At 39.3% G+C, this 115,343-nt stretch carries 124 protein-coding genes, 2 tRNA genes and 1 other annotated feature (1 of these 127 running past the window's edge); of the genes, 31 read left to right on the top strand and 95 right to left on the bottom strand.

The features are described 5' to 3' along the window. On the bottom strand, window positions 1-290 hold the beginning of the coding sequence (mprF, locus tag ACIQCO_RS11965) for a bifunctional lysylphosphatidylglycerol flippase/synthetase MprF (RefSeq protein WP_400428714.1). 2,236 nt of this gene lie to the left of the window's left edge; only the first 290 of its 2,526 coding nucleotides appear in the window; it begins with the start codon at window positions 288-290; its stop codon lies beyond the left edge, outside the window. A gap of 265 nt (window positions 291-555) precedes the next feature. Between mprF and ACIQCO_RS11960 the strand changes: the two genes are divergently transcribed. The 4 genes from ACIQCO_RS11960 to yidC all read left to right on the top strand — a co-directional run bounded on the left by ACIQCO_RS11960 (window position 556) and on the right by yidC (window position 5,673). Then, window positions 556-1,008, top strand: coding sequence for a cupredoxin domain-containing protein (locus tag ACIQCO_RS11960; protein WP_400428712.1), 453 nt, complete (start codon window positions 556-558; stop codon window positions 1,006-1,008). A gap of 336 nt (window positions 1,009-1,344) precedes the next feature. Next, window positions 1,345-3,570, top strand: a complete 2,226-nt coding sequence (gene pflB, locus ACIQCO_RS11955; protein WP_400428710.1) for a formate C-acetyltransferase — start codon at window positions 1,345-1,347, stop codon at window positions 3,568-3,570. Between the two features lie 67 nt (window positions 3,571-3,637). Continuing rightward, window positions 3,638-4,390: a pyruvate formate-lyase-activating protein gene (gene pflA / locus ACIQCO_RS11950; RefSeq protein ID WP_400428709.1), complete on the top strand. Its 753-nt coding sequence runs from the start codon at window positions 3,638-3,640 to the stop codon at window positions 4,388-4,390. A gap of 488 nt (window positions 4,391-4,878) precedes the next feature. Next, window positions 4,879-5,673, top strand: a complete 795-nt coding sequence (gene yidC / locus ACIQCO_RS11945) for a membrane protein insertase YidC (RefSeq protein WP_400428707.1) — start codon at window positions 4,879-4,881, stop codon at window positions 5,671-5,673. 29 nt (window positions 5,674-5,702) lie between these two features. On the opposite strand, the gene crcB (ACIQCO_RS11940) is transcribed toward yidC, so the two are convergent. Further along, window positions 5,703-6,062 (bottom strand): fluoride efflux transporter CrcB, encoded by a 360-nt coding sequence (crcB, locus tag ACIQCO_RS11940; RefSeq protein ID WP_400428706.1) that lies wholly within the window; start codon window positions 6,060-6,062, stop codon window positions 5,703-5,705. Further along, a complete protein-coding gene (crcB, locus tag ACIQCO_RS11935) occupies window positions 6,059-6,439 on the bottom strand; it encodes a fluoride efflux transporter CrcB (protein WP_400428704.1) in 381 nt (126 codons plus the stop codon). The genes crcB (ACIQCO_RS11940) and crcB (ACIQCO_RS11935) overlap by 4 nt, the downstream gene beginning before the upstream one ends. Window positions 6,440-6,583: 144 nt before the next feature. Between crcB (ACIQCO_RS11935) and ACIQCO_RS11930 the strand changes: the two genes are divergently transcribed. Then, window positions 6,584-7,183 (top strand): YhcN/YlaJ family sporulation lipoprotein, encoded by a 600-nt coding sequence (locus ACIQCO_RS11930; RefSeq protein ID WP_400428702.1) that lies wholly within the window; start codon window positions 6,584-6,586, stop codon window positions 7,181-7,183. A 52-nt stretch (window positions 7,184-7,235) separates the two neighbouring features. Here the strand turns inward: ACIQCO_RS11930 and ACIQCO_RS11925 are convergent, their stop codons facing one another. Further along, window positions 7,236-7,439: a DUF6501 family protein gene (locus ACIQCO_RS11925; protein WP_400428701.1), complete on the bottom strand. Its 204-nt coding sequence runs from the start codon at window positions 7,437-7,439 to the stop codon at window positions 7,236-7,238. A 99-nt stretch (window positions 7,440-7,538) separates the two neighbouring features. Next, window positions 7,539-9,176: an AMP-binding protein gene (locus ACIQCO_RS11920; protein ID WP_400428699.1), complete on the bottom strand. Its 1,638-nt coding sequence runs from the start codon at window positions 9,174-9,176 to the stop codon at window positions 7,539-7,541. Between the two features lie 238 nt (window positions 9,177-9,414). On the opposite strand from ACIQCO_RS11920, the gene sda reads away from it, so the two are divergent. Further along, window positions 9,415-9,540 carry a sporulation histidine kinase inhibitor Sda gene (gene sda / locus ACIQCO_RS11915; RefSeq protein ID WP_400428900.1) on the top strand — a complete coding sequence of 42 codons (126 nt, stop codon included), beginning with the start codon at window positions 9,415-9,417 and terminating at the stop codon, window positions 9,538-9,540. A 62-nt stretch (window positions 9,541-9,602) separates the two neighbouring features. On the opposite strand, the gene odhB is transcribed toward sda, so the two are convergent. The 10 genes from odhB to trpE all read right to left on the bottom strand — a co-directional run bounded on the left by odhB (window position 9,603) and on the right by trpE (window position 21,570). After that, the gene (odhB, locus tag ACIQCO_RS11910) at window positions 9,603-10,877 is read right to left on the bottom strand and encodes a 2-oxoglutarate dehydrogenase complex dihydrolipoyllysine-residue succinyltransferase (RefSeq protein ID WP_400428698.1); all 1,275 of its coding nucleotides are present in this window, start codon (window positions 10,875-10,877) and stop codon (window positions 9,603-9,605) included. Window positions 10,878-10,879: 2 nt separating this feature from the next. After that, window positions 10,880-13,726, bottom strand: coding sequence for a 2-oxoglutarate dehydrogenase E1 component (locus ACIQCO_RS11905; protein ID WP_400428696.1), 2,847 nt, complete (start codon window positions 13,724-13,726; stop codon window positions 10,880-10,882). A gap of 261 nt (window positions 13,727-13,987) precedes the next feature. Continuing rightward, complete coding sequence (mnmH, locus tag ACIQCO_RS11900) at window positions 13,988-15,064, bottom strand: tRNA 2-selenouridine(34) synthase MnmH (protein WP_400428694.1); 1,077 nt, start codon at window positions 15,062-15,064, stop codon at window positions 13,988-13,990. A gap of 108 nt (window positions 15,065-15,172) precedes the next feature. Next, window positions 15,173-15,958 carry a tryptophan synthase subunit alpha gene (gene trpA, locus ACIQCO_RS11895; RefSeq protein WP_400428692.1) on the bottom strand — a complete coding sequence of 262 codons (786 nt, stop codon included), beginning with the start codon at window positions 15,956-15,958 and terminating at the stop codon, window positions 15,173-15,175. Beyond that, window positions 15,955-17,160, bottom strand: a complete 1,206-nt coding sequence (gene trpB, locus ACIQCO_RS11890) for a tryptophan synthase subunit beta (RefSeq protein WP_400428690.1) — start codon at window positions 17,158-17,160, stop codon at window positions 15,955-15,957. Before trpB ends, trpA begins: the two co-directional genes overlap by 4 nt. 17 nt (window positions 17,161-17,177) lie before the next feature. Beyond that, window positions 17,178-17,786 (bottom strand): phosphoribosylanthranilate isomerase, encoded by a 609-nt coding sequence (locus ACIQCO_RS11885; protein WP_400428689.1) that lies wholly within the window; start codon window positions 17,784-17,786, stop codon window positions 17,178-17,180. Then, window positions 17,783-18,574, bottom strand: coding sequence for an indole-3-glycerol phosphate synthase TrpC (gene trpC / locus ACIQCO_RS11880; protein WP_400428687.1), 792 nt, complete (start codon window positions 18,572-18,574; stop codon window positions 17,783-17,785). Before trpC ends, ACIQCO_RS11885 begins: the two co-directional genes overlap by 4 nt. Further along, window positions 18,575-19,600 (bottom strand): anthranilate phosphoribosyltransferase, encoded by a 1,026-nt coding sequence (gene trpD / locus ACIQCO_RS11875; RefSeq protein ID WP_400428685.1) that lies wholly within the window; start codon window positions 19,598-19,600, stop codon window positions 18,575-18,577. Then, on the bottom strand, window positions 19,572-20,183 hold the full coding sequence (locus tag ACIQCO_RS11870; protein ID WP_400428684.1) for an anthranilate synthase component II: 612 nt from the start codon (window positions 20,181-20,183) through the stop codon (window positions 19,572-19,574). The genes trpD and ACIQCO_RS11870 overlap by 29 nt, the downstream gene beginning before the upstream one ends. Next, window positions 20,167-21,570: an anthranilate synthase component I gene (gene trpE / locus ACIQCO_RS11865; protein ID WP_400428683.1), complete on the bottom strand. Its 1,404-nt coding sequence runs from the start codon at window positions 21,568-21,570 to the stop codon at window positions 20,167-20,169. Before trpE ends, ACIQCO_RS11870 begins: the two co-directional genes overlap by 17 nt. A gap of 67 nt (window positions 21,571-21,637) precedes the next feature. After that, window positions 21,638-21,886: a binding site (T-box leader), on the bottom strand. Window positions 21,887-22,076: 190 nt separating this feature from the next. Between trpE and bcbE the strand changes: the two genes are divergently transcribed. The 3 genes from bcbE (at window position 22,077) to ACIQCO_RS11850 (ending at window position 23,676) form a co-directional block, all read left to right on the top strand. After that, window positions 22,077-23,354 (top strand): bacillibactin exporter BcbE, encoded by a 1,278-nt coding sequence (bcbE, locus tag ACIQCO_RS11860; RefSeq protein WP_400428681.1) that lies wholly within the window; start codon window positions 22,077-22,079, stop codon window positions 23,352-23,354. Window positions 23,355-23,503: 149 nt separating this feature from the next. After that, window positions 23,504-23,574, top strand: a tRNA-Gly gene (locus tag ACIQCO_RS11855). Window positions 23,575-23,587: 13 nt separating this feature from the next. Further along, window positions 23,588-23,676: transfer RNA gene (locus ACIQCO_RS11850), tRNA-Ser, on the top strand. A gap of 45 nt (window positions 23,677-23,721) precedes the next feature. Here the strand turns inward: ACIQCO_RS11850 and ACIQCO_RS11845 are convergent. The 4 genes from ACIQCO_RS11845 to ACIQCO_RS11830 form a co-directional block, all read right to left on the bottom strand. Beyond that, complete coding sequence (locus tag ACIQCO_RS11845; protein WP_400428680.1) at window positions 23,722-24,618, bottom strand: 4Fe-4S binding protein; 897 nt, start codon at window positions 24,616-24,618, stop codon at window positions 23,722-23,724. Between the two features lie 69 nt (window positions 24,619-24,687). Then, window positions 24,688-25,284, bottom strand: a complete 597-nt coding sequence (locus ACIQCO_RS11840; protein WP_400428679.1) for a DMSO/selenate family reductase complex B subunit — start codon at window positions 25,282-25,284, stop codon at window positions 24,688-24,690. Further along, window positions 25,281-27,680 carry a DMSO/selenate family reductase complex A subunit gene (locus ACIQCO_RS11835; protein WP_400428678.1) on the bottom strand — a complete coding sequence of 800 codons (2,400 nt, stop codon included), beginning with the start codon at window positions 27,678-27,680 and terminating at the stop codon, window positions 25,281-25,283. The genes ACIQCO_RS11840 and ACIQCO_RS11835 overlap by 4 nt, the downstream gene beginning before the upstream one ends. Beyond that, window positions 27,659-28,342: a TorD/DmsD family molecular chaperone gene (locus tag ACIQCO_RS11830; protein ID WP_400428676.1), complete on the bottom strand. Its 684-nt coding sequence runs from the start codon at window positions 28,340-28,342 to the stop codon at window positions 27,659-27,661. Before ACIQCO_RS11830 ends, ACIQCO_RS11835 begins: the two co-directional genes overlap by 22 nt. A gap of 248 nt (window positions 28,343-28,590) precedes the next feature. On the opposite strand from ACIQCO_RS11830, the gene ACIQCO_RS11825 reads away from it, so the two are divergent. Then, window positions 28,591-28,884, top strand: coding sequence for a DUF6509 family protein (locus tag ACIQCO_RS11825; RefSeq protein WP_400428675.1), 294 nt, complete (start codon window positions 28,591-28,593; stop codon window positions 28,882-28,884). 41 nt (window positions 28,885-28,925) lie between these two features. On the opposite strand, the gene ACIQCO_RS11820 is transcribed toward ACIQCO_RS11825, so the two are convergent. Beyond that, window positions 28,926-29,129 carry a cold-shock protein gene (locus ACIQCO_RS11820; RefSeq protein WP_400428673.1) on the bottom strand — a complete coding sequence of 68 codons (204 nt, stop codon included), beginning with the start codon at window positions 29,127-29,129 and terminating at the stop codon, window positions 28,926-28,928. A gap of 409 nt (window positions 29,130-29,538) precedes the next feature. After that, window positions 29,539-30,369, bottom strand: coding sequence for a non-homologous end joining protein Ku (gene ku / locus ACIQCO_RS11815; protein ID WP_400428672.1), 831 nt, complete (start codon window positions 30,367-30,369; stop codon window positions 29,539-29,541). 129 nt (window positions 30,370-30,498) lie between these two features. On the opposite strand from ku, the gene ACIQCO_RS11810 reads away from it, so the two are divergent. Further along, complete coding sequence (locus ACIQCO_RS11810) at window positions 30,499-32,337, top strand: DNA ligase D (RefSeq protein ID WP_400428899.1); 1,839 nt, start codon at window positions 30,499-30,501, stop codon at window positions 32,335-32,337. Between the two features lie 8 nt (window positions 32,338-32,345). Here ACIQCO_RS11810 and dapF read toward each other — a convergent pair whose 3' ends face one another. The 5 genes from dapF to ACIQCO_RS11785 form a co-directional block, all read right to left on the bottom strand. Continuing rightward, the gene (dapF, locus tag ACIQCO_RS11805; RefSeq protein WP_400428670.1) at window positions 32,346-33,329 is read right to left on the bottom strand and encodes a diaminopimelate epimerase; all 984 of its coding nucleotides are present in this window, start codon (window positions 33,327-33,329) and stop codon (window positions 32,346-32,348) included. A 77-nt stretch (window positions 33,330-33,406) separates the two neighbouring features. Then, window positions 33,407-34,198, bottom strand: coding sequence for a hypothetical protein (locus ACIQCO_RS11800; RefSeq protein WP_400428668.1), 792 nt, complete (start codon window positions 34,196-34,198; stop codon window positions 33,407-33,409). 107 nt (window positions 34,199-34,305) lie between these two features. Continuing rightward, the gene (locus ACIQCO_RS11795) at window positions 34,306-35,085 is read right to left on the bottom strand and encodes an ABC transporter permease (RefSeq protein WP_400428667.1); all 780 of its coding nucleotides are present in this window, start codon (window positions 35,083-35,085) and stop codon (window positions 34,306-34,308) included. After that, window positions 35,082-35,990 carry an ABC transporter ATP-binding protein gene (locus ACIQCO_RS11790; protein WP_400428666.1) on the bottom strand — a complete coding sequence of 303 codons (909 nt, stop codon included), beginning with the start codon at window positions 35,988-35,990 and terminating at the stop codon, window positions 35,082-35,084. The genes ACIQCO_RS11795 and ACIQCO_RS11790 overlap by 4 nt, the downstream gene beginning before the upstream one ends. After that, the gene (locus tag ACIQCO_RS11785) at window positions 35,990-36,187 is read right to left on the bottom strand and encodes a PLD nuclease N-terminal domain-containing protein (RefSeq protein WP_400428664.1); all 198 of its coding nucleotides are present in this window, start codon (window positions 36,185-36,187) and stop codon (window positions 35,990-35,992) included. The genes ACIQCO_RS11790 and ACIQCO_RS11785 overlap by 1 nt, the downstream gene beginning before the upstream one ends. A 255-nt stretch (window positions 36,188-36,442) precedes the next feature. On the opposite strand from ACIQCO_RS11785, the gene ACIQCO_RS11780 reads away from it, so the two are divergent. Together ACIQCO_RS11780 and ACIQCO_RS11775 are read left to right on the top strand one after the other, a co-directional pair. Beyond that, on the top strand, window positions 36,443-37,570 hold the full coding sequence (locus ACIQCO_RS11780; protein WP_400428662.1) for an amidohydrolase: 1,128 nt from the start codon (window positions 36,443-36,445) through the stop codon (window positions 37,568-37,570). 300 nt (window positions 37,571-37,870) lie between these two features. Then, on the top strand, window positions 37,871-38,431 hold the full coding sequence (locus tag ACIQCO_RS11775) for a GNAT family N-acetyltransferase (protein ID WP_400428660.1): 561 nt from the start codon (window positions 37,871-37,873) through the stop codon (window positions 38,429-38,431). Between the two features lie 34 nt (window positions 38,432-38,465). On the opposite strand, the gene ACIQCO_RS11770 is transcribed toward ACIQCO_RS11775, so the two are convergent. Beyond that, window positions 38,466-38,624 (bottom strand): hypothetical protein, encoded by a 159-nt coding sequence (locus tag ACIQCO_RS11770; protein WP_169803166.1) that lies wholly within the window; start codon window positions 38,622-38,624, stop codon window positions 38,466-38,468. 92 nt (window positions 38,625-38,716) lie between these two features. After that, window positions 38,717-39,490: an SDR family oxidoreductase gene (locus ACIQCO_RS11765; protein ID WP_400428658.1), complete on the bottom strand. Its 774-nt coding sequence runs from the start codon at window positions 39,488-39,490 to the stop codon at window positions 38,717-38,719. A 201-nt stretch (window positions 39,491-39,691) separates the two neighbouring features. Here ACIQCO_RS11765 and ACIQCO_RS11760 point away from each other — a divergent pair, with 201 nt between their 5' ends. Continuing rightward, the gene (locus tag ACIQCO_RS11760; RefSeq protein WP_400428656.1) at window positions 39,692-40,168 is read left to right on the top strand and encodes an Hsp20/alpha crystallin family protein; all 477 of its coding nucleotides are present in this window, start codon (window positions 39,692-39,694) and stop codon (window positions 40,166-40,168) included. 74 nt (window positions 40,169-40,242) lie between these two features. Continuing rightward, window positions 40,243-40,698 (top strand): Hsp20/alpha crystallin family protein, encoded by a 456-nt coding sequence (locus tag ACIQCO_RS11755; RefSeq protein WP_400428655.1) that lies wholly within the window; start codon window positions 40,243-40,245, stop codon window positions 40,696-40,698. Window positions 40,699-40,733: 35 nt separating this feature from the next. Here the strand turns inward: ACIQCO_RS11755 and ACIQCO_RS11750 are convergent, their stop codons facing one another. Both ACIQCO_RS11750 and ACIQCO_RS11745 read right to left on the bottom strand, forming a co-directional pair. Then, window positions 40,734-41,198, bottom strand: a complete 465-nt coding sequence (locus ACIQCO_RS11750; RefSeq protein ID WP_400428653.1) for a FixH family protein — start codon at window positions 41,196-41,198, stop codon at window positions 40,734-40,736. A 12-nt stretch (window positions 41,199-41,210) separates the two neighbouring features. Continuing rightward, on the bottom strand, window positions 41,211-41,495 hold the full coding sequence (locus tag ACIQCO_RS11745) for a hypothetical protein (RefSeq protein ID WP_400428652.1): 285 nt from the start codon (window positions 41,493-41,495) through the stop codon (window positions 41,211-41,213). Window positions 41,496-41,583: 88 nt separating this feature from the next. On the opposite strand from ACIQCO_RS11745, the gene ACIQCO_RS11740 reads away from it, so the two are divergent. After that, window positions 41,584-41,829, top strand: coding sequence for a DNA alkylation repair protein (locus tag ACIQCO_RS11740; RefSeq protein WP_400428651.1), 246 nt, complete (start codon window positions 41,584-41,586; stop codon window positions 41,827-41,829). A 34-nt stretch (window positions 41,830-41,863) separates the two neighbouring features. On the opposite strand, the gene ACIQCO_RS11735 is transcribed toward ACIQCO_RS11740, so the two are convergent. The 4 genes from ACIQCO_RS11735 to deoD form a co-directional block, all read right to left on the bottom strand. Continuing rightward, window positions 41,864-42,685: a hypothetical protein gene (locus ACIQCO_RS11735; protein ID WP_400428649.1), complete on the bottom strand. Its 822-nt coding sequence runs from the start codon at window positions 42,683-42,685 to the stop codon at window positions 41,864-41,866. Window positions 42,686-42,772: 87 nt separating this feature from the next. Next, a complete protein-coding gene (locus ACIQCO_RS11730; protein ID WP_400428897.1) occupies window positions 42,773-43,675 on the bottom strand; it encodes a CobW family GTP-binding protein in 903 nt (300 codons plus the stop codon). A gap of 76 nt (window positions 43,676-43,751) precedes the next feature. Continuing rightward, window positions 43,752-45,200, bottom strand: a complete 1,449-nt coding sequence (locus tag ACIQCO_RS11725; RefSeq protein WP_483874152.1) for a lmo1851 family serine protease — start codon at window positions 45,198-45,200, stop codon at window positions 43,752-43,754. A gap of 208 nt (window positions 45,201-45,408) precedes the next feature. Next, window positions 45,409-46,113 (bottom strand): purine-nucleoside phosphorylase, encoded by a 705-nt coding sequence (gene deoD / locus ACIQCO_RS11720; protein ID WP_400428647.1) that lies wholly within the window; start codon window positions 46,111-46,113, stop codon window positions 45,409-45,411. Window positions 46,114-46,254: 141 nt separating this feature from the next. Between deoD and ACIQCO_RS11715 the strand changes: the two genes are divergently transcribed. Continuing rightward, on the top strand, window positions 46,255-46,380 hold the full coding sequence (locus tag ACIQCO_RS11715; RefSeq protein WP_268874923.1) for a hypothetical protein: 126 nt from the start codon (window positions 46,255-46,257) through the stop codon (window positions 46,378-46,380). 48 nt (window positions 46,381-46,428) lie between these two features. Here the strand turns inward: ACIQCO_RS11715 and ACIQCO_RS11710 are convergent, their stop codons facing one another. Further along, a complete protein-coding gene (locus tag ACIQCO_RS11710) occupies window positions 46,429-46,740 on the bottom strand; it encodes a YodL domain-containing protein (RefSeq protein WP_400428644.1) in 312 nt (103 codons plus the stop codon). A 188-nt stretch (window positions 46,741-46,928) separates the two neighbouring features. Next, window positions 46,929-47,102: a YozD family protein gene (locus ACIQCO_RS11705; protein WP_400428643.1), complete on the bottom strand. Its 174-nt coding sequence runs from the start codon at window positions 47,100-47,102 to the stop codon at window positions 46,929-46,931. Between the two features lie 173 nt (window positions 47,103-47,275). Here ACIQCO_RS11705 and ACIQCO_RS11700 point away from each other — a divergent pair, with 173 nt between their 5' ends. Next, window positions 47,276-47,443 carry a hypothetical protein gene (locus tag ACIQCO_RS11700; protein WP_400428641.1) on the top strand — a complete coding sequence of 56 codons (168 nt, stop codon included), beginning with the start codon at window positions 47,276-47,278 and terminating at the stop codon, window positions 47,441-47,443. Here the strand turns inward: ACIQCO_RS11700 and ACIQCO_RS11695 are convergent, their stop codons facing one another. From ACIQCO_RS11695 to ACIQCO_RS11650, 10 genes are all read right to left on the bottom strand, one after another. Further along, window positions 47,444-48,139: a hypothetical protein gene (locus ACIQCO_RS11695; protein ID WP_400428639.1), complete on the bottom strand. Its 696-nt coding sequence runs from the start codon at window positions 48,137-48,139 to the stop codon at window positions 47,444-47,446. 129 nt (window positions 48,140-48,268) lie between these two features. Beyond that, window positions 48,269-48,496: a YozE family protein gene (locus ACIQCO_RS11690; RefSeq protein WP_400428637.1), complete on the bottom strand. Its 228-nt coding sequence runs from the start codon at window positions 48,494-48,496 to the stop codon at window positions 48,269-48,271. 117 nt (window positions 48,497-48,613) lie between these two features. Beyond that, a complete protein-coding gene (locus tag ACIQCO_RS11685; RefSeq protein ID WP_400428635.1) occupies window positions 48,614-48,898 on the bottom strand; it encodes a YokU family protein in 285 nt (94 codons plus the stop codon). 11 nt (window positions 48,899-48,909) lie between these two features. Then, window positions 48,910-50,349: a lysine 2,3-aminomutase gene (gene kamA, locus ACIQCO_RS11680; protein WP_400428634.1), complete on the bottom strand. Its 1,440-nt coding sequence runs from the start codon at window positions 50,347-50,349 to the stop codon at window positions 48,910-48,912. A 143-nt stretch (window positions 50,350-50,492) separates the two neighbouring features. Next, a complete protein-coding gene (locus tag ACIQCO_RS11675) occupies window positions 50,493-51,887 on the bottom strand; it encodes a sigma-54 interaction domain-containing protein (RefSeq protein ID WP_400428632.1) in 1,395 nt (464 codons plus the stop codon). Between the two features lie 67 nt (window positions 51,888-51,954). After that, window positions 51,955-52,809, bottom strand: coding sequence for a putative beta-lysine N-acetyltransferase (gene ablB, locus ACIQCO_RS11670; protein ID WP_400428630.1), 855 nt, complete (start codon window positions 52,807-52,809; stop codon window positions 51,955-51,957). Between the two features lie 42 nt (window positions 52,810-52,851). After that, entirely contained in the window at window positions 52,852-54,138 is a 1,287-nt protein-coding gene (locus tag ACIQCO_RS11665; protein ID WP_400428628.1) for a peptidase, read from the bottom strand. 30 nt (window positions 54,139-54,168) lie between these two features. Further along, on the bottom strand, window positions 54,169-54,834 hold the full coding sequence (locus ACIQCO_RS11660; RefSeq protein ID WP_400428626.1) for a 3-oxoacid CoA-transferase subunit B: 666 nt from the start codon (window positions 54,832-54,834) through the stop codon (window positions 54,169-54,171). After that, a complete protein-coding gene (locus ACIQCO_RS11655; RefSeq protein WP_400428625.1) occupies window positions 54,819-55,511 on the bottom strand; it encodes a CoA transferase subunit A in 693 nt (230 codons plus the stop codon). Before ACIQCO_RS11655 ends, ACIQCO_RS11660 begins: the two co-directional genes overlap by 16 nt. Beyond that, window positions 55,512-56,867 (bottom strand): aspartate aminotransferase family protein, encoded by a 1,356-nt coding sequence (locus ACIQCO_RS11650; protein ID WP_400428624.1) that lies wholly within the window; start codon window positions 56,865-56,867, stop codon window positions 55,512-55,514. It abuts the gene before it with no gap. Window positions 56,868-57,060: 193 nt separating this feature from the next. On the opposite strand from ACIQCO_RS11650, the gene ACIQCO_RS11645 reads away from it, so the two are divergent. Then, window positions 57,061-58,413, top strand: coding sequence for a TrkH family potassium uptake protein (locus ACIQCO_RS11645; protein ID WP_400428896.1), 1,353 nt, complete (start codon window positions 57,061-57,063; stop codon window positions 58,411-58,413). Between the two features lie 242 nt (window positions 58,414-58,655). Here the strand turns inward: ACIQCO_RS11645 and ACIQCO_RS11640 are convergent, their stop codons facing one another. The 4 genes from ACIQCO_RS11640 to rsgA all read right to left on the bottom strand — a co-directional run bounded on the left by ACIQCO_RS11640 (window position 58,656) and on the right by rsgA (window position 61,122). After that, window positions 58,656-58,832, bottom strand: coding sequence for a YjcZ family sporulation protein (locus ACIQCO_RS11640; protein ID WP_400428622.1), 177 nt, complete (start codon window positions 58,830-58,832; stop codon window positions 58,656-58,658). Between the two features lie 142 nt (window positions 58,833-58,974). After that, entirely contained in the window at window positions 58,975-59,406 is a 432-nt protein-coding gene (gene msrB / locus ACIQCO_RS11635) for a peptide-methionine (R)-S-oxide reductase MsrB (RefSeq protein ID WP_400428620.1), read from the bottom strand. Beyond that, window positions 59,396-59,938, bottom strand: coding sequence for a peptide-methionine (S)-S-oxide reductase MsrA (gene msrA, locus ACIQCO_RS11630; protein ID WP_400428618.1), 543 nt, complete (start codon window positions 59,936-59,938; stop codon window positions 59,396-59,398). The genes msrB and msrA overlap by 11 nt, the downstream gene beginning before the upstream one ends. Before the next feature lie 116 nt (window positions 59,939-60,054). Next, window positions 60,055-61,122 carry a ribosome small subunit-dependent GTPase A gene (gene rsgA, locus ACIQCO_RS11625; protein ID WP_400428616.1) on the bottom strand — a complete coding sequence of 356 codons (1,068 nt, stop codon included), beginning with the start codon at window positions 61,120-61,122 and terminating at the stop codon, window positions 60,055-60,057. Between the two features lie 335 nt (window positions 61,123-61,457). Between rsgA and ACIQCO_RS11620 the strand changes: the two genes are divergently transcribed. Further along, a complete protein-coding gene (locus ACIQCO_RS11620; protein WP_400428615.1) occupies window positions 61,458-62,210 on the top strand; it encodes a DUF4397 domain-containing protein in 753 nt (250 codons plus the stop codon). Between the two features lie 61 nt (window positions 62,211-62,271). Here ACIQCO_RS11620 and ACIQCO_RS11615 read toward each other — a convergent pair whose 3' ends face one another. The 9 genes from ACIQCO_RS11615 to tapA (ACIQCO_RS11575) all read right to left on the bottom strand — a co-directional run bounded on the left by ACIQCO_RS11615 (window position 62,272) and on the right by tapA (ACIQCO_RS11575) (window position 69,144). After that, window positions 62,272-62,850 carry a YpmS family protein gene (locus tag ACIQCO_RS11615; protein ID WP_400428613.1) on the bottom strand — a complete coding sequence of 193 codons (579 nt, stop codon included), beginning with the start codon at window positions 62,848-62,850 and terminating at the stop codon, window positions 62,272-62,274. Between the two features lie 5 nt (window positions 62,851-62,855). Beyond that, window positions 62,856-63,680, bottom strand: a complete 825-nt coding sequence (locus ACIQCO_RS11610; protein WP_400428612.1) for an SGNH/GDSL hydrolase family protein — start codon at window positions 63,678-63,680, stop codon at window positions 62,856-62,858. 112 nt (window positions 63,681-63,792) lie between these two features. Continuing rightward, window positions 63,793-64,371, bottom strand: coding sequence for an SCO family protein (locus tag ACIQCO_RS11605; protein ID WP_400428611.1), 579 nt, complete (start codon window positions 64,369-64,371; stop codon window positions 63,793-63,795). Between the two features lie 135 nt (window positions 64,372-64,506). Continuing rightward, window positions 64,507-65,349 (bottom strand): DegV family protein, encoded by an 843-nt coding sequence (locus ACIQCO_RS11600; protein ID WP_400428609.1) that lies wholly within the window; start codon window positions 65,347-65,349, stop codon window positions 64,507-64,509. 326 nt (window positions 65,350-65,675) lie between these two features. Next, window positions 65,676-65,927 carry a DUF2535 family protein gene (locus ACIQCO_RS11595; protein WP_400428608.1) on the bottom strand — a complete coding sequence of 84 codons (252 nt, stop codon included), beginning with the start codon at window positions 65,925-65,927 and terminating at the stop codon, window positions 65,676-65,678. 469 nt (window positions 65,928-66,396) lie between these two features. After that, complete coding sequence (locus ACIQCO_RS11590) at window positions 66,397-67,026, bottom strand: LPXTG cell wall anchor domain-containing protein (RefSeq protein WP_400428606.1); 630 nt, start codon at window positions 67,024-67,026, stop codon at window positions 66,397-66,399. A gap of 96 nt (window positions 67,027-67,122) precedes the next feature. Beyond that, on the bottom strand, window positions 67,123-67,722 hold the full coding sequence (locus ACIQCO_RS11585; RefSeq protein WP_400428604.1) for a TasA family protein: 600 nt from the start codon (window positions 67,720-67,722) through the stop codon (window positions 67,123-67,125). Window positions 67,723-67,816: 94 nt separating this feature from the next. Further along, window positions 67,817-68,386 carry a signal peptidase I SipW gene (sipW, locus tag ACIQCO_RS11580; protein WP_400428602.1) on the bottom strand — a complete coding sequence of 190 codons (570 nt, stop codon included), beginning with the start codon at window positions 68,384-68,386 and terminating at the stop codon, window positions 67,817-67,819. A 53-nt stretch (window positions 68,387-68,439) separates the two neighbouring features. Continuing rightward, window positions 68,440-69,144 carry an amyloid fiber anchoring/assembly protein TapA gene (tapA, locus tag ACIQCO_RS11575; RefSeq protein WP_400428894.1) on the bottom strand — a complete coding sequence of 235 codons (705 nt, stop codon included), beginning with the start codon at window positions 69,142-69,144 and terminating at the stop codon, window positions 68,440-68,442. An 831-nt stretch (window positions 69,145-69,975) separates the two neighbouring features. On the opposite strand from tapA (ACIQCO_RS11575), the gene ACIQCO_RS11570 reads away from it, so the two are divergent. The 3 genes from ACIQCO_RS11570 to ACIQCO_RS11560 all read left to right on the top strand — a co-directional run bounded on the left by ACIQCO_RS11570 (window position 69,976) and on the right by ACIQCO_RS11560 (window position 73,523). Then, window positions 69,976-71,010 (top strand): OmpL47-type beta-barrel domain-containing protein, encoded by a 1,035-nt coding sequence (locus ACIQCO_RS11570; RefSeq protein ID WP_400428600.1) that lies wholly within the window; start codon window positions 69,976-69,978, stop codon window positions 71,008-71,010. 190 nt (window positions 71,011-71,200) lie between these two features. Further along, entirely contained in the window at window positions 71,201-72,268 is a 1,068-nt protein-coding gene (locus tag ACIQCO_RS11565; protein ID WP_400428598.1) for an OmpL47-type beta-barrel domain-containing protein, read from the top strand. 232 nt (window positions 72,269-72,500) lie between these two features. After that, window positions 72,501-73,523 (top strand): OmpL47-type beta-barrel domain-containing protein, encoded by a 1,023-nt coding sequence (locus ACIQCO_RS11560; protein ID WP_400428597.1) that lies wholly within the window; start codon window positions 72,501-72,503, stop codon window positions 73,521-73,523. A 323-nt stretch (window positions 73,524-73,846) separates the two neighbouring features. Here the strand turns inward: ACIQCO_RS11560 and tapA (ACIQCO_RS11555) are convergent, their stop codons facing one another. From tapA (ACIQCO_RS11555) to sipW (ACIQCO_RS11545), 3 genes are all read right to left on the bottom strand, one after another. Then, window positions 73,847-75,028 carry an amyloid fiber anchoring/assembly protein TapA gene (tapA, locus tag ACIQCO_RS11555; protein WP_400428595.1) on the bottom strand — a complete coding sequence of 394 codons (1,182 nt, stop codon included), beginning with the start codon at window positions 75,026-75,028 and terminating at the stop codon, window positions 73,847-73,849. A 238-nt stretch (window positions 75,029-75,266) separates the two neighbouring features. Then, window positions 75,267-76,184: a TasA family protein gene (locus ACIQCO_RS11550; RefSeq protein WP_400428593.1), complete on the bottom strand. Its 918-nt coding sequence runs from the start codon at window positions 76,182-76,184 to the stop codon at window positions 75,267-75,269. Between the two features lie 100 nt (window positions 76,185-76,284). Next, complete coding sequence (gene sipW / locus ACIQCO_RS11545; RefSeq protein WP_400428591.1) at window positions 76,285-76,866, bottom strand: signal peptidase I SipW; 582 nt, start codon at window positions 76,864-76,866, stop codon at window positions 76,285-76,287. A gap of 276 nt (window positions 76,867-77,142) precedes the next feature. Between sipW (ACIQCO_RS11545) and ACIQCO_RS11540 the strand changes: the two genes are divergently transcribed. Further along, window positions 77,143-77,481 carry a helix-turn-helix domain-containing protein gene (locus ACIQCO_RS11540; protein ID WP_400428589.1) on the top strand — a complete coding sequence of 113 codons (339 nt, stop codon included), beginning with the start codon at window positions 77,143-77,145 and terminating at the stop codon, window positions 77,479-77,481. 31 nt (window positions 77,482-77,512) lie between these two features. Here the strand turns inward: ACIQCO_RS11540 and ACIQCO_RS11535 are convergent, their stop codons facing one another. From ACIQCO_RS11535 to tatA, 3 genes are all read right to left on the bottom strand, one after another. After that, entirely contained in the window at window positions 77,513-77,641 is a 129-nt protein-coding gene (locus ACIQCO_RS11535; RefSeq protein WP_400428588.1) for a hypothetical protein, read from the bottom strand. Between the two features lie 89 nt (window positions 77,642-77,730). Further along, window positions 77,731-78,468, bottom strand: a complete 738-nt coding sequence (gene tatC, locus ACIQCO_RS11530) for a twin-arginine translocase subunit TatC (RefSeq protein WP_400428586.1) — start codon at window positions 78,466-78,468, stop codon at window positions 77,731-77,733. Between the two features lie 103 nt (window positions 78,469-78,571). Next, complete coding sequence (gene tatA / locus ACIQCO_RS11525; protein WP_024028694.1) at window positions 78,572-78,766, bottom strand: twin-arginine translocase TatA/TatE family subunit; 195 nt, start codon at window positions 78,764-78,766, stop codon at window positions 78,572-78,574. Window positions 78,767-79,093: 327 nt separating this feature from the next. On the opposite strand from tatA, the gene ACIQCO_RS11520 reads away from it, so the two are divergent. Beyond that, window positions 79,094-79,333, top strand: a complete 240-nt coding sequence (locus ACIQCO_RS11520; RefSeq protein WP_400428585.1) for a hypothetical protein — start codon at window positions 79,094-79,096, stop codon at window positions 79,331-79,333. 47 nt (window positions 79,334-79,380) lie between these two features. Here the strand turns inward: ACIQCO_RS11520 and ACIQCO_RS11515 are convergent, their stop codons facing one another. From ACIQCO_RS11515 to ACIQCO_RS11415, 21 genes are all read right to left on the bottom strand, one after another. Next, window positions 79,381-79,872 (bottom strand): dihydrofolate reductase, encoded by a 492-nt coding sequence (locus ACIQCO_RS11515; RefSeq protein WP_400428583.1) that lies wholly within the window; start codon window positions 79,870-79,872, stop codon window positions 79,381-79,383. Next, on the bottom strand, window positions 79,869-80,663 hold the full coding sequence (locus tag ACIQCO_RS11510; protein WP_400428581.1) for a thymidylate synthase: 795 nt from the start codon (window positions 80,661-80,663) through the stop codon (window positions 79,869-79,871). Before ACIQCO_RS11510 ends, ACIQCO_RS11515 begins: the two co-directional genes overlap by 4 nt. Before the next feature lie 122 nt (window positions 80,664-80,785). Beyond that, window positions 80,786-81,364, bottom strand: coding sequence for a TerD family protein (locus ACIQCO_RS11505; RefSeq protein WP_387319443.1), 579 nt, complete (start codon window positions 81,362-81,364; stop codon window positions 80,786-80,788). A 33-nt stretch (window positions 81,365-81,397) separates the two neighbouring features. Beyond that, entirely contained in the window at window positions 81,398-82,009 is a 612-nt protein-coding gene (locus ACIQCO_RS11500; protein WP_400428579.1) for a TerD family protein, read from the bottom strand. 33 nt (window positions 82,010-82,042) lie between these two features. Next, window positions 82,043-83,146, bottom strand: a complete 1,104-nt coding sequence (locus tag ACIQCO_RS11495; RefSeq protein WP_400428577.1) for a toxic anion resistance protein — start codon at window positions 83,144-83,146, stop codon at window positions 82,043-82,045. 3 nt (window positions 83,147-83,149) lie between these two features. Then, entirely contained in the window at window positions 83,150-84,793 is a 1,644-nt protein-coding gene (locus ACIQCO_RS11490) for a YceG family protein (RefSeq protein ID WP_400428575.1), read from the bottom strand. Window positions 84,794-85,246: 453 nt separating this feature from the next. Continuing rightward, entirely contained in the window at window positions 85,247-86,056 is an 810-nt protein-coding gene (locus ACIQCO_RS11485) for a hypothetical protein (RefSeq protein ID WP_400428574.1), read from the bottom strand. After that, the gene (locus tag ACIQCO_RS11480; RefSeq protein ID WP_400428572.1) at window positions 86,053-87,174 is read right to left on the bottom strand and encodes a cysteine protease StiP family protein; all 1,122 of its coding nucleotides are present in this window, start codon (window positions 87,172-87,174) and stop codon (window positions 86,053-86,055) included. The genes ACIQCO_RS11485 and ACIQCO_RS11480 overlap by 4 nt, the downstream gene beginning before the upstream one ends. Window position 87,175: 1 nt before the next feature. After that, window positions 87,176-88,531, bottom strand: a complete 1,356-nt coding sequence (locus ACIQCO_RS11475; protein WP_400428570.1) for a phosphoribosyltransferase family protein — start codon at window positions 88,529-88,531, stop codon at window positions 87,176-87,178. Next, on the bottom strand, window positions 88,482-89,669 hold the full coding sequence (locus ACIQCO_RS11470; RefSeq protein WP_400428569.1) for an HpcH/HpaI aldolase/citrate lyase family protein: 1,188 nt from the start codon (window positions 89,667-89,669) through the stop codon (window positions 88,482-88,484). Before ACIQCO_RS11470 ends, ACIQCO_RS11475 begins: the two co-directional genes overlap by 50 nt. Before the next feature lie 76 nt (window positions 89,670-89,745). Then, complete coding sequence (locus ACIQCO_RS11465; RefSeq protein WP_400428568.1) at window positions 89,746-90,531, bottom strand: TerC family protein; 786 nt, start codon at window positions 90,529-90,531, stop codon at window positions 89,746-89,748. 81 nt (window positions 90,532-90,612) lie between these two features. Further along, on the bottom strand, window positions 90,613-91,194 hold the full coding sequence (locus ACIQCO_RS11460) for a TerD family protein (protein ID WP_400428566.1): 582 nt from the start codon (window positions 91,192-91,194) through the stop codon (window positions 90,613-90,615). Window positions 91,195-91,295: 101 nt separating this feature from the next. Further along, window positions 91,296-91,889 (bottom strand): YpjP family protein, encoded by a 594-nt coding sequence (locus ACIQCO_RS11455; protein WP_400428564.1) that lies wholly within the window; start codon window positions 91,887-91,889, stop codon window positions 91,296-91,298. An 84-nt stretch (window positions 91,890-91,973) separates the two neighbouring features. Then, the gene (iscB, locus tag ACIQCO_RS11450; RefSeq protein ID WP_400428562.1) at window positions 91,974-93,302 is read right to left on the bottom strand and encodes an RNA-guided endonuclease IscB; all 1,329 of its coding nucleotides are present in this window, start codon (window positions 93,300-93,302) and stop codon (window positions 91,974-91,976) included. A gap of 464 nt (window positions 93,303-93,766) precedes the next feature. Next, entirely contained in the window at window positions 93,767-94,201 is a 435-nt protein-coding gene (locus ACIQCO_RS11445; RefSeq protein WP_400428560.1) for a BrxA/BrxB family bacilliredoxin, read from the bottom strand. A 57-nt stretch (window positions 94,202-94,258) separates the two neighbouring features. Then, window positions 94,259-95,395: a conserved virulence factor C family protein gene (locus ACIQCO_RS11440; protein ID WP_400428892.1), complete on the bottom strand. Its 1,137-nt coding sequence runs from the start codon at window positions 95,393-95,395 to the stop codon at window positions 94,259-94,261. 94 nt (window positions 95,396-95,489) lie between these two features. Further along, entirely contained in the window at window positions 95,490-97,379 is a 1,890-nt protein-coding gene (locus ACIQCO_RS11435; protein WP_400428559.1) for an ABC-F family ATP-binding cassette domain-containing protein, read from the bottom strand. Further along, window positions 97,376-98,026, bottom strand: coding sequence for an HD domain-containing protein (locus ACIQCO_RS11430; protein WP_400428557.1), 651 nt, complete (start codon window positions 98,024-98,026; stop codon window positions 97,376-97,378). The genes ACIQCO_RS11435 and ACIQCO_RS11430 overlap by 4 nt, the downstream gene beginning before the upstream one ends. A gap of 269 nt (window positions 98,027-98,295) precedes the next feature. After that, window positions 98,296-99,141: a DegV family protein gene (locus tag ACIQCO_RS11425; protein WP_400428555.1), complete on the bottom strand. Its 846-nt coding sequence runs from the start codon at window positions 99,139-99,141 to the stop codon at window positions 98,296-98,298. Between the two features lie 120 nt (window positions 99,142-99,261). Next, complete coding sequence (locus ACIQCO_RS11420) at window positions 99,262-99,789, bottom strand: hypothetical protein (protein ID WP_400428553.1); 528 nt, start codon at window positions 99,787-99,789, stop codon at window positions 99,262-99,264. Between the two features lie 14 nt (window positions 99,790-99,803). Further along, on the bottom strand, window positions 99,804-101,486 hold the full coding sequence (locus ACIQCO_RS11415) for a formate--tetrahydrofolate ligase (RefSeq protein WP_400428890.1): 1,683 nt from the start codon (window positions 101,484-101,486) through the stop codon (window positions 99,804-99,806). Window positions 101,487-101,723: 237 nt separating this feature from the next. Between ACIQCO_RS11415 and metA the strand changes: the two genes are divergently transcribed. Both metA and ACIQCO_RS11405 read left to right on the top strand, forming a co-directional pair. Next, the gene (gene metA / locus ACIQCO_RS11410; RefSeq protein ID WP_400428552.1) at window positions 101,724-102,638 is read left to right on the top strand and encodes a homoserine O-acetyltransferase MetA; all 915 of its coding nucleotides are present in this window, start codon (window positions 101,724-101,726) and stop codon (window positions 102,636-102,638) included. Window positions 102,639-102,739: 101 nt separating this feature from the next. Then, the gene (locus tag ACIQCO_RS11405) at window positions 102,740-102,952 is read left to right on the top strand and encodes a DUF3892 domain-containing protein (protein ID WP_400428550.1); all 213 of its coding nucleotides are present in this window, start codon (window positions 102,740-102,742) and stop codon (window positions 102,950-102,952) included. Window positions 102,953-102,990: 38 nt separating this feature from the next. Here the strand turns inward: ACIQCO_RS11405 and mntR are convergent, their stop codons facing one another. Together mntR and ACIQCO_RS11395 are read right to left on the bottom strand one after the other, a co-directional pair. Then, window positions 102,991-103,419 carry a transcriptional regulator MntR gene (gene mntR / locus ACIQCO_RS11400; protein WP_066089087.1) on the bottom strand — a complete coding sequence of 143 codons (429 nt, stop codon included), beginning with the start codon at window positions 103,417-103,419 and terminating at the stop codon, window positions 102,991-102,993. Window positions 103,420-103,541: 122 nt separating this feature from the next. Beyond that, window positions 103,542-105,719: a DNA topoisomerase III gene (locus ACIQCO_RS11395; protein WP_400428548.1), complete on the bottom strand. Its 2,178-nt coding sequence runs from the start codon at window positions 105,717-105,719 to the stop codon at window positions 103,542-103,544. A 251-nt stretch (window positions 105,720-105,970) separates the two neighbouring features. On the opposite strand from ACIQCO_RS11395, the gene cspD reads away from it, so the two are divergent. Next, window positions 105,971-106,171, top strand: coding sequence for a cold-shock protein CspD (gene cspD, locus ACIQCO_RS11390; RefSeq protein ID WP_066089093.1), 201 nt, complete (start codon window positions 105,971-105,973; stop codon window positions 106,169-106,171). Between the two features lie 49 nt (window positions 106,172-106,220). Here the strand turns inward: cspD and ACIQCO_RS11385 are convergent, their stop codons facing one another. Further along, window positions 106,221-106,406 (bottom strand): zinc-finger domain-containing protein, encoded by a 186-nt coding sequence (locus tag ACIQCO_RS11385; protein WP_400428546.1) that lies wholly within the window; start codon window positions 106,404-106,406, stop codon window positions 106,221-106,223. A gap of 21 nt (window positions 106,407-106,427) precedes the next feature. Next, on the bottom strand, window positions 106,428-107,084 hold the full coding sequence (locus ACIQCO_RS11380; RefSeq protein ID WP_400428544.1) for a reverse transcriptase-like protein: 657 nt from the start codon (window positions 107,082-107,084) through the stop codon (window positions 106,428-106,430). A 145-nt stretch (window positions 107,085-107,229) separates the two neighbouring features. Here ACIQCO_RS11380 and ACIQCO_RS11375 point away from each other — a divergent pair, with 145 nt between their 5' ends. Then, entirely contained in the window at window positions 107,230-107,649 is a 420-nt protein-coding gene (locus tag ACIQCO_RS11375) for a reverse transcriptase-like protein (RefSeq protein ID WP_400428542.1), read from the top strand. Further along, window positions 107,646-108,566, top strand: coding sequence for a DMT family transporter (locus tag ACIQCO_RS11370; RefSeq protein WP_400428540.1), 921 nt, complete (start codon window positions 107,646-107,648; stop codon window positions 108,564-108,566). Before ACIQCO_RS11375 ends, ACIQCO_RS11370 begins: the two co-directional genes overlap by 4 nt. A gap of 43 nt (window positions 108,567-108,609) precedes the next feature. Here ACIQCO_RS11370 and ACIQCO_RS11365 read toward each other — a convergent pair whose 3' ends face one another. Together ACIQCO_RS11365 and ACIQCO_RS11360 are read right to left on the bottom strand one after the other, a co-directional pair. Further along, the gene (locus ACIQCO_RS11365; protein WP_066089105.1) at window positions 108,610-108,879 is read right to left on the bottom strand and encodes a DUF6123 family protein; all 270 of its coding nucleotides are present in this window, start codon (window positions 108,877-108,879) and stop codon (window positions 108,610-108,612) included. 41 nt (window positions 108,880-108,920) lie between these two features. Further along, complete coding sequence (locus tag ACIQCO_RS11360) at window positions 108,921-109,412, bottom strand: divergent PAP2 family protein (protein WP_400428537.1); 492 nt, start codon at window positions 109,410-109,412, stop codon at window positions 108,921-108,923. Window positions 109,413-109,498: 86 nt separating this feature from the next. Here ACIQCO_RS11360 and sspL point away from each other — a divergent pair, with 86 nt between their 5' ends. After that, the gene (gene sspL / locus ACIQCO_RS11355; protein WP_024027109.1) at window positions 109,499-109,636 is read left to right on the top strand and encodes a small, acid-soluble spore protein L; all 138 of its coding nucleotides are present in this window, start codon (window positions 109,499-109,501) and stop codon (window positions 109,634-109,636) included. Window positions 109,637-109,682: 46 nt separating this feature from the next. On the opposite strand, the gene ACIQCO_RS11350 is transcribed toward sspL, so the two are convergent. The 3 genes from ACIQCO_RS11350 to ACIQCO_RS11340 all read right to left on the bottom strand — a co-directional run bounded on the left by ACIQCO_RS11350 (window position 109,683) and on the right by ACIQCO_RS11340 (window position 115,159). Continuing rightward, window positions 109,683-110,576, bottom strand: a complete 894-nt coding sequence (locus ACIQCO_RS11350) for a 5'-3' exonuclease (RefSeq protein WP_400428535.1) — start codon at window positions 110,574-110,576, stop codon at window positions 109,683-109,685. Between the two features lie 72 nt (window positions 110,577-110,648). Then, window positions 110,649-111,476, bottom strand: coding sequence for a sulfurtransferase (locus ACIQCO_RS11345; RefSeq protein ID WP_400428534.1), 828 nt, complete (start codon window positions 111,474-111,476; stop codon window positions 110,649-110,651). 14 nt (window positions 111,477-111,490) lie between these two features. Beyond that, window positions 111,491-115,159, bottom strand: coding sequence for a dynamin family protein (locus ACIQCO_RS11340; RefSeq protein ID WP_400428532.1), 3,669 nt, complete (start codon window positions 115,157-115,159; stop codon window positions 111,491-111,493). Window positions 115,160-115,343 lie beyond the last annotated feature (184 nt).

Below are 115,343 nucleotides of genomic sequence, written 5' to 3'. Positions count from 1 at the left end.
GAAAAAGAATTAGCAATGAACGATTGTTCTAAAAGCTCCCGTTTCGGAACTTTTAATTTCAAGATACGAACTAAAATAACATCGTAAAACAACATTGGTAAAACTGCTGCAAAGGTAATCGCTAAAATCAGCAATAAAATCCAGAAGTTCAGTTGATTGATCTCATTTCTAAGCAACTGGACATTCAAATCCCCGGAAAACTTTTTGATTTCTGTAATAGCAAAGATTAATAAAAACAATGGAAAAATAATTTTTGCTGTTTTTACTATTTTTTCTTTTCTAATCCCCAACAAAATAACCACCTATTTTTCATTCCTGATATAAATATAAACTTTTCGCCAGGAAAAACAAAGAGATATATTCGTTTAATAGACAATTCGTTATTTTCATTCTAGACATTTTCTAAGGTGTTCAACCGTTGCATTCTTTAAAACCAAAATGCTGCAATCCTCTTTACCGCTTATCCAATTAAAAAAAATATATAAAAAAGAGACAAGTTTCCTAGCGTACTCAGCATAAGTATTAAATAGGACAAATTTATGAGGGGGTTATTATGTGAGATTCTTAGTCTTAAAAAAAGAAACATTGCTTTTCTTTCTAGCGGTAGGAGTTGTCCTTGCAAGTATTTCAGCATGGTTTATGTTAAAAGCAGGTGATTCTACCGTATTTAATCACCAATCAGATAAGGAAACCCGTGAGATTCATATGGTTACAGTAGAATTCAAGACGAAAATGAAAAATGGCAAGGAATTAGAGGTATATCGGTGGGACCCTGGTTCAATTTCTATGAAAAAGGGCGAAAAAGTGAATTTGTATATTAGTGGGATTAACGGAGAAAAACATCCTTTCTATATTGAAGGCACAAAAATTAAGGGAACAGTAAAAAAAGGTGAGGAAACCGTTGTTCCACTTCAATTCGATAAAGCAGGAACTTACCGGATAATTTGTGAGGCACATTCAGATCGATCACATAATGGGCCGATGATTGCTGATATAGTAGTCAATTAAGAGCAGGGACAGTATTCCTGCTTTTTTCATTGGTCAAAGCCTGCTGTTTCATAGGTTTTCACTATCAATATATTGATATTATCCATTTCCCTCTATAAAACAGTTTTCAAAATCAACTACTTTTATATAGTACAGTTTTTACTCCACCGAAGAGAAGTTCATAAAAAAGTCACATTCAAACCACTTAAAACTCTTAAACACCAACACTTCACAATTTCTTAACAAATATCCCCTATTTTATGCCCCACATTTCAATTTCAACCTGTTATACTTGGTTTAAGATAAAAATATCTCATCTGTTATATATTTTTTCAAAAACTTAAGAGGTGAAAAATAATGAAAGAATGGAATGGATTTATAAACGGATCATGGTCTAAGGAAGTTAACGTTCGCGATTTTATCTTAAAAAACTACACTCCATTTGAAGGTGACGACTCCTTCTTAGCTGGTCCAACTGACGCTACAAACAAACTTTGGGAACAAGTAATGGAACTTACCAAGCAGGAACGTGAAAACGGCGGTGTCCTCGATATGGATACCGAAACGGTTTCTTCGATTACCTCCCATGGACCAGGATATCTGAATGAAGAATTAGAAAAAGTAGTTGGTGTTCAAACGGACAAACCATTTAATCGTTCGATGCAGCCTTTCGGTGGAGTTCGGATGGCCAAAGCAGCCTGCGAAGCTTACGGTTATGAATTAAATCCTGAAATCGAAAGAATTTTCACTGAGTTCCGAAAAACGCACAATCAAGGTGTATTCGATGCCTATACGGACGAAATGATGCTTGCTCGTAAAGCAGCCATCATTACCGGCCTTCCTGATGCCTATGGCCGTGGCCGGATAATTGGTGATTATCGTCGTGTTGCATTATACGGTGTCGATTTCTTAATCAAAGAAAAACAAAACGATTATAAAAATACCAGCAAAGTTATGACAGAAGATAATATTCGGTTACGCGAGGAACTCGCTGAACAAATTCGCGCTCTAAAAGAGTTGAAAGAGCTTGGCACCAGCTATGGATTTGATATTTCCCGCCCTGCCGAAACTGCCCAAGAGGCATTCCAATGGTTATACCTAGGATATTTAGCAGCGATTAAAGAGCAAAACGGAGCCGCAATGAGCCTTGGACGCGTTTCTACCTTCCTTGACATTTATATCGAAAGAGATGTGCAAAATGGTACATTAACAGAAATGGAAGCACAAGAAATCGTTGACCACTTTATCATGAAACTGCGCCTGGTGAAATTCGCCCGCACACCGGATTATAATGAATTATTTAGCGGTGACCCAACATGGGTAACAGAATCAATCGGCGGAATGTCTTTGGACGGACGTGCACTTGTAACCAAGAACTCATTCCGTTTCCTTCATACATTAGATAATTTAGGACCGGCACCAGAACCAAACTTAACCGTTCTATGGTCACCACAGCTGCCTGAAAACTTTAAAAAGTACTGTGCGAATATGTCGATTAAGACAAGTTCGATTCAATACGAAAACGATTCGATTATGCGCCCTGAATACGGCGATGATTACGGAATTGCCTGCTGTGTATCCGCGATGGAAATCGGCAAGCAAATGCAGTTCTTCGGCGCTCGTGCAAACCTTGCCAAAGCCCTACTCTACGCCATCAACGGCGGCGTCGATGAAAAGTTAAAGATACAGGTTGGGCCGCTTTATCAGCCAATCACTGCTGAAGTGTTGAATTATGAAGAAGTCATGGAAAAATTTGATCATATGATGGAATGGCTTGCAGGTCTTTACATTAACACCTTGAACGTCATTCATTATATGCACGATAAATACAGCTATGAAAGAATTGAGATGGCCCTGCATGATACAGAAATACTTCGTACTATGGCAACAGGAATTGCCGGTTTAAGCGTTGTCGCTGATTCCCTTAGTGCGATTAGATATGGCGAAGTAAAAGTAATTCGTGATGAAAATGGATTGGCTGTTGATTTTGAAACAGCCGGTGACTACCCTAAATACGGAAACAATGATGACCGTGTTGACAGCATCGCTGTAGAAATTGTGGAAACCTTCATGAAAAAATTACGCAAACATGTAACGTATCGAAATTCTGTTCACACCTTATCAGTATTAACCATTACTTCAAACGTGGTTTACGGTAAGAAAACCGGTAATACGCCTGATGGCCGACGCACCGGAGAGCCGTTTGCACCTGGTGCAAACCCAATGCATGGCCGTGATACGAAAGGAACATTAGCTTCCCTATCTTCTGTTGCTAAGCTTCCTTACAGCTATGCAATGGATGGTATATCTAATACTTTCTCGATTGTACCAAAAGCATTAGGCAAAGAAGAAGAAACACAAATTCGCAACCTAGTCTCCATCTTGGACGGGTATGTCATTAAAACTGGACATCACCTTAACGTAAACGTCTTTAATAGAGAAACATTAATTGATGCAATGGAGCATCCAGAACAATATCCACAATTAACGATTCGAGTTTCTGGCTATGCGGTAAACTTTATTAAACTAACAAAAGAACAACAGCTTGACGTTATCAACCGTACTTTCCATGAATCATTGTAATTAGCAGTTTTGGGGAGGGGCCCCTTTCGAGGAGCTCCCTTCTTATAAATGAAAGGGGAATATCATCATGAACGGAAATATTCATTCCATTGAAACATTAGGGACTGTCGACGGACCAGGGATTCGTTATATTGTTTTTACCCAAGGCTGCCTTTTACGCTGCCAGTTTTGCCATAATGCAGATACCTGGGAAATCGGCACGGGCAAACAAATGACCGTTTCCGAAATCATTGATGATTTGACGAGCTATCTCCCTTTCATTCAAGCATCCAAAGGCGGAATCACGGTAAGCGGCGGTGAACCGTTATTGCAAATTCCTTTTTTAATTGAATTATTTAAAGAATGTAAACAGAGAGGGATTCATACAACCATTGATTCTTCTGGGGGCTGCTTCTCTCACTCTAAGCTTTTCATCGAACAGCTTGAAGAACTGTTGCAGTACACTGACCTAATCCTGCTTGATTTAAAACATATCAACCGGAAAAAGCATATTCAATTAACCGGAATGGCAAATGACCATATTCTTGAATTTGCAAAATTTCTATCAGATCGACGTATACCTATTTGGGTTCGCCATGTATTGGTACCAACTGTAAGCGATGATCCTGAAGACCTGCAAAAACTGGGTGAATTCATTGGAACACTGGAAAATGTCGAAAAGATTGAGATTCTCCCCTACCACAAACTCGGGGTCTATAAATGGGAAGCACTTGGACTTGAATATCCATTAAAGGATATTGAGCCCCCAGCGGAAGATAAAGTGGAATTTGCTTATCACAAGCTGACTGCACATTGGAATAAACCAATACTTGAAAAATAATCGTTATAATCAGCACCGCTTCCAACTGGAACCGGTGTTGTTACTTTTCAACGCCGATGCACATTTAGTAAAGTTTCCAAACACTAGTATTTTGCCATAGTTTAAATTGATTATTTAGCTATTCTCCTATATACTCATATCATTGGCTACACAAACGAGGTGATAATTTTTGTTTCAGTTACTTATCGATAATTCGGATATTAATACCCTGAATGCTCTTTATATCAGTATTTACTTTGGATTAATACTGAAATTTTTATTGGCTTGGGGTGTGGAATATTCATTTATTGGCTCCCTTTCAAATCCTGCGAACACAAAAATTATTCATCCACTATTTTTTTATAAGAAAAAAAGCTGTTTAAATGGCAGTTATATTCTCATTAGAATTGTAAAATATATTCGAAAAAAAGAATATACTCAGGATGATTCCGAAGAACCTATTTCCTTCCTTTTTACTTAACATTCTATACAACATTTTAGGAGGAAATATGAAAACGAAACGTTCTTCAATATATCTAATTGCTCTTTTATCGTTAACAACTTTATTGCTTTCTGGCTGTTCTTCACAGGATCCAAGCGGTACAAACGGAAACTTTTTCCACGATTACCTTGTTCATCCGTTATGGATTTTCATTAAATCTGTCGCTGAATTATTTAACGGAAACTATGGGATCGCTATTATCCTTGTGACGGTCATAATCCGACTTATCTTAATGCCTTTAATGCTAAAACAGTATAAAAACCAAATGGGCATGAAAGAAAAAATGGATGTCCTAAAGCCAGAGATGGATGTTATTCAAAAGAAAATGAAGACCGAAAAAGATCCAAAGAAAAAGCAAGAGCTTCAGGCTGAAATGATGGGTCTATATAAAAAGCATGGGGTGAATCCATTAAATATGGGCTGTTTACCACTGCTGATTCAAATGCCGATTCTTACTGCCTTTTATTATGCGATTCGCGGGTCTGAAGTGATTAAAACCCATGAATTTCTCTGGTTTAGTCTTGGAAAGCCTGATATCTATATTACCATTATCGCTGGGCTAATTTATTATTTTCAATTTAAGGTTTCGCAAACCAATATGCCAACTGCGCAGCAGCAGCAAATGAAATTCATGGGATTGCTTTCTCCGTTAATGATTGTCATGTTTTCTTATACTGCCCCAGCTGCTTTGCCGCTATATTGGGTAGTGGGTGGAACATTCTTAATTGTTCAAACCATGATTAGCCATAAACTTTATCAAACGAAAAAACCAGAATTAGTGCAGGCAAAACAGAATAAATAGTTAAAAAGAAGCGCCCCTGGCGCTTTTTTTTATAACCTTCTTCCGATTATTAGGCCGCAAAAGGCAAATAGGATACCTATGGAATAACTTAAAACTAAATACCGATAAAAAGCCTTATATTTTTTATCCTTTCTAAGCTGTTCGGATTCAAGTTTTAAAGTTGAAAAGGTTGTAAAAGCGCCCATAAATCCAATTCCCAATAGTGCCTGTACATGTCGATTTATTTGCATACCAGTTAGCATTCCTAATAAAAACGCCCCAGTTAAATTGACTGCTAACGTCCCTAAGGGAAAACCCTTAGGGTTTCTTCTTTGGATACTCTTACTGATAACAAACCGGCTGATTGCACCAAAAAATCCCCCAATCGAAACTAATATGATTCCGCTCATCTTCGCACCCCATTTCTCCCTGACTGAATTCCCAAATGAGTAAATAAAAGACCGCCAAGTAAACTGGAAGCTATGTAGAGAAACCCAAATAAATAATCATTTTCTTCAAATAAATGGACTGTTTCCAGACAAAAGGTTGAAAATGTCGTATAGGAGCCAATAACCCCTGTTGAAAGTGCTGTTACTAAATTTGGATGAAGCTTTTTGGCATGGACAAAATGGCTTGTAATCCAGCCGAGGAAAAATGCACCGCTAAGATTAATGAGGAGCGTTCCAATTGGAAAGTCTTTCCCCCAAATATGTACGGCTAAAAAAGATAAGCCATAACGGAGCAAACTCCCTGCGATCCCACCTAATCCAACTAAGAAATAAACCAAACATAACACCCCAATAAACAACTAAAAGTACCTACATTCTAACATAACCATTTTATTTTTTTCCATTTTGTTTGTAAGGATAGTTTGATTCAAATTTGGCATCCTAATCTTGTACGACTAAGACAAAAGGAGTGTTAAAACAACATGAAAAAAAGTTTATTCGTCATTTCAACCCTCATCTTTAGTCTTTACTTATCCGGTTGCGCACGGAATAATGTCAATGATAATGTCGCCCGCAACCGGAATGCAACAGAACCAACCAGGGTAAATTACACCAATCCTAATTACCCCGGCGGTCCTGCCGTAACGGGTATTGATACAAGTGACACAAGGCTTGATCGAGATATGAATCGTAACAATGTAAGAAATGTACGTAATGATAATCGAAATAATGTTGGGAACAATCAGTCAAAAATGAGAGTGGCTGATAAGGCTGCAGATAAGGTAGCGGATTTACCTGAAGTGGACCGAGCAAATGTCATTGTAACCGAAAATAACGCTTACGTTGCTGCTAAGTTGGACCGTTCATCTCGAAATGAAATGACATCAACTATTGAAGATAAAATTTCCCGTGCAGTTAAATCGGTCGATCGTGATATTGACAATGTATATGTATCCGTTAACCCGGATTTCTACGATCGAATGAATAACTATGCAGGCGATATTCGCAATGGCAGACCAATCTCCGGTTTCTTTAACGATTTTACCGATACCATCCGCAGGGTGTTTCCTAACCAAAGATAATGGCTAATATCATTAATAAATGCCTGGCTGTTAAGCCAGGCATTTATTGGATTTAGGCGTCTTGGAAATATTCTTTGTAATAGCCGCCGATTTTTCCAGTATTATCGATAAGGTAATAAAACTCTTCTGTCTCATTCTTCACATCATAGAAGTTTCCTGCCGTTAAAGTATTATTAACAAGATATTTTTTTGCATCCGTATGAACACATTTTACCTTCTTAACTGTTTCGCGATCACGCCACGATAAATGAATCATTGCTGCCACCGTTCCTTTCGGTCATTGTCCAATTATTAGTATAATCAATTGAAGCCGTGCTGCGCAACAAAATCGTTGTCTCAGCTATTTGATATCGTTTCAATTTTTTACACTTTCAACAGATTGTTCTCTAAGGCGGAATTTTTGTATTTTCCCCGAAGCCGTCATTGGATAGGAATCAGTAAAATTTATGTAACGCGGTATTTTGTGTTTGGAAATCTTCCCTTTACAATAATCCTGAATTTCTTCAACTGTGGCCGATTCCCCCTCTTTTAAAATGATCCAAGCCATTACTTCCTCCCCATAAACTTCATTGGGAACACCAACAACCTGGATATCAAGAATTTTTGGATATGAATAGAGAAATTCTTCAATTTCACGAGGATAAATATTTTCCCCTCCTCTGATGATCATATCTTTTAGACGGCCGGTAATTTTGCAATAGCCATTTTCGTCCATTACAGCTAAATCACCAGTATACAGCCAGCCATCTTTATCAATGGCTTCCTTTGTGGCCTCAGGATTTTTATAATACCCCTTCATAACATGGTAACCTCTAGTACATAACTCCCCCTGTATACCTCGAGCCACTTCCTTGCTCGAACCAGGTTCAACAATTTTCACCTCAACATTCGGAAGTGCCTTACCTACAGTTTCAACACGCAATTCAATCGGGTCATCGGTTCTTGTTTGTGTGATAACTGGTGATGATTCTGTTTGCCCGTATGCGATTGTTATTTCAGCAGCTCCCATTTTTCCGATAACTGCTTTCATTACCTCTATTGGACAATTCGAACCCGCCATAATTCCCGTCCTGAGCGTGGATAAGTCATATTTTTCAAAATCAGGATCATTCAATTCGGCGATGAACATCGTGGGAACACCATGCAGCCCTGTACATTTTTCATCTTGAACGGTTTGTAAAACTCTTTTTGGATTGAATTCTTGAACCGGAACCATTGTGGCACCAACAGAAACACAAGCCATCGTTCCGAGGACACAGCCGAAGCAGTGGAAAAACGGCACAGGAATACAAAGCCTGTCTTTTGCTTCCAGCTCCATACAGCCCGCAATATTAAAGCCGTTATTGACAATATTGTTATGGGTGAGCATCACCCCTTTTGGGAACCCTGTAGTCCCTGAGGTGTACTGCATATTAATGACATCTTCTGGGTCGAGAGAAGCCATTCGTTCGTTTAATTCCTCATCTGTAATGGTATCACCAAGTTTTAAAATGTCATCCCAGCAATAGGTTCCCGGATATTTTTGATCTCCAAGAACAATAACATTTTTTAAAAAAGGCAAGCGGCTGCTTTTCAACTTGCCAGGCTCACTACCTTTTAATTCCGGTACAATTTCATATAGCATCTCAATATAGGATGAATCTTTCCAAGTATCCATCAAAATGATTGTCGTGGCATCGGATTGCTCTAACAGATATTCCAGTTCAGCTGTGCGATAATTCGTGTTCACTGTCACTAGGACCGCACCCATCTTTCCAGTTGCAAATTGGGTGATCAGCCATTCTGGCGTATTTGTCGACCAAGCAGAAAGATGTTCTCCTTTATCAATTCCTAATTTGATAAACCCTTTTGCGGCTCTTCGGCAAATATCATCAAATTCACGGTAAGTTAGGCGTAAATTGCGATCTGAATAAACCACTGCTTCATGCATTGGATGCAAATCTGCCTTTTTTTCTAATAATTCCCCAATCGTTACATTCAATAAAGTCGACAAACTTATATCCCCCTTTGTCCTTTTTAAATGGAATAGTTAATAAAACGCTGTCAAAATTATGTTACCATATTTAAATGAATATTCAATATTTTTAAAATATAATTCCACTTTGTGAAAAATGTGTGAAACTTTTTTTAATTGTTAAATAGGGGTTCTCAAAACATGAGAAAACCATTACAATAATTAAAACTGAATATTCAATCCATTTTCCAAGGAGGGCATTCGCAAATTGAAAATTATGAGTAACGAGCAGTTGGTTGTTTCGTATCGGGATGCATTAAAGACTGGCAAGGAAAAGGAATGGATTAAAATTTTAAAGGATGAAATCAGACGCCGCGGATTAAGGCCGAACAAGAATCGTTAGTAATATATTTATGGAAAAACCGCTGAATATTGATTCAGCGGTTTTTTATAGTGTAGATTGTCTTATCCCTCAAGAAGTAAATTTTCCGGGTCCTCCAGCAATTCTTTTATTTTACTTAGGAAGCTGACGGCCCCCTTCCCATCCACAATCCGATGGTCATACGAGAGGGCCACATACATCATAGGCCGATTTTCCATTTTCTCTTTATCAATCGCCACTGGGCGAAGTTGAATTTTATGCATTCCGAGGATTCCGACCTGCGGGCCGTTTAGGATTGGAGTAGAAAGTAAAGACCCAAACACACCGCCATTTGTAATCGTAAACGTTCCGCCCTGTAAATCCTTTAACGCTAATTTGTTGTTTCTCGCCTTTTCGGCAAGCTCCATAATATCCATTTCAATTTCAGCAAATGATTTACGGTCGGCATTTCTAACAACAGGTACGACAAGTCCTTCCTCGGCCGCAACAGCGATACCAATGTCATAAAACTTTTTAACCAGCAGCTGGTCCCCCTGAATTTCAGCATTAATATAAGGGTATTTCTTTAAGGCGGCTACAACCGCCTTCGTGAAAAAGGACATAAAACCAAGCCGGACATCATGCTCCTCGAAGAATTTATCTTTTCTTCGTTTCCTTACATCCATTACAGCCGTCATATCAATTTCATTAAATGTCGTCAGCATCGCCGCCGTTTGCTGAACCTCTACCAGCCGTTTTGCAATGGTTTGCCGGCGTCTTGACATCCGTTCATAGATGATTGGTTTTTCACTATCTTGTGCACTTTCTCCTTTTGGTTCCACCTTCGGCACGGACTGATTGTTTGGATGAGGATCCGGTTGAAAAGACGTGATATCCTGTTTCCTAATTCTTCCTAGTGGATCCGAGGACCGAATCTCATTTAAATCAATCCCCTTCTCCCTTGCAAGACGTCGTGCTGCCGGAGAAGCGATTGGAGGCAAAGTTTTAGTTTCACTCATATCCGCCGGCGGATTCTCTGAATTGGTATTGGTACCAGCATTCTTTGACGAAGATTCCATATTTTCATTTTTAGTCGATTCGTCTTTAGTCGATTCGGCCTGTTTAGTTTGCGGGGCAGTCCGAACACTTTCATCCACTGTGGCAATGGTCTCACCCACTTTAACTGTATCGCCTTCTGCAAATTTCTGTTCTGTAAGAACCCCGGAAAAGTCTGAGATAATTTCCACGTTTACTTTATCGGTTTCCAGTTCTACTAGATAGTCACCTTGCTCGACATGTTCCCCGACATTCTTTAACCATTTCGCAATCGTTCCTTCTGAAATCGATTCTGCTAATTCTGGCACTACAATATCCGCCATCATTAATTACCTCCTTCTTCAACCCTCGTTAATGCCATATGAAGAATTTTTGATTGAACTAGTTTGTGAACATTTGGATCACCTTCAGCAGGGCTTGAACGGCGTCGCCGTCCAATATAATCAACCTTTATTCCAGTGGAAACTATTTCACGTATTCGTGGCTCAACAAAATTCCAAGCGCCCATATTCTTAGGTTCTTCCTGAACCCAGAGCACCTCTTTTATATTGTTAAATTTAGAAAATAAAGTCGTTAATTCCTCTGTAGGGAACGGATAAATTTCTTCCAGCCTAATAACCTGCAGCCATTCAAAACCATTTGCCTCTTTCAGTTGTTCCGCGATATCAATCGCAATTTTACCAGAACAAAGAACAACCCTCTCAACCTTTGCATCTTCCCTGGAAGCGGCGAAATGTTCAATCACCGCCCTGAATTCTCCCTCACTTAGATCTCTTGCTGAAGAAGAAACAAGTGGATTTCGTAACAGGCTTTTTGGCGCCATAATCACCAGTGGTCGTATCTCTTCTCTTGTAAGCATCGCAGCTTGACGCCTGAGGAGATGAAAGTATTGGGCTGCACTAGTAAGGTTTACAACCGTCCAGTTTTTTTCAGCTGCTGATTGTAAAAATCTCTCCAACCTGGCACTAGAATGTTCTGGACCTTGTCCTTCGTATCCATGAGGCAGCAGCAGGACAATCCCGGATTTTTGTCCCCATTTGGCTCTTCCTGCAGCAATAAACTGGTCAAACATAACCTGTGCCGCATTAGCAAAATCACCATATTGTGCCTCCCAAATCACTAATGTCTCCGGGGAAAAGACATGATATCCATAGTCAAATCCAACTACTGCTGCTTCTGTTAACGGGCTATTATAGACCGCAAACGATCCCTTAGCATCCGAAAAATGATGCAAGGGCACGAAGGTTCCTCCCGTTTTGCTATCATGAAGGACAAGATTTCTTTGCGCAAATGTCCCGCGTTCGGTGTCCTGCCCAGATATCCGAATCGGGGTGCCATCAGCTAATATCGTTGCAAAGGCAAGCGTCTCGGCTAATGCCCAATCCACTTTTCCTGTTTCATCAAGCATATCGGCCCGTCTGTTTAAAATTTTTTCAAGCTTATTAAACACATTAAAATCATCTGGCCATTGAAGTAATTCGCTGTTTATCCTTTTTAACGTTTCTAAAGGAACCTTGGTGGTTATTAATGCCTGCTCCTTATTGAATTTAGGAGGTTCCGGAATCTTTAACTCTTCCTCTTCCTTTTTCTTTAGCATTGTAACTTTACTATTGGCTGCCTCTAGTTTTTGCAGGATCTCATTTTGAATATCCGTAAGCTGTTCCTCAGTGACAATTCCCTCCTGTTTCAAGCTTGTGGAATATATTTCTTTTACAGTTGGATGCTTTTGAACAAGTGTATACATTTGCGGGCTCGTTGTCATCGGTTCATCCATCTCATTATGGCCAAATCTGCGATAGCCCACTAAGTCAATGAGAAAATCCTTATGAAAAACGGAGCGATATTCGGCCGCTAACATGGCGGCCGCAATACATGCTTCTGGATCGTCGGCGTTCACATGAAGAATAGGAATCTCATATCCTTTTGCAAGATCACTTGCATAACGAGTTGAACGAGAATCCTCAGATTCCGTCGTAAAGCCAATTGTGTTATTAGCAATAATATGAATAGTCCCACCCGTTCGATAGCCTCTAAGTCTGCTTAAGTTTAACGTCTCAGCGACGATACCCTCACCTGGGAATGCCGCATCTCCATGGATTAATATCGACAGGGCTGATTTGAAATTTTCGATTGGATAGCCAGGCTTCTTTCTATCATCCTGTGCAGCGCGTGAAAATCCTTCTACAACTGCTCCCACAAATTCAAGGTGGCTGGGGTTATTAGCAAGGGTTACCTTAACTCTTCCTGAATTGTCAGCTGTGAGCTGGCGATTCAATCCCAAGTGATATTTTACATCTCCGGTCCAGCCAAAGTTAATTCCAATCGACCCTTCCGATGGGACGAGTTCTTTATTGGGTGCATGCTGAAATTCAGCAAAAATCATTTCATACGGTTTTCCAAGAACATGTGCCAGAACATTCAATCTGCCTCTGTGTGCCATCCCGATGTTTATATATTCCGCTCCATCCAGTACGGCCCCCGAAATAATTTCATCAATGAGTGGAACCATTATATCTAATCCCTCAATCGAAAATCGCTTTTGGCCAACAAAGGTTTTGTGCAGGTACTTTTCGAATCCTTCCACTTCAAATAGCCTCTTTAAGATTGTAAGCTTTTTATCTCGTGATAAAGGTGAATGAAATTGCCTGCCTTCAATTCTTTCTAACAACCAATTTTTCTCCTTCACATCATGGACATGATCGAATTCATAGGCAATTGCTTTAGTATAGATTTCCTTTAAATAGTTATAGGCTTCCAGTGCAGTTTGATGAGCTGACAGCCCATTCCTAGAAAGAATGGCCGCAGGCAGCTTCGTTAAATCCTCCTCACTAAGTCCATAGCTCTCAAACTCAAGATGGCTTATATCTGGTTTATGATTTCCTAATGGGTAAATATTTGCCGCAAGATGCCCATAGGTACGAATATTCTCAGCAAGCTTTGCTGCCGCGATTATTTTTTCGTACTGAGCAGGACGTGATTGTAAACTATCTGGAACCTTTGGGACAAAAGTGGAAAAGTCAGCCTCATTCATCCCCTCAAAGAATAAACCTAAATCGTGTTCAACTGAAGCTGGGTCTTGTTTATACCTTTCAAATTGATCAATCAAATAGCCAAGATTCGGACCAAAAAAATCTTCTAATCGAGCTTTTTTATCTGCATTAGTCATGTTCATTCATCTATCCCCCTTAATCCATATGTATCTTTACATCACCTTTACTACTATCATTTCACAAAAAAAGAATCTTGAATTGACCTGAATCAATATATTTTTATGTAATGAATATTGTTTAGTGTGTGTAAATGCGAACAAAAAAATTTCCTAGTGTACTATTAATTTTCCAATTAAAATGGACTTATATGTGTGTATTCCCCATAATAGAAAAAAACACACATATAATATATGTGTGCTTCAAAAAGGAAATAATTTTGGCTGCTATAATTTTAGCGCTTTTGAAACTGGTTTGCGCGCTAACTCTTCTAGTTTAGCTGCAATTTTTTGAGCTGCATCAATAGGGTTATCCGCAAAAATATCAAAAAATTCTTCTTGGTACTCCTGTCTGGCATGATCGTAACGCGGGTCATAATAGGATTCAAGTAAAACCTGGATCATGACGCGATAATTTCGTTCTTTCAGTGCTTCGATAAGGATTTTTTTAATCTCAGCATCTTTTACACGTTTCAAAACCTTTTCAATTCCAAGCGAGATTTTTTCGTAATACCATGGTTCCCGTTCATATGGTATCACATATTCCGAAACAAGATGGGTAACCCGTTGTTCAAGGGGTGTATGGATATAGATGTTAGTACCTTTAAACTTACTATTCATCAATTCCTCGGACTGAACGGCTTTACCAATTCGTTTACTTTCAGCCTCGACAAGAAAATATTCTGACCCTTGAATTTCCTGAAGTCCTTTAAATAAAAGGGAGTCAAATGTTTTTTGGTTGTGCCCTTCGCTAAGCCCAATTGTCCCAAAAATCGATCCACGATGACCAGCCATTTCTTCAAGATCTAAGATTGGATATCCCTTCTTTTTCAGTTGCTTTAACACTTCGGTCTTACCAACACCGGTCAACCCATGGAGGACGATTGCTTTATTCGGAAGCATCGTTGGTAATTGCTCGAGGATATAATGACGGTATGCTTTATAACCCCCGATTAAACGCCATGCATAAATACCGGAAAATTCCAAAAAGGTGATCACCGCTTTACTGCGCATCCCCCCGCGCCAACAATGAATCACTAGCTCACTACCACTTGTATGATAAGCTTTAATCGTCCGCATTAACTCGGGGATTTTAGGTGAAACAAGCTCCATCGCTCGCCATTTTGCTGCTGCCTGTCCTTGCTGCTTGTATATCGTACCGATTTCTTGACGTTCTTCATCTGAAAAAATCGGAATATTTATTGCTCCCGGAATTGCACCATCCTTAAACTCAATGGGAGAGCGTATATCAATGATTACTGGTTCCTTTATTGTAAAAAGTTCATCAACAGTTATTTCCTTCATATTAAACTACGCTCCTTGAAAGACTATAAACACATTATATAGGAGATACTCATAGCCTTCAAGGAGTTGAAATCCTGTCACTTCCATGGATAGGAGCAGACTGTTGAATTACACTATTTTTGCTTCTTGCTTGAATACCGCCATCAACTTTTCCATTTCACAAAGATTATCTTTTTCAAATAAATCGACGATTTTACTGCCGACAACAACACCATCACAATTTTTAGTCAATTCTTTTATTTGGTCTTCGTTAGAAATCCCAAAACCGGCTAAAACAGGAATTGGACTTAGCTTTTTTACGGCATCCAAAAATTCATTTAAGTCATTGTCGAACAAATTTCTCGTTCCTGTTATCCCTTTTACGGTAACGGCGTATAAAAAACCTTTTCCTCTGCCAGCAATCTCGGTTATTCTTTCTAGAGGCGTTGCAGGTGTAACAAGGCGGATTAATTCCACTTGCGCTTCAGCAAGCTGCGGTGCAATAATATCCTCTTCTTCAAGCGGCAGATCTGGAATAATACAGCCATCCACCCCGGCTGTTTGAATATCTCTGGCGAAGGCATCTATCCCGTAAGCATAAATGGGATTAAGATAGGTCATCAGGATAATTGGAATCTTAACCACCTCTCTTGCTTTTGATAGTTCAGTTATGATCCCCTTTAATGTTGTGTTATTTTTAAGCGCCCTAATTCCTGCGCTTTGAATGGTTGGACCATCAGCTACCGGATCCGAAAATGGAACTCCGACTTCAATGGCTGCCGCTCCGAACTTCTCGAGGAGCACCAATCGTTCTACTAAACATTCTAAACCGCCATCCCCTGCCATCATGTAGGGAACAAAAGCTTTCCTATTATTTTCGATTAGTAATTTAAAAGATTGTTCCAATCGGTTCATTTTCCTTCTCCCCCTTTTAGCCTTGCCTTTACTGCCTCAACATCTTTATCACCGCGGCCGGACAAGCAAACAACGATATTTTGAGATTCTCTCATTTCAGATGCTAGTTTAACGGCAAAAGCGATGGCATGTGCACTTTCAAGCGCAGGGATGATTCCTTCCAGCCTTGATAAAAGCTGAAACGCCTCAAGTGCTTCATCATCCGTAATCGAGAAGTATTTTGCCCTGCCGACTTCCTTTAAATGGCTATGTTCAGGACCGACCCCGGGATAATCCAGACCGGCTGAAATTGAATGGGCTTCTTGAATTTGCCCATGATCATTTTGAAGCAAATACATTAACGCGCCATGTAAAACGCCTGGTTTCCCTTTTGTCAGCGAGGCAGCATGATAATCCGTATCCACGCCCTGCCCGGCAGCCTCTACACCATATAAACTGACTTCCTCATCCTCGATAAATGGATAGAACATTCCCATCGCATTGCTTCCGCCGCCGATACATGCCACGACTGCGTCTGGAAGGCTGCTATTGCGGAGTTGGAATTGTTCTTTTGTTTCCTTGCCAATCACACTTTGAAAATCCCTAACCATTGTTGGGAATGGATGTGGACCCATAACAGAACCCAATAAATAGTGGGTATCATCCACATTAGCGACCCAGTACCTGAGCGCTTCGTTAACCGCATCCTTAAGAGTCGCACTACCAGAGGTAACACTGACCACCTTTGCACCAAGCAATTCCATCCGGAAAACGTTCAGCGCTTGGCGCTTAATGTCTTCCTCACCCATAAAAATGATGCAATCGAGGTTTAAAAGTGCACAAACCGTTGCGGTTGCAACCCCATGCTGGCCGGCTCCAGTTTCGGCAACAATCTTCTTTTTCCCCATTCGAACTGCCAATAGCGCTTGCCCAATTGCATTATTGATTTTATGCGCACCGGTATGGTTTAAATCTTCTCTTTTGAGGTATATATTTGCTCCCCCAGCATGCCTGCTAAGATTTTCAGCAAAATATAACGGAGTTTCCCTGCCCACATATTCTTTTAATAAACGATCGATTTCTGCTTGAAAGCTAGCGTCCTTTTTAGCGTTGTCATAGGCCTGCTCTAATTCCAAAATGGCCTTCATCAATGTTTCAGGTACAAATCTTCCGCCAAAAATGCCAAAATGGCCTTTTTCATTTGGTAATGTATAGGTCTTCATTCCTTGCTCCTCCATTTCTAAATTGCTCCCTTTGCCTTTTTGATAAATTCTTTAATCTTTCTAAAATCCTTAACCCCTTCGGTTTCGACTCCTGAACTTACATCCACCATACAAGGTCTAATTGTCTTTATTGCCGCTTCGACATTATCAACATGCAATCCCCCTGCAAGGATTACTTTTTTTTCATTGATTATTGTTGGGTTCACTTCACTCCAAGCAAACGCCGTCCCGTTTCCGCCTCTGTATTTTCCTTTTGGGCCGTCAAGGAGCAGAAACTCACACGGAAATTGATAATAACCCGCTAACGCTTCGTTACTATGAAAGCTAATCGCTTTTATTACTGGCAATGATAAAGATGAACTGAAAACCGCTGTTTCGTCACCGTGTAATTGGATATGGGTCAGACCGGCTATTGCAGCAATCCTTTCAATTTCGTCTTTTGTTTCGTTAACAAAGACACCCACCTTGATCACATCATCCGGCACATAAGAAATAATTTCTTTGGCCTTTTCAGGAGAAACTCTTCGCTTACTTTCCGCAAACACAAACCCAATGGCGTCGGCACCGTACTCGACAGCAGCTGCCGCTGTTTCAACATTCATTACCCCGCAGATTTTGACCTTCATCTTGAAACACCCCCGCTTAATGGCAAGCAAAAATCGCGAAAGGTTTGTTCTACATCTGGGCTCTTCATAAAGGCTTCACCGACCAATATTCCATTAGCCCCTGCATCTCTAACTCGTTTTACATCTTCCTGATGATGAATTCCACTTTCACTAATCAAAAAGGCACCGGAGTTTTTCACCTCTTGAGCTAATTTTTCTGTTACTTCTAACGATACATGAAAGGTTTTCAGGTCGCGATTATTAATGCCAATCAGCTCCGCTCCAATCTTCATCGCCTTCTCCAGCTCTTTCTGATTGTGAACCTCTACTAATATTTCCAATCCTCTGCCTTTAGCATATTGATACAATTCACTTAATCTCATTTCGTCCAATGCTGCGGCAATTAATAGAATTAAATCAGCTCCATGTATTGCTGCCTGATTAATTTGCAGCGGATCAATAATAAAATCTTTGCAAAGAAGCGGCAGTTCCACAGCCTCACGGACCGTCTTTAAATCGGCAAAAGATCCTTTAAAAAAAGTTTGATCTGTTAATACAGATATCGCACTTGCGCCAAACTTTTCGTAAGCTGCCGCTTGCTCACCTGGATTCATTTTGTTATTGATGATTCCTTTTGACGGTGATGCCCGTTTGAATTCGGCCATAATCGCTAATTCCCCAGCTGTTTGCAGCTTTTTTATTAAAGAACGTCTCTCATAGTGCTGTTCCGGGCTGAAATTCTTGTTTTCACGAAGAAAATTGACTTCTTGCTTTTTTTGTTCAAGGATCTGCTCAAGTATTGTTCCCACTTAGATCGCCTCCCTTTGCACCGCTTGGGATTTTTCAATTAGGGAGATTAGCTTTTCATACGCTGCCCCTGAATCAATGATGTCCTTAGCTGTTTGAATCCCATCATTAATCGTGTCTGCCTTGCCAGCAGTGAAAATTCCGATACCTGCATTTAGGAGTACGGTATCCAGGTAAGCTCCTTTTTTTCCTTTTAAAACGTTCATCAATATTTCGGCATTATCCTTAGCATCGCCGCCCTTAATACAGCTATTTTCATATTGCGGCAGGCCAGCCTCTTCGGGATAGAAGGAATGATTAGTAATCGTTCCATTGTCCAAAATGGTAAGATGGTTTTCGCCCTGCAGTGATGCTTCATCCATAAAGCCTGCACCATTGATGACCGTTGCCCGCTTACGTCCCAATTGTTTTAACACTTCTGCAAACACATGGATTAAATCCCTCCGATAAACCCCAAGCAGCTGGTAATCTAATTCAATTGGGTTTGTCAGCGGCCCGATAAAATTAAAAATGGTTGGTATTTTAAGTTGTTTACGAACGGTCATTACCTTTTTAAGTTTTGGATGAACATGTGGTGCAAATAGAAAGGCGATTCCGATATCCTCGAGAATTTCTTCCGTACATTCAGCCGGTAAATTTAGATTTATCCCCAAATGTTCAAGGACATCGGCACTTCCCGTTTTACTGGAGATGCTTCGATTTCCATGCTTGGCAACTGGGACGCCGGCTCCTGCAATGACAAAAGCGGAAGTAGTGCTGACATTAAAACTTGATGAACCATCTCCCCCGGTTCCGCAATTATCAAGAACATTCGGGAAATTTCTCTTAAATGGCAGCGTATTTGCCTGCAATGCCCGAACAATACCGACAATTTCGTCGACTGTTTCCCCCTTTGATTTCAAGCCCATTAAAAAGGCGGCTATTTCCGACTCAGAGACCTCTTCCCCCAAAATAAAATCAATCGCATCCTTCATTTGATTTTCAGAAAATGACTTTTGCTCAGCTAACTGGAGTAAATAATTCTTCATCTGCTTCCTTCCTTTCTATCGCTTGTAAAAAATTTTTAAGTATTTGTTTTCCTGACGGAGTCCCAATCGATTCAGGATGGAACTGGAGCCCAAAGACAGGATATAGATTATGCTGAATGGCCATCACTTCTTGGTCGTCGATTGAATGAGCAATACATTCAATCTCTGCAGGGATTGTACTTTTTTCAATTGCCAATGAATGATACCGCATGACCTCTAATGGTGACGCCAAATCATTAAATAGTTTGCTGTCCTTATGAATGATAAAGGAGGTTTTGCCATGCCTAATATTCTGGGCCCTTCTAATCTCGGAGCCAAAAGCAGCACCAATGGCCTGATGGCCAAGACAAATTCCTAAAATCGGAAATCGCCGGTAAAAGGTCTTAATCAATTCAATGCATATTCCCGCATCCTCGGGTTTTCCTGGACCCGGCGACAGGATAATTGCTGTTGGATTCAGACTTTCTATTTCATCCAGCGTAAGCTGATTATTACGATAAACAACTACTTCCTCCCCTAATTCCCCTAAATACTGGTATAAGTTAAATGTAAAAGAATCAAAGTTATCAATTAATAAAATCATCCTTGGGTCCCTCCAAAAAGCCTTTTAACTTGCTTACGGTTTCCTCATACTCAGACTCGGGATTGGAGTCAAAAACAATTCCCGCCCCTGCTTGAATATAGGCAATTCCTTCTTTCAGAATCATCGTTCGAATTGCCAAGGCAAAATCCATGTTTCCGTTTACCGATAAGTAACCTATTGCCCCAGAATAAAGCCCGCGTTTTGACTTTTCTAAGGAATTGATAATTTCCATTGCTCTCACCTTTGGGGCACCCGAAACGGTACCGGCAGGAAGGCAGGCAGCAAGTGCATCAATCGCTGTTTTTTCAGGCTGAAGACAGCCGCATATTTCTGAGACAAGATGGATGACGTGGCGGAACTTTTCTACTGCCATGTACTTCTCAACCTGTACGGAACCAAATTCACAAACCTTGCCAAGGTCGTTTCTGCCAAGATCAACCAGCATCTTATGCTCGGCAAGCTCCTTTTCGTCCTGTAATAATTCCTTTTCGAGCTGAAAATCTTCCTCGGCGTTTTTTCCTCTTTTCTTTGTACCAGCGATTGGATTAGAGATTACGGTTTTTCCTCTTGTTTTGATTAAACTTTCAGGCGATGAACCGATTACGGTATAGGATTCGAAATCGATATAAAACATATATGGTGTAGGATTATGGGATCGATGCTTTCGGTAAAGCGATAAAGCAGAACCTTGGAATACTGATTTCATCCTCCTTGAAAGCACAACCTGGAAAATATCACCTGCGACGATATGGGCCTTTGCTGCTGCAACATTTTGAATATACGCCTCCTTTGTCGTTTCTGAGCTAAATCCTACAAGCGAAAAAGGTTCCTCTTCAGGAAAATCGTATGGTCGTTTCAGCTCAGCCACCCGTTGGTTCACTCTGTTTTCAATACTTTCCTGATTACTTTCTTTTACAAGCGGAAGACCAAAAATCAATACCTTTTCCTCAAGATGGTCATAAACAATGATTTCCTCATAAAACATTAAGTGGACATCAGGCATATTTAGTCTGTTAGGGTACTCTTCCCCGATGATTTCGTACTGTCTGATGATGTCATAGCCTGCATACCCGATTGCTCCACCAATAAAGGGAATCGCTATTTCGTCGCTCTCTATTATCGGCAAAAGGTTTTTTACAATTTCTAAAGGATTTCCTGTTAACGTCTTTTTTTCACCATTTCGATTGATAATTTCGTTAACATCCCCATACGAAATTAGTTCAAACGCTGGATCTGCTCCAATAAAGGAGTAGCGGCCAGAATCATTAAATTTATGAGAACTTTCCAATAAAAACTTCTTTTGTCCGGTGATTTTTTGTAAAATCGAAATGGGCGTATGAATATCTCCACGAATTTCTTTTTTTATAAAACCAGTTTTAACAGTCATTTCTTTACTCCTTTCAAAATAAAATAAAAAAAAATCGTCCTCTATATGCATAACAAGCGTTATGCATATAGAGGACGATTCTGGAATCGTGGTGCCACCTCAGTTTGAAGCAATAATAAATTGCTTCCTCAATTTCAGATACAGAGTCTTCGCTCGATATCCTATCCTTTTAACGGTGGAACTCCGTGTATCCCTACTTTTGTTCAAGGTACCTCTCACAAGTCCATTCCACAAATCCTTTCTTATCGGGCTCTCACCTCCCCCGACTCTCTGCAAAGAAATAAATATGTGTACTCCTCTTGTTCAACAATTTGCATTATTTAGTTTGATATTGTTTTCAATGTTATTAAATTTGGCGGCAACTGTCAAGAGATATTTTTTAGAATTTTCAAAAACGGTTATCCCCTTAGCTGCCATTAAAAGGATTCACGTCCCTAAGGTTTTTTTATATCGAATAAAGCCATATTAACAGTACAAATAAAATGAAGGCGGGATAGAGAGAAAAAATGGAACATATTGAGCAATTATCGAAAAGCCCACCTGCAGCAAAAAAGAAAAAGACTAAAGCAGGAAATAAACGTTCGGATGAGATCTCAAAGCAAAAGTGGGCAATTCTATCACTATCATCGATTCCATTAGTCATGACATTGGGAAATTCTATGTTGATTCCTATTTTACCTTCCATGGAAAAGAAATTAGATATTTCATCGTTACAAACTAGTATGATTATTACGGTTTATTCAGTTGTCGCGATTTTTTTAATCCCAATTGCCGGCTATTTATCAGACCATATCGGCAGGAAAAAGGTCATCATCCCAAGCCTCATCATTGCAGGAATTGGCGGACTTATTTCCGGCGGGGCTGCCTGGAAATTGGATAATGCTTATTGGGTAATCTTAGCGGGCCGAGCACTACAGGGAGTCGGCGCTGCCGGGGCATTTCCAATTGTGCTTCCATTAGTAGGGGATATGTTTAAAAATGAGGATGACGTTAGTGTTTGTTTGGGACTTATCGAAACATCTAATACGTTTGGAAAGGTCTTAAGCCCCATTTTCGGGGCATTTCTGGCGGGATTTATTTGGTTTTTACCTTTTCTTTCTTTTCCGGTCTTTTGTGCTGTTTCTGTTGTGATGATGATTTTTCTAGTTAAATCTCCAAAAAGTGCTCAAAAACCAGTTCCCTTTAGGGATTTCTTTAATGGTGTTAAAAAGACCTTTAGCGAGAAGGGTCGTTGGCTTTATGCCATCTTTTTTATTGGCGGCATCCTCATGCTCGTTCTATTCGGAATTCTGTTTTACCTTTCGGAAATCTTCGAAAAAGAATATGGAATAAAGGATATTAAAAAAGGTTTCTTTCTAGCGTTACCGCTTGGAGCACTTTGCCTTTCATCATTTATTGGCGGAAAGATCATTAAAAAAAATAAAGTATTAATGAAATGGTTAACGTTTGGCGGCATCCTGGCTGCGGCTCTTTCCATTGGGGCCTTATGGTTTTCCATTAAGTTATGGTATATGATCACAATGTTTTTAATCAGTGGTATCGGGATTGGTATTGGGCTTCCTTGTCTTGATACACTCATTACAGATGGGGTAGAAAAGAAGGAACGCGGAACCATCACATCGTTTTATGCATCCATGAGGTTTATCGGTGTCGCAGCAGGTCCTCCGATTATTGCAGTGCTAATGAAATTTTCAAATCAGTGGATTTTTATCGTCATGAGCAGTCTCAGCATCCTGGCAGCTATTGTCGCTCTATTTGCGATTAAACCAAAGGCAAAGGGCTAACACAACTAAATGCGGCCCTACCCTATTTTCCTGCTTCACGGTCGCTTTGATTTTTCTAGGTACATACTGGCTGCCCCTTAAAAAGCTAATTTTTATCTACCACATTCTTTAGTTTTATAGTATAATGATTATTGGATTAATTAGGTATTGCGGGTGTGGTTTAATGGTAGAATTTCAGCTTCCCAAGCTGACGGCGGGGGTTCGATTCCCCTCACCCGCTCTTTATTAAACTTGGAGAAGTACCCAAGTGGTTATAAGGGGGCGCACTCGAAATGCGCTAGGGCGGGCGACCGTCGCGTGAGTTCGAATCTCATCTTCTCCTTCATCCAATTAAAAAATAAAAAACGCCAGAGCTTTCTGGCGTTTTTTAGTATGGACTTAACCACTCGGGGTCCCTGTTTACACAAATATGACATTTCTCTTTTCCCTTCTTAAAGGAAGCATACACATGTCCGCAATCCTGGCATTTTTTTGTAAAAAAACTCTCAACCGTCACACTTTTTTCCTTTATTTCAGGCCTTATCCGGATGGCCTCTTCCGGACAAATATCTGTGCAGGCAGTACAATTCACACATTTTTCATGTTGAATCTGCAAAACAGAATCTTCTAAACGAAACACTTTTTGCTGGCAAAAGGAAAAACAAGCCTGGCAGAGTGTACATTTATTTTTATCCATTTCTACTGAGTAAAATTGAAGCTCTTGATAATACCTTGTAAGATTCCATTCATCTTCTTCCATCTGCCACGAAACAGGAGCCAAACTTCTAGCTAATTGTTTCCCCTCTTTTTGCAGTGAGGAAAACAAGGCTCTCCGCGATAGCTTCTCCTCCTTACTATTTCGCACAACTTCAATCGGTTTTTCACCTAAGAGCTTCAATATTCGATTTGTTTCATTTAGTGCAAAACCCCATTGTTCATTTAGTGGAATATCGGTTATCTGTATAGTGTTCATTCCTCTTTTTTTATAAATCAGCAATTCCTTTTCCGTTGGTGTATAGGCCTCACTAAAAATGAGACTGGTATGATCAAATTTTCTTGTACCCGGTAAGCCTTTCATTGTTGACAATGGACAGGCAATAATACAATCTCCACAGGAATTGCAGCGCTGTGAATCAATTACCACTGTTCTTTCATTGAATGAAATTGCTTCCAATTTACATGCCTGCGCACAAACAATGCAGGTGGACCTATAGTTTCTCTGCCTTGAACATTTTTCCGTTATTTTCACATCGGCATGCAGACTTTCTAACCAATTTAGAATCAAAGACATAGAATCACCTAGAAAATTCACTCGCAGCGCCGCTAAACACTTGGCGCTGCAACTGATTATTTTTTAAGAACTGGACAATTTCGCATCTTTATGGGGTGTAATGACAATATTGGGATGGGTAATTGAATTGCTTGGCATCCCTTTAATTTGGCTGACACTCCCATATTTTTCCCTCAGCTTTTCTACCGGTCCAAATTCAATTGCCCTCATTGGGCAGGTTGCTACACACACTGGTTCCTCGCCTTTTTCTTGAAGGTCGATACAAAAATCACATTTATTCGATTTAAACTTCTGTTTATTATATTGCGGGGCACCGTAAGGACATGCCTTAACGCAAAGCTGCGCTCCGGCACAAATTTCTTGATCAATGGTCACTACCCCATTTTCTTTATTCTTTATGATTGCTCCGGTTGGGCAGCTGGGAATACATCTTGGTTTTGTACAATGATTGCAGGCAATGGTGAAATAGAAAGCTTTTATGTTATTCACAAAACCGCTTGATGGCTGCTGGATAAAGGTACCTTCTTCATAGGTGTAAACCCGGCGAAAATTCAAACCGACGTCAAGATTATTTTTATCCTTACATGATACACTACAGGCTTTACAGCCAGTGCAAAGACTTTGATTCATATAAAATCCTAACTGTGCCAACTTCCTCACTCCTTAGCTTTTTTCACTTCAACAAGGTTTGTTAGTTGTGGAGTCGCTTTTGCAAGAGGTGTTGGCCGCTGTGATGTCAGCACATTCACCGAACCCCGTTGATCCTGTCCATCCGTATCTGGGGTATACCAGGCACCTTGGGGGATCCCCGCTACACCTGGAGTGATTCTTGGTGTCACCTTTACATCAATCAATAAACTGCCTCGCTCATTAAACACCTGCACACGGTCACCATTTTTTATTCCGCGCTTGTCTGCATCTTTAGGATTCAACCACATTTCTTGCTTTGCAGCTTCCTCCAGCCATTCTTGATTGTCATAGGTGGAATGACATCTCCGCTTATAATGCCAGCTGATAAGCTGTAATGGATATTGCGCCTTTAATGGGTCCTCTGGACCTTCCCACGATGATATATATTTGGCGATTGCTGGAATTTCGTCATGTTGATTCATATCCCACAAAGTCTTTGAAAATAATTCAATTTTTCCGGAAGGGGTTTCAAATCGGTTTTTCTCAAAGTCGTCAATTTGCTCTTTAAAACCTACAAGTGGGGCATCGTATTTAAAATGATGGACCCCCTTTTGACGGAAATCCTCAAAGGTTGGAAAGTTTGCATCCAGTTCTTTCCTTGTCCTCTCCACACTTTCCTTCACCAAGCCGAGGATGGTTCTGCCCTCTGTATACTTTTCTTTTACACCTAATTTATCTGCTACTTCTGCAAAGACATCATATTCATCACGGCATTCATAAAGCGGCTCAATTGTTTTTTCACCAAACACGACGTAATCCCCAAAACACCATGGAATCCCAATATCATAGCGTTCAAAGAACGTCGTTCCCGGTAATAGAATGTCGGCAAACTTAGCACTTGGCGTCATAAAAATATCACTGACAACAATAAATTCTACTTTACTTTCATCCTCAAGAAGTTTTCTTGTCTTATTAATATCCGCATGCTGGTTGATAAGCATATTTCCGGCCATGTTAAAAATTAATTTAATATTCGTATTTAATCGTTCTGTTCCTTCTAGTCCATCAGCTGCAGTCATTTCTGTTCCCATTTCGACTGCTTTTGTCCAAAGGAAACAGGGAATAGACGCTTTTACTGGATTGTCATAGGTAAATGGAAAGACGATATTCGAGCGATTCCAATAGCCAGTACCGGCAGCCCAGCCGCCAAGCTTGCCAACATTTCCTGTGAGGCAGGCTAACTGTGCACCACCGCGCATAATTTGTTCACCGTAGGCATGACGCTGTGGTCCCCAGCCTTGAATCAGAGCTGCGGGTTTTGTGTTTGCATACTCCCGGGCAATTTCGCGGATTTTATTAGCTGGTACCCGGCAAATTTTTTCAGCCCATTCCGGAGTTTTTGGGGTACCATCCTTTTCCCCCAGTAAATAGCTTTTCAACGACTCTACCTTCGCTATTCCATCAGGCATATGCTCACCATCAAAGCCAAGACAGTATTTATCTAGAAATGCTTGATCGTGCAGATTTTCGGTAATAATGACATATCCCATCGCATCCATCATCGCATTATCCGTTGTCGGCAGAATCGGAATCCACTCATCTGCGAATACGATAGCCGTATCTGTATAACGCGGATCAATGACAATTATTCTTGCGCCATTTTTCTTTGCCTGCATTAAATATTCACGGTATGGTGTCGAGAATATCATTTCAGAAGGATTTTGCCCCCACAAAATAATGTATTTGGAGTGTAAAAGCGAATCAAAGCTGCTGCCTGAATTGTTGGTTCCGTACGTAAAGGGTGTTGCTACATTACCTGCACCGGAACTATAGTCATTACGATAATTTAGAAAGCCGCCGGTAAGCGATAATAATTTCCTTACTGAAGCACTGCCGCCATGAAGTCCCCAGCATTGTCCCGAGGCATAGTTATCATACCTGGATTCTGGGCCGTATTTATCACCAATTCGCTTTACTTCAGATGCAATGGTTTCGATCGCCTCATCCCATGAAATCCGTTTAAATTTCCCTTCGCCCCGCTTGCCAACCCGTTTCATTGGGTATTTTAAACGGTCCGGATGGTAAAGCATCCGTCGGTAATTTCTTCCTCTGACACATGCCCTCAATGGCGGGGTAGACAAGTCACCGCTTTCTTGTGAGTCGGTACTGACCCGCACAACCACCCCATCCTTAACATGCGCCTTAATTACACAGCGCCCGCCGCAGTTATTCACGCTGCAGGTAGAAATAATTTTCTCATTGTCTTTCGTACTTACTGCCTTTGCCTCTTTATTCCGTTCAACGAGCATCTTTGTGCCGATTCCTCCAGCAATCACAGGTAAACTGATTGCCCCTGACCATTTCAAAAATGTGCGTCGCTGCATTTTATTGGCTAAAATATTCGTTAATGGATGATTTTCAGACATAATTGTAAACCCTCCCTTACTTCCACTAATGATTCCAGATCAAAGCTCAAAAAATATTTAAGCAGCATCGCTGCTCCCAAATATAATTGACTACTTGTATTTTCAATAACTTTTTCACAAAAGTATGGGATCCAAATCCCTAAATGTTCTTCTAGGAAGCTAATCTGGGTCGCAAGCAGTTTCTCTATCCTGTCGTCCTTCGTTTCTTGCAAACATAAATCAGAAAGGTAGATCATAAATTCCAGTTCAAGTAGCAGGTGGTCATCAGGCTCATTATTTTCTTTGCAATATTGGAGACCAAATTGATGGTATACTTTCCTAATTTGATAGGTCCATTCTTCAAACAAGAGTTTTTCGCTGCTCCTGTAGTATGATTCCCACGGAGGTGCGGCTAAAGGGCCAGGTCCAATGAAGAGCCTTTGGAACTCTTGTTGCTCCCTCTTAATTTGCTCAACATTAAGGTGTTTGAAAAAGCGATCAAGGATTTTTCCGCCGTCATGGAATTCCCTTAATTCTTTGAACGTTTCATCTCTTTTAATTTCAAATAATGAATCTATATTTCCTGGCACTGAAAATAATAAATGTAAAAGTTGATAAAAATTTTTTCTCTCTACCAAATACGGCTGTAATTGAATATGTAATGGGTCTGTCGTCGCAGTCATTTCACCTTCTCCTTCTTGTGAAATATTTCACATGTTTATTTGTTATTTTTTCACCTGCGCTTAATTTCATTATTAATTACAACATAATATTACCGCATTCTCCCATAATTGTTATCGCTTTTGTGCATTTATTCACATTATCTTCAAATTAGGATTGCCAATTTAGCCATAAAGCGATTTAATTAGTTTTAATTTTTCTTGTAACACAAAAAGAGTGTATAATAAGACGATGAAATAATATGTAAAGGATGATCCGTTTGATTATTACTAGCTATTTAGTTGATAAACTAGAAGATCCATTTGGTTTATTATCAGGTGACCGTTATGAGTTTTTCCTTGATCTTGATGTAGATGTCGAAGATGAACTCTATTCTGATAAAGGGGTTGGATTAAAAATAATTTTTGTAAGCGATGAGAAGGGACAAAGACTTTCCCAGTACCATTTTTTTGAAAGGGAAACTGAAAAAGTGTTAGACTTTGCACTTGAAGTGGATGAGGAAGAGTTAGTCCTGCAGTTTTGTAAGGATCATTTGGAAGAATAAAAAAAGCAGGGGACAAATATCCTCCTGCTTTTCCCATACACCTACATAAAATTTTTACTATGATTATGAATCACTTGAAGTTCTTTTGTTGATTCACTCATTTCGCTTTTGCAAATTGGACATAGGGGCACATCGCTGCTTTTAAAATTGTCACGAATCCAGCATTTACAATTCTCTGAATTACATACCCAAATTTTAGTTTCTTCTAGTTTGATTTCTTCATCATTTTTTCTGCCAAACGCCAAAACTTATCACCCCTTGTACTTAGTTATGACTGTTTTTAAACACTCCGTTTGTTAGCTATGACGCTATTTTTCTAGCAAACTCATAACTATATATAGATAAAAAGGTAATGCTTATCCATGTGCATCACCTTTCTAATCCAAGAAAAAAATTGTTCACTTAAAGTTAATCTTAATTAAATTAACAAAAAAGACGCACTGGCACGTTTGGGTAATAGCTTCACCCACATTCCCGTGCAGTTACGACTACTTAAACCAATAAATAATTAGCGAACTTTAAAGCCTAACTCTATTTTATCGCAATCCCAGCTTTTAGTCAAATCCATTTCTAAAACTAGGAAATTTTGAAAATATTTTGTATCACGCCAAAATAAAACCGATTCAACCGTTTCGAATCGGCTTATTTTTTTCCTTAGGCTTCTTTCTTTATTTTTGCTGCTGCCTTCTTTCTTGGTGCTGCAGCTTTTTTTGGTTTTGTGCGGTCAATCGATGCCTGTAAAGCGGCCATTAAATCGGTAACATTTGACGGTGCTTCCTTTGTTGCTGCAGTTACTGTTTCTTTTCCATTGCGTCTCGATTCAATCAGTTCAAGCAGTGCTGTCCTATACTCATCAGTATATTTTTCCGGTTCGAACTCCGAAGTCAATTGGTCAATAAGCAGGATAGCCGTGTCCAGTTCTTTCTTGGTCACTTTGTTTTCTGCCGGAACATTGGGTACGTCGCCTGACTTTCGCACTTCGTCTGGATAATGAATGGTTTCCATGACCAAGGTATTTTCATAAACTCGGATGACCGCCAGCTGCTCTTTAGACCGGATAATAATTTTCGCAAGACCCACTTTTTGGGATTCCTGTAATGCTTTACGTAACAAAGAATAGGCCTTACTTCCTCCCTCATTCGGGGACATATAATAGCTTCGGTCAAAATAGATTGGATCAATTTGTTCGATTTTGACGAAATCAATGATTTCCACTGCTTTTTCTTCGTTTTCCTTTTTCAGCTTTTCAAGGTCCTCATGATCAAGGACAACGAATTTTCCTTTCGTATACTCATACGCTTTGACAATGTCATCGGGTTTTACTTCTTCTTCACAAACTGAACAGATTTTCTCATATTTTATCGGGGCATGGCACTTATTATGGAGCGTACGGAGCTTGATATCTTTATCTTCTGTTGCTGTATGGAGCTTAATGGGAATGTTTACAAGCCCAAAGCTGATACTGCCCTTCCACATCGTATGCATAATGTTATTCTCCATTCCTTTTTATTTTTATTTTGCGTCACCTTAACAGGGACATTCCTTAAAACATTTGGAAAAGAATGAAACAGCGCAAAAATAAACAAAATATAGAAAAGGTGGAGATATACTATGATGAAACCGATGCTCCCAAGTCTTACCTTTGATCTTCCCGTTCGGCCAGGTTGGCTGTACGAGGTTAAATACGATGGATTTCGAGCACTCTTAGAGTGGACCGTTGACGGAATAACGTTAACAAGCAGGAACGGAAAGCCGCTGCTCCCTCAATTTCCTGAAATTGAAAAATTTTTACGTAATTATGAGGAGCAATTTAAAGCTTTTTTACCACTTCAGCTTGACGGTGAACTTGTTGCCTTGGAAAACCCTTATAAAGCCAATTTCTCCGCCATTCAGGTTAGGGGTCGTCTAAAGGCAGTGAAAAAAATTTCCGAGCAGTCAGAGAAATCTCCTTGCCGGCTTATGGCCTTTGATTTGTTGATGCTCAAAGGGAAACCACTGCTAAATCAGCCCTACCATAAACGAAAAGATCAGTTAATCAACTTATTTCAACAACTTGACCTAGATTTAGATTCTAATCCCTATAATCGCCAAATACTTCAACTTGTGTATCCCTATGAGGATTTTAATGATCTATGGGAAAAAGTGGTGTTATATGATGGCGAAGGAATCATTGCCAAATCTAGAACTAGCCTTTGGGAGGAAGGAAAACGGACTTTACAATGGTTGAAATATAAAAATTGGAAATATGTAAGCTGTTTTATCACTTCATTTGATAAAACAAACGGCTACTTTTATGTAAGCGTGTATAAAAAAAATAACATTCATGTTGTTGGACAAGTACTGTTCGGATTTAAACCGGAAGAAAAACAAGCCTTACAGCAAACGATTAAACAAAATACGATTCGTGAAGAGGGACAATTAATTTATGTAAATCCGGCTATCTGCCTTGAAGTGAAATATTTAGAGCTCTTCGATAATCAACTCCGAGAGCCGCATTTCGACCATTTCCGCTTCGATTTGGAACCAGCCGCATGTACATATGAACAATTTATAATTCAACAAAAAAATTTACCGGCTGATTTAGCTATCACCCATCCTAATAAACCGCTTTGGGAAAAACATCATATCCAAAAGATTGATTATATTTATTATTTGCGGGAAGTTTCTCCCTTTATGCTGCCGTTTTTAGAAAATCGCCTGCTGACTGTGATTCGTTACCCCCACGGGATGTTCGGAGAGGCATTTTATCAAAAAAACTGTCCGGATTATGCACCGGAATTTATTCGAACTCAATCCGTTGACGGAATTGATTATATTTTATGCAATAATTTGAAAACCCTTGTTTGGCTGGGAAATCAATTAGCGATTGAATTCCACGTTCCCTTTCAAACCATACACAGCAAGGGGCCAAGTGAAATTGTCTTTGATTTAGACCCGCCTTCTAAGGATGCCTTCCATTTAGCTGTTAAGGCGGCATTATTGATAAAAGAAGTGCTTGACCACCTAAATTTGATTGGCTTTATTAAGACCTCGGGCAATAAGGGCCTGCAAGTTTATCTGCCATTGCCGGAAGGAAAATTCTCTTACGACGATACAAGACTGTTTACAAGCTTTATGGCTGAGTATTTAATCGCACAAGACCCTGATTCCTTTACGATCGAAAGAATGAAAAAAAAGCGCGGGAACAGACTTTATGTTGATTATGTCCAGCATGGAGAAGGGAAAACGATTGTTGCCCCCTATTCAATGCGGGGAAATGAAGCAGCGGGAGTTGCTACACCACTTTATTGGGAGGAAGTAGATGAAAAACTTAGTCCTGTCACCTTTAATATGGAAAACGCATTAAAGCGGCTGGAAAAAAACGGAGATCCATTTCGAGACTATTTCCAAACAAAACAAATTCAGCCATTTGCAGCAGTCCATGAGATTCTAAAGAAGGGAAAAAAAGGATAAGGTGCGCCTTATCCTTTTAACATCTCTGATATTATTTGCTGTGCCTCTGATTGCAGTTTTTCATATATTTGTTGCTCTGTTAATTCTCTTTTATTGGAAATTTCAACTAATTCACGCTCAAGATTTACCTCAACCGCTGCTTCGTAAAGATAGGTAGCATTTCCGATAAGGTCAATATTGTACTCCCCGGCGATTTTATGAACCACACATTGGACTTTTCCGCCATTATTATAAACCGTGATCGGCTGTTCAAATGGATTTATTTCTTGTAAGCAGGTAACAAGGGAGGAAGCTGACATGGCTGTACCGCAGGCATTCGTAAAGCCAACACCCCGTTCAAATGTTCGTACATATATCGCCCCATGGTCTAATTGCTTAACAAAACTAACATTTACACCGTCAGGAAATAATTCGTTGGGGCCATTTACTTTTTCACTAAGCTGTTTTTGGATATCACCTTGAAGCTGTTCCGTCTCTACTACCGCAATTAAATGCGGGTTAGGCACAGCCACCGCTGTAAATCTTAGCTCCGCAGATAACTCCTTAATTCTCTCGTTGTAAAGTGTTGGCTGTTGTAAATTTAAAGGCAAAGCCTTTAATTCAAACTGCACAGGCGAAATTTCCACTTGATATGTGTGGACATCTGGAAAGAGGTCCATTTGTTTACTAACCTTTAAGTCTGCCTTCATGGTTTCAATGACAGCTTCACTGCGCCCATACAATTCACAAATATATCTTGCAACCAGACGGAGCCCATTTCCACACATCGAAGCCTCCGAACCATCCGCGTTAAATACGCGCATTCTTGCATCGGCATGACCGCTATTCATGACAAAAAGAATCCCGTCTGCCCCTAATTCTGTTTCACGATCGCATAACAAGCGGGCAAGTTCTGCCCGATTATTTTCCTTGAAAGTATACGCATTCGAAATTTCATCAATTAACAGAAAATCATTCCCAGACCCATGACCTTTTATTACCTTGATTTGCATGATTTGACCCCCAGATGAGATGTTCATTTTGTTATTATCATATCAAACATTAATCTTGAGGGGAACTATACAAAACTTTACCTTTCGATAAAGTATTCATTTATTAAAAATGACATTCTCAAAAGCTTCTCTTTGTCCGATAAAGTTCCCAAAAACGAGAGTACAGGTGTATTGGGTTCTGGGAAATAAGTGCTCCACTCCACCGGCATCCATCCTCTGCGAAGCCGCAAAACGGGCTGATTCCTCGAATGAATTACCCTCTCATCCATAAATACAGACGATCCTTCTACTACGCCAATAGATTTTCCAGCCGCGTCGAGCAATTGTTTTTTATTTTTTCGCCACGTAAGCTTCCTTTTTTCAAAGCAGCCTAAATAGCGCCTTTCTTGGTCGAAGGCTCCAATCTTGATATTGCTTTTCCCTTTCACCTCAAAAAAACCAATGGCTTCATCCTGTGGATTGTAAAGGGCATACATTTTCGAAGGCCGTATACGACTTAAACCCTTTCGACGGTACCTCTTTATCCTTCCTGCCAACTCACCATTTGTAAAGTAAAACTGTAAACTGGGCGAGTGGGTATTTAGGGAACATAGTAGAAGATGCCGGGCTGCAAATAAAGAATCATTACCGCTTTTATTTCTAGTATGAACCATATTTCTAGCAATTAATATCGACTGCTTCATCCTAAAAAGATAGAAATGAAAGCAAATAAAACTATAAATTAGAAATGGGATTGTTAATAACATCATTTCTTGATTTTTATAGAAAGAAAGATTTCCAAAGACAATTATAACTGCCGGAACTAGGGCAGCTATACTGCCATTTAAGCTAATATTGGCTGAGTCATCGTAATATTCGTTGATTTTCATCCAGAAAACTCCTTCTCAATTCCTCTTATACTAGTTTATTTACTATAAAGAAAAAAATGATAGAAGATTTTCTAACTGAAATAATTTCGCAAAACGAAAAAGATTAATTACGCCGCAAGCTCTTTTTTCCTAAAAATAAACACACTTAACGATAATAGGATTATTATACAGATTACGGCCAATATGCCGGCTGGTAAGGTTTGGTCCGAAATTCCTTGATTAATAAGGACCTCGTTGGCATAGGTAGTTAACTGCGCCGGGCTCCATTCAAGCCAGTTAGAAAGGGTGCTGCTCACAAGACTTATAACAATTGCAGCTGCAAGCGAAATAAACCCAGCCATTCCCGGACTAACAAGCGATGCACTACAACAAACAGTAATCGTTAAAATAACCGTCAGCCACAGGGCATAAAAGAAATAAGTTTGGAGAAATTGTTCAAATGGAATCCATTCAAATAATAGACCCGTATAATACCAGGTTGCCAGATAACCGATAAAAAAAGAAACCCACATTAATAAAGCACTTCCAGCCCACTTAGCGGTAATAAACGATTGAAAGGACACAGGCTTTACTAAAATCATCGCAGCCACACCGCTTTTTCTTTCAGCGGCAATAATCCCCATCGTTGTTAGGACGATGATTAGGACACCAAGGGTTGTATATTGACCTAAACCACTTATTAACACCTCAGCAGCCGATGGGGTAGGAATTTGTATGACTGCACCCTCTGGGAGCCCGCCAACTGCATCGAGGATTTGCGGCATATAATAGGCGGTTAACGGTTCCTTTACCCCTAATAAAATAAAGGTAATCGGCACCCAAATCCACTTGAAATTTCTCCACATCTCTAATGTTTCTTTTTGTAACAACGTCAGCCATTGGTTCATTTTCCCACCACCTTCATAAACACGTCTTCAAGGGTCATGCTGCTTACTTCAAATTTTTCAAGCGGCCAGTTTTGTTCTGCTATCACTTGCAGGAAGGCTCGTCTTGCAATGGCTATATCCTTCACAAAAATACTAATCCGACTTCCTTCAAGCATCACCGATTGTGTTAATTCATGGTTTTCAAAAAAACTAGCAAATTGTACAGCTTTTCCCCTGAAAAATAAGTCGATTTTAGCCTGCTGGTGTCGTTCACGAAGCTCTGTCATCGTTCCAGATTCAACAATTTTCCCATTATGTAGAAACAGAATTTCGTCACAAACCTCTTCAGCATCACTTAAAATATGTGTCGAGAATAGAATCGTTGTTTCTTTCTTTAAACCTTCAAGAAGATCTAATACTTCCCTCCTGCCAATTGGGTCAAGAGCAGACACCGGCTCATCGAGCATAATCAGCTGTGGCCGATGGATCAGTGCTTGGGCAATGCCTAATCTTTGCTTCATCCCGCCTGAATACTTAGCTGTTTTTCGGTTTTTTGCATCTAAGATTCCAACTAGCTTTAGGAGCTCTAATGATCGATCCTTTGCTTCCTTAGCTGGTAATCCAGCTAATCTGCCTACATAGGATAAAAATTCAAGCCCTGTCATCCAATCGTAAAACACAGGAAACTGCGGGAGGTATCCGATTAAGTCGCGGATATCCTCCCCTTTTTTCGCCTCAGTAAAGGTAATCTTTCCTTCAGTCGGATTCATCAAGCCCGAAAGCATCCTCAGTGTTGTCGTTTTCCCTGCTCCATTTGGCCCCAATAGGGCAATACACTTTCCTTTGTCTAAGCTGAAATCAAGCCCTTTTATCACTTCAGTCCCTTGAAACTGCTTCTTTAAACCGCTTATTTGAATAAGGGACATCAGTTACTTCTCCTTCCAATCACAAAATAAAGGATCGGTCCGATAATATTAATAAACAAAATAATAAGGGCCCATAACCACTTCGGCCCATTGGTTCTTTCAATTCTAACGAGATCAATGATGGCTACGATCAGTAAAACAAGCTGAATAATCAGGATTGGTGCTAAAATAGGCATATAATTTGCTAATTGATCCATGTTCTTTCCCCCTTGGTTTGTTAATCTACTTCATTCATATGACGTTTGAACTATAAAAACGTTCAAACGATAAGGCAAAAAACTTTGCCGGGTTTTTTTGAACATTACTAGTTACGCTTTACTCATATAAAGGTTTCAGTTTTTATGAAAATTCCGTCAATTTATTCACCAGGCTAAGATTAGCTCCTTTTCCTTTGGCACGGAAGTTGATAAAATAGATAAAATACTATTATCAACGTACAGAAAGGTTTTATTATGACAAAAATACTGTTAAAAAACGCTTTTGTTTATCCGATTACCTCCAAACCGTTTAAATACGGTGATGTTCTCATTGAAGAAGGGAAAATTAAAAAAGTAGGAAGAAACATTACGACCGATTTACATGTAAAAATCATTGATTGCGGGGATTTATATCTTTTTCCCGGCTTTATCGATGTTCATACCCATTTAGGTCTTTATGATGAAGGCACCGGCTGGGCCGGAAATGATGCAAACGAAACCTCTGAAGCACTTACGCCCCATATTCGCGCAATTGATGGGGCTTATCCGCTCGATCCTGCCTTCACCGATGCCGTTAAAAGCGGAATCACCACCGTTCATATCATGCCCGGGAGCGCAAATGTTATCGGCGGTACCACTTCTGTCATCAAAACCACAGGTAAAAATATCAAGAAGATGATTGTCCAAGACATAGCAGGATTAAAAATAGCTTTAGGGGAAAATCCAAAAAGAATTCATAGCAATGGCAACAGCGACTCGCTTACACGGATGGGAATCATGGGGATGCTTAGAGAAGCCTTCTATCAAGCGATTCATGCCGATAACCCTGATGACTTAAGAATTACTCCGATTGTGATGGCGCTAAAAAGAGAAATTCCCGTAAGAATTCATGCCCACCGTGCAGATGATATCATTACGGCCATTCGATTAGCCGAGGAATTTAATCTGGATTTACGGATCGAGCATTGTACAGAAGGACATCTTATTGCCAGTGAATTGGCTGGTATGAATCTAAAAGTTTCAGTAGGTCCGACGCTGACGAGAAGATCAAAGGTCGAATTAAAAAATAAGACGTGGAAAACCTATCAGGAGCTGACAAACCACGGCGTCGAAGTTTCGATAACAACTGATCATCCGTATACGCCAATTCAATATTTAAACATTTGTGCAGGCATTGCCGTAAGAGAAGGGCTTTCAGAACAAAAGGCTCTTGAAGGAATTACAATTCTCCCTGCTAGAAATCTAAAAATCGACCAATTGGTTGGAAGTATTGAGGAAGGGAAAGATGCTGATTTAGTCCTTTGGAGTCATCATCCTTTCCATTATTTAGCGAAGCCGAAGTGGACGATGATTGGCGGGGAATTGATTTACTTAGAGGTGTAGAATTTTGTAGAAAAATGATAAAAAATTTTTACAAAAAATCAACAAAAAAACTATTTATTTTTCTCTTTTTTTCTTGTATTATACTCTAAGTGAAACTGTTTTAGACCTAAATACATGGGGGTTTACGAACATACCTATTAGCAAAAAATGATATAGGGAAGGCAAATGGTGCGCCACCAGTTTACTGGTTCTAGTGGGTTCGATTCCCACCCCGAAATTTTTTAGTACCTATATAAAAAATTTCGAGGGTGGTCCGCTTCTTTTGACACGGGATCGGAATGCCCTAATGGAGGGATAATCATGCTGAAGAAACGTGATCTTCATGACAGCCATACATTGTACGAACTATTGACGCACCCTGATGTCTTCCCTTTTGTACGACATAAAGCTGACTCATATGAAGAATTCTTATTTATCACAAAACAAACAATTGAAGCTGAGGAGCACGGTGAATTAATATCACGGACTATTCTAGATGAATGGGGCGCACCAATCGGCACGATTAATTTGTTTGATATTGAAGATAATGCAGGATTTTTAGGGACTTGGCTCGGAAAAGAGTATCACGGCAAGGGCTATAACAGCCCAGCTAAAGAAGCCTTTTTTCAAGAGCTCTTTTACGAAATGGGGATTGAAACTGTTTTTATGCGGATTCGTAAGGTTAATATCCGCTCAATAAGGGCAGCGGAGAAACTGCCATATTGTATTAAAGCAAACGAGACCAAACCATCAATCTATCAGCAATTGAACGCAAATGGCGAAATATATGATTTGTATGAAATTCCGAAAGACTTATACACCTTTCATTTTCTTCGGAATGGCTCGATGCAAACAGATACATCCCACTTGCTGGAGGCATAAAAAGCAATCGGTAAATAACCGATTGCTTTTTTATTTAATCTGTCACATTTTGTTCCATGCTTTCATTTACTTCGCTTAGACCCATTTGGAGCAAAAATTCTTCTAATTCCTCGTCGGTTAATGTTTCAAAGCGGCCATCATGAAAAAAAACTTGGGTTTGATTAGGGTTAATTCTATTGATGTTAAAACTCATTTTCTTTGCTCCCTTCATAGATGATTACTAGCTATTATCCACAAAAGAAACAAATTTCATACAACACTAATTGGGCGTTAACTAGGCACCATCTACGTTTTAAAGGCTTTCCCTAATACATCTATCCCCCCTGTTACGGGGATAATGCTTCCGGTAATAAAGTCAGATTTATCATCTGTTAGGAAGGCAATAACCCTGGCAATATCTTCCCCAGTGCCCTGTCTTCCAACCGGAGCAATTCCCTCTAGCGCAGCAATCGATTCTTCGATGTTTTTTTCCTTCCACTCGTTGATAATATCACCAGGACAAACCATATTTGCGGTTATCCCATGTTCCGCTTCTTCAATTGCCAGTGTCCGGGTTAGTGAGGCCAATCCCGTTTTCGCTGCTGCAAAGGCGGAACGATAAACCCAGCCAGGTGCCGTTTCCACCCGATCATACCCCAGGGTAATAATTCTTCCCCACCGTTGTTTTCGCATTAAAGGGATGATCAACTTCGTCAAATAAAATACAGCACTTAAATTTCCTTGAATTAGGTAATTCCATTCTTCAAAGCTGTAATCTGTCAGTTTTTTTCTTTCATGTATGTATGGACCTGCATTATGTACTAAAATATCCACGGCTGAATAAGCAGAAAGAGTTTCCTTTACAATTCGATTGCAATCATCGTAATTTGCAACATCCCCCTGAACAGTGATGATTTTCGTACCAAAACAATCCGTTAATTGTTTTGCCAAAGAAACTGCTTCTGATTCACTGTTTCGATAATTAATCGCAAGCTGATACCCTTTTTCTGCAAGCTGTATTGCTGTTTGTTTACCAATACCAGAAGCTCCCCCTGTAATCAAAGCCATCTTTTTTCTCACAAACATTACCTCTCTATATTTAGAATTCCTCTCTATACTATATGTTAAAAAGATTCAAATATATATGCAAATAATTAACTTCCAGCCTAAATTAACGGAAACGATGTGAATTGCATACTATGGGATATCACCGATATTAGTTCGAATAAATCCTTCTAAGACCACATTCGGATTTACGTACGCCTGAAAGGATGAATAGGAATGTTCCCTTGGAATATGTTTCCCTTCGGTAAAGATATGAAGGAATCAATGAAAAAAATGAAGCCGGAGGAAATCAACAATTTTGTCCAGGATATCGTTGGAAAAATCATGCCTGGAAATATGCAGGGAATGATGAACCCGCAGGAAATGTTCAACGGCTTTCAAAATACTGCCTCCCAACAGCGGTCTGCTTCAGGGGTGTTAGATTCGTCTGCATTTGAGACACATGATTATGTTTTCGTGAGAATTCCGCTAAAAAACGAAGAATGGATTAAAAAGCTTCGTCTTTATCATACTTCTAATCAGCTTATAATCGAGCACATCCCTGAACATGAAGATTCAAATACCATCACTCTGCCGGCTATTGTCAAAAGGAAAGGAGCAATCGCAAATTATAAAGACGGCATCCTTGAAGTAAAAATTCCTAAAAATATTGATATGCAATATTCGCAGATCGATGTGACGGAAATTTTGTAAATGTGTTTTTTTTTGCATGTTTTTCCTGTTAAAAAATATGATGAATTAACTGCTCTAAAGTAAGGAGTGAATTGATGGAAATCGATAAATTAAAAAAATGGATGGATACAGCACAGCAATACCAATCGGAAAAGTTTTGGAATAATGTATTCGATAGCCAAAATAAAAGTTCACCATCCCTAAACCCAATAAAGACTGTTTCAGAACTTTTTCCGAAATGCGATTTATTTGAAACAGAAAATGAGCTTGTTGTCGAGGCTGAAATTCCGGGAGTATTGAAGGAAAATCTGCATATTTCCATTCAACATCAGCTGCTTACAATCACTGGGGAATATAAAACATTGGTGCAAAATCGAAAGTATTTTATTAAAGAACGGCCCAACCGTAAGTTTACCAAGGAATTAACACTGCCATATCCTGTTAACATTCAAAAAGTAAAATCAGAAATGCGCTATGGCGTATTATCGATTGTCATGCCAATTAACCGAGAAGAAATTGAAGATATCCCAATCACCTTCAATAGGGAATGAAAGACAGCATTTAGGCTGTCTTTTTCACTTAATGATTAATGACCTTTACTTTCATGATGATCATCCATCTCCATATTATCCATCGAATCTTTTGCTTTAGGGTCTTCGGGTTCACTTGGAGTCCCGATAATGAATTCCTTCTTCGGCATATTATGCATATCTCTTGCTGTTACATGAGAAATGATGTAATAGGTTCCTTCTTGTGGGAACGACTTTTCAAGACGATAGATTCCGTTTTTCGCCTGTTTTATTGCTATTTTTTCATGCTTTTCATCCTTGGCCCGCCAAATTTCAAATATCACTGATTCGGCATCGTTCACCATTTCTTTCCCTTGACTTACCTTTGCTTCAAATGAAATCGGTTGATTTACTTTCCCTGTCCCAGGTTTAACCGATAAATCCACATTTATCATTTCAGGTAAAGCATCATTTTGTTTGCTGCAAGACACAGCTGCAATTAGTAGCAGGACCGTAATAAAAACAACTAAAAGCTTCCTCACAATTATTCTCTCCTAACTTAGTTCATCCATTATTTCAACATGAATTTTTATTAATAGTAATTTCGTTTCTGCTGAAACCGAAGCATTGATCACTCTTTTACTAGCAGAAAAATATTTTTCATATGGGCTTTTTCTAACTCTTGGATGTGAGTTTTCATCTAACAACTCTCGTTTAATCGCCTCAATTAATGTTTCTTTGCTGCCTTTTTCCTCTGTAAGCAAAATTCGATTGTTCCAAATCGAGCGGTATTCCGCTAATAAACCATCAAAATTCACTTGATCATTAGCCAAATCCATCCCCCCTTTTTTCCTTCATCTGAATTGTTACATATTTGCTACCGTTATTGCAAAAAATAGATGTAACAATACAAAGGATGTGTATCCTATGTCTACCCCATACAGATGCCCAAACTGCAAAACGAATCGAAGTCGCTTTAATATCGTCCAGCAAGTTTCCCAAGCTGTCAAGCTCGACCCCCACTCTGGTGACATCGTCAGGGAATATCAAGAAAATGAATTAGAACCATTTCACCTTCCATATAACGGACCAGACTATCGTGTTCAATGCGGTGCTTGCGGCTTAATAGAGGATGAACGAACCTTTATCAAATTTGGTGAGCAGCCCCTATAATCCATTAAAAAACACCTTTTCAAAGAGGTGTTTTTTAATGGAGATTATTTTCTTTTAAAAAATCCTGTGAATCCACTTTCCAAGCATCGATAGGTGAAAACCGCACCAGATGTATGTTCCCTTTAAATTTTTGCCCGCCTCTGTTTTCTATGTACCAATCTACTTCAACAGGAACATCCAAGCTGATTTCCTCGGTTAAGTCCTCAGGGGGGAGCATTTCCATCCGGGAAATGCTAATATTTTCAACACTTGCTAAAATGGGCTTCCAATTTATTTTTTGTAAAGAAACTTGTGAAGTAATCCGTTTATCCTGCTGTTTAAAGCCTGTTATATAGGCATTAATCACCTCGTATGGATTCGCTTTCCCCAGATATTCCTCCAATTTTCCAGCTGCTTTCAAAATCATTAGCATATGAGATAAGTCCATTGTGTTTGTCCGATGAGTGGTACTCCCATTGAAATGAATACAAAAATGGCCGGGAAAATTATTTTCTAATGCCCCTGCACCATGCGGCATACCGTGCATCGATGCAGCAATCCATTGCTCTTTATAAATAACGATGATTGCCCGCCGTTTCCAGCTCCATTCACCGCCATATATTTTTTTCATTATTTTCGTATCTTTTTTCGTTAACGGCTGTACATCGGCATGGTTACTTCCTGCTCTTCTTTGGACTTTGAAGCGTTTGCCTGTTTCAACATCGAGGACGGTAAATTTTGTGTATTTCGGTACTATGTGATTAACTTCTTTCCAATCCGGCATTTCAATTTTATAGCTTATATCAGATGCAGCTTGAACGCCCTGTCCATTTAGGAGGAAATGGATTAACACCAAACAACAAGCTAACTTCTTCATTACAGACCCCCTCTTAATGGTTTTTAAGCCACATTAAAAGAGTTACCTGAATATCTTCTTATCATTCATTCCAGACTGATTATTTTCTTATTTCTCGAGATTTTCCAGTTGTATCTGAATCCGATTCCAATCGATATTTTCACCGATAAATACGAGATTTAAGGGCAAATTCATCTCTTCCTTGATGTATAGCGGCATTCCATATGAAAATTGAAATAAAAACGGATGTGGTGCGTAATCAAATTTCACATAACCCTTTATACGGTAGATGGTATCTGGCAGTTCTTTTAAGAATTCCTCAAACCGTGTATGATTAATTGCATTTTTAAATTGGTAGACAAAGGTGGATAAGTTTAAATCAATTCGCTGTGATGCCTTTTCAAAGGATACAGATAGACTTCTAAGCTGTTCAATCGACACTTCAGAATAATTCGTCAGCAAGCATTTTGCTGTTTGATTAATGGCCTGAATTTCATAGGAAATAGCCCCTTGTTCCATATCCTGCAAATCATTCATTTTGTTAATAATGATAAAGTCAGCATGTCTAACTTGCTCAAGGACAAGCTGCTGAAGCTGCGGACTTAATGATTTCCGGTCCTTCCATCTCGTGCCATCAACCGTTGTAATAATACCTTTAATATTCAATTGATCCGCAAACAACGGGGAAAGAATCGCGTCCAACACTTCAACTGGATGGGCAGCACCAGTCGTTTCAATATATATGACATCCGGCTTTTCTTCCATTAATAAGCCTTGAAGCTGGGCTTCAAGCTTATCCTGAATCGAGCAGCAAATGCAGCCGCCTAATAATTCTTTTAACGATACATCTTCTTCTACAGCATTCGAGTCAATCGATACTTTTCCTAATTCATTCATCAAGACTGCGACTTTTCTCGCTGTTTTACGTTCATCCTCTAGTAAGCGTTTTAAAAGGCTTGTTTTTCCACTGCCTAAAAACCCTGATAAAATATAAACTTCCGTTTTTTTCAACGTCATTGCCCTTCACTCTTCTTTCCGATCAGACATAAGAAATGAACCCGACTCATTCGAATCGGGTTCCATTTTGTTATTTCATTCTTCCTTTTAAAACCTCAATCGCTTTTAGCATTTGCGTGTCATTTGTTTTTATTTTTTCTCTTAAAAGATCCATCAGTTTCAAGGTTGATTCGCCTTTTAATACTCCATTTACAGGAAGCTTTTGCGCGGTTTGAAATTGAGTGACAGCTTCTTTCGTTTTCTCGTCGAAGAATCCATCCTCTCTGCCTGGGTCATAGCCAATCGCCTTCAACATCTTTTGCGCTGTCTCCACTTCCGCAGATGATGTCGACAAGGCAAGCTCCTTATCCGGATTAATAATCGGCAATGATGCATAGTCAGGGAGAGCAACTTCTGCATCAGGGTTAATTCCTTTTTTATGAATCCACGTTCCATCCGGCGTCAGCCATTTGGCAATGGTATATTTAATGTTGGAGCCGTCTTTGAAATCAGATGTCGTCTGCACAGTACCTTTTCCAAATGATTTCTCACCAACAAGCGGGATACCGGCAGATTCTTTCACGGCGGCGGCAAGAATTTCGGAAGCACTTGCACTGCCTTTATCAATCAATACCACTAATGGCAGGTCTGGATTGCCCGTATTCTTCGAAGGAATTTCGGTAATTTTGCCATTCCGATCTTCTTCTTTGACAATTATCTTTCCTTTAGGGACAAACATACTTGATATGTCAATCGCTTGGTTTAATAAGCCCCCAGGATTTTGCCGCAAGTCTAAGACTAGACCTTTCATTCCCTTTTTTTGTAAATCATTCAAGGTATCAACTAATTCTTTCGAAGTATTGGTTGAAAAGCTTGTAATTTGAACTTTTGCGATAGACTCATCCACCATTTCGCCATAAACAGTCTCAATTGGGATCTCATCGCGAATAATTGGCACCGTCATCGGAGCATCTATGCCCGGGCGTTGAATCGTTAATTCGACCTTCGTTCCCTTTTTCCCTCTGATTAAAGTAACCGCTTGAGTTGAATTCATTCCCTGCAGGCTCTTTCCATCAACTGAGGTAATCATATCATGAGGCTTTAAGCCGGCTTTTTCAGCAGGAGAGCCTTTTATCGGGGACACGATGACAATATGCCCGTCCTTTTCTTGAATCTCGGCACCAATTCCTTCAAACGAAGAAGAAATACTGCTATGAAAGCTTTTTGCTTCCTCATTACTCATATAATCGGAGTAGGGATCATCAAGCGAATCCACCATCCCGTTTATCGCACCATTTATGAGTTTTTTTTGATCCAAGTCCTTGTAATAACCATTTTTTAATGTATCAAAGGCTTCATAGAGTTTATTAAATTCTGTCCTTTGTGGAGCAACTGTTACGACCTTTTCTTTTCCAAACGCCAGGGCAAATGTCGTAATCCCCGCAGATAGAAAAACGATGAAAAATAACAGCATGATAAAGTGAAACTTTTTCAATCGAATATAACTGGATTTGCTCTCTGTTGCTTGCTCTTGTTCCATGTTTCCTTCTGCAGTCTTCTCTTGTTCAACATTCTTTTCTTCCAAAGCCTTCACCACTTTCATTAACCATAAAAGTAAACCCTTAGAGATTAGAATAACATCTTTTTTATAAAAAAACACAAGAAATGTTAATCAAATTAATAATAAACACACTAAGCCCTTTAAAAAAATAGAAAAACCCCTTCCTTTGTGGAAGAGGTGAGAAGTATTATTCCTTGATTGCTGCTTCTAGGGCAACTTCTATCATATCATTAAAGGTCAATTGTCTTTCTTCAGCAGTTGTTTCTTCACCTGTTAAGATGTGGTCACTGACAGTTAGAACCGAAAGAGCTCTGCGGTCAAATTTAGCGGCTAATGTATAAAGCGCTGTTGTTTCCATTTCGATCGCAAGGATTTGATATCTGGCCCATTTTTCAAGTTCAGCATTATCATTATAGAATGAATCTGCTGTGAAAATATTTCCTACTTTCAAATTAAGCCCTTTGGCCACACCTGCATCATAAGCCTTTCTAAGCAAATCAAAATTAGCAGTAGGTGCAAAGTCAACATGCCCGAACGTAAGACGATTCATATTTGAATCTGTTGAACTTGTCATTGCCAAGATCACATCACGAACTTTAACATCTTTTTGAATTGCGCCACACGTACCAACCCTGATTAGATTTTGCACTTGGTAGCTTTGGATTAATTCATTTACATAAATCGAAATGGACGGAACGCCCATTCCAGTTCCTTGAACTGAAATCCTTTTTCCTTTATAAGTTCCAGTAAAACCTAACATATTACGGACTTCGTTATAACACTTTGCATCTTCTAAAAACGTTTCAGCGATATATTTCGCTCGAAGCGGATCCCCTGGAAGCAAGACCGTTTCAGCAATTTCATTTTCTTTGGCACCAATATGTACGCTCATTAATAGACCTCCAATCAAATATAAGGACAGTATTAGTTATTCTGTACCATAGTCACTATAACATAATCGCTTTTAAAGCAAAACCTTGACATGATTTTTTGATTTTGTGGGAAGCTATTTGTTATAAGGAGGGAGTTAACGATGGGTAAAAAACACCGAAGCCGAATAAATTCTCCAAAGAAAAATAATCACATCCCTGCTGAGGCCATTGTCGCAGAACATGAAGCACACGCAAAAGAGCATAACGCAGCAGGAAGAAAAGAATAAATGGAAATAAACCTAAGGGTATTTCCTTAGGTTTATTGAATGTTCAGTTTAGAGCAGGATGATTCGATTAATGGGGGACCAGCCGCCAGGCTTTAATTGATAATAATACTGTCCGCCACGGGCTTCATCAATCAGGATGATATCGCCGGTTGCGAGAAATCTTCCTTTATAATTTGCCGGTATTCTGTCGGTTACGTTAAAGCGGCTGAAGGTTTCCTGCAAACACTGTTCACGGCTATTTGCTGAAATGTTGGTCCGATAAACCTCTTTGTAACCTTTATTTTCACGGTACTTTGGAGTTTGAAAGATCGTCACATCATACTGGATACTGGCTCTTTTTGTTAATACCTTGATCATCATTTACCTCCAATTATTAGAATTAATCGCTTATTCTAATAATTAGCCATTCACCTTGTCGAATCCTTCTTAGAATTTTCACTTTTTTTGTCGAATACCATCATTTTTAATTAAAAAGATGTTTTATGAGTGAAACAAACGAATAGTGCTCCCATCATCTATCGTAAAAGGAATCCTGAGTTAATAGATTCTTATTCATCTCCTACCTCTTCGTCAATAATGCTCTTTTCAATTAAATATTCAAACGTTATATCTGCGAGTTCTTCTAATTCTTCTTCACTAGGAACGTATCCCCTTTTTACAAGCTCATGAAAGAAAAATTCGGCAATCTCTTCTGTATCAATAAATACTTCAATTTCCTTCATTAGCATCGCCCCCTTTTTAGAGAATGTATGATGGATATAGCTTTTTCATGCCAAAAGGTACCGATTAGGCTGTATAGATGTTTTTTAGAAGCATTTATTTTATCAAGAGACCATGTCTATTTCCGCTTGGACAAGCATAGGATGATTGAAAAGAACACTATGAGGTGATAAGGATGTCATATTTTCAATTAAAGCTTGAGGCATGGATGGAAGATGTAAATCGAGAGGATGGTTTCACCCTCCGTCTCTTTGAAAAGATTACCGACACGATGTTTTTTCTGATTAAATGCGCCGGTATCCCATTTGTTTTGTATTTATTAATTGAGATATCTAGATGGTAACTATACATGACTTTTGCCATCATTGCTTCCTAGACTTTCTAATTTTCGGAGAATCACCCGCATGACTTGATAATATTCCTGATCCTGAAACATTTCATATAATATCCGGTAATCATTAAATATGTCCAATAAGTTGTCAATTAATTCCTTTTTCTCTTTCTTTCGTTCAATTTCTTCGAATTCCGCTTTTCTTACGATGTTTGGTGTTGTAGGTATATTTGCTGCCTTTTCCTGCTTATTCACTAAGTATAGGAGTCCCAGCTTTTGGATAAATGTATCAGCGTTCTCCGCATCTGCTACAAGTGTCAGTTCCTCTTCACCTGCTTCGAGCCATTCCCCATCACTAACCCTTGATAACTCATAAATGACATCTTCCCAAGCGTCTTCTTTGTAGCGCCAAATCTCTGTTCGAAAGCCTACGATTTTAAATAAATCAGCACCATACCCACTGACTTGAACTAAATCTCCGAAGAAAAACTTATATTCGATATCGATCTGTTCTTGCTCCAATACTGTGCCTTCATACTCCGAAAGTAATTGTAAGGCGGATTCAATGAACAGACCATCACTTTTATTTACTTCATACACGTACTTTCCGTCGAGCCATTTGACATCTGTTATCCTGCCGACAGTACCATATATAGTAATCACGACCGTATCACCGATCTTATAATTCGGTTTTTTCCTCTTTGTCATGTCCTCCCATCCCCTCAAAAAATAAGCCGTGAATTTTGATTACAATAGTATATGCACTGCCTGAAATAAAAGCGCATTACATTTATAAAATGAAAAAATCGCCTCGAATTAAGAGGCGACTCCTGCTGCCTATATTTTGTTTTCAGAACTGAGATAGAGCTGCCAGGCTTCGTCAAAGACAGTCATCGAATCTAAATAATGCCCATTGAGTTCTAGGTATGAACTAAGCTCATGGTAATCATCTGCCGATTTCGGAAAAGCAACATCCAAGAAAGCTGCATTTGCAAATAAACTTATCTCATCCTTTGGGGCTGGGTGTCTATAGTTCATTAAAAAGTGATAAAAAGATTTCCTCATCGTAAATCGCCCTTCTCAGCCAATTTCGTTTTTTCATAGGACTACTATAACGAATCATCCAGCTATCGTCCAGTACTTAATATACAAAAGGCAGCCTGATATTTCAGGCTGCTTCCATTATGATGAGAAGTCAAAATAATTCTTTTTCAGTAATCTTGGTATTTTCATTAGGTCTTCAAAGGAAATCACTTTTCCAATTTGCTTACAATCAATTAAATACAATTGATTTTCTATTTCTTTTATTATTGGTTCGCTCTGATAAATCATCTCACAGTCCCGGCAGCAATAGGTGGGAGTTGCGCTAATTTCAATTGCCCGCGAGCCATCTGGTAATTCCCAAAAAACGGAATCAGTAGTTTGCTTTACATTTATGCTGCTGCACCATTCACATTCAATTTCCACCAAGTCCACCCCTATTCCTTAATTGGCTCTGCTGAATTGACTGCATTTTTCGTTTCTTGGCTGCCCGTTTCTTTCTCTGTCAAGGCTCTAAATTTCTTTTCCTTTAATTCATCGCGTTTACCTCGTTTATCCTTTAAAGACATATGGTCAGGATCTTGATTGTAGTCCTTGCGGCGTTTTAGCCTTGTCAACCCTTCAGGTACAAGATTAAAATGTTGATCATTCATAATACCGGCAATACCGGCAAGCGACCGTTTATCTTCCATATCAGGATAAATTTCTTGAAAATAGCCTTCTGCTCTCCCAGGTTGATAATTTTCAGGTTCGGGATAAGAGGTAATCACCCCTTCAAAATTACGAAGAACAACCTTTTCCGGACTTTGCGAAATTAAATAGTTCGGCTGCAGGGCAATTTTTCCGCCGCCGCCAGGGGCATCAACTACGAAGGTCGGGACCGCATATCCAGACGTATGGCCGCGAAGCCCCTCAATAATTTCGAGACCCTTTGAAACTGGGGCCCGGAAATGGCCAATTCCTTCTGACAGGTCACATTGATAAATATAGTATGGGCGGACACGAATTTTCACCAAATCGTGCATCAGTCTTTTCATAATTGGCACACTGTCATTGATTCCTGCTAGGATAACAGACTGATTGCCAACCGGAACGCCAGCGTTAGCGAGCATTTCACATGCCCTTTTCGAATCCTCGGTAATCTCGATTGAAGTATTGAAATGGGTATTTAGCCAAATCGGATGATATTTTTTCAAAATGTTACAGAGGTTTTCCGTAATTCTTTGCGGGAACACCACTGGTGCCCGTGTGCCAATCCGGATAATTTCAACATGGTCAATTTCACGTAAATTTTTGAGGATATATTCCAAAATATTATCGTTGATTAACAGGCCATCACCCCCAGAAATTAATACATCGCGCACCTGTGGTGTCTGCCTTATATAGGAGATGGCGGCATCAAGCTGTTTCTTTGGCACCCCCATTCCAATTTGTCCGGAAAAGCGTCTTCTTGTACAATAACGGCAATACATCGAACACTGATTAGTTACTAGGAAAAGGACACGGTCAGGATAACGGTGCGTTAAGCCTGGTACCGGCGAATCCTCATCCTCATATAATGGATCTTCAAGGTCGTATTTCGTTTTATATATTTCCTTTGAAATCGGCACGGACTGCATTCTGATTGGACAGCGCGGATCGTCAGGATTCATTAACGAAGCATAATAGGGTGTGATATTTAAGGGAATTGTTTTCGTCGAAATCCTGACACCCTCTTCTTCATCTTCTGTCAAATGAATGACCTTTTTTAAATCGTCTAATGTCCGAATTGTATTCGTTAATTGCCAAAGCCAATCGTTCCACTGCTCTTCGGTAATATCTTTCCAAAGCTCGATATCTTGCCAATGCCTTTTTGGTTTATATAAAAATTGCTTCATTATCAATTCCCCCTTAGCCTGCTTTACTATATACTATGCAAGAAGCGTGCCAACTCCATGAAATGCTTTCGGAAGAGTATTTGATTGAAAATTCTCATTCTTCAGCCTTTAAGTATTGAAAAAACTGCCGAAAAATCGGCAGCTTAGATAGTCATTTTTTTCATTTTATATTGCAAGGTTTGTCTGGGGATCTCTAAAAGCTTCGCCGCTTGATTAACATTCCCATCGCATAAATCAAGGGCATTACTGATAAGGCTTTTTTCTAATGCTTCAATATTTTTTCTTAATGATAGACTTTCAGTTGGACGGCTATTACTATTGGGCTGATCGGGAAGATGCCTTAACATGAGGGGCATATCTTCAAACTTCAGGAACTTTTCCTCACATACGTTCATCATATATTCGATGGTGTGTTTTAATTCGCGCACATTCCCGGGCCAATGATAGCCGGTAAAGAAAAACTCCAGTCTCTTCTCCATGCCATGAATGTCTTTCGCCAATTTCCGATTAAATTCCTTAATAAAGTAATCGGTTAAGAACAAAATATCATCTTTACGATCCCGTAACGGAAGCAGCGAAAAGGTAAACACATTTAAGCGGTAAAAAAGGTCGGAGCGGAGCACCTGATTTTGGAGGGCAATGCTTGGATGCACATTCATCGCCGCAATGACGCGTACATCGACCGATATGTTTTGCGAACCGCCAACCCTTCTAACCATCCCATCCTCTAAAACTCTTAATAGCTTTGCCTGCAGTTCAATCGGCATTGTATGTAGTTCATCAAGGAAAAGGGTTCCGCCATCAGCAAGTTCAAATAACCCTTTCCGATCAACAGCTCCTGTATAGCTGCCTTTTGCCGTGCCAAAAAGAATACTTTCTAACAACGATTCAGGTATTGCCGCACAATTTTGTGCAATAAACGCACCACTCGAGCGGTGTGATTCGTGATGAATTCCTTGAACGAATAATTCTTTTCCCGTTCCCGATTCGCCGTAAACGAGAATTGGGGAATCTGATTTTGCGAGTTTCCTAGCCTCGTCCTTCATGCTAATAAAGGCGGGATTAACAGAGATTAAATCACCGAAGGTATAATTCACTTGCTTTAATACCTTTTTCCGACTGCCTTTATTTAACCCCTTTTGTAAATCTAATAGACTTTCGGCAAGCAGCTTCATCCTTGAGTAGTCCTTTGCTATTTCAACAGCACCGATAATTTCTTCTCCGAGCAGGATAGGCAAAGTTGTATTGATCGTATCAATTCTCGTCCCATGGATATTTAAGTACACTTGTGTCTGATTGAAAATAGGCTTCCCCGTTTTAATTACCTTTAACAAGGTACTTGACTCTTTTGTCAGCGAGGGAAATGCGTCAATTAAGTACTTTCCCTGCACTTCCTTCACATCCATGCCATCATGCTTCGCCGCGACTTCATTATAAAAAATCGTCTTTCCCTCTGTATTGACAACATGAATCCCTTCATCAATACTTTTTAGAATTGCGCTAAGAACTTCTTGCGTCAATGCAGTTAATTGAACCATTTATATCACCTGCCCTTCTGAACGAGTTGCAAAGGTGCCGAAAAGCTGTCACCACTTAGCCCGAATTTTAGCAGTTTGCCAGATTTTTAACCCACATATTCATATTTTCAAGCTTGTCATAAATATAGCAATTATTCATTAACCTTCCACGGTACGAATATCCGAGCTGATATAACACGGCATTCATGCCAAAGGATAACGACCTGGCAATCGAATAAGCACAAAAGATTCCTTGGTCTTTTAACTCAGCTTCCAGTGCTTGAAGAATAATCTTCATTAGGCCGTATTTTCTATGTTCAGTTAATGTTGCGCAATCTGTTAATTCAGCGTTCTTATAAAAAGCATTTATTTCTGCAGAAGCAGCACTGACAATTTTTCCTTGATAGAAAAAGACATAATAGACCGTTCCCTCCTGCATCGTCTTTTTTACATATTCCGGATGATGCAATGGGGTTGGATAGATTTGAAATACTTGCCGGTACAGCTCCGCAAGCTCCTCCGCACAGCTTTCGTCAGCCTTCCTTAGTTCATATTCCTTTGGCGGATACGCTTTTTGGATGGATGTATCTAATTGATAAATACTGCGGATCATTCCATCCTCCGTTATCCAATGATCATTTCGCTTGCGCTCTTGTGTGTAAAACTTTGAATAAAAATGGGCATCCGAACCAAGGAAATAGCGATCGACAACCGCCTCAGGCTGAAGGCCATATTCAAAAAACGGCAGACAATCTTCGCTGCGGCCTTTGATAATTAACTTTTCAGCCTGTTGTTGTTCAACAAGCTCTTCGGCTTTTTCTAACAGTAATTTTGTATTTCCACGATAATTATCGACACGGATACGTTTATTAAAAGGATCTAGATAAACCTCGAGGAAATAACTGCTTTCCTCGAGGTAAATGGTAGATGCCGTTTGGTTCATCCATTTCACCCCTTTATCTAAAAAACTCGACGTAGACTTTGCTTACTTATCATCCTCTAAAACTTCGTGAACTTCACACCAGCGCAGTAATGTTAGGGCAATGATCTCACTTGCAGCAAACATATCTTCAAGGTCAATATGCTCATTGGCATCGTGGGCTGTTTCTGTTATCCCTGGTCCGAAGACGACCACTGGAGTATTGCCGACAGCAGATAATATCCCTCCATCTGTTCCCCACGGACTTGCTTCAATGACAGGGCTGACACCCTGGACTTCAATGAAACTACTTGTAAGTGCATTCATCAATGGATGATCACTTTCAAGATTACCCGGCAGCCATCTCCCGCCAAACCACTCAATTTGCAGCGGATTTTCGCAGAACCATTCATCCTGTTGATTCCATTCCTTTAGAGCAGTTTCCATTTCCTTTTGTGCCGCTTCGATCGTTTCTTCCGGTGATACACCCATTCTCCCCTCGATAATAGCGGTGTCAGGCACCGAAGATGGCCATTCGCCACTTGCTATTTTTCCAATATTTATTGGTATCGGAATGGGAATTTTATCAAAGAGAGGGTCTGTAATCCTGGCATTTCGCTCTTTCTCTAATTGTTGTAATCCTTGAATGACAACAACTGATTTCTCAATTGCACTTACCCCTTCGTATCTCGTTCCGCCATGTGCTGCCCTGCCTTTTACGGTTATTCGGAACCACATCGATCCCTGCTGTTTCGGGAAGATTTTCATATTGGTCGGCTCTGGAATAATCGCCCCATCAGCTTGATACCCGCGCAGTACGGCAGCAAGTGTACCGGCTCCGCCGCTTTCTTCCTCAATCACACTTTGAAAGATGACATCTCCCTTAAGCCTAATTCCATTAGCAATTAATGCTTCGATGGCCATTAACAGAGATACGTTCCCGCCCTTCATGTCTGTTGCACCCCTGCCGTATAGCTTTCCACATTCAATCATCCCGCTAAACGGGTCATGCCTCCAGCTAGACTCGTCGCCGACCGGTACAACATCGATATGTCCGTTTAGAATAACCGATTTGCCGCCGCCTGTTCCTTTTAATACGGCAACTAAGTTAGGGTTTCCGTCGAAGCTTTTGCGGTCACAGAAATAGGCAGGGTGGTCTTTTAATTCATCACCGTCAAGTTCCCAGATATCCAGTGTTAAGCCAAGCTGACGGCATTTTTCAATGACAATAGCCTGCGTGCTGCTTTCCTTCCCCCTTGTGCTATTTTCCTGGACAAGTACTTGTAATAGCCTTGCCCCTCTAGCTCGATTCTCCTTTAACCACTGCTTAATGCGGATTTCATGTTTCTTCAAATGATTCACTCCTCATCGCCAGTTTTATGCTTAGTACGGGATGCTGCGAACATTTTGACTTATTTTAAATTCACACCCAGTTTTATTGACAACATCCTTCATGTTGTAGGGAGCAAACAATTCTGTTAAAAGAAGGCCTTCCCCGGTTACCTGAAAAACAGCCAAATCTGTCACGATAAGATTGACACATGATGATGAGGTTAATGGCAGTGAGCAGGAGGTAACTATTTTTGGGTTTCCATGTTTGTCACAATGATTCATGACCACAATCACTTTTTTCGCTTTTTGAGCGAGTTCCATCGCTCCGCCCATGCCTGGAACCTTTTTCCCGGGCACAATCCAGTTGGCAAGGTCGCCATTCTGACTAACCTGAAGTGAACCCAGAATGGTAATATCGACTCTCCCTTTGCGAATCATCCCGAAAGCAATCGAACTGTCACAATAGGAACCGCCGCTATTGAGCGTGACAGGAAATCCGCCTGCATTGCATAAGTTTTCATCTTCTTCTCCTTTTGCTGGACTCGGTCCCATTCCGGTAATGCCGTTTTCGGCGTGAAACATTACCATTGTCTCCGCCGATAAATGATTGGGAACAAGAGAAGGGATGCCAATCCCAAGGTTGACAACCATTCCACTTTGAATTTCCTCAGCAGCCCTTTTGGCCATTTGGCTGCGGCTGTCTACTCCCATGCCCATTTCCAGTTCACCCCCTTCGATGGAATCAGATAATCAACAAACACACCCGGGGTAATGATTTCTTCCGGATTAAGACTTCCGAGTGGAACAATTTCTTCAACCTCTGCAATCGTTATTGCCCCTGCCATCGCAACAAGTGGATTTGTATTACGTGCACTTTTATCATAGATTAAATTTCCATACTCATCGGCCTTTTTTGCATAAACAATCGCCACCTCTGCCGTTAAGGCGGTTTCAATCAAATAGTCTTTCCCATCAAGCTGGATGCGGGGTTTATCCTTGGATACCAGTTCGTTATCTATACCGATATCAGATAAAACAGCGGCTAACCCCACACCACCGGCCCGGATTCTTTCGGCTAAAATACCTTGCGGCGAAAATTCTACCTCAAGCTTTCCGTCATGCATCAGCTGACCGGCAATTGGGTTTGAACCAATATGCGAGGCAATTACTTTAACTGCTCTTTCCCGGCTGACTAATTTACCAATACCGATTTCAGGAAAACCGGTATCATTTCCAATCAAGGTCAGTTCGCGAACACCTTTTTCAAGTATTCCATCGATGAGTGCGGGCGGCGACCCGACCCCGCCAAATCCGCCAAACATCAAGGTCATCCCTTCATGAAATAATTCTAAGACACGCTCCAAGGTTGTGATTTTTCCAAACGGATTCTCCATCTAATTGTCACCAGCCATTTTTAAGTTTATTTGGTTTGAAAAGGCTTCAAATGTTTCCCCTAATAATGATACAAGTTCTTCCATTTCCTTCATGTTGATTGTTAAGGGAGGAGAAATAATAATCGAGTCACCATTCACACCATCAATTCCGGCTCCCGCAGGATAGACGATGAGGCCTTTTTCTTTTGCTAGCGATACCATCCGTTGTGTGACCAAGGCTTTTCTTGGGAATGGTGTTTTCGTAAAACGGTCCTCGACGAATTCGATCCCAAGTAACAACCCTTTGCCGCGGACATCGCCGACAAATGGATATTGACCCTTTAAATTTTCAAGCTCGTTTCTTAAGTACACTCCCTTATTTTCTACTTCTTTCATAATCTCGTTTTTTTCTAAGTATTCAAGAACAGCCAGCGACACGGCACATGATTGCGGGTTGGCACTTAATGTATGGCCGCTCATTACTGACTTTGATCCAGCCAAAATTGGCTCCATGACCTTTTCACTGGCGACAGCTGCCGCAATTGGTGCATAGCCTGCCCCCAGCCCTTTCCCTAAGGCAACAATATCAGGAGTGATGTCCCAATGTTCACAAGCTAGCATCGTTCCCGTCCTGCCAGAGCCTGTCATCACTTCATCAGCAATAAACAGGATGTCATGAGCATCGCAAATCTCTTTGATTGTTTTAAAATAATCCTTCGGCGGTGCAATGGCTCCGCCTGCTGCCCCGATAACCGGTTCAGCGATGAAGGCAGCAATTTTTTCCGCCCCAATTCGCTCAATCGCTTGCTTCAACTCTCTGGCACATAAATAATTGCACGCAGGTGCCGTGAGATTATAGGGGCAGCGGTAGCAATATGGCGGATTGATTACCGGAAAATCCTCTAACAGCGGAACAAACCTCGCCCTTCTGCCCGTATGTCCCGACATTGAAAGCGCTCCCAATGTAATCCCATGATAACTTACCCATCTTGATAATACCTTCGTTTTCGTATGAATCCCCTTTTCCTGCCAATATTGAATCGCCATTTTCATCGCTGTCTCCGTTGCTTCCGATCCGCTGTTCACAAAAAAGCTCCAATTTAGCTCTCCCGGTAATAAGGCAGCGATTTTTTCGGCCAGCTTTTCAGCCGCACCACTTGTAAATTGCGAACGATAGACAAACGAGACCTTTTTTGCCTGTTCCTGCATGGCTTCAATAATTTCGGCAACTCCATGACCAATATTAGCGGTAACAGCACCTGAAGCAGCATCTAAATATTTCTTGCCTTCCATATCAAATAAATAGACCCCTTTACCGTAATCAATAACAGGGTAGTCTTCATCAAGCATTGGTTTTATTAAAAAGGACTTTTCCACAAATGACACCACTTTTCTCAAGGTCTTATAGAAATTGTATGATTCGTTTTTTTGTTTCTTTCATCATATTTATTGAGGTTATCTGTCATAATTAAGCAGGAAGAAGCATGGGGATTTAACCTTTCTTTTACTTTTTATGTTGGTTATTATAGAATACTGATAGATTACTTAAGGAATGAAGCCTATGAATCCAATAAAACAAATCCAAAAAAAGTCCAAAGAGATATCAACGATACAATTAATTGTTATCTTTTACCTATCTGCTTTAATAGTTTCTACACTATTATTAAAAATCCCTTTCGCTCTTCGGCCAAATGTGCATTTAAGTTTTATTGATGCGCTGTTTACAGCTGCCAGTGCTGTCAGCGTAACCGGCTTGAGTGTGGTATCGCTTAAAGATACATTTAATAACCTGGGAATTTTTCTTATTTGCTTAATACTCCAATTAGGCGGATTAGGGGTTATGTCTTTAAGTACATTCCTTTGGGTCATGTTAGGGAAAAAGGTAGGATTAAAAGAGCGGCAGCTGATCATGATTGACCAAAACCAATCGAACCTCTCCGGATTGGTTCAGCTTGCTAAACGAATCTTCATTACGATTATTTCTTTTGAAATTATTGGCGGAATTATTTTAGGAATTCGATTTCTGTCATATTACGACAGCCCGTTTACAGCTTTTAAACATGGATTTTTTGCTTCCATTAGTGCGATAACGAACGCAGGTTTTGATATTACCGGGGAGTCACTTATTCCGTTTAGCAGCGACTACTTTGTTCAAACCATTGTAATTTTATTAATCGTCATTGGGGCAATTGGTTTTCCCGTGATTGTCGAAATCATGGAATTCATTTTATCGTTTAAACGTAAAAAGAAGTTCCATTTCAGCTTATTTACAAAATTAACGACGATTACCTTTGTCATTCTTACCGCAATTGGAGCACTATTTCTGTTTTTATTAGAAAGCCGCAAATTTTTCGTCAATAAACCGTGGCATGAATCTTTTTATTTCTCATTATTCCATTCCGTTACAACCAAAAGTGCTGGTTTAGCGACGGTTGATCTAAATGAGTTTACTCCCAGCAGCCAGATGTTTATGTCGATATTAATGTTCATAGGCGGATCACCAAGCAGTGCCAGCGGAGGTATTCGGACAACCACGTTTGCAATCGTCTTTTTAGCGATTGTCTTTTATGCTCAAGGAAAAAGTTCGGTAAAGGTATTTAGAAGAGAACTGCAAAGCGAAGATATTTTAAAATCATTTATTGTTATCACCACTGGAGCATTTCTCTGTTTAGTTTCGATTTTAATTTTATCGATTACCGAACATGGACCAGTAATGGAGGTAATCGTTGAGGTTTCATCTGCCTTTGGCACCAATGGCTTATCGCTCGGTTTGACCCCGAAATTATCAACATTTGGTAAATTCATGATTATCATGCTAATGTTTGTCGGAAGGCTTGGGATTGTAACTTGTTTGCTCATGCTTCGAGGAAAAGGCAGCAAAGAAAAATTCCATTATCCAAAGGAAAAAGTAATCATTGGTTGATACAAAGAAAAAGGCTGACCTTAGGACGAATCCTAAAGTCAGCCTTTGTTTTTTTATATTATCAGAATTTATATCATTGAACTTTGAGAATTGTCCAGCTCCAGCGCCCTAGCGGCTAGTGTCCTTCGCTCTCCGCCCTACGATAAGTCAACATCGAATCGCTCCGCTCTTCGTGTTTCCTTTATCTCAGTTGGAGCGCTCCAGGCCATACGCCGCTGACCAGGGCGCTTGCGCTTTTCTTATTAATAAACCCAGCTTGCTCCAATGATAATTAAGAGGATAAACAAGACAACAATTAACGCAAATCCTCCAAATCCAAATCCTGCGCCACCATAGCCGTATCCTCCTACGGGATAACCGCCGCCGCCGCAGCATCCATCAAAACCACCATATCCACCATATCCACCATATCCATACATTAGCCTTCACTCCTCACAAAAAATTGTGTCTTTTCATTCCTACATTATGAAGTAGATACTTGACCTGTATGTGCATTCGCCTATTTACAGCAAGACAATGATAATTTTGAGGGTGATTCGCCTGATTTTCGTTTTGAAGAAATTATTTCCCTTCAAACAGTTTTGTAAACTCCGGATACCCTTCCTCTTCTAAGTTTTCTTTCGCGATAAACCGTAAGGCAGCAGAATTGATACAATAGCGCAAACCCGTTGGTTCAGGTCCATCATTAAACACATGACCTAAATGGGAATCTGCCGATTTACTTCTTACTTCTGTGCGAATCATAAAGTGGCTCGTATCGGTTTTTTCAAGCACTTCTTCCGTTTGAATAGGTTTAGTAAAGCTTGGCCAGCCACAGCCGGCATCAAATTTATCCAGTGAGCTAAACAACGGTTTTCCGGAAATAATGTCAACATAAATTCCTTCTCTAGTTTCATTCCAGTACTCATTTCGAAACGGCGGCTCCGTTCCGTTATTTTGCGTTACTTCATATTGGATTGGCGTTAATTCCTTTTTCAAATCTTTATTTTGCATTTTCTTCCCCCCAGTGCCTCTCAATAAAGCCCGCACGACCTGACCCGACGTGATAGGACTCATAATGGGCTTTATTTTTCTTATAGTAGCCCTGATGATATTCTTCTGCAGGATAAAAGGTTTGAGCCGGAAGAATCGGTGTAACTATCGGCTTATTAAACCGCCCGCTTTCCTGTAATGCTTGTTTTGATTCTTCCGCAAGCCTTTTTTGCGTTTCATCATGGTAAAATATGGCCGTTCGATATGATTGACCACGATCATAAAATTGTCCCCCAGGGTCAGTTGGATCAATCTGCTGCCAAAATAGTTCCAACAGTTTTTCATAAGGAAATAGTGCTGGATCAAAATTTATTTGTACAGCTTCATAATGCCCGGTTGTATCTGAGCAAACCTGCTGGTATGTCGGGTTTTCAACCGTGCCCCCTGTATAGCCGGAAATAACACTGTTAATGCCTGGCTGTTCATCGAACGGTTTCACCATACACCAAAAACAGCCGCCGGCAAACGTTGCTAGTTGATGATTCTTTTCCACGATCCCACCCCTTTTCATCTTATCTAAGAGTATATCGAAAGTTTCTGCAAAAATAAAATTTCCTGTCCTAAACCGTAAAAAGCCGAGACAGCTTCTAAGCTGGCTCGGCATCATCATTATCGGCTTTTCCGTTGTTTTATTTGTTTGTTAATGGTCTTGAATTGTTTTTTCACTTCAGCTTTGGCACGTTTATTGGCTTTCCTTTCGATAAACGCCAGCTCCTTTTGCAGCTTCGTGTAACTGGTAAGCCTTTCAGCTGCAAGCTGCCCGTCATTAATGGCATTCACCACAGCGCAGCCTGGCTCATCCGTATGCTGACAATCGCGGAATCGGCAATTTTCCGCTAACACTTCTATCTCAGAAAAGGTTTCCGCTAATCCATCAGCACTTTCCCAAAGCTGCAATTCCCGCATCCCCGGTGTATCAATCAAGACGCAGCCGTTCGGCAGGAGAATCAGCTCTCGATGGGTGGTTGTGTGTCTTCCCTTATCATCTGCCCCACGAATCTCTTGGACTAATTGCTTCTCTGCCCCTAATAATCTGTTCGTTAAGGTTGATTTCCCGACACCAGAGGAACCGAGCAATGCGATTGTTTTTCCCGGCTGTAAAAAAGGTTCAAGCGCTTCCAGACCGGTATGCGTTTCTGCGCTAATTGGAATGATGGGAACTCCGCCAAATGCAATGGCCTCCACTGCCGCTATTTTCTCTTCAATATTTTGACAAAGATCTGCTTTACTTAAGACAATAACAGGGTTGGCTCCGCTTTCCCATGTCAGTAATAAATAGCGCTCGATTCTTCGTAAATTTAAGTCTTCGTTTAAGGAGTTAACAAGAAATACTGTATCCACGTTCGCCGCAACAATTTGCTCTTCGGCCGTCACCCCGGCTGATTTTCTTGAAAACTTACTTTTTCGCGGTAATACGGAAATAATCGTACCCTTTCCTTCCTCAACGCGAGGCTTAATGGCGACCCAATCACCAACAGCCGGGAAGTCCTCCCGTGATTTTGCCTGAAAACCGAACTTCCCCGATACTTCAGATAATAATTCTCCAAGCTCCGTCCATACACGATACATCCGTTTATGCTCAAGGGCCACCCGGCCAAGGATTAAATCCTCATCTCTGTTGATTTGAGCAAATTCTTTTGTTTCTATGTCAGTTAAACCAATTGAAAATAAATTCATTCTTATTCCTCCAGCGAAATTATTTAAAAAAATAAAAAACCATAGGCACACACAGCCCATGGTTTTATTCGCATACGGGAATAAGGGTAATTAATTCTCCCCAAAAGAGAATTTATGGGCTGTGCAAACAATATTCAAATAATGGATTTTCTTCCTAGTTTCAATTAACATTGCACGTCACCCACTTTCAGACTTATTTGTAATCATTATATGTGTAATTTATCCATTTGTAAATCATAAATGAATATTTTTCTAATTCGTGTAAGGAAAATAGACACCCACCTAATAAAACATGAATAACTTATGATGTAAACGATTTGATAGGAGTTGCTCGTATGTCTGAAAAAAGAAACCATTCGGATTATCTTCAAAAGGCAGCCATGTATGATTTATTAGCACAATTCTATAAATATTCCAACCCAGGCCTACACACGCATTTCTATTTAAAACACTATAAAAATATGAATAAAGCGATGAATATGATGCGTGCTTATTCTCAAACCTACCAAGAGGAAGCAAAGGTTCGTTTCCTTCATACCTCACATGATTCCCCCAATGTCGATATATATATCAATGGGAAACGGATGTTAAGAGACCTGCCATTCAAAAATGTTAGTACGGATCTTCAATTAAGAGCTGGTAAATACCATATCGATATTTACCCGGCCGGAAACATGGTGGATAGTGTTTTAAATAAAAAAATTACTGTGGAGCCGGGTAGATCCTATACACTGGCAACCATTGACCATGTCAAAAAGATGCGCCTTTTGATGTTTCAAAATCTCCCTCAGGTGCCAGCGAATGAAGCAAAGGTTCGTTTCATCCACCTATCACCAGACACTCAGCCTTTTGATATCGCAGTAAAGGACAGGGACATCGTTTTTCCAAACCTTTCCTATAAGCAAGCAACAGAATATTTAGCTTTAACACCGATGACCGTAGACCTCGAAGTAAGGGAATCGGGTACCAGGACCGTAATCCTGCCCATCCCTCAGCTTCATTTCAAGGCCAATGAAAGCTGCACTATCGTATTTTTAGGCTTAACGAAAGAAAAACCAGAATTTCAATTTATCAGCATAAAAGATTAATTTACGATGAGAGTTTCCTTCAGTAAAAGAAAAAATAGGTGCCTCCACGAAGTCGAGGCACCTATTTAACAGGTACTAATAAGGTAAACGATATGTCATCTTTTTTCAGATCAAATTTGTTCGCTTTAATTTTAATATCACTCTTCAGCTTTAATTGCTGCATGTTTACATAGATAAGTTTTTCATTTGGTTTAATATGCACTCCTTTTGGGAGCTTATAATTTTCACTAATTATATTTAGAACGTATGAAATCGGCAGGTTTAAACTGCCAATCGACATTGTTTTTTGCTTTAGGACCAAGTCGCCATTTTTTAAGGCCTCTGGTTCAAATGTTAATTTCATATTTAATTGTTCACTAAAAAACGGCAAGGTTCCGTATAATTCCACTTCGTCCCCCAATAATACCCGATACGCAATCGGAGAATCGGCAGCTTCTTGTTTGAGATAATGATTAATAAGCTTGTTTAAATCAGCTTTATTTGACTTTACATGAAATGTTACATGGTCGCCCACTGGAGCCTTCCATTTGCTGATTTCTTTATCTGCAGATGGATACATAATCAATGATATGATAATAATAGCGGATAAAAGGTTGATTCCTATCAAGACAAGAAATCCTATTTTCCATTTATTTTTCATAAAAACTAATTCTCCTCTGTCGTCACCAGGTATGCTTTCTTCGCTAAATCTGGGATTACCCGTGCTTCCATGGTCTCGTTCAATCTCTCAGCCATCAGTTGATATCCTTTGTCATTCGGATGGAAATTATCAGTAAACAAAAGATTTTCTTCTGTATTTAAAAACAAATCTTCAATCGGTACAAAATAGGCATTTGGATAATTAGCAACAACGGATTGACCGGCTTGGTTCCAATCGGCAACAATCTCATCCATTTCTTTAACATCAGAAAACCATTTGGAAAACGGATTGTACAGTCCGACTAATACAATAGAAGCGTGTGAGTTTTCCTGAACAATTGCTTCGAAAATTTGTGTTAAATGTTGTCGGTAGGCTCCTTTTTCTTTTGTAAAAACAGGAAGCTGCAGATTAGTGAAATTGTCCTTTACCACCTTCATGATGTCATTTCCGCCAATCGTAATAATGACCATATCCGCTTTCTGTAAGGAAGCCTTCATTTCGGGTGTCTTTAACCTTTTTAAGAGCTGTGTTGTCCGATTTCCGGTTACCCCATAATTATAAAAATCCACCTGCTGGATGCCTTTTTCTTTTTCAAGCATTGTTTTTAAATAGGGCAAGTAACCGCCTTGATTCGTACTATCACCGACACCTTGAGTTAAGGAGTCCCCAACAGACAGCACGGTGAAATTCCGCGGTACGAAATCAGCAGGAATCGGTTTAAAAACCTGAACGGCTGCCTTCTTCTCCTGATGTAATGCCAATTGATCTGACTGACTGCAGGATGATAAGAATAATGTCGAGAGAATTAGAAGAGTGAAAAGCCTTTTCATTTTTTATTCACCTGCCTTCTAAACTAATATTATTATAACACGACACCAATCATTCAAAACAAAAATGTACTATATCATATTCCCGGCAAAAAAAATAGACCCTTTTATTGGTCTATTGTAATGCTTTAATATCATTCATTATTTCATCAAAAGGGACATTTTGGAAGCCGTTATATGTTTTTTTAATATTCCCATCCTTGTCGACTAAATAAAGATAGATTTGATGAATGACTTGATTGCCCTCTTCAGGTTTTTTGACAATCGTTTTGAAGTTTTTCCCTGCAAATTCTTCAATGAACTCTTGTGAATAGCCTGTTAAGAAAGTCCAATTCTTGAAATCAGCCCCAAATTGCTTGCCATATTGGGTCAATACTTCAGGCGAATCGACAGTCGGGTCGACACTAAAGGAAACAAATTCTACATCCTTTAAGCCTTCCGCTTTCACTTTTTTTTGTATCTTTGCCATATTAGACGTCATCGGCGGGCAAACATCTGCACAGCTTGTAAAGATAAAAGCTGTAATCGATACTTTCCCCTTTAAATCTTTTAATCCATACGGCTTGTTATCTTGAGTGGTCGCAGAAAAATCCTTAATCGGCCAAGTAACCTCATTTTCGATTTTCTTTTGCCCACATGCCGCTAAAAATAATGCGGTCATCATTAGCAGCAATACGGAAAAACGTACTTTCATAATAAATCACCCACAACCTTCTTCTAATCCATTCAGTGAATAGTTTAACAAAGTTTATAGAAAGAAGAAAGTATTCAAGCTTTAATCAATGACACCCGTTTTCGAGATTGTATTTGTTTCCTAGACTTACTGCTTCTATTCAAAATAATACATTAACGCAAGTGCACCAGGACCGGTGTGGGTACTGACTGTCGGTCCAGTATAATCAATTTCTATCTCCTTGTAGCCCGTCAATTCGGAAATGCTATCTTTTATTTTCACTGCAAGTTCATAGGCTTCGGCATGGGCAATTCCGACACCGCGAATGGTTTTCCCTTTTACATCTTCGGCAAACTGCTTGGCCAAGAATTTAACAACCTGCGAATGACTGCGCACCTTGGTAACTGGTGTATATTCTGCGTCTTCAAGGGAAGCAATCGGTTTGATATTTAAAAGCGAGCCGATAAAGGCCTTACCTTTACCGATACGCCCGCCCTTTACAAGGTTCTCTAACGTGTCAACCATTATATATAATTTTGTAGACTTGCGGATTGTCTCGATATGGTCTAGAATTTCCGCCATGCTCTTCCCTTGTTTTGCAAGCACAGCAGCTTCCCTCACCTGAAAGGAAAGGGCTTTCGAAATAAACTTTGAATCAACCACCGTTACGTTGGTTTCGGTCATTTGCGCTGCACTTTCAGCTGTGCGCACCGTACCGCTCATTTTGCCTGTCATATGGATGGATAGGACTTCGTAGCCCTCTTTCCCAAGGCGGTCATAGACTTCAAGAAAGGCGCCGGTGGATGGCTGTGAGCTTTTTGGAAGTTCTTTAGCACGGCTCATATTTTCAATAAATTCAGCCGGTTCTAAATCTACCCGGTCTAAATAGGTCTCTCCATTTATCGTGATCGCTAAAGGCACAACAATAATACCCAGCTTTTCAGCAGCTTCTTTTGATATATCCAATGTTGAATCGGTGACAATTTTTATTTTGCTCATACATTCACATCCCTAGGAATACTGCTTAGTATTATACAGGTTTAACCTACTGAATGAAACACAATCTATTCGGTTCTTCTTAAAATCAAGTAAATTATTAACCGAAAAGGGCATTACACACCTCGGTCTAATATAGGAATTCTATCCAAATAAACAAACTCACATAATAAAGGCGGTGTGAGCAGAGCTGAGCTTCACGAATTCAAAGTAAAAAATATATAATTTACACTTATTTTGAATATACAAATTTGTTTTTGCGGCGCTCCGCCCCTTTTCCGAAAAATGGTAAAATAAAAAGAGCATCGGAACCCGATACTCGAATGGAATTATGCGTTATTCTTTAGTTCTCCAACCTTAAATAATTGTTCATAATCAGGCCACTTCATGACCTTTTTCAAATAATCTTTAAAGGAGTAGCATCTTTTCGGGAATTTTTCCCTGCAAATCGACGTAAGAAACGTCTGTAAACGGACTTGGATCATAAATTTATACGTGCTATCTTCCTCCAATACAGGAATCTCCATGACTTTAACCTTCTGTCCAACATCAGTTTTGAACTCTAGGCTTTTCAATAACAAAATATCAATCCTCTTTTTCACCCGTTTGACTATATTATACACCCAATCCAACACGAAATGTGTCTAATTATGCTTGGATTACTAAATTTTTGTGAATTTTTTACATCAAAAAACAGACCACAGTCTTTGGTCTGTCTTAGTCAAAGGATTTGAATAAATAAGGGCTCACCTGTGGCTCGAATTTCGGATTAAATTGATCATAGCGGTTTTTGATTAAATACAATTGTGGTTTAATTCGTCTACGGGTCTCAGCATCCTGGGGTCTTTCATGGGTGAGGTCATTGCTGCATGTTGGGCAATGCCATCGGTCCGAAATACTGCTGCTGAAGGATGGTTGATGGCATTTTGGGCAGTGTTTTTTGTACATAGGAACAACTCCTGATATTTAGTATTCAAGTATTTTTATAGGTTATGTACTTTCATTGTAAAAATAGACCTTGATTTTCAAATATCACAAATCAAGGTCCATCTATATCCTTCTTTCTAACTTTCTTCGTCTTTTTATGATGAATTGAAGGATGGAGCCTGTTAAAACTAGCACAGCTCCGGCAACAAGAATATTGAACATATTTGTTCCCGTTTCAGGTAGTTTAGGACCATCTACTGGCAATACGCCGCCTAGAGTACCTTCTACATAAAATTTGAACTCCACTAAACAGTTCAGGCCTTGAAACTCATTCCCTAGAGTCTCAGGTACCTTTACTTTAAAAAATAGTTGTTCAGAATTATTTTTGGCAATCAATCTGGGAGTTAATTTGTTAAAATCCTTCATTTTTCCATCAAAAAGTATATGATCCTTATCAGATATTGTTAATAACAATTCTTCAAAAAAAAGATCAGAACCTTCTTTTAGACTGCTTGAAGAAAGGTATTTAAAATCCTGTTTACCCCTATTTAGAATAGTTAATTTTCGTTCCGCCCAATCCCCGGGTTTTAAATTTTTAAGGTCAAATAAAACCTTTTCGGGAGAGGTAGCAATATCAATTTCTCGAGGGGACGGTTCAGCACTCGTTTTTCCTATGGGAAAATTGACAACCAATGCTAGTAACAAGAAGCAATATATTATCAATAATATATATCTGTTTGAATTTATATTCATTTATAAAACCTCTCACAAAATTAATGTTTAACCGCTCCTATCCTTCAAAAAAAAGGTGAGAAGTATTCATCCCACCTCATTTTTTAATTCAACTAATTATCTTTCGGAACCAGCCTTTTGATTTGCTACAAATTTCCATGTTAGATTTAATGTGTCCCCTTGGAAGACGTTTTGGTCTTGACCATTATTTACAAACTCAAACTGGACGAATAGTGTGTCTTTTGAACCTACTGCAAGGCCACGTGTACCCCACTCATCACCAAAGATTGAGTCAAACTTGTTTTCCACAGCTTTAGGATTCATGTTTTTAAGGTCAGCAAGTGTGGTAGACCATACTGGCGCATCTAACTTGTCAGCATTAAATAGGAAGTTTACGCGAATATGTTCACCAAAATCGGCACCCGCATTGTCGCCATTTGCATCATTTACAATGTAGGAAGTGTTCAAAATGACATTTTTAATATCTAATGTCCCATTGTTTTTTAGATCAAAAGCACGAAGCATTGTATCTCCAGGCTTGATTTTATCAATATTAATAATTGTCGTTGGATTGGCTACCAAATCTATTGTCCCTGCGGCAAATGTGTTGGTTGTAATCTCAGTGTCATTAAAGTATGCATATGTTCCTCCACCAATTAAAGATAATCCTAACGCTGCTGATGCTACTCCCATGCCTAATTTCTTTCTCAAATTCATTTTTATTATTCCTCCCTTTGCCCACCTATATATGGGTATGTAGTTTTTTCTATTGAACATGCAATGGAATATCCTTTTGCACGGCACAACCAATTTAACTTTTAACTGGTGGAATTTCATTTTCCTTTGAGCCTTCAACCTCGCGAATGGCTTTCCATAGGGTAAAAACTGAAAAAATGACTAGTATTAGGCCCGGAAAAACAAGTAAAAGCGCTGCTCCAACTTTGGATTGTGCAAAATTCATAAAATAGCCAATAAAAGGAATAGTAAAGCCCTTATACTCACCAACCACATTATTTGATAAAACTGGAGTTAAATCTGCTCCGTTATTGTTATCACCTTTTGTTATATATTGAATGTTTTTACCTTCGCCTTGCACTTTTTCAATTCTATGGGTAATTAATTTGTTCTCTCCTTGCATAAAGGTAATCACATCACCTTTTTGAAACCGCGTCATGTCACCACCAGGCTTAATAGCAATTATTGCTCCTGTTTGTATCCCAGGTTCCATTGACCCGGATAAGACCGTTTTTAACTGGTACCCTAGTATATTTGGCTCTCCGCCAGATATTTTAGACGAAATGACTACAAATGCCATGAACAATAAGGTTGCTAGTAACATATAACCTATGATTCTACTAATCCAGATTTTTAATTTTACCAATTGAAATTCACCTCAAAAAAGAAAATTGTATTTCCATTTTTAATAACCTCACCTTATGGTTGTTGAATGGTTTCTGTCTGCTGATTAACATCTAAATCTGACTTTTGGGTTTTACCTTCTTTTACTGGTTCGTTAACAGGAGAATTATTTTCGCCAGGTTGTTCCTCTTGTTTGTTACCTTCTCCATCATTTGGCTGCCCATCAGGTTTTGCGGCAGAAACTGTAATTTGCTTACTCCACAAAACACCTTCCGGATTCCCCTTATCTTTATTCTTTTCATTTGGATCACCATGATTAGGTCTTTGATAAGCTTTGAACATATAATTACCAGGTTTGTTATTTCCAAATTTCAGAATAAAGACTTCTTCACTATTTAATGCCGGTATCGTTCCATCCCCAACCTTTATCCCATCTTTTGGATTACCCTTCTCAGTCCACCAGATTTCATAGGGAACAGTACCTGTCATATCATTTCCCTTATTCTTAATTCTTGCAGAAATAGTTTGTTCTTGGTTAGAAATAGACCCTATAAATACAAGAGAGCTTTTATCCCAAACCTCATTCAGTGGTGTGGCAACCTCCCAAGTCCCTGCTTGGATTATCATCTTTGTTTCCGCTTGATCACTGTAGAAAGCGTTTGTAGAACCTAAAGAATAGATGAAGGTAAAGAGAAAAGCGTAAAAAATAATTGTGACTTGAGCACTAATAAAAAATGGCCAATTTTTATTCCTAATTTCTCCTAAACGTTTGAGTCTAATCTTGCTCCCTCCTTCAACTGAAGATTAGGATATTTTTTGTTCTTTGTATACGCATCTATTCGTTCTTTATAAGGAACAATTACCTATTGTTATTATAGCTAGTTTAATCCTTATTAAAAAACCCGAAATACGCCCAAATTTCTCCTCTTTTACAACAAAACCTCCTATTATGTTTCTTTTTCTCTATTTCTCTTAGTTTTTCGTTAGTTTTAAAGAACTATTTATTCTATAAAAAGAATAGAAAAAAACAGTAATTTACAATAAGGGAGACTTGTAAGAAAACTCAAAATTCAATATTAGTAATAAGGAAAGTTCATAATTATCGTTTTGTCTTTGGAGGAAAAATTCAAAAAAAGATTTACAAAAAGAAAATATTAACGTAAGATACTTCTTATTGGAGAACATTTTCGTTCCATTTAAGGAACAAAAAAAGGGGGGGAAGGGTATAGCCAGTGCCGATATTCAAGCAGTCCGTGGTCTTAAGGTAGACCGTGAAGGGGCATATTCTGCTTTGGATACGGGAAAAAATATTACTGTCTTAAACAACACGAGTCAGTTGTACTTAACGAAATGAGCAGCCCAAAAAGGTAGTTTAGCAGATCTTTTTGTCCTACATGAAGGAACAATGCTTGAGGCACCTCTTTTCGCTGAAGAAAGTCCCAGCTTTAGACCTAGGCTATGGTGAAGAAGGGCATGGGGAAGTGGCAAATATCAATCTACCTTCCGAAGTAAAATAAGGAGTCTAGTGAGAATTATATTTTAAAATTATGCTGGATTACCTTCTGACACAGAGGTTCTATGATTAAGAATAATTAATTGGGAGATGGTTTAATGAAAATGAAAAAGACTTTATTAATGGGAGCAATATCATGTGCGCTTTTACTACCTACAACAGCTTTTGCTGCTAATAGTACTGATTCAGCAACTAACCCTGCAAGTAATCAACAATCACAACCTTCTTTTACGGCAAAAACATTGCAAACAACAAGTTTTCAGGTAACCGGAAACATAACACCGATTAGTACACCAACTACAGATTATACGAGTAATACTAACAAAATTGATATCTCTAACCTTTCTAATCAAAAAAATTACAATTCTATATCGGACGGAACCCAGACCATTTCATTTAGCTCACCAATGGTAAAGCTACATGTCCCAGATTTTTGGAACGCTCATTGGGGTCCAGCTACTGAATCCCAAACTCCGGATATTCTCTTTTCAAACTTTATGAATGAAGTAACGTTGAATTTATCACAACCATCAAATACATTTGGATTTGAGCTTGATCCAAATCTATATGGAACTGCTAACTTCACCGTGGATTATTTTTCTGGAACAACACTTTTGGGAAGTTTAACCCAAAGTGTAACTACTAGCACGGACAATACTAGTGACATTAAAGTGTTTGGAGCAACATCTGATACTCCAATCGACCGGGTGGTAATCCATAGCGCCAGTGGGGATGCTCTAGGTTTTGCTATCGCACAGATCCGATATGGAAATCTAGATAATAAAGCCCCAGAATCAAATGCAACGCTTTCGGTTGTGAATAACCAGCTAAGTGTAAAATTAAGTGCTACTGATGATAAAACAGGAGTGGAAAAAACTCAATATCGAATTAACGGGAAAGACTGGAAGACTTATACGGGTCCTGTTTCTTTGAAATTTGATGAGCAGCTTCAGTTCCGTAGTGTTGATAATTATGGAAATATCGAAAATGCACGTACCCTTGGTGTAGTCAAGAATGGATATCAACTTGAAAATGTTTATATTAGTACATCAAAAGGATTAGTTGGACCATTGAATAAAACGATGACTAATAGTCAGGAATTTCTTCTTTTTATTCTTACCTTAAGTCGTTAAGGACTAAAAATATAATAATATAGAATAATATGAATACATTACTAATCAGGTCAGGAGTATTGATCTCTTGACCTCTTTCTATGTTTGTAGGATTAGTTTTCCATTTTGGATTGTCCTATGGCACCTCTTATCGCTGTAGAAAGTTCTAGCTTTAGACAAGGGCAGTAACACCTTCTGATACAGAGGTTCAATGATTAAGAATAATAAAATAGGAGATGGTTTAATGAAAATGAAAAAGACTTTATTAATGGGAGCAATATCTTGTGCGCTTTTACTACCTACAACAGCTTTTGCTGCTAATAGTACTGATTTAGCAACTAACCCAGCAAGTAAACAACAATCACAACCTTCTTTTACGGCAAAAACATTACAAACAACAAGTTTTCAGGTAACCGGAAACATAACACCGATTAGTACACCAACTACAGATTATACGAGTAATACTAACAAAATTGATATCTCAAATCTTTCTTATTATTCTCATTACAATTCTATTTCGGACGGAACCCAGACCATTTCATTTAGCTCATCAATGCAAAAGCTACATGTCCCAGATTCGTGGAACGCTTATTGGGGTCCAGCTACTGAATCCCAAACTCCGGATATTCTCTTTTCAAACTATATGAATGAAGTAACGTTGACTTTATCACAACCATCAAATACATTTGGATTTGAGCTTGATACAAATCTATATGGACCTTTTAATTACACAGTGGATTATTTTTCTGGGACAACACTTGTGGGAAGTTTAACACAAAGTGTAAATACTAGCGGGGTCGATACTAGTGACATTAAAGTATTTGGAGCAACATCCGATACTCCATTCGATCGCGTGGTAATCCATAGTGCCAGTGGTAATACCTATGGCTTTGCTATCGCACAGATCCGATATGGAAATCTAGATAATAAAGCCCCAGAATCAAATGCAACGCTTTCGGTTGTGAATAACCAGCTAAGTGTAAAATTAAGTGCTACTGATGATAAAACAGGAGTGGCAAAAACTCAATATCGAATTAACGGGAAAGACTGGAAGACTTATACGGTACCTGTTTCTTTGAAATTTGATGAGCAGCTTCAGTTCCGTAGTATTGATAATTATGGAAATATCGAAAATGCACGTACCCTTGGTGTAGTAAAGAATGGATACCAACTTGAAAATGTTTATATTAGTACATCAAAAGGATTAGTTGGACCATTGAATAAAACGATGACTAATAGTCAGGAATTTCTTCTTTTTATTCTTACCTTAAGTCGTTAAGGACTAAAAATATAATAATATAGAATAATATGAATACATTACTAACATTACTAATCAGGTCAGGAGTATTGATCTCTTGACCTCTTACTTTGTTTGTAGAATTAGTTTTCCATTTTGGATTGTCCTCTGGCACCTCTTATCACTGTAGAAAGTTCTAGCTTTAGACAGGGGTAGTAACACCTTCTGACACCAAGGTTCTATGATTAAGAATAATTAAATGGGAGATGGTTTAATGAAAATGAAGAAGATTTTATTAATGGGAGCAATATCATGTGCGCTTTTTCTACCTACAACAGCATTTGCTGCTAATAGTACTGATTCAGCAACTAACCCTGCAAGTAATCAACAATCGCAACCTTCTTTTACGGCAAAAACATTGCAAACAACAAGTTCTCAGGTAACCGGAAACATAACACCGATTAGTACACCAACTACAGATTATACGAGTAATACTAACAAAATTGATATCTCAAATCTTTCTTATCCAAATTATTACAGTTTTATCACTGATGGAATCCAGACCATTTCATTTAGCTCTCCTATGCAAAAGGCTTTGTTGGGCGCTAATTGGGGTCCTGCCACTGAATCCCGAACTCCGGATGCCCTATTTTCTGACTACAAGAATGAAGTAGCATTGAATTTATCACGACCAACCACTACATTTGGATTTGAGTTAGGTCCAAATCAATATGGATCTTTTAATTACAAAGTGGATTATTTTTCAGGGACAACACTTGTGGGAAGTTTAACACAAAGTGTAACTACTGGCGGGGTCGATACTAGTGACATTAAAGTATTTGGAGCAACATCCGATACTCCATTCAATCGAGTGGTAATCTATAGTGCCAGTGGTAATACCTATGGCTTTGTTATCGCACAGATTCGATATAGAAATCTTGATAATAAAGCCCCAGAATCAAATGCAACGCTTTCGGTTGTGAATAACCAGCTAAGTGTAAAATTAAGTGCTACTGATGATAATACAGGAGTGGAAAAAACTCAATATCGAATTAACGGGAAAGACTGGAAGACTTATACGGGTCCTGTTTCTTTGAAATTTGATGAGCAGCTTCAGTTCCGTAGTGTTGATAATTATGGAAATATCGAAAATGCACGTACCCTTGGTGTAGTAAAGAATGGATACCAACTTGAAAATGTTTATATTAGTACATCAAAAGGATTAGTTGGACCATTGAATAAAACGATGACTAATAGTCAGGAATTTCTTCTTTTTATTCTTACCTTAAGTCGTTAAGGACTAAAAATATAATATTATAGAATAATATGAATACATTCTAATCCGGTCAGGAGTATTGATCTCTTGACCTCTTTCTTTGTTTGTAGGATTAGTTTTCCATTTTGTATTGTCCTCTCTTATTTCATCTAAAGTGTACTTATCCCCAAATTGCCCAAAATTTAAAAAAGTTCCACGCTAACAGGCATGGAACCATTATATTCATTTCGAACAAAATCAGATTCTAAATATTCTTCTACCCAATAAAGTAATTAGTTGACATTATTTTAGTACAAAACGAGTAAATAAGTTCGTATTGCTTTTCTCCACCCTTTCTTAACAGATTAATTTCTTTCTTGAACGTCTTCTTGGATCCCCTCAAACTTCCATGTCAAGTTTAGTTTTAAATCTTGAAGTTCATTTTGAGGAACATCAGTTTCAGTAAATCTGAATTTTACTTTGAAATTATCCGGTGATTTTGGATCAGTACCTGCTTTGATTCCATCAGTCAAGACATATGAAGTCCCGGCGGAATTACCCAATGCAAATTCCTTAGCCAAATCATCTGGAGTCATATCTCTTAACTGTAGCAGTGATTTTGTAAGAATAACTACTTTGTCTTTTCCATTGTCTCCTGTTTCCACCAGGAAATCCACCATGATAGCATCAGCAAAACTGTTAGCTAAGGAATTAGAAATTGAATCCCCATTATTTTTGGTAACTGTATAAGATGTGTGAAGTTTTACCTTCTTAATATCTAATGTTCCTTTATTAGTAAGTTTGAAAGTCTTATTGGTCCAATCATCAGGTTTAAAATTATTAATATTGACAAGTGTTGTAGGATCGACAGTTAAATTTAATGTTCCTGAAGCGAAAGTGCTTGCCTGTATAGCTAATATATTTTGATTTTCTCCTTCAACACCAACCCTAGATTTGTTTTCAAAATTTTCCTCGCTCTCTTTGGTTGAACTATTGGATTTTGCTGAACAAGTTATTGAAATTGTTTCACTCCATAGTTCTTTTCTTTCATTTTTAAAATTGTGGAAGGGACGTTGATATGCTTTAAATTTGTAGTTTCCTGGAAAAGAAGCAGTAAAAGTAAGCTGCCCACTTTTTCCTTTTGCTAATGGATTAATGATTCCATTTCCGACAATGCTCCCAGCTTTTGCATTTCCTTTTGCTATGTAAAACACCTCATATTCTGTCGTTCCCTTCATATCGTTTCCTGTATTAGCAATCGAAACTGTTACCTTAACAGGATTACAGCTGTTAATTTGTTGATTGTTGTCCTTATTTGAAAAGATTAATGAACTCTTATCCCATTGCTCTGCCGGACTATTCCAAGTACCAGCCTGAAACATCCCAGTTATTTGAACAGTATCTGAAAAATAGGCACTTGTACTTCCAGTTAAATAAGAAATTGTCAAAATGGAAATATAAAAAATAGCAATAAGTTTAACAACCAAATTTCCCGTCCAATTCCGTTTTCCAAACTTTCTTGATCTAGTGTACCGTATTTTAATCACACCCTTTCTAACTTAATAAAGATTCAATTTTCAGCAACAAAAATAAAATCTTAGAATTTATTTTTGTTGCTGAAAATCAAATAAGAATTAATTATTTCAAGAAAGGTGGGAAAACCCACCTTTCTATTAAAAATTTTTTTTATTTCTTCTTCTGGAGTTTGTTGAGCATCAAATTTCCATTCAAGCTGTAAATTAGTAGCACAGTATTTGTATTGCTACAGTGTCAATTAAGCAATCATTACCATCCATTAGGATATGCTGTCTGAGTATAAGTAAAACCATCTGATGTAGTAAGTGTAATTACAGCTTTTGTAGGTGTAGCTGCTGGGTCTCCTAACCAATCACTAAAGTTCCAGTAGGCATCTGTGAAACGTTTGCTACTATCTCCTTTATAAGAATATTCAAAAGGTGTGGAAAAACTTTTTCCAGTCAAATCAAACACATGTTTTGTAGCTGTATTTCTTTGGAGTAAAGTATCATTAGAATATAGTTCTATAGTCATGCTGTTAATTTTTGCATCATTAAGTGATTTTTCCAAATGCCATCCAACACTGTAACCTGTGTGCTCCACTCCTCCTCCAAAAGCGTTCCCTGGCCTTGCAATACTAAAGTCTTCCTGTGTGATAAAATTGTTAATCGTTGATGGTTTAAGTGCATCAATTCCAAAGTCTTCATTATTACGTACTTGGACAGCATCAACAACAATATTAATAGAACCAGTTTTATTTTGATAATAGTCATTAGCATTCTTTGGGAATGAATAAGTTACATCTAATTTTACCGTCTTACCGGCCTCTACTTTTACTGGAACATTGCTATAGGAGATTTTTAAGGCGTTTTCATAGGCAAATAAATCACCCGAACGTGAAGCTTGCGTAAGTTGATCGTTAACTCTTACCCAAGCATCAAGATTGCCATCGTTTTTAATTGTGATTTGCTTGGTATCAGTATCTCCAGGTGCTAAATTCTTGAAATACAACATTTTAGAAGCAACTTTTCCAGCTGTAGCATCGGAAATTTTAACTATTCCGCCTGTAAAAGTATTATTTTCATTTGCGGTTTGATGAGTAAATAGTGCATATGACCCCCCTGCGATGAGTGATAGTGCTAGGGCTGAGGAGGCTATTCCCATCCCTAATTTTGTTTTCTTTGACATACTTTTCTCCTCCTAGAATTTCTAATTTTTATATTGTAACTTCTCATCTAAACCAGTATGTAAAAGTCCGGTGCTTAGTGAGAATGTTTCAATCACTTTCTTACAACTGCATTCTTTCTTTGACTAATTTGTTTTCCTTTTCTAACTTGGCAACTCTTCGGATAAGGAAGAATAATTGATAGAGAAGGATTAATACACCAGGAACGATTGTTAACAGGATGATGCCGATTTTCGATTTGGCATATGATAGGATGTAACCTACGTAAGGAATTGTTATATTTGCATATTTACCGATAACATTGCTTGCTGGTATTGGTTGTGGATCGTCTGCATTATTAGCATCGCCTCTAGTAATGTATTGGACTATCGAATCTGAGACATGAATTTCCTTTATTCGATGTGTAATCAAAACATCTGGATTTTCCAATGTACGATACGTTATAACATCGCCTTTTTTAAATTTATTCAGGTCGCCGCCAGGCTTAATTGCAATTACTGACCCGGTATGTATGGACGGCTCCATGGAACCAGATAGGATAGTTTTCAACTCATATCCAAGGAGCTTCGTTTCCTCGCCCGAAATTTTTGTAGAAATAACTACATATGATAGAAAAATTAATAGTAAGAATAAAAATACAGATATTAGCTTGCTAACGAATTTAAATGCCTTTTTTGCTGCCATAAGAACATCACCTCATTAAATTGTTAAGAAATAATAATTTAAAACTTTCTTGCTTCTTGTTCTTAATTACGAACCGTTAAGTAAAGTATAGGTCAAAATAACCAACTTGAAAAACCTTGAAAATAGGCAATTTTTCTCGATTAAGAACGTTTTTTGGGCTTTTTCTCTAGTTTTCTCTTATTTTCTTACTATCTCGTATTTTATAATGAAGATATTGTGCTTTATAATGAATTATAGATTATTAATTTTTTATGTTACTAATAGGAGATGAGGGTGATGATTGGAGAGCGGATCAAACAGCTGCGGGAAAATAAGGGGTATTCGCTTACAGAGCTTGCCAGGCTGGCAAATGTTTCAAAGTCTTATTTGAGCCAATTAGAACGGGGGTTGCAATCAAATCCATCGATGCAGTTTATAAAAAAGGTGGCAATCCCCTTAGATGTCAGTATTGATTACTTGTTAGACGATGAATCTGTAAACTATGAACTGGACAATGAGTGGAAGGCTTTAATTCAGTCTGCGATTGAGAACGGATTGAAAAAAGAAGCTTTCAGGGAATACCTTAATTACGTAAAATTCCAAGCATGGCTGGAAGAAAGGAATAAACATAATTAAAAGCCCCCATTCCAACGAATTGAAATGGGGACTATTTTTTAGCATATTCTTCTTCTTTTACAGGTAAATCAAATTCGTGGATTTTTATCGTCAGGTTAAAATCCTCAGCAATTTCTACTAGAACTGTAGCGAGCCCACCCTTGGTCGGATTGCGCATCATAGGTACACCCTCTGTAGTGTCCATGACTCCAGCTTACATTCTATTTAACGAGGCATTATCACTTTTAATCGGGACATCTAGTAAGCCCTTTAGGCTTCGATAATTTCATCCTCTTCCTGCTCTAACTTTTTCAATCGTTTCCGGTAAACGAATTTCGATAAGTTAATACTAATCTCATAAAGAAGCAGGAGTGGCAAGGTCACAACAAAATCAGACATAAAGTCCGGCGGTGTTATAACGACGGCAATAATGATTAGAACAAAATAGGCATATTTACGAACTCTTCCTAAAACAAATGGATTTATAATCCCTAGAGAAGTTAAAAACATTACCACTACTGGAAGTTCGAACAGCACCCCAAATGGCAGGGTCATATTCATGATAAAGCTAAAGTATCGCTCAGCTGTAAAGTTTGTAACGAACATATCTTGACCCATTTTAACCAAAAAGTCCAGAACCATCGGAAAAATAGCAAAATATCCGAAGGCAAGGCCCAATAGAAATAAGAAAAATAATGCCGGTACATAGGATAGAGTTATCTTTCTCTCAATCGGTCTTAATGCCGGCTTAACGAACATCCAAATTTGTAACGCTAATACAGGTATCGTCCCTGCTACGGCAATTACGGTTGCAAGCATGAAATAAATCCACATAATATCACTCGGGCCGAGAACCATAAGTTTCGTATCACCGACAAACCATCGATAGATATCATCGACATAAATAAACCCTGCAATAAAGAAAACAACAAATGCCAGTGCCGATATGATAATCCGTTTGCGCAATTCCTCTAAATGATCAACTAAATTTAATTCTTTATCTTCCATGTACTTCCCCTGCCAATTTCATAGGTTGAAGATTAACACGTATTCACGCGTTTTATAGTTACAAATCTCGAGAAAAAAAGGGGTAAGACGCAAATCTTACACCTTATTTAGTCACATCTTTCTTTACTTCATCGATATCTTTCATTACATCGTCGGTAAGTTCACGGGTAGACTTTTTAAATTCCTTTAGGGTTTGTCCAAAGGCTTTTCCGATTTCCGGAAGTTTCTTCGGTCCAAAAATAATAAGTGCAAGTGTTAAAATTAAAATTAATCCTGGTACTCCGATATTTGAAAACATGGATTAACATCCCCTTTAAAATTTGTGTATTTCTACTATGATTATAGTGTTGAAAATTCATTTTGGGTTAATTTTCTGGAATAATTCATAGTAATTTCACAAAATCCGTTAAAATTAACCTAGCTGTGATGTTTAGCATTTCCTTTATAAATCTCATTTAAATCTCTATAGACCAATTTATCAATAACCACCGATTAAGTCAATGTCCAATTGTTTCGTGGAATTTTTTTAAATATTTTGACAACTGGTCGTTTTTTGCATATAATTTGAACAATAGAAACATATACTAATGAAAATTTAAAACCCTATGGAATGGATGTGATGAGGATGGAATTTTCACTAAGCAGTTATGATGGAGCCCTCCCTGTTGAGGTAACAATTGATGATGACAATGGAAGATACACCATTCGTAAAAGTGACCGAAGCGGCGAATACTTTAATAGCCCGATTGAATTAATTGCTTGGGTTAAAGCGCACTTCCACGAGGAAGAGTTTTGCCATCCCCATGAATTCAGAGGTATGCTAGCAAAATTAGCGGAATACGAATTAAATGGGACCTATTTATAATATTGATTAGAAAGCATCAGCATAAATTGCCGATGCTTTCTTTTCGTTTACTTAGCTTTTCGTTGATAAATCCTGAATTCATAATCGTAAGGATTTTTTTCATCCTTTATCCCTTTTTCAGAGGATTGGAGCTCCCAGTTATCACCATCATATTCCGGAAAGAAGGTATCCCCTGCAAACTCTTCATGAATAAGGGTAATGTAAAGACAATCTGCAAAGGCAAATGTTTCTTTGAAAATTTCCGCCCCGCCGATGACAAAAATTTCTTCTTTCTGATCACGGCTGTACTTGATAAACTCCTCCACCGAGTTAAAGACTGTACATTCTTCGGATTGATAACCCGGCTGGCGGGTAATAATGATATTTTCCCTGCCCGGGAGCGCGCGGCCAATCGACTCATGCGTTTTTCTCCCCATTGCAATCGGATGCCCCATTGTCACCTTCTTAAAAAACTTTAAATCTTCAGGAAGATGCCAGGGGAGCTGATTTTCTTTGCCGATTACTCTATTTTCGTCCATAGCAACGATAAAGGAAATCATACACTGACCACTCCTTTTATATGTGGATGTGGATCATATCCATCCAGGCTAAAATCTTCAAATTCAAAAGAGTAAATATCCTTAACATTCGGATTGATGTTTAGAATCGGGAGTCCCCGTGGTTCTCTTTTCAATTGCTCGTTTATTTGCTCAAGATGGTTTTGATAAATATGAACATCGCCAAACGTATGTATAAATTCTCCCGGCTTTAAATCGCATACTTGCGCAATCATTAACGTTAACAGGGCATATGATGCGATGTTAAACGGAACCCCGAGAAATACATCCGCAGAGCGCTGGTAGAGCTGACAAGACAGTTTCCCATCTGCCACATAAAATTGGAACAGACAATGACACGGCGGCAGCGCCATATGATCAATTTCAGCTACGTTCCAGGCATTGACAAGCAGTCTTCTTGAATTTGGATTTGTTTTGATTTGCTCAATTAATTCACTAATTTGATCAACTGTTTTCCCATCGGCCCCTGTCCAGGAACGCCATTGATGACCATAGACCGGCCCTAATTCACCGTTTTCATCTGCCCACTCATTCCAAATGCGGACGCCATTTTCCTGCAGGTAGCGAACGTTCGTATCGCCTTTTAAAAACCAGAGCAATTCATAAATAATCGATTTTAAATGAAGCTTCTTAGTAGTAATTAGCGGAAAACCTTCCTCCAAGTTAAATCTCATTTGATAACCAAAGGTACTGATTGTTCCAGTACCAGTTCGATCGCCCTTCATGGTACCCGTTTTTAACACATGCTCACATAATTGTAAATACTGCTTCACATCTGACACTCCTTATCTGCGTTCATATCTATTAATTTTAGTGGAGTGGGGCAGTTTATTCAATTGATTATGTGGTCAATCAATAGAAAAAGCTGCCAAAGAGGCAGCTTTCCCTAAGTAAATTAAACTTCCAATCCAAAGTTCCGGCAAAGTGATGCTAGTCCACCTGCGAAACCACTGCCAATCGCATTGAATTTCCAATCGCCGTTATGGCGGTAGAGCTCACAGATTACTACTGCGGTTTCAACTGAAAAGTCCTCGCCAAGATCATATCGTAGAACTTCGCTGCCTGTTTCCTCATCGACTAAACGAACGAAGGCATTGGAGACTTGGCCAAAATTCTGGCTTCTTGCTTCGGCATCATGAATCGTAACGGTAATCGCAATCCGATGAACATGGGACGGAACCTTACTGAAATTAATCTTGATTTGTTCATCGTCCCCTTCACCTTCGCCCGTCCGGTTATCCCCTGTATGTTCAACCGAACCTGAAGAATGAATTAAGTTATTGTAAAAAATGAAGTCCAAATCGTTAATCACTCTGTTATTTGCATCTGTTAAAAATGCGGATGCATCTAAATCAAAGTCATGCCCGCCGCTGTAGCGGTTGGTATCCCATCCAAGGCCGATAATTGCCTTTGTTAACCCAGGATTCGTTTTGGTTAAATCCACTCTTTGTCCTTTTGCTAAATTAATTCCCATATTAATCACCCCATCAAGAACTTTTATATTTTTTTAGCTGTAACTGCGCACAATTTCACTAAGGCTGCCAGCTGTCGTGCCGGTGCCTACGGCAGCGAACTTCCACTCATTGCCGTGGCGGTATATTTCACCGGCAACCAGGCAAGTTAACCCGCCATAATTATCCGACAAATTATAGTGGATGAGCTCTTGGTTGTTGTTAGGATTTACGACCCTGATAAATGCATTTTGAATCATGCCGAAATGTTGTTTTCTTTTTACACAATCATAGATATTAACAACGAAAACAAGCTTTTGAATTCTTGAAGGGACTTTACTTAGGTCGACGATGATTTGCTCGTCATCCCCGTCTCCATCCCCCGTCAAATTATCTCCAGTGTGCTGAACACTGCCATCATTGCTTCTTAAATTGGCAAAATAAATCACATCTTTATTGTTTTGGAGCTTATCATTTGCTCCTAACATGATAACAGAGGCATCACAGTCAATATTCGGAGCACTTCCGCCGCTAAACAGCGAGCCAAAGAAACCGCCGCCGCCGCCGCTTTGGACCGGATCCCAGCCTAATCCTACCAAGATTTTGGATAGTCCCGGATTACTTTTCGTTAAATCAACTCGTTGACCTTTTTGTAAATTAATAGCCAAATCATTCACCCCAACAAAGAAATTTTATAGTAATTATGATTGTTTCATATTTCTAAAGTTATCCTGCAGCTGTTCTAAACGTTTTGTACCTTCAATTCTCATCCGTTTATTTTCTTCTTCAATTGCTCGTGTTTCCTGCATCCCTTTGATGATAATATTCCAGGATTCCTCGATCGTCTCGATTTTAATACTTGGGCCGCCGGCAAGTCTTGCAATATCAGTACTTTGCTGGGAAATGTTTTGCGCATTTTTAAGGAGCATCTCATTTGTCCTGCGGTCAAGCTCACTCATCGAATCAGCGACAAGCTTCTGCCTTTTTGCAGCCACTGCTTGAATTAAGCCATTTTTAAAAATTGGGATTGTCGTAACAAACGCAGAATTAATTTTCCCAATCAGCTTCGTATTCCCTCTTTGCAGCAGGCGGATTTGCGGTGCCGTCTGCAAGGAAACCATTTTCGCCATTTCTAAATCATAAATCCGCTGCTCTAACAGCTCTATCGCATTCTTTAATGAATCCAATTGCATTGATGCGAGTTGGTCACCTGAAGCAGCACGTGCCTCAAGCTGTGGAAGCTGATTATTTTTTAGCTCCTCAACCTTAATCTCACCAGCCACAATGTATTTTTCCAGTGTCAAATAGTATTGATAGTTTTGTTCATACATTTGCTCAAGCATGGTAGTTGAATCGACCATTTCGTGCTGGTATTTAGAAATTTCCACATATACCTTGTCAATTTCCTGGCCCATCGTTTGGTATTTTCCAAACAGCTTTTCTATCATTTTTTCGCCCTTATTAAAGAGCTTGCCGAAGATGCCGCCAGGGGTCTTTTGGAAGTCCTTCGCATCAAATTTATCCATGATCCGGCCAAGATGTTTAAGAAGTTCACCTGAATCTTCTACTTTTGTCGTACGCATATTGCTTAAAATCTGATCGGAAAAACGCGATATTTGTACGGCCGGTTCTTTCCCAAACTCTAATACTTGAATCTGATCCCGCTCATCAATCGTACGGGCCAAATTTTGAATTTCCGGCTCCTTGCGAAGAGCAAGTTTTATGTCAGAAGCTTTTGTCTCTGTTAATTTGTCGTCCACGGCTGCAGGAGTTAAGCCGTTTGATGGATTTGGCGATAGATTCACTTGTTAATCTCCCCTTAAATTTTTTAAGATTCCTTGAAAAAGACCCTTTTTGAAAAGAGAAGGCTCTTTATATTCCATTTCAAATACAATGTCATCAAGCCAATGTTTATCAAATAATTGGTCATCGAGGTAATTTTCGATATCATTATGGCCTGGCGGATTGTATAGAACGATATCAATACCGAACTGATTTAGCAGCAGCAGCAGCGCCGCATCCGACCTCGACAGCATCCCGGTTAATTCATTATTGTAAATAATTAATTTAGGGACATGCTGGGAGTAATCAAATCGTTCCAGCAATTGAATAATGTTTTTTTGCATGAACATTGCCTGGGTAAACAGGTACATTTTCACATCTTCTAAACTTTCATTCGGTAAAGGCTTTAATCCGGGTTTTTCGCAGATGCTTCTAACGGCATTGGCGATTCCCTTTTGTAAACCTGCCGCTAAAAAAGAATAGGGCCAGTAGTGCGACCGCATCATATTTTCAGGGACAATTAAACCATCCCTGCCCAGCGCATTGCGATAATGAAAACGGAAATCGCTCGTGCTTGCCATTGTCAGAGGCAGTTTACGAATCAGTAAACTATGCTCTAATTGGCTGAGCGCTTGCAGCCGTTCCCAGTATTCTTTTCGATTCCTGCTTACCCCTTGTACTTTCGCGAAAATCGTTGGAATTTTAACTTGTCCATTCGCCACTTCGAAATCAGGACGAATCATCGCTATTTCTTTACAAAGAATAAACAGCTCATCATATGTTGTTTTTAACGTAATGGAAGAAGGGCTGTAATCCCTTAATTGCCATGGTTTGTAAAGACCGGACCCTTCTTGATTTAAAATTGTCTCAATCTCTTTTGAGGCCCGGTAAGCAACCGTTGTTTTCCTGGCCCGTTTTTCCGTAGGAAACGGTTCCGCAGGCTGGTTATTTGGGAAACGATGCGTGAAAACGGGCTCATCGATTATTCCCGCTAAAATATCCTTACCTTCAGGATGAAAAATAACAATATCACAGCCGAGCTTGCTTAAATAAAATAAAAAATATTGATGGCTCTTCTTAAAGTCACCGTACCACAAGAATTTCGGCATCGCTTTTTGTGGGTCGGCCGTCTCCAATAGTGGTTGCAAATGGTTGATGGACCACTTAACGAGATCAACGAGAACTCGTCTCAGCTCGTGGTTTTTCAAGCCATCCGCTTCGAGTTTTGTGTACAATTCAAGCGTTGCAATCATCGCTTCTCGTAATTTGCGATGGATGACAGGTTCACTCGACTTTAACAAAAGCTGCTCGCCGTCGAGAAAAGCAGTAAAACGGTTAACCGACAGCTTCTGTTCCTGATTAATGTTAAATACTTTTTGAATCGCTTGAAAGTGAGCATTGTTGATCGCTTTATCAAGTGACTCCTCACTGAGCAAATGCAGATTCCATTCTGCCATATTATTAACATAATCAAAAAGCTGGTTATAATAGTCGTCCGTGTCAATCGGTATTCCCAAAAACTTCCCCAGTACTTGCCCAATCTGAATGGTTCCATTTTCCAATGAATAATTTGGCCGATCTGGCAATGGTTTTTTCAACATAACAGACCAGTTTTCATAGGAAAGAGTACCTACAGGACGGACGCTTAGTTGATTTAATGGTGGATACATTCATAATCCCTTCCCTCTGAAAGCGAAAGCTTATTTTCAAGACTGTTAGTTAAATTATGTAAAGGTACCTTATCATCATATCACAGTTACCAAAAGTGTTCATTTGTTTATACGAAACTCGGCTAAAAATGTTTCGCTATTTTATGCTATTTCCTCATTTTTCACCTTTCTCCTTGTCCTTACATACAAATGGAGTACCCAAACTAAAGTAGGTGACTCGAATGAGATTTTTATATAAGCGCCCGAAGATGGAACACATTAATGAGGAAATAAATACCGTTATGGAAGTTTTGACTTCTGATGCGTTTATTTATCTTGATCTTTTGGTAATCAGTTTTGTGTTCACGCTGCTGCTCACCCCTGTGATGCAATCAATACCCGTATCAATTCTATTCTTTTTTGTCAGCTTCGCAGCTTTTTCCAGCCTTTATTTTTTTGTGTTCAACCGGTTGGTTAAAAAGAACTAGATTTTATGGGGATCAATTTTAAAAACTGGTGAAGAATTTCTTCACCTGCATCGACGCCCTTTTTCCTAGTAATTGTTAGTCCATTAGTATTTTCCAAATCCGTTAGCTCGCCATGTCTTGGCACAAAACGATATTGGCAGTTCTGCAAGAAGTCCCAATCAAGGATGGAGTCGCCCGCTCCCGCAATTGCTTTTGTCCCCTCACAATTACAAATAAATTCAAGGGCATCCCCTTTACTGATTGCCCTCGGGATAAAGTACAGCTTCCTTCCTTGCAAGGAAATCCTCCAGCCATATTTTAACACCAATTCATTGAGCACTTTTCTATCAAACAGAGAAGGCAGACTATTTAAGATATAATAAAAAAATAGCTTCCCTGCCTGCTTCATTTGCCCATCAAACTGAAACCCTTCCCTTTGTAAAATCGCCAGTAATTCAGCTTGTTGGACCGACTCAGTATGCAGCCGGGCAGAAATATGCTCCGCCCATTCTTCCATTGGCACACCTTGATTGAGAATAATAGCTCCATTTGAAGTAATTGCATATTTAATCGGAATGTCGTGAGCGAAAATTACGAATCGATTAAATTGCTCGGTTGTTCTAGTTGTAACCGGGACAAATAGACTCTGCCGTGCCAGTTCTTTTAACGCGGTGAAGGAGGCTTCTGTCATATATGCGACCCAGCTGTTATCTTTACTCTCAACAGGTTTCAGGTCCACGCCCCCGGCATTACCAAGCTCTTGGATTGCTCGTTTCGAATACATTAAAGTGCGGTCAAGGTCAGATGCAAAAATCATTCTTGCTTCTCCTTCACCGATTTGATTAAGCCGCAGCACAAATAGTTCAAATTAGGGTAGGCTATTACTTCAACCCCTTTTTCTTGGGCCAGCATTAGGATGTGTTTGACAAAGGGGCTTGAAGGGTCACGCATTAATATCTTCCACGGAACCCGACGGAGAAGAACCCTAGTCGTCTCTCCGACGCCAGGCTTGATATAATGTGTGCTTTCAATCGCGAATTCAGCTTGGATTCTCTTTACATCTTCCATCCCTAAGAAACCTGTTTCGATTTTCTCCTGGCTCATTTGCGAAGCTATTTCCGCAGCCTCCTCAGCAATAAAGGTAAACTCACAAGAAATCATATCAATGAATTCATTGGAAACATCGTCTGGAAACAACTCGCGGTAAAATTTCGCCCCGTGAAAATCATCCTTGCCGATGTATTTATCATTTAAAACTGTCCGGCTTACAAGCCCGGAGACAGTCGAGTTTAAACAAGCACTTGGGATTAAAAAGTCTTCCCTTGTTCCGTAAAGAGTCGTACAATAGCCGGGATCGGCAATGACGGCGAGCGTATCATCAAGCTTAATTTGATATTTTTGTTCAAAATCCCGGCAGGCTTTTGTTAACTCAATCGAAATAGCCCCTTTTCCTGTCCAGCCATCGACAAATTGAATCGTTCCATTTGGATGCTTGTCAACAATATAGTGAAGTGCGTTTTCGTCAATTCCCCTGTCCCGGATGATAGAAATACTATAATGCGGCAATGACACATTATAGCGCATTTTTAAGTATCTCTTAATCAAGATTCCTACAGGCGTCCCTGCCCTGGCAAGGGAAACAAGAATAGCATTTTTCCCTTTTAATTGATAGATTTGTTCAGCCACAATCCCTACACAAATCGCTACTTTTTGTTTGTATTCCATCAATGTTTTCCAAAATAAATCGACATACTCCTTTGGCGGCTGATACTCAATCGGCAAGGATTCACTATAATGTCCGCCAGATTGGATTTGCAATTCCCGATTAACCGCGGAATCTTCCAACTGAATATCACTTAAATCCTTTAATAGAAAAAGCACGTCACTCTCTGGATACGATCCGATGTTAGCAGGTTTGCTGCTTAGCTGCTGCATTTCATTCACCTCTGATTTCAGAAAAAAAGACTATCTTTATCGCCTTAATTTCTAGTTTTCTTAGCTCATTTAGTAAAGGCTGGAGTTTCTCGAATTCTACTTGTCTTTCGAAAAAGATGAATAATTCATCGTACTGACCTGGGGGGATATTATAAACAAAATGTGAAACAGATTGATCTTCGGGATTTACAAAGTTAATCCCGAACCGCGCCCCATATCCTTCTTTGTTTTCAACATATATTGGGCTTCTAGTTGTTGATTGATAGTAAATGCCGCTCCCCATTTGAGCGGCTAATCTCATTGGAAGGTACATGAATTCCCCTGTTCCAAGACATAGCGTTTTTCCACCCGTTCTGTTTTGTTGTAAAAAAGAAGCAGCGGCAGAAACTTTGCCATCAAGGGTGATATTTTCATGACTTCTAAGACCAAACCGTCCAGTCTCTTCGATATACGCTGACTTATTTAACGGATTAATAGAAGCGTTCGGGGTGGCTGTAAAAAAATCAGCCAACTGCAGCATTTCAACTGATGGCTCCACACTCCCGTTCCATTCATTTCTTTTCGTTAAATTGTCAATTTCTTTCAGCTGCTTCACGCGCACCTGACCAGATAATAGACTTACGACATGAATTTTTATCCCAAGAGCTTCCTCGAGGCGGGAGAATTCAGCTTGATTTTCTTCAGAACGCCAATCCAAAATGCTTACTACCGTATAAACACGCCTTGGAAAATTGGCATGAATCGACTGGATAATATTTATCGCTGTTTTTCCTGTTGTCATTTCATCGTCAACAAGAATGATTTCTCGTTCGTTATCAAGTATTTCCAATGGAATATAACAGCGATGCGAGGTCGCATGAGAATGCTCTTCTTCAAAGGTAATTACGGGTTTTCCATCCATGAGCTCTTCTCTAGTTGTATGAAAATAGGCAGCGGCTTGAAAGCAATCAAAGAAGGCATGGCCAAGGGCGGTTGCCGTTTCAGCAAAACCAATGATGACAGGGTGGACAGCTTTTGGAATAAAGGAACATCTCTGATAGGCTTCACTGTTTGTAAATAATGACAGCAGCCTCTCCTTTTCCACACATTCCAAGCCCTTTACAGATTCTAAAAATCTAGCGGCCAATAAAGCGGCAGTCAGCAGCCCTTTATTAGGATTAATCGGCAAATGTTTGCCAAGCACTTTACTGACAAACAAAAATGAGCGCTTCTTATTGATGCGAGCCGCCATCGTAAACAGCTCTTCAATAGGCAAATGGTACGGATTTTCTCCTACCTCAAGCTCCGTTTTAAACGAATCAAGGATATTATACGTAAACTTCTCTTTTGATAAGATCAATGTTTGTGAATTCTTCATGCAGCACCCCGTAAAGCTGTGATTTTAAGATCATTTTCTTGGCCCAATAATAATGCGGCTTGATTTCGTTCATTTTATTCGCAAAATTACTTTTCATAACGCCAATATTTCCATTTGCGGCATTGATTATATTACTGGCATCGACATATTCCTCATAGGAAACAACATTGAGTGCCTGAACGATTTTGATATGGGAGGGATGGATAATTGTTTTTCCAGTTAAACCGTTTGCAATATCCATAAGTATCTCCTGAATCAACCCATCTACGTTTTCATCTATCAATTTGGTTCTCCATTTCAATCCCTCAACCCCGTACCGTTCACGAAACGGTGTTTGCCGAAGCTTCGGCTTCAGCATTCTTTTTTTCGCTGAAAAATATTCCCAAACGGGTCCTGAAACCACATATGGACTATCGAACCGTTGAAAGACATTAACAATGTCGGAAATGCAATCTCTTAATACCGAAATATCATAAACCGTTGTATCCGCACTCCTGCGAATCCCATACAAACCACAAAAATCCGTGGCCCCTATCCGCACATTTAAGATATTTTCCTTGTTTAGATCAAGAAGATGCTTAATATTCATTAATTCTTCCATTCTCGTTTCTTTTTGAATAACCCTAGCTGTTTCAAGGATTGGCATGGCATAAAAAGGATGCTGCTCCGAATGAAGCCTTAGTACTTCCCTCAGCATTTCTTCCCCATTTTTGGCAGTAAACTTAGGAAGAACCACCCCTGTAAGAAGTTTAGTCGCATCTCCTAATTGCTCGCTTACTCGTTTAAATTGCTCCAGGTTACGGATACGGACAAACATTAATGGCAAATCTTCAAAACTTATAAAGCCCTTATTTAATTCTCCTGATAATTTTAGCAATTCCGCAATCAGCAGCCCTTCGGCACCGAAAACTTCGTTATCGCCAACGGCATCTTCCAGGTCAATGACAAGCGATGTCAAACCTTCATGTTTCTTTGAAAGAATATCCTGGTGAATATTCGGGCGCGTCGCCGGCATATAAAGGGTTGCGCCCAACCCATAGGACAAAAGCTCCCGGTTCGAAAATTTATTAAACCTTTGCGGCTTTTGATAGAAAAATTTATTTAATTCTTCTTCATAAAAGTATGTAAAAAACTCCATATTTTAGGCCTTCTCCTCTGTAAAGGGTAAAAAAGAAAGGAAACGGACTTTCGTCAGCTCCCCTCTTAGAACAATTTTATAAATGATTTTCATTGCTGCTTTCTTTTTTCTTATTCATGAAGTGAATGATAAACGTTGCAGCAAATGTTACAAGTAAGATGATGAAGAAATGCAGCGATTCTAATTCAAAACCGATTGCAGGAAGGCTGAGTAACATCTTTGCAGCGATGATAAGTATTAAGATATAAGCCGTTGTTTCAAGTTCAGGGACTCTGTCAATTAATGTAAGAAATACGCCTGCAACACCACGCATCATTAATACGCCGAGGACTCCGCCAACAAATAAAACCCAGATTTGGTCGCTGACACCAAAAGCGGCAAGAACACTGTCAACTGAAAAGGCAATATCCATTAGCTCAACAGCAGCAATCGTTCCCCAGAAGGTACCAAATAAACGAATCAGTAAACCGCCTGGGTTCATACCTTTGGCATCTTCTTCCTCGTCATCCGCACCCGCTTTACGCTTATCGATGAAATATTTTATCGATAACCATGCCAAGTACGCTGCTCCAAGTGCTTTAATGAGCCAAAACTTGATGAGGTACACTCCGATTCCGATTGCGAGAAATCGGAAGAAATACGCACCCAGTAAACCATAAAAAAGAGCTTTTTTCCGCTTTTCAGGCGGCAAGTGCTTGACCATTACCGCTAATACCAGAGCATTATCAGCAGAAAGCAGCCCTTCTAAAATGATTAGAGTACCAATTAGTCCCCAACTGACTGGGTCGGTTAATACCTGTGCCCAATGATCCCAATCGAAGAATAATGCATATGTGTCCAAAATATGATTCAAAACTGACATTAAAGAAATTCCTCCTAGATTAAAAAACGATAATTTTTGTTAAAAGACCTAAGAATGTGCGGGTCTCTTCGATTCTAATTATTAACCTATTGATAGGCCAAAATCCGTTGCTAGCGCTGCTAATCCGCCTTGATAACCGCTGCCAATTGCACTGAATTTCCACTCACCATTGTGGCGATATAATTCACCGGCAATAACCGCCGTTTCAATTGAGAAATCCTCGCCTAAATCATATCGGATTAGTTCTTCACCATTAGACTCATTGTATATTCGAGCATAGGCATTTGAGACCTGTCCAAAATTTTGATTTCTGCTTTCAGCATCATGAATCGTAATGGTAAAAGCAATTCGCTGAACATTAGCAGGAACGGCTGAAAGATTTACCTTTACTGCTTCGTCATCACCATCGCCGGCACCTGTTCGATTGTCCCCAGTATGTACAACGGCTCCGTTAGCCCCTTGTGGATTATTGTAGAAAACAAAATCCGTTTCATTGGTAACCTTCCCATTTTCCCCTAAAAGGAACACAGAAGAGTCAAGATCAAAATCATGTCCACCATCGTATTTATTCGTATCCCAGCCAAGGCCGACAACAACATTCGACAAACCTGGATTTGTTTTTGTTAAATCTACTTTTTGACCTTTTGATAAACTTACTGCCATTTCTTCATTCCTCCAAATTAGGTAATAGTCTATTTACGGGTCTCTGATAAAAAGGTTTCATTCTATAATAAATTTTTTAATGTCACTTCGCAAATCCAACACTAACTCATCCATTTTGGCGGTGTATCTTTTGCCCAATAAATTGCCCCTAGCTCATGATGGCTTTGGAAATCATCATGATAGGTATGATAATGAAAATTAAACCAGTATCCGGCTTTAGGTGGATTATCTCGTCTAACATGGAATCGTAAAATATCTTTTCCTGTTTCCCCATTTTTTATATTAAAAATTTTTTCAGAATGTCCGGAACCTGGCTGCTCGGTTATCGTTAGATTTTTTAAATCCTCCTCAGGAAATTGCGCTGCGGTTTCATCAACTGCTTTTTCGATATTTGGCAAAATAATTTCACGAAATTCATTTTCGATTACTGGCTTAATTTTTGTGCCAAACTTTTGATAGGATTGATTTTCCGCCTGTTTGATTAATTCCTCGATAAACTTTTCTCTATCAAACTTTGATTCTTCTAAAAATGCATTAGCTGAAGATAGACTGCGGTCCGCAGCTGATGCTTCAAAGGCATCCCTATCACTCAGTTTCTCTGCATTTACGTTATTCATTAGCTGTGTTGGTGTAACAAGACCAAAGGTTAAAGCGGAAACCATTACAAATAATGATTTACGGAGCCATTTGTTCATTTTTCATTCCCCTTTATGATTAAGCTAAGAACACCCGTGACTTGAGTCGTGGGATGAATCAACTTAGGTTTAATTTTCGTGGTTTTAAATAAAACAGAAACCTTTTCCACTTTTAATAAGTCGCAAATTATCTACCTTCGGTACCCTTTTCACTTCTTTCAATTTAACATAGGCACCTTTGTTTTGCGTTCCCACCACAAATGCCTGCTGATGATTAAAAATCACTAAATCATGGGGCTGAAAAGGATATCGTTGTGTTCTAAGAGAATAATAACCCTTTTTAAGCTTTTGTTTTCTATAGTTGTGTAGATTTTCTTCATTTAAACTTTTGTTTCGCGTTCTTCTGCCATTAAATAAATCTTGTCCAGATGCTTTTTCACCCGTTCTGGAATTGATGTATTTTGCATCGTAAAATTTACGCAAGGAGCGATTGTTTCGTCTAACTTGTTTAATGGTGTATGGAGTACATCTGTTGATGTTTTGATTACCTCCGGCAATAACAAAAGCATCATTTGCGTGGCTCTTTTCAATTTTCTCTTCAATTCGTTTGGATTTCGTCATATAGCCATACGTATGATGACATTCTAGTGTATTTACTAACTTCCAACGAATCGCAGTCATAAATGTCGCACCTTTTAAACTCTTAATCGTAGGTTTCCAATTTTTCAAGAAGCCTTTGTGGTTTTTAGGCGTATGGCATTTGGTGCAAAGTGTAATCAAATTGTTCGGTGAATCGGAACCGCCATTTCTGCTAAAAACAATATGATGAAGTTCCAAAATTGGATTTTTATCTTTGTTTTTACAATCAGGATTTTGGCATTTATGACAATCCCGATGTAAAATGTATTCTCTCAAATTGTAAAAGTCCTTTTGGCAGCCTTCTTGATATTCCAATCCTTTAATAGTTGGATTTAAAATCCTTTGAGTATCAAAACTGGCAACCTCAATAATTGTATTTGAAATCGGCAGAATCTGTCTTAACAAACCAATTATCCGGGAATGAGACTCCATCTTATGTTGAATAGATGGTGCCAACCATCCATCTTTACGTTTTCGATTATCAAATCGCGGAGCTCGGTATCGGAGTCTTCCTCTTCGAGTTCGACGATAGGATTTTCTTTCCTCGTTCCGTTCAACCTGACCGGCTAATAGGTCTAATTGAGCTGAAAATACTTCTTCGGTTGGGCTAACAACGGATAAACCAACATGTTGAAATCCAGTATCTACACCTAAGGTGTAAATTTTGGTGTAAGAGGTTGAATCAATCAATAATTGAATCGTAAAAGGTTTTCTTTTACATACTTTGGCTTGTCCATCTTTTAATAGTCTTCTAACTTTCCCCGCTCGTTTTGTGGGGTCTAATGGTTTTCCTTCTTTGCTAATCACATAAGCAGCTATTTTTTCCTCTTTCACTTTAAACACTCCTCAAGGGAATATAAGTCAGCCGAAGCTGTTGGTCCACATTGCCAATGTTACGATAGGTTTTTACTATCAGCACTTCTCCTTACCTCAGAGATGTTTAACCAATAGCCGTAGTGCAGGGGACGTGTGGAGTATCCCAAGGTACCTATATCATTCTAACGTAACGTAGAAGCATCCTCTGTGAATCGAAGACTCATAGAGACTTAGGCTAATCAACTACAAACCCGAAGGTTTGTCATGGTAAATTCAAAGGCTTTTACAAGCCCGTGACTTCAGTCATGGGTTGTTGACTCTATTGAACTTTATTTATGAATTTGGTTTCTTAAAAAATATTATACTTCTTTTTATGCAAAAATGGAAAAAAGCAGTTTAAATATTTTCAAAATTCCCATTTGCTTATACTAGAAACGTTAGTGGAGAATAAAAAAAAAGGACGTCACTATGTGACATCCTTTTTAGCAGTTTGTTTCGAAGGCACCGATTAGATTTTGCATCACTGTTTCCATTGGCATTCCCTCGATATCATGGCGCGGGATAAAATGAACGACTTTTTTATCCTTTATCAAGGCCATTGATGGCGATGAAGGCTCAATACCTTCAAAATACTCACGCATTTTTGCGGTTGCTTCTTTATCCTGGCCGGCGAAAACCGTCACAAGATGATCCGGTTTTTTCGCACTGTTTAAAACAGCCTGCGTTGCTGCCGGCCGGGCTAATCCGGCGGCACAGCCGCAAACGGAATTCACAACAACCAGTGTTGTCCCGCTTGTCTTTTCGATGAACTCTTCAACAGCTTCAGGCGTTGTCAGCTCCGCAAAACCCGCTCTTGTTAACTCTTCGCGCATCGGTAAAACCATTTGTTTCATATATTCTTCATAAGCATTAGACATATTTCATCACTCCATTTCTTCCCTTTTAGGATACTAAATCATTTGTTATTTGACCACTTAATTGTCTGTTTTTCTTGCTTCTGTCATCTGCTTCCAGACTGAACCTTTGGCTTCCTCGCCGCCTTCAATTCGTTCAATAGCCATTTTTATTTGCAAACTCACTTCAAATTCAGGGTCATTTTCGGCAGCTTTTAAAGCTGCCAGCACCTTTTCATCCCCGACTTCATAGAGGAACATAGCCGCACGCCAACGAACTAATTTGCTGGGGTCCTTCAAGGCATTGACCATTTCACTAGCAGCTTCCGGAAAGCCCAAATCGGATAAGCAATCGCCTGCCGTTCTTCGGACGGTCACCGTTTTATCTTTCAGCGCTTTATAAAGAAGCGGCAGAACTTCTTTTTCTTTAATCATTCCCAGGTATACAGTTGCTAGTCTGCGAATGGAAGGCTTCTCATCAGATAATGCTTTTTCAAGAACAGGCAGATCATCAAGTTCCGGATCATCCATTTGCTCGAGGACTTGGTAACGTACCCGCCAATTGGGATTAAGTAATTCTTCCATCGAAACCTTCATTCGAGAACGTGAAGGTCTCTGCTCCGGTGAAGCCGCTTCACCAGCTTGAGCTTTTGCCACCAATTCTTCTAAGCGTGAAGTAGGATAGGCAGCGATTAATTCCTCGACAACCTCCTGCCCAATTTGCTCAAACTCACCATAGCGGACACCTTGATTCTGCCATTTCCGTAACAGAATATAATTATCTTCCGGAAGCTGTGCCCGCTCCCTTGCTTTTAAAAAGTATTCCGGCATGCCAAACCGGCGCTCCGCCCCGCTGTCTGTAAGCTTCACTTGGAGTGGAATATCCTTAAACAATTGGATTTCCACTTTTATTTCACCATAATGTTCATCTACTTTTTCAACACTGGCAGCATCGGATGCTTTTTCACCAAAGGCATGGCGGACCTTTGGCAATAATTCCTTCCAGTCATATTTCGCGTTTCGTTCAACAGCGAGAAAATCTGCAACATGGTAGACACCTTTTATTCCTTCAACTTGTAAAATCGCTTGAATGATGGCTGGTGCATCAACCGCTGTTTCTTTTTTATAATTATGGCTTTTCCCCATTGGCAATTCTTGATCTAAAATAATTTTCATCGTATTCGGACTTGGAGTCGGTTCTATTGCCTTAATTTTCAATACAATCACCTAATTCTTTTAATTTCTCCCTCAAGTTTAACACAATGGCAAGCGTACATTCATTAGGGATGCTCGGTGTCGAACTGTTACTCCTCTACTCATTTTCAGCCAGTTCAGCTAGATAAGACCATCGTTCAATTAAATGTTCGAGCGTTTCATTCAACTCCGATTCTTGTTTCATCAAATCTTGTGCTTTCGTGAAATCACTGCCCGTATTTCCTATTTCAGTTGCTATTTCTTCAAGCCGCGCTTCTGTTTTTGCAATAATCTCGTCAATTTCACTCCACTCTTTTTTCTCCTTAAAAGTCATTTTTTTCTTCTTTTCTTTTTCTGGCGCTTTCGATGGCTGACTTGAAACGGTTACTGGTTTTTGCCGTTCTGCCGCCATTTCTTTATCAAGATATTCTGTGTAGTTTCCATAGAAAGAATGAATGACTCCTTCACCAAGTAAAACAAGGAGCTGTTCCGCTACTTTATCGAGGAAATAGCGATCATGGGAAACCGTGATCACGACTCCGGGAAATTCTTCAAGATAATCCTCAAGAACGGTCAAGGTTTGTGTATCCAAATCATTAGTTGGCTCGTCCAGCAGGAGGACGTTTGGTGCCGTCATCAAAAGCTTTAATAGGTATAGCCGGCGTTTTTCACCGCCTGAAAGCTTACGTATGGGTGTGCCATGTGTAAACGATGGAAAAAGAAAACGTTCCAGCATTTGTGCGGCCGAAATGGTTTTCCCATCGGAGGTTTCAACAATCTCTGCCGTTTCTTTAATGTATTCAATCATTCTCATGTTTTCATCCATGTCTTCGCTTTCCTGCGTATAATATGCAATCTTCACCGTTTGTCCCATGATGTATTCACCGTCATCAAGTGAAATCTTTTTCGCAAGAATATTTAACAAGGTCGATTTCCCAGTTCCATTGCGGCCGATAATTCCAACCCGATCCCCCGGTTTAACGAGTAAATCAAAGTGATGTAAGATGGTTTTCTCGCCGTACTGTTTCGAAGCATTCTTCAATTCAAAAACCTGCTTGCCTAGCCTGCTCCCATTTAATGAAATATCCAGTTTTTCATTAGCCGGCTTCCCATTTGAAAGCTTTTCATCTAATTCATCGAAACGTTGAATCCGCGCCTTTTGCTTTGTTGTTCTCGCTTTAGCACCACGTCTCATCCATTCAAGTTCCCGTCTGAACAGATTTTTTCTTTTTTCAAAGGTGGCAGCCTCATTTTCCTCACGAATCGCTTTCGCCTCAATAAATGCCGCATAATTTCCTTTGTAGCTGTAAAGATTACCGCCATCTAATTCAAACATTCGATTAGCAACCCGGTCCAAAAAGTAGCGGTCATGGGTAACCAATAAAATCGAGCCGCTATACCTGCTTAAGTAATCTTCGAGCCACTTAACGGAATCAAAGTCAAGATGGTTTGTCGGCTCGTCTAAGATGAGTAAATCAGGCTCGGCAATTAATACTTGCGCAAGGGCAACCCGCTTTTTTTGCCCGCCGGAAAGCTCGCCGATTTTTTTTGTAAAATCTTCAATTCCTAATTTCGTTAAAATCGACTGGGCATTTGTGCTTACATCCCAGCCATTAAGGGCATCCATTTGTTTTTGTAATTGAAAAAGTTCATCCTGAACCTTTTCCGCATTCGGATTCCTATTTAGCTCCAATAACGTTTTTTCATATTCACGCATCAGCTTTAAAATCGGCGCTTCACCATGGAAGACTTGTTCAAGAACCGTTTTCCCGGAATCCAACTCTGGCTGCTGATCCAAAAAGGCGATGGAATAGTCCTTGGCAGCGGTAATTTTACCGTCATCAGGAGTGTCCAAGCCAGCAATGATTTTTAATAGCGAGGATTTTCCGGTGCCATTGATTCCGATTAAACCGACACGCTCTTTTTCGCTAATCGTAAAGGAAATATCGTTAAATAGCAGTTTCTCCCCGTACGTTTTCGAAACATTTTCCACTGTTAGCATTTTCATGATTCTTGTCCATCCCATTCTTGGTAAAATTGTTCTAAAAAGTCCAGCATCATCTGCTGGCGGCTCTCCGCCATTTTTTTGGCTGCTTCAGTATTCAGTAATTCTTTCAATTTTAGCAGTTTTTCATAGAAATGATGGATGCTTGTGGATTTACCATTTCGATATTCTTCCATGCTCATTTCTTCTCTGATCTTGATATTCGGGTCGTAAATGAGCTGTCCTTTTTTCCCGCCATAAGCAAATGCCCTGGCAATTCCAATTGCCCCAATCGCATCTAAACGGTCAGCATCCTGTACAATTTTCGCCTCAACAGATTCAAGAGCACTTTTTCTACCGCCTTTATATGAAATCGATTCGATAATTTGGAGGATATGACTTTTGATTCCGTCTGCTAATTCGATTGTTTGAAAGAAAGAATCCAATTTCGCTCTGCCTTTTTCAGCACTTTCGTTCAATTTTTCATCAGGTATATCATGGAGGAGCGCCGCCATTTCGACGATAAATGGATCTCCTTTCCTTTCTTCCCTGCAAATATATAAGGCATGACGCCGAACACGGTCAACATGGAACCAGTCATGCCCCGTGGCATCTTCACCAAGTTCGTTTCGAACATATTCTTCTGTTTTTTCTATGAGTTGATTTTTCATTATCGTACACCTACCTTCATCCATGCTATTTTAGCATGAATAACAAACAAAAAATAACCCCGAATACTTGAGGTTACTTTTATGGAAAAGGGGCGGAGCGCCGCAATAGCAAATTAAACTAGACAAGTTTAGCTAGTAATATACATTATAGACAATGAATAAAGTTAACCCTAGCTCTGCTCACACCGCCTTTATTGGCAGGAATGATTCTCTGAAAAAGTTTCCATAGTAAATGGTGGCGTGGAACGCTATATTAGTTTGGTTTGTTATTACAAGCCATTATGCCAGCTAATTCCAAGGGTGTTTTCTCCTGCGTGCACGCCAATGACCGCCCCTAATGGACAGCAAATCACTTTCAACTCTGGAAATTGTCCTTCGAGTTCTGCTTTCAATAAAGCCGCAGGTGCTTCATGTAACCCGTACAGGATATATACTTCTTTTAATTGATACTTTTCGTAGGATGTCCTGAAGTAATCAAGGATTTTTTCTTTAGCCTTTTTCTCGCTTCTCACCTTTTCTTTCACAGTCAGAGCTCCGTCGACAATCGATATAATAGGTTTTACGTTCAGCATGCTGCCTAGAAAGAATTGCAATCCTGACATTCTGCCGCCCCGGTGAAGCTGCTCTAAGCTGCCAACAAGAACATAAGTCTCATTTGTGTCCCTGATTGTTTCAAGTTCTTTCATGATCGACTCTAAACTATAACCGGCCCCTTGTAATTCCAATCCCTTTTTTAGTAAAGCAGACATTGGATAGGTCAAGATTTTAGAATTAAAGGTGGTGACTGGAATCTCGACAAGCTTCGCAGCTTGTTCGCTTGAGGATACCGTTCCACTTAATTTTTCTGATAAAAGGACGGCTGCCACTTGGTCGTATTCTTTTGAAAGTTGATTATATAATGTTTGAAAGGCTCCTACAGATGGCTGCGAGGTTTTTGGCGGATTTTTTAGATGCTTTAATCGTTCAAATAACTGGGCGGGAGTTAGATCAATCCCATCGGAAAATTCCTCACCATCAAGTAAGATTGTTAATGGTATCGTATATATATCAGGATGATTTTTCAATTCCTCGTCTAAAAATGCTGTACTATCCGTAACCCAAGCGGTTTTAACCACCGGCACTCTCCCCCTTTTTTCAATATTGGTACCTACTGCTAATAGTAACCATAATTTTCAATATTGTAAATATATGACCTGAAAAAATAGAGCCGATTTATAAGCCGGCTCTACACTAGGTTATTTCTCATAATAAAAATGTTCTAATTGCTCTAAGGTGGTAGTCATAACCTCTGTCATTTCCACCAAATCATCCAATTGGTCTTCACTAATCAGTCGATCAAATTCCACTGTAATGACATTCGAAAACTTTTTTTCATTTTCCAAGGGATCATATTGCACAGCCATTGTTATTTTTCTAGTTGCTCCCCACAAATTCAAGAGGATAGCTTCAAGTGCATGATAATCTAATTTCTTACCACGATGTTCAAGGAAAAATTGCAATTTCACATGACATCCTGCAAGCTGTCCTGATAGAGGGTTTGGTATTAGCTCCGCTGCCAAATTAACAAGCATCGATTTCATCTCGATGACGGCTGTGATCGAACTGTTGGGTAATTGAAAAGATACGTTAAATTGACGCGACATTTTCGCCATATTGATTAGATCATTTCGATCGGTAATGACGATGTCACCGCTGCTATCCAGATCATAAAGTGCACCTTCAATAACCACCTTCATATTATCAAAGGCTGTTGGATCAAACATATCATATTTCTCCTTTAGAAAAGTCCAACCGCATTCCCGTTTTCATCGACATCCATATTTAGGGCTGCTGGCTTTTTAGGCAGGCCAGGCATTGTCATGACCTCGCCTGTTAATGCCACAATAAATCCTGCTCCAATCGACGGTTTAAACTCTCTGACCGTCACGATGAAATCTGTTGGTCTGCCAAGCTTTGTTGGGTCATCGGATAAGGAATATTGTGATTTTGCCATACAGACAGCTAAATTGGACCAGCCGAACTTTTCAAAATCAATTAGTTGTTTTTTCGCTTTCGCAGAAAACTCCACATCCTTGCCGCCGTATACCTTTTGAACAATCGTTCTAACCTTTTGTTCAATCGAATCAGATAAGTCATATAACGGATGGAACTTATTTTCTTCTTTTTCAATGACGGCTAATAGCTCGTTAGCAAGTTTAATGCCGCCTGCTCCGCCTTTTTCCCAAACTTCGGTTAAAGCAACCGCAACATTTTCTCTTTGACACCATTCCAATAATGTTTGAACTTCTAAATCTGTATCTGTAATAAACTTGTTAATCGCAACAACTACTGGAAGTCCAAAGCTTTTAATGGTTTCGATATGTTTTTGCAGGTTGGCAAATCCAAGTGTCAATGAGGCAATATTTTCTTTTGCCAATTCTGTTTTTGGAACGCCGCCATGCATTTTTAAAGCCCGAATGGTCGCAACGACGACAACTGCTTCCGGTTTAATCCCGGCGCTCCTAGCTTTAATATGTAAAAACTTCTCTGCCCCTAAATCGGCGCCAAAGCCGCCTTCAGTGATGACAAAGTCAGCAAGCTTAGCTGCTGCGGTTGTTGCAATTACACTGTTGCAGCCATGTGCAATATTGGCAAATGGACCGCCGTGAATAAGTGCCGGTGTATGTTCAATCGTTTGAACGAGGTTTGGTTTAACCGCGTCCTTTAACAATAGTGTTAATGCCCCTTCGACACCCAGATCACCGACGGTAACGGGTTGCTTGTTAGCATTGTAGGCAACAACCATTCGTGATAATCGTAATTTCAAATCCTTTAAATCTGTTGCTAAACATAAGACCGCCATAATTTCTGATGCCACGGTGATATCAAAGCCATCTTCCCTTGGAACACCTTGAAGCGGACCGCCAAGTCCGATAATCACTTTTCTTAAGGCACGATCATTTAAATCAACTGCCCGTTTCCAGACGATTCGCCGTTGATCGATATTCAGTTCATTTCCTTGCTGAAGATGATTATCAATTAAGGCTGCGAGCGCATTATTGGCAGTCGTAATCGCATGAAGATCCCCGGTAAAATGCAGGTTTATATCTTCCATTGGCAGGACCTGTGAATAACCGCCTCCTGTCGCTCCCCCTTTAATTCCCATAGTTGGGCCTAATGAAGGTTCACGCATTGCAATCATTGCCTTTTTCCCGATACGAGTGAAAGCATCCGCTAGCCCCACTGTTACAGTCGATTTCCCCTCACCAGCAGGTGTGGGATTTATCGAGGTGACAAGAATGATTTTTCCGCTTTCCTTCGTTTTGATTTTAGCTAGTGCTTCATTAGAAAGTTTTGCCTTATATTTTCCAAAAAGCTCGAGGTCATCCTCTACTAAACCAATTTTTTCGGCAATTTCCACAATTGGTTTCATCGTTGATTCTTGTGCAATTTCAATGTCTGACTTCACAGATGTTTTCATAGCCACATTAATCCCCCACATTCAACATTTTAAATTAAACTACCACTTCATTGTACCAAATAAGCGCTTCCAATCCGATAAATAAATATGAACAAATTATTATCTTTGCTGATTTAATAATAATGTTTATAATGTAAATATCGAATTTTTATAATATTCATTGACTTTAATCTGCATGGCATTATATTAATGGATGTAGCATTTTAAAATTACACAAAAGAAGAGGGGGATGATCACTTGCCAATTAACATTCCAAAACTTTTACCAGCACGGGAGATTCTTGAGCAGGAAAATATATTTATCATGGACGATGAACGAGCGGTTAGCCAGGACATTCGGCCTTTAAATATCCTTATTTTGAATTTAATGCCTGAAAAGGAAAAGGCAGAGACACAGCTATTAAGATTATTAGGAAATACACCCTTGCAGGTAAATATCAAGTTTTTGAAAACCGATTCCTACGAATCTACCCATACTAGTAAACAACATCTAGAGCAGTTCTACACTACGTTCTCAACCGTCAAAAATCAGAAATTTGATGGGATGATTATTACTGGCGCTCCAATTGAGCTCCTTGATTTTGATCAAGTAAAATATTGGACCGAATTAACAGAAATTATGGAGTGGACCAATAAAAACGTAACCTCAACATTACATATTTGCTGGGGAGCACAGGCTTCGCTTTACTATCATTACGAAATAGGTAAATATGAGCTGAAGCGAAAATGTTCCGGTATTTATGCGCACCAAATTTTCGATCAAAATGATTTTTTACTGCGCGGTTTTGACGATCATTTTTTCGCTCCCCATTCCCGCTATACTGATGTATCAATTGAAGCGATCTTGAATAACCCGGAATTAAAATTATTGGCCGCTTCAGAGGATGCTGGTGCATTATTAATTGCTTCTCGAAATCGAAAACATGTAATGATAACCGGGCATTTGGAATATGAATCCGATTCACTCGCACAGGAATATGAAAGAGATTTGAATAAAGGCTTGGAGATTCATATGCCGGAAAATTACTTTCCAAATAACGATCCAGCACAGCCGCCAATTAATCGCTGGCGGTCCCACGGCCACTTGTTCTTTTCCAACTGGCTCAATTATTATGTATATCAGGAAACACCCTATTCTTGGGGGGAAAAATAAGTATCGGAACCTCTCCGATGCTTGTTTTTTTTGTTTTTCTTCCCTTTTTGTTTATTCCTAATACAATAAAGGAATAATAAAAGAGAAAAGGGGGATTTCAAATGGAAACTATCGCAGGTCTTCATCGGAACCATTTTGGGGAAATCATCAGCTTTGTCACGTCTGAAGGTCGGATCATTTCTTATCGGAAGGCATTAGAAGAGGCAGAAAATGGCTGCATCCAAGGTGTCCAGTCCATCGAGAATTCAGATGGGAATCTATCCTTATTGCCAGAATCCGGCCAATCCTTTGACCATTATCCGAATTTATTTTAAAAACACCTAGCATTCCGCTAGGTGCTTCTTTTTGATTTCTATACTTGTTCCTGTTCGTTTTGTTTTTGAATTTCTTTCAATTCTTCAATCCGGCTCTCGTCTTCTTCAAAAAACTGAACAAGGTCACCAATACGATCAATGGAATCCCAGCTTAAATGGTGCTCAATGCCTTCTACATCATGATAAATATTTTCATCTTTTACACCGATAATTTTTAAAAACTGCTCTAACAAATCATGTCTAAAGACTAGGCGCTTGCCAATCTTTTTACCTTTAGATGTTAACACAAGTCCGCGATATTTCTCATATACTAAATATTCATCTTTATCCAGTTTTTGAACCATTTTCGTTACTGAGGAGGGATGTACTGACAGGGCTTCGGCAATATCCGACACCCTTGCGTATCCTTTTTCTTCAATCAAAATATATATTTGTTCGATATAATCTTCCATACTTGGTGTTGGCATCCCGTACCCTCCATTGTCCTTCATCACTTAAAACCAATTTTGCGGCGCTCCGCTCCATATCCATACAAAGTTTACTATAGAAAAAATGGAGTGACAAGGCTGTTTATCACTGTGAACATATCTTACCTGGAATTATTTCGCTGCTCCTCCGCAAATAAAAATCTGACTCTCAGTTCCTGTTCATCAAGAAAAAGCCTTGCATTAAAGGTTTTGTCCTTGTTTGTAAATCCTTCAATTACCTCTGTTTTGCCTTCAGTGAGAAGGAGTTTTAAATTTTTCTGGGTAATACTTTTCCCAAGAATTTTTTTTGAAATCGTGAAATTACATTGATTCTTTTGGTAATTGGAACAACCATAGAAGCTCCCTTTGTCGACGATTGACCCGTCGCATTTTTTACATGGTCCCAGTTTCGAATAAGACTGTCTCTTTGTTTTTTGCCTGCTGGGAGCAAAATTTTCGCGAACATCTTCCGAAAAAGACCAATTCGAGGCTTGACCAATACTTGACGAAATTAAATGGATAACCATCTTTTGGGTTTGCTCCATGAATTGCTTTGGTGCGGCAGACCCCTCAGATATTTCTTTCAATTTCTGCTCCCACTTGGCGGTCATTTCTGGTGAAGCAAGAATTTCTTGACCAATCGCCCCAATCAATATCTTTGCCTTTGCTGTCGCATACACTAAATTTTTCCTGACATCAATGTATAAACGGTCCTTCAGCATCGTGATAATACCTGCCCTTGTTGCCTCAGTTCCCAGTCCTTCAGTCCTTGTCAATATTTTCTCGAGCTCTTTATCATCAATATGCTTGCCTGCTGTTTTCATTAACGTTATCAGCTGACCCTCGGTATAGCGCTTTGGCGGCTGTGTCTGACTTTCTTTGACCTCTACCTTTTCCGTCTGCCCTTGCTCCCCTTTTGTCAGCAAAGGTAGCGCCGGTTCATCTTCCCGGTCCTTTGAAATTAGTACCTTTCTCCAGCCTTCTTCGATTTGCACCTTACCTTTTGAGATAAATGCAGCTCGTCCATCAACTAATGTAGTAACGGTTGTATATTCGGCAATCGCCTTATTGTAATGAGCGGCTATTAAACTAGTTACCACCAAATCATAAATGATTCGCTCGTCAGGGCTTAGTCTTTCAACATTTGGAATTTGTTCAGTTGGGATAATCGCATAGTGGTCGGTCACTTTTTTTTCATTTACATATCGTTTGTTATCCGCAACCTGCGCAAATGGCAACGGAAAGAAGTTTTGATAATCTTTAATCTGACTTAATTTGTTTAAAATCTCCGGGAATGTATCCGCTTCTTCCTTTGTTACATAGCGTGAGTCCGAACGCGGGTAGGAGACGTTTCCTTTTTGATATAGCTTCTGCAGGACATCCAGCGTTTTTTTCGGCGAGAATTTAAAGCGTTTATTTGCTTCTGCTTGTAAGGCTGATAGATTATATAATAACGGTGGAAAAAATTCCTTTCTCTCTGAAAGAACCTCGCTGACCTCAGCAGGCTTTTCCCGGCAAAATGCAGCTATTTTCTCTGCTAACTCTTTTGTTTTCACACGAGATTCCCCGTCATTCTGCCATTTCCCGCTATATTTTTTACCATTGATTAAAAAATGAGCAAGGACCTCCCAAAACGGCTCTGACTTAAAATTCTCAATTTCTAGTTCTCTTTTTACAATAAGCGCTAAAGTAGGTGTCTGTACCCTTCCAACTGAAAAAACATCGGAAAATCCTTGTTTTTGCAGCAATAAACTATACAGGCGTGACGCATTCATGCCAACTACCCAGTCAGCACATGCACGCGTATAAGCTTCAAAATACAAGCTCCTCGTCTCTTGCTCGTCTAACAGCTTTTTAAATCCTTCCCGGATGGCATTGGCTGTTAACGAGGAGATCCATAGTCTTTTCATCGGCTTTCGGCATTTTGTTAACCTAAGAATATTTCGGATAATGAGCTCACCTTCACGGCCGGCGTCCCCCGCATGAATAATTTCTGTAACTTCTGGGTTGGAAACCAATTTTTTGATGACCGCAAATTGTTTCGCTTTATCTCTTGTTACTTCATACTCGAAGTGTTCTGGGATGATGGGCAGATTATCTAATGTCCATTTCTTCCAGCCCGATTGGTATTTTTCCGGTGAGACTAATTGACAGATATGACCAATGGCCCAGGTTACATATGCCCCCTTAAGAAAAACGTCATTTGGAAAAATTTCAATGAAACCATTTTGTTTTTTATGTTTAAAAATTGAAGCTAGCGTCGAACCCTGGTCCGGCTTTTCGGCAATAATTAATTTCATACCAATTGCTCCTCTTTTATATACTTCCCCGAATCCATTTTCCCATTTTGTCCAATATCCGTAAAGTGAAAATACTATTACAAGAAAATTGATAATTTAGCAAAAAAACCGTTTGCACTCCTTGACTGCCTAAATCCATTATTGTATATTTAAAGCATCATGTAAGCGAATAATTAATTTATTTACTACATGATAATATTTATCTTTGGCACTAACATTAGTGTCTTGAAAGGCTTAGGAGGAAGAAGTACATGCAAAACGGTAAAGTAAAATGGTTTAATAATGAAAAAGGTTTTGGTTTTATTGAAGTTGAGGGCGGCGGCGATGTATTCGTACATTTCAGTGCAATCCAAGGCGACGGCTTCAAATCATTAGAAGAAGGCCAAGAAGTTTCTTTCGAAATCGTTGAAGGAAACCGCGGACCACAAGCTGCTAACGTAGTAAAACTATAATCCTAAATGATCATAACCAATCAAAGGCTGACAGAAATTGTCAGCTTTTTTATGTCAGCTTTTCACCATATCTTTGAAGCTTTTCCCCGACAGTGCATTGAGAAATACAAAAACGGTGTGCCAATCTCCGTCCGCCTTCTTTTTTTAACTGTTGATGGAGAAAGCATCCATCACAATATTGATTCATAAGGCTTTCAACTTGAATAAGCAGCTCTTTTCTGACTGAATTCTTCACTATTTCCGAACACCCCATATTTCAAAGAATTAATGTTTTGGCAAAGATTTCTTTCCCTTCTAAGGCCAGGGTTGCCAGTTTATCTGCTTCTTTATTTTCTTTTCTTGAAATAACAGTATATTTAGCAACAAGCCCAAGTGTTTTCATTTTTTCCTCAATGCGGTCAAGCCAGCGATTAAGCGTTTCTTCATAACACGGCCAATCCCCTTCAAGCTGCTTTAGAACTACCTGAGAATCGCCCTTAAATTCACATGATAGGTGATGGACACCCAAATCTTCTAGAATATTTAATGCGTAATAAAAGGCAGCATATTCAGCTTCATTGTTCGTGTCCATTTCATCAAAACGTTCATTCGCACGGATGCGGTATTTCTTCTTTCCTTGCTTATAAAACAGGACAACGCCAAGCCCTGCCTGATTCGTTTCTTTTAAAAACCCCCCGTCAAAGTAAACGGTAATTTCATGAGGGTCATCCTCGATTTCGGTTAACAGCTTTTTCATTTCCTTTAAAATCCAAGACGTCCCTTTTTCATCATAAAAATATAAATCGACTGCTTTTCCTGATCCCTCCAGTTCCTCCCCTATTTGAATAGCTGTTTCACCCGATACCCATTCAGATGAAAATTGAACCTTTTGATTATTTTTTAATTTATGATTCCACTCAAGCCTATATTTCATTGGTTTCAGCCTTTCATGAATGATTTCTATATATTCTTAAATATATTCTTTTCTATCATGCCCACTTAGGCAAGAGAAAAAATATTTTCCTGCACTACTTTATATATGATAAACTTTTATTAATACAAACATGGAGGAAACAAAATTGATCGAGGTGTACATTGACGGAGCAAGTGCAGGTAATCCCGGACGAAGTGGTGCGGGGATCTTTATTAAGGCAAACGGCACTGTTGAAAAATATTCGATTCCGCTTGGAATTATGTCAAACCACGAGGCGGAATTTCATGCTTTTATAAACGGACTGAAAATTTGCCTTGAAAAGGGCTATGTCAATTCGGTCGTTTCTTTTCGGACCGATTCGGAATTAGTCAGTAAATCTGTTGAAAAAGAATTCGTCAAAAACAAATTATATGCCCCGTTACTTGAGGAAGCCTTACATTTAGCAGCCAAGATTGAGCTGTTTTTCTTGAAATGGATCCCAAGTGCGGAAAACAAGACTGCTGATGAATTAGCAAGACTTGCCATTCAAAAAAATTCAAGCGAGGAGCCAAATAAGTCATCATGAAAAGACCTTTATTCGCTGATATAAGTTTACTTCTTGTTACATTAATCTGGGGTTCCACTTTTGTGTTGGTCCAAAATGCGATTGATTTTCTCCCGCCTTTTGCTTTTAATGGCATCCGCTTTTTAATTGCCGCTATTTTACTTATTCTTTGCCTGCTCATTTTTGAAAAGAAACAGCTAAAACAATTGAATCTCAAGATAATGGCCTCAGGTGTGATTCTAGGTTTTTGGCTGTTTCTTGGCTATGTGACACAAACCATTGGCCTTTTGTATACGACTAGTTCTAAGGCTGGATTTATCACCGGTTTAAGTGTCGTCTTAGTCCCTTTATTTTCACTGTTTTTACTGAAACAATACCCAAGTAAGAATGCGCTATTTGGCGTACTAATCGCAACAGCAGGTCTTTTTTTCCTGACTATGACAGACGTAACGTCCTTAAATACCGGCGATGGGTTTGTGTTTATTTGCGCGATTAGTTTTGCACTGCACATCATATTAACAGGGAAATTTAGCAGTAAGTACCCAACCCTTTTATTAACGGCCATCCAAATTTCAACCGTTGCCCTATTATCGATTCTTTCCTCTTTTCTTTTTGAGAATTGGAAAACAGCTTTTAAAGCAGAAATTTTACTTTCACAAGATGTGATTATTGCTTTATTTATCACTAGTATCTTTGCTACAGCGATTGCATTTTTTATCCAAACCAATTTCCAAAAATATACCTCTGCTACTAGGGTAGCGTTAATTTTTGCGATGGAGCCGGTTTTCGCCGCGATTACGGGTTATTTTTGGGCCCAGGATCGTTTATCTTACAGTGCCCTTTTTGGCTGTATCCTTATTTTTATGGGGATGATATGTGCGGAGCTGCCGCCAAATAAACTCACTTTATTTCGAAAAAATAAGGGTTTTGAAAGCTAATAAAGAAAACTCCCTTTATCACGAAGGGAGTTTTTTGTTTTGGTTAAATCGCCAGTAATTCCTTTTCCGTTACAAACTTTATTGCATCTTTCCTTGTGCTGATCTTGTTCGAAATTAGCGTTTCGAGTAATGCGACATAAAAACTGCCATCAAAGCGTTTTTGCGCCTTTAATGTCAGTTCAATCGCTGTATTGATCATTTCATCGGAAGCATTAGTGTAGTGTTTCCCAAAGTAAATAAAACCGATTGCATCCTCATCTAATTGAAAGCCCTTTCCTTCCAAAAAGTGCAAATAATCCTCTACTGACCTCACTTACTTTACCATCCCTCTCCCATCATACTTGAAACATCCCTTTAAAATCTTACCTTAAAATCCCTAAATTTCCTATCCTTTTTTGTACATAGATGGCCAATAACACCAATCAATGCTCCAAATAAAGCTCCCCCTGCCACTTCTTCGGGTTGATGTCCTAACATTTCTTTTAACTTTTTCGCGTCATTCTGTTTAAATTCAAGGCTTTCTTCCTTTTGGACTTTTTCAATTAAATCGTTCATCGAGTTGACCTTTAATGTGAGTTCTCCTGTTTGCCTGCGGATGCCTTGTGCATCATACATGACAATGAGTCCGTAGATAAGCGAGAGAGCAAAGTCAACAGTGGACAGTCCTCTTCTTAAGGCAATATATGTGGTAAGGGTAGAAACACCTGCTGAATGTGAGCTAGGCATACCGCCTGTTCCAAAGAACAATTCCGGGCGCCATTCTTTCTTTTTTAGATAATGGATGGGGATTTTTAATCCTTGAGCAAGCACAATGCTGATCAGCGCTAAATAAACACCTTTGTTCATCATATCACCTCTACAATTATTGTTCGAAATCTCGTGTTTTATTATTCCTAATGGAAATGCTAGTTGTTAGGGGAGGTGACACGTTTATGACCAACAAAAGCCAAAGAAACCGCGGTGTGAAAGCACCAGGGGTAACTCCACAAGGGTATGGGCAAGACGCTGAATTTGCTGAGGAACCAAAAAGCAAGCTCGAGAATGCAGCGAAGAAGAAAAACACAAAGTAATTAACCGATAGTAAAAGGTTGTCCCGAATACGAGACAACCTTTACCTTAGGATATAATAGCTTCATCAAACGGCAGCAGCCGCTGCAGGCCGCGAAGCTCAATTTCCAATAATTTATTTACCGCTTTTTCTCTTTCAATGCGTAGTCCAGCCTCTTCTAATGCGCAGCTAACCGGAACGTCACATTTTATTTCGGCGAGTATTCTAGATAAATGAAGCATTTCTAAATCTCGCTCAATTTTAGACTTATTTGATTTTGATAATCGATCTAAGTTGGAGATAATCCCTTCAACATGTTCATATTCCTGTAAAAGCTTTAGCGCCGTCTTTTCGCCAATCCCCTTTACTCCAGGATAATTATCGCTAGGATCCCCCATCAAGGCTTTTAAATCAATCATCTGCCTTGGAGTTATTCCTTTTTCTTCAAAAAAGGTTTCGGGTGTGTGTACAAGGTAATTCCCATAGCCTTTTTTCAATAAAATAACGGAAATATTATCATCAAGGAGCTGCAGGATATCTTGGTCACCAGTTAAAATCGACACATGCGCATAATCCTTTGTTTGCTTGGCGATTGTGCCAATACAATCATCTGCTTCAAAACCAGCCAACCCAATATTTGGGATATCAAACGAGTCGACTACCTCTTTTACTAAATCAAATTGCGGGATGAGCTCGACTGGTGCCTCGCCGCGATTGCCTTTATAATCAGAAAATAACTCGGTACGGAACGTTTTGCTGCCCATATCCCAGCAAACAGCGAGATGTGTCGGTTTAAATGAAGATACCGCTGTAAATAAATGCTTAACAAAGCCATGGATTCCATTAGTTGGAATTCCTTTTGAATTTATCATAAATTGTCCTGATACAGCCGTGGCATAAAATGCACGGAATAACAGGGCCATTCCATCAACAAGCATAAGTGAAGGTTTTTGATTTTCCAATTTTCAGCCCCCTATTTTTAATGTTCTAAAAAACAACACGAGTTCCATTATAACATACGATGACCCGAAAATTTATTCGATTTTATTTTCGTCGTAGGAAATCCAATCGCTAAAGCTGCCAACATAAAGCTTTACCTTTTCAAATCCCGCTTCCTTTAAAGCGAGGAAATTGGGTGTGGCGGTTACTCCCGAGCCGCAGTAAACAATAATCTCCTTACCAGGATTTACATTCGAAAACCTTTGTTTTTGTTCCGCTGCTGGAATATATTGTCCACTTCTTAAACCTTCCATCCATGGCTTATTAATCGCACCTGGGATATGCCCTGCTTTCTTATCAATTGGTTCTTCCAATCCAAGATATCGTTTTTCTTCTCGTGAATCGATTAAAATGATGTCTTCAGGCTGATTTTTGACGAATGCCTTTACTTCTTCTGTGGAGGCGATTAATTCAGCATTCAAGTTTGGATGGAATTTGCCCTTTTCAAAGACAGGTATGTCTGTTGTCAGTGGATAATTTCCTTTTAGCCACCCATTAAACCCTTCATCAAGCACATACACATCCCCATGCCCAAGATACTGAAGGAGCCACCAAAACCGGGCGGCAAATGCACCCTCTCCGTCATCATAGGCGATGACTGTTGTGTGATTACTAATGCCTGCAATCTCTAGTTTCGTTACTAATTCTGCTAAATCCGGCAACGGGTGTCGGCCTCCGTGGTCACTAACAGAACCTGACAAATCTTGTTCTAAATCGAAATAGGAAGCCCCAGGAATATGGCCTTCTCGATAGTCTACATGCTTTTTTTTAGGAGCAGCCAAGGAAAATCGGCAATCGACAATTCTTACATTCGTTTCATTCAAATTTTTCAATAACCATTCCTTGTTTTTAACATATTTCATCTAAATCCCCCCCTTTATTTGATTTCTACCGTAAGCTTTTGTTGTATATCAATTAAAAGTTCGAGTGAAACCCCGCCATCTAAGGCAGAAAGTAAACTTAAATAAAAATCATCTGCCTGCTCATTCATTTGCTTTACTAAACGATTGAATTCGTTTAACAATTCGTTAGCGTAATGACGATTCAAACGACCTGCTTCATGCTGTAAATAATCATCAGCAAGTGGCTGCAGGACGCTCACAAGTTCATCGCTCATATTTTGTTTATCATTTTTTTCAAAAAAAGACTTTGGATTTTTAAAATATGACAAAGATTTCGTAAACACCTGCTGATTGACATCTTTAAAGGCAATTGGGAAATCAATCTCTTCTCCCTTCCTTTTTTCAAATGTGGAAAAAGAAAGGTCCTGGTTGATTTCAAGAAGTTTGCGCATAAGAACTGATTGATAATCAGCCAACTGCTTTTCAACAAACCTGTCGATTCTAACGGTTGTTGCCCGCATCTCCTGCGCAAAATCAAAGCCAAAACTTTCTAGGAATTCGTCTAGTGCAGTCTGGAGAGCCTTTTTCAAATTACGACCGTCATCCCTTAGGGCTGATGGATTAAACGCCTCTTTAAAAAAATCGCCAAAACGTAAGAATACTCTTTGCTTAATGTAATAGATTAGTTCTTCTGCCTCCTGGTTCATTCGCCCAAGGAGGGCATCTGCGGTTTGCTTTTCAAAAACGTAAGAAAGTTCTGCCTTTTGCTTTTCAATCTCCGTTCGTTTTTGCTCTTTCATGACCATATTTTCACTTGAGCTTTGAATCAGTTTGTTTAGTAATTCTCGAACACGGGTCAATTCCTTTTCAGCTGCTAAAATGGTCATCTCCGTTAAATCATTGGAAATGAACTGATAAAAGGCCTGTTCAAACGCATCTATACCAGAATTGGCATTCAGATTTGGAGTCGTCTTTTCTTTTAGGGCAAGCATGCTTGACAACGAATAAAGATGCGGGTTACGGATCCCATATTTCAGCAGCTGCTCTTCGACATATTCTACGACTGTTTCCTTCTCGGCATCATTTTCAGCAAGGTCAATTGCATTGATAAGGAAGAACATTTTATCCATTTGAAATGAATCCTTCACACGGCCGAGCTGAATTAAAAATTCGCGGTCTGCTTTTGAAAAAGCATGATTGTAATAGGTGACAAAAAGGATTGCATCTGAGTTTTTAATATAATCAAAGGCAACGCCGGTATGACGGGCGTTAATGGAATCTGCTCCAGGGGTGTCAACTAGCGTGATTCCTTTTCTTGTTAACTCACAATCATAATAAAGTTCAATCCATTCAACAAAGCATGATTTTTCCTCCATTGCAACAAATTCGTGAAATTCGCTTAAATTTGTTTCCTTGACTGTCCCTAAGGATGGAACAAAGGAGGCAGAGCCTTTGCTAAATGCCTGCAAAAAGGCATAATGTGTTTTCTCGAAAACACCTTCTTGCCCCTTTTCAAGCAGAATCTGGCCGCTGATCTTTACAGCCTCTGTGAAGTCGCTGGCATGTAAATCAAAAACCTTTAAGGAACGATTGACATCATCAAGCATAGTATTTAATTCCTTAAACTTCACTAGAACGGTTCCATGCGGATGTTTGGCAGAAACCGGCTTAATTTTATTGATAGCGGCTGTAGTTGGATTGGGTGATACAGGCAGTACTTTTTCTCCCATCAGCGCATTGGCAAACGAAGACTTTCCGGCACTAAAGGCTCCAAATAATGCGACAGTAAACCCCTTGTTTTCCAATCTTTCTGCTTTATCCACTAATTCTATTGCAAGCTTTTGAAAACCTGGGAGGTCTTTTATTAATTTTGAAGCATGTTGAAGCTTCTCCGTTGTGTGTTTCAAATGATTCTTTTCAGGCTGGAATTGATGCCTCGAATTTTCAACAAGGACAGCTGCTTCAAGTGGTTTATCCATATTGTCAGTTTTCTTTTCTAAAGAGTCAGCTTTTCCTTGGAATTGGATGACCTCAAATTCCTCATCCTCTTGCGCAAAAAGCTGATACACATCTTCCTGGAAGCTTTCTGATTGCATAAGCAGGTCATCAATTGTCTTTTCTCTTAAAAATATCGTTTGTTCATGCTTTTCTAACGCTGCAAATGCCTTTACATATCTCTCGATTTTGCTAAATTCCTTTTCGTACTTGTCCTTTACGATTGTCGACTGGTCTTTTAAGGCGGCGATAAAATGCTCTTTAAATTCGGAAAGTTGATTCCTTGCGATCCTTTTAATTTCATTGGCAACATCCTCTGTGTAATGAAGAACATAGTCACCGGTGACACGAGCACCCGGTTTCACTGTATTTGTTAAGACATCAACCGGAACGCTGATGGAAAAGGATTGGGCTATGCTAGTCAGATCAGCTTGGTCCAGTCCCGATTCCTTTATGGTTCGAAGGAGATATTCACGCAAATGCCACTCCAGCTGTGACCTTGTTTTTTCAAGCAGATCTTGATAAAAACTGTCTAAGCGCTTTTCCTTCTCCTCTTGGGTTTTTTGTTTGGAAAACAGGAAGCCTATTTTAAATTCGGGCTGACAGCTTTCCAAAAAGCTTTCTGCTAATGCCCTGGTCTGAAACGGCAGGAGATAGGCATTTTTCATAATTTGAGCAATTTCAGCGTCAAATTCCTTTTCTTTCCCTGAAGTTCCTTCGTTTATAGCTTGAAGATTGGCCATGATATTTTGATAGTTGATGGATAATCCTTGTTTTTCTTGCTCAGATAATTCATTTAGAAGTTCAAGGATTGGGCCCAGCCTTTCTTCTTCCTGCCTATTTTTCTCGTTAAGATGGTCTTGGGTAATTTTTCTTAATGAATGATAAATAGACGGAATTAACAATTGGTCTTTGGCAGCCAACTTTTCCGCAATAAATCCTTGAAGCTCGTTAAGTTCATTACATGGATGGTCTTTATGCTTTAATGAAGTATAAAAAATCCTTGCCGGCTTTACACCCCATGAGGCAAACGAATCGACAACACTGGTTTGAAAGTCAGAAAAACTTAATTCCTCATCCTTATGTTTATCAATTTGATTGATAACCAAATAAACTTCTTTCCCTGCCTCCGTCAATTCCTTTGTAAATAAAAAGTTCAACTCTGCTTGAACGTGGTTATAGTCCATTACATAAAAAATCAAATCAGCAAGATGGATGGCAGATTCCGTTGCGACCCGGTGGGCATCATCAGCAGAATCAATACCCGGTGTATCCATAATCACTGTATTAGCCGGTAAATGTGAATCGCTATGGCTAATCTCTACTTCTTCAATTTGGTCACCGTCTTTGCAATAATTTTTAACTAATTCATAATCATAGGGTGCTAAATATAGCCTCGGTTTTTCATGTTTAAAAAACACTTTGGCGTAATCCTCACCGGATTTTACTTTCACTAGATTTGCACTAGTCGGAATCGGGCTTGATGGCAGTAAATTTTCACCAACTACTTGATTAATCATTGTTGATTTTCCCGCGGAAAAATGACCGCAGAAGGCAATCAGGAATTCTTTATTGTCTAACTTTCTTGCGAGCTGTTTGACCTTTTCGGCCTGCTCTGTATTTTGATTCTCGATTAAATAGTCATATATTGAAACGATTTTATGTTTTAGTGTTTTTATCGTTTCATTCTGATTGGCTGTTTGCACCATTTTTATTTATTCCCCTTAACAACGTAGTAATAATTTTTATTTTATACGATAATTCAAACTTTTCCTATCTTGACACAGCTTTTATTTTTAATCGAGTAGAGGGAAAATAATTAATTATTTTCGCCCCTCTCACACCACCGTACGTACGGTTCCGTATACGGCGGTTCAATTTATATTACAGTGT

This window comes from Neobacillus sp. NPDC093127 (assembly GCF_044754175.1).
In the GTDB taxonomy this organism is placed as follows: domain Bacteria; phylum Bacillota; class Bacilli; order Bacillales; family Cytobacillaceae; genus Neobacillus.
Note: the sequence above shows the minus strand (reverse complement) of the source record. Positions and strands in the feature narration are given on the sequence as shown.

Bases quoted from the DNA above. Each gene is read 5' to 3' on its own strand.
- pflA (WP_400428709.1), top strand. From the start codon at position 3,638: ATGAACGGAAATATTCATTCCATTGAAACATTAGGGACTGTCGACGGA.
- ACIQCO_RS11535 (WP_400428588.1), bottom strand. From the start codon at position 77,641: ATGATGCGCAATCCGACCAAGGGTGGGCTCGCTACAGTTCTAGTAGAA.
- ACIQCO_RS11605 (WP_400428611.1), bottom strand. From the start codon at position 64,371: ATGAAAGTACGTTTTTCCGTATTGCTGCTAATGATGACCGCATTATTT.
- ACIQCO_RS11770 (WP_169803166.1), bottom strand. From the start codon at position 38,624: ATGAGTTTTAACATCAATAGAATTAACCCTAATCAAACCCAAGTTTTT.
- ACIQCO_RS11360 (WP_400428537.1), bottom strand. From the start codon at position 109,412: ATGAACAAAGGTGTTTATTTAGCGCTGATCAGCATTGTGCTTGCTCAA.
- ACIQCO_RS11700 (WP_400428641.1), top strand. From the start codon at position 47,276: ATGTCATATTTTCAATTAAAGCTTGAGGCATGGATGGAAGATGTAAAT.
- ACIQCO_RS11610 (WP_400428612.1), bottom strand. From the start codon at position 63,680: ATGAAAAGGCTTTTCACTCTTCTAATTCTCTCGACATTATTCTTATCA.
- ACIQCO_RS11420 (WP_400428553.1), bottom strand. From the start codon at position 99,789: ATGTTTGATCCAACAGCCTTTGATAATATGAAGGTGGTTATTGAAGGT.
- crcB (WP_400428706.1), bottom strand. From the start codon at position 6,062: ATGAGCGGAATCATATTAGTTTCGATTGGGGGATTTTTTGGTGCAATC.
- ACIQCO_RS11775 (WP_400428660.1), top strand. From the start codon at position 37,871: ATGCTGAAGAAACGTGATCTTCATGACAGCCATACATTGTACGAACTA.
- ACIQCO_RS11505 (WP_387319443.1), bottom strand. From the start codon at position 81,364: ATGGGAATTAATTTAGCAAAAGGACAAAGAGTGGATTTAACCAAAACG.
- trpE (WP_400428683.1), bottom strand. From the start codon at position 21,570: ATGACTGTTAAAACTGGTTTTATAAAAAAAGAAATTCGTGGAGATATT.
- ACIQCO_RS11655 (WP_400428625.1), bottom strand. From the start codon at position 55,511: ATGGAGAATCCGTTTGGAAAAATCACAACCTTGGAGCGTGTCTTAGAA.
- tatA (WP_024028694.1), bottom strand. From the start codon at position 78,766: ATGTTTTCAAATATCGGAGTACCAGGATTAATTTTAATTTTAACACTT.
- ACIQCO_RS11345 (WP_400428534.1), bottom strand. From the start codon at position 111,476: ATGAAATATGTTAAAAACAAGGAATGGTTATTGAAAAATTTGAATGAA.
- ACIQCO_RS11475 (WP_400428570.1), bottom strand. From the start codon at position 88,531: ATGAAGAATTCACAAACATTGATCTTATCAAAAGAGAAGTTTACGTAT.
- ACIQCO_RS11515 (WP_400428583.1), bottom strand. From the start codon at position 79,872: ATGATTTCCTTTATCGTTGCTATGGACGAAAATAGAGTAATCGGCAAA.
- ACIQCO_RS11830 (WP_400428676.1), bottom strand. From the start codon at position 28,342: ATGACTGCGACGACAGACCCATTACATATTCAATTACAGCCGTATTTG.
- ACIQCO_RS11800 (WP_400428668.1), bottom strand. From the start codon at position 34,198: ATGAAAATCAACGAATATTACGATGACTCAGCCAATATTAGCTTAAAT.
- ACIQCO_RS11795 (WP_400428667.1), bottom strand. From the start codon at position 35,085: ATGAACCAATGGCTGACGTTGTTACAAAAAGAAACATTAGAGATGTGG.
- ACIQCO_RS11710 (WP_400428644.1), bottom strand. From the start codon at position 46,740: ATGATGATCAAGGTATTAACAAAAAGAGCCAGTATCCAGTATGATGTG.
- ACIQCO_RS11925 (WP_400428701.1), bottom strand. From the start codon at position 7,439: ATGATTCATTTATCGTGGCGTGATCGCGAAACAGTTAAGAAGGTAAAA.
- ACIQCO_RS11735 (WP_400428649.1), bottom strand. From the start codon at position 42,685: ATGAAGAAGTTAGCTTGTTGTTTGGTGTTAATCCATTTCCTCCTAAAT.
- ACIQCO_RS11415 (WP_400428890.1), bottom strand. From the start codon at position 101,486: ATGAAAACATCTGTGAAGTCAGACATTGAAATTGCACAAGAATCAACG.
- ACIQCO_RS11745 (WP_400428652.1), bottom strand. From the start codon at position 41,495: ATGGATTTGGCTAATGATCAAGTGAATTTTGATGGTTTATTAGCGGAA.
- mntR (WP_066089087.1), bottom strand. From the start codon at position 103,419: ATGCCAACACCAAGTATGGAAGATTATATCGAACAAATATATATTTTG.
- ACIQCO_RS11570 (WP_400428600.1), top strand. From the start codon at position 69,976: ATGAAAATGAAAAAGACTTTATTAATGGGAGCAATATCATGTGCGCTT.
- trpD (WP_400428685.1), bottom strand. From the start codon at position 19,600: ATGAAGAATTATTTACTCCAGTTAGCTGAGCAAAAGTCATTTTCTGAA.
- ACIQCO_RS11725 (WP_483874152.1), bottom strand. From the start codon at position 45,200: ATGGAACAAGAGCAAGCAACAGAGAGCAAATCCAGTTATATTCGATTG.
- ACIQCO_RS11490 (WP_400428575.1), bottom strand. From the start codon at position 84,793: ATGTATCCACCATTAAATCAACTAAGCGTCCGTCCTGTAGGTACTCTT.
- sspL (WP_024027109.1), top strand. From the start codon at position 109,499: ATGACCAACAAAAGCCAAAGAAACCGCGGTGTGAAAGCACCAGGGGTA.
- ACIQCO_RS11740 (WP_400428651.1), top strand. From the start codon at position 41,584: ATGTCTACCCCATACAGATGCCCAAACTGCAAAACGAATCGAAGTCGC.
- deoD (WP_400428647.1), bottom strand. From the start codon at position 46,113: ATGAGCGTACATATTGGTGCCAAAGAAAATGAAATTGCTGAAACGGTC.
- ACIQCO_RS11560 (WP_400428597.1), top strand. From the start codon at position 72,501: ATGAAAATGAAGAAGATTTTATTAATGGGAGCAATATCATGTGCGCTT.
- ACIQCO_RS11395 (WP_400428548.1), bottom strand. From the start codon at position 105,719: ATGAAATTAATTATTGCCGAAAAGCCGGACCAGGGTTCGACGCTAGCT.
- ACIQCO_RS11485 (WP_400428574.1), bottom strand. From the start codon at position 86,056: ATGATTTTTGCATCTGACCTTGACCGCACTTTAATGTATTCGAAACGA.
- ACIQCO_RS11540 (WP_400428589.1), top strand. From the start codon at position 77,143: ATGATTGGAGAGCGGATCAAACAGCTGCGGGAAAATAAGGGGTATTCG.
- ACIQCO_RS11790 (WP_400428666.1), bottom strand. From the start codon at position 35,990: ATGTCCCTTATTCAAATAAGCGGTTTAAAGAAGCAGTTTCAAGGGACT.
- ACIQCO_RS11690 (WP_400428637.1), bottom strand. From the start codon at position 48,496: ATGAGGAAATCTTTTTATCACTTTTTAATGAACTATAGACACCCAGCC.
- ACIQCO_RS11600 (WP_400428609.1), bottom strand. From the start codon at position 65,349: ATGAGCAAAATAAAAATTGTCACCGATTCAACATTGGATATATCAAAA.
- sda (WP_400428900.1), top strand. From the start codon at position 9,415: ATGAGTAACGAGCAGTTGGTTGTTTCGTATCGGGATGCATTAAAGACT.
- ACIQCO_RS11405 (WP_400428550.1), top strand. From the start codon at position 102,740: ATGGAAACTATCGCAGGTCTTCATCGGAACCATTTTGGGGAAATCATC.
- ablB (WP_400428630.1), bottom strand. From the start codon at position 52,809: ATGAACCAAACGGCATCTACCATTTACCTCGAGGAAAGCAGTTATTTC.
- ACIQCO_RS11760 (WP_400428656.1), top strand. From the start codon at position 39,692: ATGTTCCCTTGGAATATGTTTCCCTTCGGTAAAGATATGAAGGAATCA.
- ACIQCO_RS11585 (WP_400428604.1), bottom strand. From the start codon at position 67,722: ATGAATTTGAGAAAGAAATTAGGCATGGGAGTAGCATCAGCAGCGTTA.
- ACIQCO_RS11640 (WP_400428622.1), bottom strand. From the start codon at position 58,832: ATGTATGGATATGGTGGATATGGTGGATATGGTGGTTTTGATGGATGC.
- ACIQCO_RS11885 (WP_400428689.1), bottom strand. From the start codon at position 17,786: ATGAAGGTCAAAATCTGCGGGGTAATGAATGTTGAAACAGCGGCAGCT.
- ACIQCO_RS11590 (WP_400428606.1), bottom strand. From the start codon at position 67,026: ATGAATATAAATTCAAACAGATATATATTATTGATAATATATTGCTTC.
- cspD (WP_066089093.1), top strand. From the start codon at position 105,971: ATGCAAAACGGTAAAGTAAAATGGTTTAATAATGAAAAAGGTTTTGGT.
- ACIQCO_RS11675 (WP_400428632.1), bottom strand. From the start codon at position 51,887: ATGGTTCAATTAACTGCATTGACGCAAGAAGTTCTTAGCGCAATTCTA.
- yidC (WP_400428707.1), top strand. From the start codon at position 4,879: ATGAAAACGAAACGTTCTTCAATATATCTAATTGCTCTTTTATCGTTA.
- odhB (WP_400428698.1), bottom strand. From the start codon at position 10,877: ATGGCGGATATTGTAGTGCCAGAATTAGCAGAATCGATTTCAGAAGGA.
- ACIQCO_RS11470 (WP_400428569.1), bottom strand. From the start codon at position 89,669: ATGGAGTTTTTTACATACTTTTATGAAGAAGAATTAAATAAATTTTTC.
- ACIQCO_RS11785 (WP_400428664.1), bottom strand. From the start codon at position 36,187: ATGGATCAATTAGCAAATTATATGCCTATTTTAGCACCAATCCTGATT.
- ACIQCO_RS11460 (WP_400428566.1), bottom strand. From the start codon at position 91,194: ATGGCAGTAAGTTTATCAAAAGGTCAAAAAGTAGATTTAACAAAAACA.
- ACIQCO_RS11620 (WP_400428615.1), top strand. From the start codon at position 61,458: ATGTCTGAAAAAAGAAACCATTCGGATTATCTTCAAAAGGCAGCCATG.
- bcbE (WP_400428681.1), top strand. From the start codon at position 22,077: ATGGAACATATTGAGCAATTATCGAAAAGCCCACCTGCAGCAAAAAAG.
- ACIQCO_RS11520 (WP_400428585.1), top strand. From the start codon at position 79,094: ATGGAATTTTCACTAAGCAGTTATGATGGAGCCCTCCCTGTTGAGGTA.
- ACIQCO_RS11930 (WP_400428702.1), top strand. From the start codon at position 6,584: ATGAAAAAAAGTTTATTCGTCATTTCAACCCTCATCTTTAGTCTTTAC.
- ACIQCO_RS11695 (WP_400428639.1), bottom strand. From the start codon at position 48,139: ATGACAAAGAGGAAAAAACCGAATTATAAGATCGGTGATACGGTCGTG.
- pflB (WP_400428710.1), top strand. From the start codon at position 1,345: ATGAAAGAATGGAATGGATTTATAAACGGATCATGGTCTAAGGAAGTT.
- ACIQCO_RS11660 (WP_400428626.1), bottom strand. From the start codon at position 54,834: ATGGGCATGGGAGTAGACAGCCGCAGCCAAATGGCCAAAAGGGCTGCT.
- ACIQCO_RS11705 (WP_400428643.1), bottom strand. From the start codon at position 47,102: ATGAAGGAAATTGAAGTATTTATTGATACAGAAGAGATTGCCGAATTT.
- ACIQCO_RS11370 (WP_400428540.1), top strand. From the start codon at position 107,646: ATGAAAAGACCTTTATTCGCTGATATAAGTTTACTTCTTGTTACATTA.
- ACIQCO_RS11825 (WP_400428675.1), top strand. From the start codon at position 28,591: ATGATCCGTTTGATTATTACTAGCTATTTAGTTGATAAACTAGAAGAT.
- ku (WP_400428672.1), bottom strand. From the start codon at position 30,369: ATGCATACGATGTGGAAGGGCAGTATCAGCTTTGGGCTTGTAAACATT.
- ACIQCO_RS11810 (WP_400428899.1), top strand. From the start codon at position 30,499: ATGAAACCGATGCTCCCAAGTCTTACCTTTGATCTTCCCGTTCGGCCA.
- ACIQCO_RS11780 (WP_400428662.1), top strand. From the start codon at position 36,443: ATGACAAAAATACTGTTAAAAAACGCTTTTGTTTATCCGATTACCTCC.
- trpA (WP_400428692.1), bottom strand. From the start codon at position 15,958: ATGAACCGATTGGAACAATCTTTTAAATTACTAATCGAAAATAATAGG.
- msrB (WP_400428620.1), bottom strand. From the start codon at position 59,406: ATGCAAAATAAAGATTTGAAAAAGGAATTAACGCCAATCCAATATGAA.
- ACIQCO_RS11455 (WP_400428564.1), bottom strand. From the start codon at position 91,889: ATGAACAAATGGCTCCGTAAATCATTATTTGTAATGGTTTCCGCTTTA.
- ACIQCO_RS11445 (WP_400428560.1), bottom strand. From the start codon at position 94,201: ATGTCTAATGCTTATGAAGAATATATGAAACAAATGGTTTTACCGATG.
- dapF (WP_400428670.1), bottom strand. From the start codon at position 33,329: ATGCAAATCAAGGTAATAAAAGGTCATGGGTCTGGGAATGATTTTCTG.
- ACIQCO_RS11905 (WP_400428696.1), bottom strand. From the start codon at position 13,726: ATGAACATGACTAATGCAGATAAAAAAGCTCGATTAGAAGATTTTTTT.
- ACIQCO_RS11340 (WP_400428532.1), bottom strand. From the start codon at position 115,159: ATGGTGCAAACAGCCAATCAGAATGAAACGATAAAAACACTAAAACAT.
- sipW (WP_400428591.1), bottom strand. From the start codon at position 76,866: ATGGCAGCAAAAAAGGCATTTAAATTCGTTAGCAAGCTAATATCTGTA.
- mnmH (WP_400428694.1), bottom strand. From the start codon at position 15,064: ATGAAGGAAATAACTGTTGATGAACTTTTTACAATAAAGGAACCAGTA.
- ACIQCO_RS11755 (WP_400428655.1), top strand. From the start codon at position 40,243: ATGGAAATCGATAAATTAAAAAAATGGATGGATACAGCACAGCAATAC.
- ACIQCO_RS11615 (WP_400428613.1), bottom strand. From the start codon at position 62,850: ATGAAAAATAAATGGAAAATAGGATTTCTTGTCTTGATAGGAATCAAC.
- ACIQCO_RS11480 (WP_400428572.1), bottom strand. From the start codon at position 87,174: ATGCAGCAGCTAAGCAGCAAACCTGCTAACATCGGATCGTATCCAGAG.
- ACIQCO_RS11465 (WP_400428568.1), bottom strand. From the start codon at position 90,531: ATGTCAGTTTTGAATCATATTTTGGACACATATGCATTATTCTTCGAT.
- ACIQCO_RS11835 (WP_400428678.1), bottom strand. From the start codon at position 27,680: ATGTCTGAAAATCATCCATTAACGAATATTTTAGCCAATAAAATGCAG.
- ACIQCO_RS11565 (WP_400428598.1), top strand. From the start codon at position 71,201: ATGATTAAGAATAATAAAATAGGAGATGGTTTAATGAAAATGAAAAAG.
- ACIQCO_RS11715 (WP_268874923.1), top strand. From the start codon at position 46,255: ATGGGTAAAAAACACCGAAGCCGAATAAATTCTCCAAAGAAAAATAAT.
- trpB (WP_400428690.1), bottom strand. From the start codon at position 17,160: ATGAAGACCTATACATTACCAAATGAAAAAGGCCATTTTGGCATTTTT.
- rsgA (WP_400428616.1), bottom strand. From the start codon at position 61,122: ATGAATTTATTTTCAATTGGTTTAACTGACATAGAAACAAAAGAATTT.
- kamA (WP_400428634.1), bottom strand. From the start codon at position 50,349: ATGAAGCAATTTTTATATAAACCAAAAAGGCATTGGCAAGATATCGAG.
- ACIQCO_RS11550 (WP_400428593.1), bottom strand. From the start codon at position 76,184: ATGTCAAAGAAAACAAAATTAGGGATGGGAATAGCCTCCTCAGCCCTA.
- ACIQCO_RS11380 (WP_400428544.1), bottom strand. From the start codon at position 107,084: ATGAAATATAGGCTTGAGTGGAATCATAAATTAAAAAATAATCAAAAG.
- ACIQCO_RS11430 (WP_400428557.1), bottom strand. From the start codon at position 98,026: ATGAAAAATCAACTCATAGAAAAAACAGAAGAATATGTTCGAAACGAA.
- tatC (WP_400428586.1), bottom strand. From the start codon at position 78,468: ATGGAAGATAAAGAATTAAATTTAGTTGATCATTTAGAGGAATTGCGC.
- ACIQCO_RS11435 (WP_400428559.1), bottom strand. From the start codon at position 97,379: ATGAAAATGCTAACAGTGGAAAATGTTTCGAAAACGTACGGGGAGAAA.
- ACIQCO_RS11870 (WP_400428684.1), bottom strand. From the start codon at position 20,183: ATGATTTTATTAATTGATAACTTTGATTCTTTTACATTTAACTTATAC.